Genomic DNA, 102,659 nt, shown 5'->3' with positions numbered 1-102,659 from the left:
CGCCCGGTTACATTCCGAACCCGGAAGCTAAGCCTCACAGCGCCGATGGTACTGCAGGGGGGACCCTGTGGGAGAGTAGGACGCCGCCGAACAATTCTTCGAGAGAAGCCCCCGCCGGGTGAACCGGGCGGGGGCTTTTCTGTTGTAAGGTCAACGTGCATTGTCATCACACGGTACAGGAGGCCCCCGGGTGGAGGTCCAGGAGACGCGGGTCCAGACCGATCGCGTCCTCACCATCCCCAACATGCTGAGCATGGGCCGGCTGGTCGGTGTTCCGCTGTTCCTCTGGCTCATTCTGTGGCCGGTGTTCGACGGGCCCAACAATGACGGCTGGGCGCTGCTGATCCTGGCGCTGAGTGGTGTCAGTGACTACCTGGACGGAAAGCTGGCCAGGCGGTGGGGCCAGATCAGTCGGGTGGGGCAGCTGCTGGATCCGCTGGCCGACCGGCTGTATGTCCTGTCCACGCTGGTCGGATTGACCTGGCGTGAGATTCTGCCGTGGTGGCTGACGGCGATTCTGCTGGCCCGGGAGCTGTTTATCGCCGCGTTGCTGCCCATTCTGAACAAGCACGGTTACGGGCCGCTGCAGGTGAGTTTCCTGGGGAAGGCCGCGACCTTCAACCTGATGTACGCGTTTCCGCTTCTGCTGCTCGGCAGTGTGGGCAGCTGGATCGCGCGGCCGGCCGAGGTGGTGAGCTGGGCCTTCATCTGGTGGGGGACCGTGCTCTACTGGTGGGCCGCCATCCTCTACGCGGTTCAGGTGCGGCAGATCGTCAAGGGGAGTGCGAGCCCGGCGTCCGCAGTCTGAGACGCGATCTGAGAGAAGCCCCACGCTCCATCGGTGCGTCGGACGATACCTTCCGGGTAGAGAACCCTCTGGAACGGTTTGATGGACCTGCTGGTCCACCACCGCAGAAGGAGGACGCACCCGTAATGAAAGCCGTTGTAATGGCAGGGGGCGAGGGTACTCGACTCCGCCCGATGACCTCCAGCATGCCGAAGCCACTGCTTCCGGTCGCCAATAGGCCGATCATGGAGCACGTGCTTCGGCTGCTGAAGCGGCACGGCCTCTCCGATACCGTCGTCACCGTCCAGTTCTTGGCGTCACTGGTCAAGAACTACTTCGGTGACGGCGAAGAGCTGGGCATGCATCTGACCTATGCCCACGAGGAGACGCCTCTGGGCACTGCGGGGAGTGTCAAGAACGCCGAGGACGCGCTCAAGGACGACTCCTTTCTGGTGATCTCCGGTGACGCGCTGACAGACTTCAATCTCTCCGAATTGATCGACTTTCACCGGAGCAAGAACGCCCTGGTCACCGTGTGTCTGACGAGGGTGCCGAATCCCCTGGAGTTCGGGATCACGATCACCGACGAGGAGGGGAGGGTCGAGCGCTTCCTGGAGAAACCGACCTGGGGGCAGGTCTTCTCGGACACGGTGAACACCGGTATCTACGTGATGGAACCCGAGGTCTTCGACTACGTCGCGGCGGGTGAGTCCGTCGACTGGTCGAGTGACGTCTTCCCCCAGCTGTTGAAAGAGGGCAAGCGGGTCTACGGGTACGTCGCCGAGGGCTACTGGGAGGACGTGGGCACCCACGAGAGCTACGGCAAGGCCCAGGCGGACGTCCTGGAGGGCAAGGTCGACGTCGAGCTGGACGGGTTCGAGATCTCGCCCGGAGTCTGGGTCGCGGAGGGGGCCGAGGTGGACCCCGAGGCGGTGCTCCGCGGGCCGCTGTACATCGGTGACTACGCCAAGGTCGAGGCCGGCGTCGAGATCCGCGAGCACACCGTGCTGGGCAGCAACGTGGTCGTCAAGCGCGGCGCGTTCCTGCACAAGGCGGTGGTGCACGACAACGTGTACGTCGGGCCGCAGAGCAATCTGCGGGGCTGCGTGGTCGGCAAGAACACCGACGTGATGCGGGCCGCGCGGATCGAGGACGGCGCGGTGATCGGGGACGAGTGCCTGGTCGGCGAGGAGTCGATCATCGGGGCGAACGTCCGGGTGTATCCATTCAAGACCATCGAGGCCGGCGCCGTCGTCAACACCTCGGTGATCTGGGAGTCGCGCGGCCAGGAGCACCTCTTCGGCCTGCGCGGCGTGTCCGGGGTCCTGAACGTGGAGATCACCCCGGAGCTCGCCGTCCGGCTGGCCGGCGCCTACGCGACGACGCTGAAGAAGGGGGCCACCGTCACCATCGCGCGTGACCACTCGCGTGGTGCGCGTGCGCTCAAACGGGCGATGATCTCGGGTCTGCAGACCTCCGCCATTGACGTCCGCGACCTGGAGAACGTGCCGATGCCGGTGGCCCGGCAGCACACGGCGCGGGGGAGTGCCGGCGGGATCTTCCTGCGGACCACCCCGGGCGTGCCCGACTCGCTGGACATCCTGTTCTTCGACGAGCGCGGCGCGGACCTCTCGCAGGCCGGGCAGCGCAAGCTCGACCGCGTCTACGCGCGCCAGGAGTACCGGCGGGCCTTCCCCGGCGAGATCGGCGACCTGACCTTCCCGTCCAGCGTCTTCGACTCCTACGCGGGCAACCTGCTGAGGACCGTCGACACCACCGGGGTCCGGGAGGCCGGGCTGAAGGTGGTCGTGGACACCGCGCACGGCAGCGCCGGCCTTGTTCTGCCGAGCATCCTCGGCCGGCTCGGGGTGGAGGCGCTCACCGTCTCCAGCGGGCTCGACGAGGCGCGGCCGACCGAGGACGCGGAGACCCGGCGGGCCGGGCTGGCCAGACTCGGCGAGCTGGTGGCGTCCTCCCGGGCGGCCTTCGGGGTCCGGTTCGACCCGGTCGGCGAGCGCGTGGCGTTCGTGGACGAGCTCGGCCGGGTGATCGACGACGACCGGGCGCTGCTGGTCCTGCTGGACCTGGTGGCGGCCGAGCGGCGCAGCGGGCAGGTGGCTCTGCCGGTGACCACGACGCGGATCGCCGAGCAGGTCGCCGCGTACCACGGCACCCAGGTCATCTGGACCACGACGACGCCGGACGACCTCGCGAAGGCGGCCTCCGCCGAGGGCACGGTGTTCGGCGGGGACGGCCGCGGCGGCTTCGTGGTGCCCGAGTTCAGCGGGGTGCTGGACGGGGCCGCGGCCTTCGTCCGGCTGGTCGGTCTGGTGGCGCGGACCCAGCTCACGCTGAGCCAGATCGACGCGCGGATCCCACAGGCGCACATCCGCCGCCGGGACATCGCGACGCCGTGGGCGGCCAAGGGCATGGTCATGCGCTCGGTGGTGGAGGCGGCCGGCAGCCGTCGGCTGGACACCACCGACGGGGTCCGGGTGGTCGAGGCGGACGGACGGTGGACGCTGGTGCTCCCCGACCCGGCGGAGGCGGTCACCCATCTGTGGGCGGAGGGCCCGGACGACGAGGCCACCGAGGCGCTGCTGGACGAGTGGGCGGCGGTGGTCGAAGGCGCGGGGCGGTGACGACCGGGGCCTGACAGCGGAACGTCCCTGATCAGAGGGGCGCACGGCATGGTCCGTGCGCCCCTCTGTCTGTTTTCACCTCATTAGGGGTGGTCCGTCGCTTCCGCCATGTGTGCAGCGTGTGTGCAGCTCAGGGGCCGTGTACGGGCCCCCTCCCCGGTCATGGGACGATGGTCTCCATGCCAGCGACGCCGACACCGAGTGCCCCGAACGGGCGGTACAACCGCCCGGACGCCTCGATGTCCCTGCTGACCAATGTGATGGACCACAGCCTCGACGAGGGTTACGCCGAGGCGGCCGAGGCACGCGGTGGCGCCCGCGACAGCCGGATACCCGGCACGCTCCGGGGCCTGCTCACGCTGGGTGCCGGGCTGGCACTGGTCGGAGCGGTGGTGACGGTGGGCGCGGTGAACGCGCACAAGGCCGAGCCGACGCTGGCCAAGGAGCGGGACGCGTTGATCCAGCGGATCAACGACAGCAACACCTCCGCCGACCGCCTGCAGAAGCAGGTGCAGGAACTGCGGCGCAAGGTCGACAGCACGCAGCAGCAGGCGCTCGCCTCGGGGGACGGCGACGCCGGAGGGCTCACCGGGACGGTGGGCCTGGGGGAGGTCACCGGACCCGGCGTGAAGCTCGTCCTGGAGGACGCCGCGGGGACGGGGCTGGGGGGCAACGTCGACCCGCGGGCGGGGCAGGGCTTCTCCAACAGCGGCCGACTGCGGGACCGCGACCTGCAGCTCGTGGTGAACGGCCTGTGGGGCGTGGGGGCCGAAGCCGTGGCGATCAACGGCCAGCGGCTGACCGCGCTCTCCGCGATCCGGGCCGCCGGCGAGGCGGTGCTGGTGGACAACCGGCCGCTGGTGCCGCCGTACACCGTCCAGGCGATCGGGGACGGCCCGAAGCTCCTCACCGCCTTCGAGAACGACATGGCCGGCCAGTACCTGCGGCTGCTCCAGGAGAAGTACGGCATCAAGTCGACGCTCTCCACGCAGAAGAGCCTGACCCTGCCAGCGGCGGTGGGCGTCACCCTGCGGACCGCGCAGCCGGCCACGCCCGAGCCCTCGCCGACGGCGACCGCCTCGGCCTCGACCACGCCGAGTGGATCGCCCTCGGCGGGCCCCGGAACCTCGGAGAGCCCGAGCGCGTCCGTCCCACCATCGGCCACACCGAGCGCTTCACCATCCGCGACCAGCGGTGGTGCGACCCCCAAGCGGCGTCCGTCGACCGGATCCGCCAAGACCTCGACAGGAGCAGCCAGACCGTGATTGCCGTACTGGGTCTTGTGATCGGGGTGGTCGTCGGCCTCTTCGTCCAACCCGAGGTGCCGGACGCCGTCGTGCCCTACCTGCCGATCGCGGTGGTCGCGGCCCTGGACGCGGTCTTCGGCGGTGTCCGGGCGATGCTCGACGGCATCTTCAACGACAAGGTGTTCATCGTCTCGTTCCTGTCGAACGTGGTGGTCGCGGCACTGATCGTGTTCCTCGGTGACCAGCTGGGCGTGGGCTCCCAGCTGTCCACGGGTGTGGTCGTCGTCCTCGGCATCCGCATCTTCTCCAACGCGGCAGCGATCCGGCGCCATGTCTTCCGTGCCTGAGTCGGGCCGCGAGGACGCGGTGGTGGAGGAGCAGGAGCGGACCGTCGGGAAGCCGATCGGTGAGGCCGCCGGGAAGGCTGCCGAGGAGACAGCCGAGGAGGCGGTCGAGGAGGCCGCCGGGGCGCCCGAGCCGGAACGGGCCCCGGAGGTCGACGAAGCCGCCGCGCAGGCCGGAGCGGGCGACCCGGTGGCCAGGGCGGAGGCGGGCCGGGAGACGACGGAGGGGAAGCCGGACGCCGAGGCTGAGCTGGAGGCCGACTCGACGCCGGAGCCGACGCTCCAGCTGGTGAAGGCCGTCCGGCGCGAGCCCGAGCCCGCGCGCACGCCGACCGTGGACGCGGAGCCGGTTCCGGAGCCCGCCGCGGAGGTCGAGCCCGAGCCCGAGCCTTCGGTGGAGGAGGCCGTGGAGCCGCCGGCTGCCGTGGACCGGGGCGCCGGACGACGCCGGCTGAAGGCCGCGCTGTGGCCGCCGCGGCTGTCGCGCGGTCAGCTCGTCGTGGCGCTGCTGCTGTTCTCGCTCGGCCTCGGGCTGGCGATCCAGGTGCGGTCGACCAACGACCACCACAGTCAGCTGCGCGGGGCCCGCCAGGAGGACCTGGTCCGGATCCTCGATGAACTGGACAGCCGTCAGCAACGTCTTCAACAAGAGAAGGCGGAGCTGGAGCAGTCCCTGGCGAAGCTGGAGAACAGCTCCAACCAGGCCAAGGAGGCCCAGGAGCAGACCAGGAAGAAGGTGACGGAACTCGGTGTCCTCGCGGGTACCGTCAAAGCCACTGGTCCGGGCATCGTACTCACGGTCGATGATCCCCAAGGGCAGGTGAAGGCAGATATGCTGCTGGACACCCTGCAGGAACTTCGAGCGGCGGGGGCGGAGGCGATTCAGATCAACGATGTGCGCGTGGTGGTCAACACCTACTTCACCGACCTGTCGGGCGGCGGGGTGCAGATCGACGGGAAGAAGGTCTCGCAGCCCTATCGGTTCACCGTCGTGGGGAACCCGCAGGACCTGACGCCCGCGCTGAACATCCCGGGTGGTGTCGTCCGCACGCTGGAGAGCCACCAGGCGCGGGCGACGATCAGCCAGCAGCAGAAGGTGGTCGTCGACGCCCTCGTGGACCTGAAGACGCCGCAGTACGCCAAGCCGGCCACGAAGTGACGGGGCGCCCGACGAACGGCCCGTCACGGGCCGGCGGAACCCGCTGCGGGCCGCCGCCGTCACGTGGGCGAGACTGGTTCGCACCAGTACGCTCCGGAGCAACAACCGCAGCACCAACTGTCGGAGTACCACTCCAGCGGGCCCGAGCCGCAACCGGGCTCGCGGCCTGTCCGAGGTTCTCACCCTGCCCCGCGGGCGGGTCTGTCACACGCAAGGGGATTCGCCCGTGAGTTTCTTCTCGAAGTTGTTCGGTCGTAACAAGGACCGTGACGCGGCCGTCGTCGAGGCGCCGACCGCGCGGCACCGCCGGCCGGAGGACGAGCCCGCCGTGCCCGGCATGCGACCGGCCCCCGAGGCCGCGCCGTACGCCGGCCAGCAGATGTTCCGGGACGGTGGCGCCCAGTACGCGGGGAATCCGGCGGGCTACGGCGCGTCGGTTGACCCCTCCGGCGACCCGCGCATAGGTTTCCCGTCAGCACCCTCAACCTCTGGTGGAGGGTTTGCCCCGGACCCGTACGCCGGGCACAACCCGTCGGGTGTGCCGCGCCAGGAGGCTGTGAACATGGCTGGCCCCTCTCCGTGCCCCAGGTGCGGCAACCAGAACCCGGCCGCGGCCCGGTTCTGTTCCAACTGCGGTACGGCGCTGCGCGGCGGTCTGCTCCCGGAGGGGGCGGCGGAGACCACGTCGACCATCTCCATCTCCGGCCTGGAGTCGTACGACCCCACCACCACGACCGGCACCGGTGCCACCCCGGCCCTGTCGGCCGAGGTGCTGTCGGCGATCGACGCGCTCCCGCCGGGCTCGGCCCTGCTGATCGTGCAGCGCGGCCCCAACTCGGGCAGCCGCTTCCTGCTCGACTCCGACGTCACCACGGCGGGGCGCCACCCGCAGGGTGACATCTTCCTGGACGACGTCACGGTCTCGCGGCGCCACGTGGAGTTCCGCCGCACCCCGGCCGGCTTCAGCGTCGCCGACGTGGGCAGCCTCAACGGCACCTACGTGAACCGGGAGCGGATCGACGAGGTCGCGCTGAACAACGGCGACGAGGTCCAGATCGGGAAGTACCGGCTGGTGTTCTTCGCCGGCCACAACCGGGGGTACTGAAACCAACGTCGGCGGGAGCCCGAGTGAATACGAATACCCCTTCCTCTTCTCTCGGGGCGGCCACCCCAGCGTCGTCCGGTCCGCAGGCGGACCGCGGCTGGCGCGGGGTGGTCGCGGGCCCCAGGCAGCCGGGCCGCACGGAGCGGCCCGCCGGGCGGCGGCGCGGCGGCGACGAACTGATGAGCATCGGCGCGGTCCTGGCCTTCCTGCGTGACGACTTCCCCGAGGTGACCATCTCCAAGATCCGCTTCCTGGAGTCGGAGGGGCTGGTCGAGCCGCAGCGCACGCCCTCGGGGTACCGCAAGTTCAGCCCGGCCGACGTCGACCGGCTGGCCTATGTGCTGCGGATGCAGCGGGACCACTACCTCCCGCTGCGGGTGATCCGCGAGCACCTGGACGCCATCGAGCGCGGTGAGAACCCGCCCGCGCTGCCCTCCGCCGCGGACGCCCGGCCCGGGCCGATGGAGGAGGCGGACCGCGAGCTGGTGGCCGCCGGGGACGTCCCGTCCGGAGTCCGGCTGGGGCGCGCTGAGCTGCTGGCGGCCGCCGAGGCCGGGGAGCGGGAGCTCGCCGAGTGGGAGTCGTACGGGCTGGTCGCGCCGGGCCCGGACGGCGGGTACGACGGGGAGGCGCTGCAGGTGGCCCGGCTGGTCGCCGAGCTCGGCCGGTACGGCCTGGAGCCGCGGCACCTGAGGGCCATGAAGGCGGCGGCGGACCGCGAGATCGCGCTGGTGGAGCAGGTCGTGGCGCCGCTGCGCCGGCACCGGAACCCGCAGACCAGGGCGCATGCCGAAGCCACCGCGCGGGAGCTCGCGACGCTGTCCGTACGGCTGCACGCCGCCATGGTCCAGGCCGGTCTGCGAACCCGCGGGTAGCCGCAGGGGCGGCCGTCGGACGGTGGGTGCACCGCGCTGACCAGCGGCGTCGGCTCTGCGCTTTCATATCCGGGACCGGAGCCATAGGGTTGCCTGTGTGAATGAGCTCGACGTCGTGGGTGTCCGAGTGGAGATGCCTTCCAACCAGCCGATCGTGCTGCTGCGGGAGGTCGGGGGAGATCGCTACCTGCCGATCTGGATCGGCCCCGGCGAGGCGACCGCGATCGCCTTCGCCCAGCAGGGCATGACTCCGGTGCGCCCGCTGACGCACGACCTCTTCAAGGACGTCCTGGAGGCGCTCGGCCAGCAGCTCACCGAGGTGCGGATCACCGATCTCCGGGAGGGCGTGTTCTACGCCGAGCTGGTGTTCGCCGGCGGGGTCGAGGTGAGCGCCCGGCCGTCCGACGCGATAGCGCTGGCGCTGCGGACCGGCACGCCGATCTACGGGAGCGAGGAGGTGCTCGCCGAGGCGGGCATCGCGATCCCGGACGAGCAGGAGGACGAGGTCGAGAAGTTCCGGGAGTTCCTGGACCAGGTCTCGCCCGAGGACTTCGGGGGCGGCGGCCCGCAGTAGCGCGGACGGAGGCGGTCGAGGTCCCCTCCGGAGGAGTCGTCGACGGGCCTGGTGACCCTGCGGATCGCCGTTTTGCCAAAAACCGTCCGTCTACCCACACTAGGGGCACGAAAAACCACTCTCCTGAGTGACGTGGCTTGTCCGGCCCGGCGTGGCGATCGTTGACGGGTCATAGGGGACTGCCTACCGTCAGGAGTGGCTGTCCGGGTGGCCGATGCCCGCAGTCGGGTTGCCCGCAGCACAAGTGGACGGAGGCAGGCATGAGCAGCACCGGCGATGACGCGGTTGTGGGAGGCCTGTGCGCCGTGCACCTGCCGCGCACCGCTCGCACCGTCGCCGACCTGCCCCGGATGAGCCGGTTCCCGGCCGTGCAGCCGGGTCAGCCGGCCATCGAGCGGCTGGCCCCGACCTCCGAACTGATCGGCTTCCGCGGCCCGACGGCCTGCGCCGCCGCGGGCATCACCTACCGCCAGCTGGACTACTGGGCCCGCACCGGGCTGCTGGAGCCCAGCGTCCGGACGGCGTACCCGGCGACCAGCCAGCGGCTCTACAGCTTCCGCGACGTGCTGCTGCTCAAGATCGTGAAGCGGCTGCTCGACGCGGGCGTCTCGCTGCAGAACATCCGGGTGGCCGTCGCCCATCTGCAGGCCGCCGAGCAGGCGGACCTGGCCGGGATGACGCTGATGTGCGACGGCGCGACGGTGTACGAGTGCACGACGCCGCAGCAGGTGGTGGATCTGCTGAAGGGCGGTCAGGGCGTGTTCGGCATCGCGGTGGGAGCGGTCTGGCAGGAGCTGGAGCTCACCCTCGGCCGACTGCACGCGGAGCGCACGGACACCGGCGAGACCCTGGTCGGGCAGGACCCGGCCGACGAGCTCGCCCAGCGGCGCAACCGGGCGGTCTGAGCAAGCGTTCGACGAGGCCGCGGGCCCGGACGGGGAACCGTCCGGGCCCGCGGCCTCGTCGTGTTGCCTGGCGAACGATCGAGGGAGGGCCACATGGGGGTCGGCACGGGGACGGCGGGGCTGCTGCGGCGCAGAGCCGCAGGGATGCGGGCGCGGCTGCGGCAGCGCCGGACGCAGCGCAGGGTGTTCCAGGTCGGGACGCTGCTCTGCTCGCTGGCGCTGGCGCCGAGCGCCTGGCTGTGGCTCTCGGCGGGGGACCGGGTGGGCACCGTGGAGAGCGCGCCCTCGGCGCCGGTCGCGGTGGTCTTCGGGGCCGGCCTGGACCAGGGCAAGCCCTCGCCGTACCTGGAGCACCGGCTGGTCGCCGCGCTGGACCTGTACCGGGAGGGCAAGGTGCGGGCGATCCTGGTGACGGGGGACAACGGGCGGGTCGAGTACGACGAGCCCGACGCGATGTACACCTACCTGACCGAGCACGGGGTGCCGGCGGATCGGGTCGTCCGGGACTACGCGGGCTTCGACACCTGGGACTCCTGCACCCGGGCGCACCGGATCTTCGGGGTGGACCGGGCGGTGCTGGTCAGCCAGGACTTCCACGTCCGGCGGGCGCTGGCGCTGTGCGAGGCGGCGGGGATCCGGTCGTATGCCGTCGGGGTGCCCGAGCTGCACGACGAGACCTGGCTGTACGGCGGACTGCGGGAGATCGCCGGGGCGGGCAAGGCCGCGGTCAACGCCTGGCTACGGCCGGACCCGGTGTTCCTCGGGCCCACGGAGGACGGCATCCCGAAGGCGCTGGCGGAGGCGGCGAAGTAGGAGGGCCGGAGCCGGTCGCCCGCACCCGCCGCGCTCGCCCATCGCCCGTCGCCCGTCGCCCGTCGCCCGTCGCCCGGCCGGGTTCGTACGCACTGTCGGACCCGTGCGCGATGATCGGCGGGTGCGATCACTGCCGAGCATCATCCACCTCGACATGGACGCCTTCTTCGCGGCGGTGGAGCAGGCGGCCAAGCCGAGCCTGCGCGGCAAGCCGGTGATCGTCGGCGGGCTCGGCGGGCGCGGGGTGGTCTCCACGGCCTCGTACGAGGCGCGGAAGTTCGGGGTGCATTCGGCGATGCCGATGGCGCAGGCCCGGCGGCTCTGCCCCAACGCGGCCTTCCTGTCCGGCCGTTTCGAGGCCTACCGGCAGGTCAGCGAGATCGTGATGGGCCTGCTGCGGGAGCTGTCGCCGCTGGTGCAGCCGCTCAGCCTGGACGAGGCCTTCGTGGACCTGGAGGCCGGCCCGTACGGCCCGGTGCTGGCCGAGACGGACCACGAGACCGGTGAGCGGCTGGTGCTAGCGCTGGCGGAGGACCTGCGGGCGGACATCCGGCGGCTGACCGGGCTGACCGGCTCGGTGGGGGCGGCCGGGTCCAAGCTGATGGCCAAGATCGCCTCCGAGCAGGCCAAGCCGGACGGCCTGGTGCTGATCGAACCCGGGCAGGAACGGACCGTGCTCGGACCGATGCCGGTCCGGGCGCTGCCGGGGATCGGGCCGGCCACCGAACAGGTGCTGCGGCGGGCCGGGCTGACCACCGTGGCCGATCTCGCCGAGGCGGGCGAGGCGGAGCTGGTGGCGCTGCTCGGGCGGGCGCACGGCGCCGGGATCCACCACATGGCGATAGGGCTGGACGAACGGCCGGTGGTGGCCGACCAGGACGCCAAGTCCGTCTCGGTGGAGGACACCTACGAGGTCGACCTGGCCGACCGGGACCGGGTACTGCGCGAGGTGGAGGCGCTGGCCGCGCGGTGCGTGCGGCGGCTGCGCGGGGCCGGGCGCTCGGGACGGACGGTGGTCCTCAAGGTCCGCCGCTTCGACTTCTCGACGCTGACCCGCTCGGAGACGCTCGGCGGCCCCACGGACGACGAGGCGGTGATCACCGCGACCGCGCGCCGGCTGGCCGAGCAGGTGGACATCACCGGCGGGGTCCGGCTGCTCGGCGTGGGCGTCGCCCAACTCGCCGACTACACCCAGGAGGACCTGTTCGCGCAGGCCCTGCGGGAGGAGGCGGCGGAGCACGCGGAGGCGGCGGCCGAGGCCGCGGAGGCGGAGGAGGAGCCGGAGGCCGTGGTGCGGCGCTGGATGCCCGGACAGGACGTCCGGCACGAGGAGTTCGGGCCGGGGTGGGTGCAGGGCAGCGGCGTCGGAAGGGTCACCGTGCGGTTCGAGACGCCCTGGAGCGAGCCGGGGCGGGTGCGGACCTTCGCGGTGGACGACCCGGCGCTCGAACCGGCCCGGCCGCTGCCGCTGCGCCGCCGCGAGGACGAAGACGAGGACGAGGACGAGGGCGACGGCGGGGACGCGGGAGGGGAGGGGGAATCCGGTGGTGGGCCGGAGGGTGGTGGGGAGGACCGTTCCGAGGACGGGGGCTGAGACACGAAGACGGCCCCACCCGGTGGGGGAGTACCGGGTGGGGCCGTATCACCGTGCCGGTCCCCGCACGTTCGTGATGCCCTCGCGACGTACGGGAGACCGGGGCCCCGCGCCCTGTCCCTGAGCGCGGGGGCCGGACGCCTCGTCAGGCGTCGGTCTTCACCAGCTTGTCGCTGGAGTTCTGCCGGGCCGCGCCGTCGACGACGGCCGACGGGGCGGCGGGCTTGACGGTGCGGATCAGGAACGGGACGGCACCGGCGATGATGCAGACCACGGCCGCCGTCCAGAACGCGTGCTTGTACGCGTCCAGGGTGGGCAGCGAGAGCGGGATCTGCGGCGGCAGCTTCATGGTGTCGCCGGTCAGGATGGCGGCCATGACGGCGGTGCCGATCGCGCCACCGACGGTGCGCAGCACCGAGTTCATGCCGTTGGCGATACCGCTCTGCTCAACCGGGACCGCGCCGTTGATGTAGGCCGGCATCGCGGCGAACGCGAGGCCCACACCGAGGCCGAAGATCGCCGAGGCGGTGTAGAGGTCGCCCTCGTGGCTGTGCCGCACGGCGAGGTAGGCCATCGCGACGGCGCCGAGGACACCACCGAGGACCAGCGGCAGACGGGGGCCGCGGCGGGCGATCAGCAGGGCGCCGACCGGGGCGGCGACCATCGAACCGATCGCGGACGGCAGCAGCATCACGCCGGCGTGCAGGACGGTGGCGGTGAAGCCGTAGTGGGTCAGCTTCTCCGGGGTCTGGGCGAAGTTGCTGATGACCATGAAGGAGCCGTACATGCCGAAGCCGATGAGCAGGCCCGCCGTGTTGGTGAAGGCCACGGCCGGGCGGGACATCATCTTCATGTCCACCAGGGGGTGCGCGACCTTGGTCTCGATGATGCCCCAGACCAGGGCGACCACGGCGGCTACGGCGAACAGGCCGAGGGTCTTGGTGGAGGTCCAGCCCCAGTGGTTGCCCTGGCTGACCGCGACCAGCAGCGCGGAGAGCCAGCCGGCCAGGGTGATCGCGCCGAGCGGGTCGGCGCCGCCGTCCTTGTCGGTGACCGGGTCGGACGGGACGCGGAAGGCGACCAGGGCCACCGCGATCAGGCCGAAGACCAGGCCCATCCAGAAGATCGACTTGTAGTTCCAGTGCTCCAGCAGGACACCGGTGGCGACCAGGCCGAGGCCGGAGCCGACGCCCATCGAGGCGCTGATGGCGGCGACGCCGCCGGTCACCTTCTGCTTCGGCAGCTCGTCGCGGACGATGCTGATCGCCAGCGGCATGACGCCACCGCCGGCGCCCTGCAGGACGCGGGCGACGATCAGCCAGGTGAAGGAGTGGGTGCTGACCGCGAGCGCCGAACCGGCGACCAGGCCGGCCAGCGAGATCAGCAGCATCGGCTTACGGCCCCGGAGGTCGCCGAAGCGGCCCAGGAGGGGAGTCAGCACAGCGGCGGAGAGCAGGTTGGCGGTCATCAGCCAGGTGATGCTGGAGGCCGAGACGCTCAGTTCCTTGGCCAGCGAGGGCAGGATCGGGACGACCGCGGTCTGCACCACGCTGAACGACAGCATCGCCAGGATGAGGGCCGGCAGGACCCGGGCGCTGCTCTGCTTCTCGGCCGCGGTGGTGGGCTGGGGTGCCTCACTCACGGTTGCTTCCTCCCGTACATAGTGAATGAACTGAAGTAACCATGCAGGGAGATACTTCAGAGTGTCAAATATCGAGTGGTTAAGCTTTGGCAAAGGGGGAGGGGGCGGCGCGGTGTGGGGCGCCTGCGGCGGGCTTGGGGGGCGGGTGGAGGCGCTTTGGCGAAGGGGGAGGGGGCGGCGCGGTGTGGGGCGCCTGCGGCGGGCTCCGGGGTGGGGCGGGGTGGAGGCGCTTGGTCGGTGGGGCGGGGGCGCCTGCGGCGGGCTTGGGGGGGCGGGTGGAGGCGCTTTGGCGAAGGGGGAGGGGGCGGCGCGGTGTGGGGCGCCTGCGGCGGGCTCCGGGGCGGGGTGGGGTGGAGGCGCTTTGGCTGAGGGGCCGGTGGGGCGGGGCGCCTGCGGCGGGCTTGGGGGCGCGGGGTGGAGGCGCTTTGGCGTAAGAGGGCTGGTCGGTTGCCTGCGGGGGCCTCGGGTGGGGCGCTTGGGCCGAGGGGCCGGGGCATGGGGAAGGGCCCCGGCTCTGGGAGTCGGGGCCCTGGCGGAGCGGGTGAGGGTCAGGCGAGGGGGCGCAGGGAGTTCGGCTGGGAGGCTTCCGGGGTGGGGGAGGTGGGGGCGGTGTCGTCGTGGATCTCCACGTGCTCGCGGCGGAGTTCCTCCCGGATCACCTCCTCGTCCGTGTAGCGCTCGACGACCAGCCGGACGCGCTCGATGGGCGCGAGGTACTTGCGGACCGCCGGACGCTCCTCACGGAGGGTGACCTCTTCGACGGCCTCGGCGATCTCCTTCTCGGTGAGGGAGGCGCGCGCGGCGTCGCTGACCGGTACCCGCTCGACCCGGACGCGCTCGCGGACCACCGGGACGCGGCGCTCGACCTGCTCGGTCGTCACGTACTTGCGCAGCTTCGCGGTGCCCACGTTGTGCCACTCCGTGGTCACCTCCAGCCGCTCCTCGCTGCAGGTGATCTCGATCGGGCTGCTGGGCGCGGACGAGTCGGCGGCGGAGTGCATCGGAGTGGACGGCGCCATCGGTGCCGGATGCAGCTTCGCCTCCATGCTGGGCGCGGGGGAGGTCTCGGCGGGGGTTGGGGTGGTCAAAGTCCGCATGTTGGCCTCCATGGCGGTTCGGGTGGTGGTCGAGGTGGTGCTGCCGGACTCCGAGGAGTGGAGGGCATGCGGCGGGGCGGCCACCGCGACGGCGGCCGGGGCGGTTCCGAAGTCGAGGTCGGGCTGGGCGGCCCGCTCGTGGGTCTCGTCGGCCGAGGGGCCGTCCGCCGGGGTGTCGAGGCCGTAGTAGCGGTAGAGCTGGAGCTCCTGGGCGGGGGACAGGTGCTGGCCCACGCCGAAGTCCGGGGACTCCTTGACCAGCGATTTGTCGTACGGAACCCGGAGCTCGTCGCCGGAGAACTCGCTCGTGGTGAGCGGGACGAAGGCGTCCCGGCCGAAGATGCCGGTCCGGACGGCGGCCCACTCGGGCTGGCCGGTGGCATCGTCGAGGTACACCTCGTCGACCGTGCCGATCTTGTCTCCGTTGCGGTCGACCGCCTTGTGGCCGATGAGGTCGCGGGGGTCGATGTCGGTCTGCACTCTTTCCTCCAGTGCGCTGAGCCTGCGGAACTCCCGCAGGGTCGGCGGCCGGAGCACCCGTCCTGTCCGCCAGTTCCCCACCAAATGCCATGAATCGGACGTGCGCGACCGGGGTGCGCCGGACGGGCTGCGCGCTGGGCTGTCCGGGGGACGCGCGTAGACCCGGGGTGACCGGAAGCACCCGTGATCGGAAGGCCGCCCGCTGGTACCCTGGGCGGCGACCGCAGAGCCCGCTCGGGAGAGTCTCCGACCGCGAAAACCGCTGGTCGGGGCGCCGAAGGAGCAACTCCTCCCCGGAATCTCTCAGGCATCCGTACCGTGTGGGGTAGGTCACTCTGGAAAGCAGGGCAGGAGTCTCGGCACGGAAGCCGGCGATCACCACCCTCACCGACGGTGCAAGCCGACGGAGCGCCCACAGCGCGCCGTGCGGGCGAAGCTCTCAGGTCCCGATGACAGAGGGGGAGGCCTGTCGGGTCCGCCCGCCGTGGCTGAGTCGCTGTCCGCAGCGGAAGGCCGGTCGGCGTGCGTACCCCCGCCGGTCCGTGACCAGGAGGCCTCGACCACCATGAACGCCCAGCCGAACGCGGGACGCCCCACCGGCGCCTCGACCCTCACCGAGCTTGAGCTGGCCAGTCCCTTCGAGAACCGCCACATCGGCCCCGACGCCGCCGCGCAGGAGAAGATGCTGGCGTCCGTCGGCTACGGCTCGCTGGACGAACTCGCCGCGACCGCCGTGCCCGAGGCGATCCGCTCCATCACCGGCCTGGACCTGCCGGCCGGCCGGACCGAGGCCCAGGTCCTCGCCGAGCTGCGCGAGCTGGCCGGCCGCAACCAGGTGCTCCAGCCGATGATCGGCCTGGGCTACTACGGCACCTTCACGCCGCCGGTGATCCTGCGCAACGTCATGGAGAACCCGGCCTGGTACACCGCGTACACCCCGTATCAGCCGGAGATCTCGCAGGGCCGCCTGGAGGCGCTGCTCAACTTCCAGACCCTGGTCTCCGACCTGACCGGCCTGCCGACCTCCGGCTCCTCGCTGCTCGACGAGGGCACCGCGGCCGCCGAGGCGATGGCGCTGGCCCGCCGCGTCACCAAGGTCAAGGGCGGCGTCTTCCTGGTCGACGCCGAGACCCTCCCGCAGACCATCGCGGTGATCAACACCCGTGCGGTGCCGACCGGTGTCGAGGTCGTCGTCGCCGACCTGTCCGAGGGCATTCCGGCCGAGGTCGCCGAGCGCGGCGTCTTCGGCGTGCTGCTGCAGTACCCGGGCGCCACCGGTGTGGTCCGCGACCTCGCCCCGGTCATCGAGCAGGCGCACGGCCTCGGCGCGATCGTCGCCGTCGCCGCCGACCTGCTGGCGCTGACCCTGCTCAAGTCCCCCGGCTCGCTGGGCGCCGACATCGCCTGCGGCACCTCGCAGCGCTTCGGCGTGCCGATGGGCTTCGGCGGCCCGCACGCCGGCTACCTCGCGGTGCGCGCCGAGTACGCCCGCTCGCTCCCCGGCCGTCTGGTCGGCGTCTCCGTCGACACCGAGGGCAACCGGGCCTACCGCCTGGCCCTGCAGACCCGTGAGCAGCACATCCGCCGCGAGAAGGCCACCAGCAACATCTGCACCGCCCAGGTGCTGCTGGCCGTGATGGCCTCGATGTACGCCGTGTACCACGGTCCGGACGGCCTGGCCGACATCGCTCGCCGCACCCACCACTACGCCGCCGCCCTCGCCGAGGGCCTGCGGGCCGGCGGCGTCGAGCTGCTGCACGACGAGTTCTTCGACACCGTCACCGCCCTGGTGCCGGGCCGCGCCGCCGAGATCGCCGCCGCCGCCCGCGCCCACGGCATCAACGTCCACCAGGACGGCGCGGACCGGATCTCCGTCTCCACCGACGAGACCACCACCCGCGAGCACCTGGCCGGCGTCTGGGCCGCGTTCGGCGTCGAGGCGGCCGAGGTCGCCGAGACCGCCGATGCGCTGCCCGCGGCGCTGCTGCGCGAGGACGAGTACCTGACCCACCCGGTCTTCCACAGCCACCGCTCCGAGACCGCCATGCTGCGCTACCTGCGCCGCCTGTCGGACCGGGACTACGCGCTGGACCGCGGCATGATCCCGCTGGGCTCCTGCACCATGAAGCTCAACGCGACCACCGAGATGGAGGCCGTGACCTGGCCGGAGTTCGGCCAGCTGCACCCCTTCGCGCCGATCGACCAGGCCCAGGGCTACCTGACGCTGATCCGCCAGCTGGAGCAGCAGCTCGTCGAGGTGACCGGCTACGACGCCGTGTCGATCCAGCCGAACGCGGGCTCGCAGGGCGAGCTGGCCGGCCTCCTGGCCGTCCGCGCCTACCACCACGCCAACGGCGACACCCAGCGCGACGTCTGCCTGATCCCGTCCTCGGCGCACGGCACCAACGCCGCCTCCGCGGTGATGGCCGGCATGCGCGTCGTCGTGGTGAAGACGCTGGTCGACGGCGACGTGGACGTCGAGGACCTGAAGGCCAAGATCGAGCAGCACCGCGACAGCCTGTCGGTGCTGATGGTCACCTACCCGTCGACCCACGGCGTGTACGAGACCCAGATCACCGAGATCTGCGCCCTGGTGCACGAGGCCGGCGGCCAGGTGTACGTGGACGGCGCCAACCTGAACGCCCTGGTCGGCCTCGCCAAGCCGGGCAAGTTCGGCGCGGACGTCTCGCACCTGAACCTGCACAAGACCTTCTGCATCCCGCACGGCGGCGGCGGCCCGGGCGTCGGCCCGGTCGCGGTGCGCGCCCACCTGGCGCCGTACCTGCCGAACCACCCGCTGCAGGCGGAGGCCGGCCCGGCCACCGGCGTCGGCCCGATCTCGGCCGCGCCGTGGGGTTCGGCGGCGATCCTGCCGATCTCCTGGGCGTACGTCCGGCTGATGGGCGGCGAGGGCCTCAAGCACGCGACCCAGGTCGCGGTGCTGAACGCCAACTACATCGCCAAGCGCCTGGCGCCGCACTTCCCGGTGCTCTACACCGGTCCGGGCGGGCTGGTCGCGCACGAGTGCATCATCGACCTGCGTCCGCTGACCAAGGAGACGGGCGTGACGGTGGACGACATCGCCAAGCGCCTGATCGACTACGGCTTCCACGCGCCGACGATGTCCTTCCCGGTGGCCGGCACGCTGATGATCGAGCCGACCGAGTCCGAGGACCTGCACGAGATCGACCGGTTCTGCGACACGATGATCGCGATCCGGGCCGAGATCGACAAGGTCGGCTCGGGCGAGTGGGCGGCCGAGGACAACCCGCTGCGCAACGCCCCGCACACCGCCGCCGCGCTGGCCGGCGACTGGGCGCACGGCTACTCGCGGCAGGAGGCCGTCTTCCCGGCGGGCGTGAACCCGGCGGACAAGTACTGGCCGCCGGTGAGCCGGATCGACGGCGCGTACGGCGACCGCAACCTGGTCTGCTCGTGCCCGCCGCTGGACGAGTACGGCGTCTGACGGACCCGCTCGTCGGGTAGTCGGGTCGTCGGTCGTCAGGTAGTTCGGGCGAGGGGCTGGGCCCCGGCGGAACGTTCCGCCGGGGCCCAGCCCCTCGTTCGTCTCGTGCTCGCCGCGGCGGCTGCCCCCGCCGGACGGCGGACCGTGCGATCGGGCCGCACGGTCCGCCGTCCGGCCCGACCGTGCGGTCAGGCCGCGTGGGCGACGGGGCGGCGCGGGGCGATGACCCGGCCGTCGGGCAGCAGCTCTCCGGTGTCCTCGAACAGGACGACGCCGTTGCAGAGCAGGCTCCAGCCCTGCTCCGGGTGGCAGGCCACCGAGACGGCCGCCTCGCGGTCCTCGGACTCGGCCGACGGGCACTCAGGACGGTGCTGGCACATACGCGTACCCTCGCTTCGCTCTGCGATCCTCCCCGTGGTGCGGTCGCCGGAGGTCGTGCCCTCCGGGGCCGCCGCGGTAGTCGGATCCTGTCCGCACGCCGACCAGGTGTTGACCGGCGCTCAAGTGGGTAGGACAGGTGGTCCTTCCACGCTGGTTCCCAGTGTCGGCATCTGCGGACGTGCTCGCAGGGATTTCGTGACATGCGCCACAACTCCCGGGAAGAGATCACCCGTTCAGGTGGGGCCGGGGGGAAATCGCGCACCGGTGGGTCAGGCGGAGGATGGCCCGATCGGGCCATGGCGGGTGCTTCGTCCAGGTGGTCGCCGTTCGGGTGACGTGCGCCGGTGCCGAGCGTGCGGGCACGACGGAGGGCCGCCGGGCGGGTGGTCCGGCGGCCCGTGCGGCGGGCGGTTCAGGAGGTGCCGAGCAGCAGGGGCCGGGCCAGCGGGGCGCGGGCGAGCAGCGGGAGCAGCTCGGCGGCCGGGTAGGCGCGGTGGGCGGTGACGCCGAGCGGGGCCGGGGCGAGCGGGATCAGCAGGTCGGCGGCCGGGCCGGTGTCGGGGCTGTGCAGCCAGAGGGCCGTCGCGTACTGGCCGGGGAAGGTCAGCAGGCGGGGCTGCTGGCGGATCCGGGAGGCCTGGGCGAGCTGCCAGGCCTCCCGCAGCGCCCGGACCGTCGAGCCCAGGTAGGGGCCGGCGGTGAAGTGGGAGAAGGTGTGCCCCTCGGCGCTTTGCACCACTTCGGCCGCGGCGGCGACGTCGGCGCCGTCCTTGATCAGGAAGCGCCAGCCGGTACGGCGGGCGGCGGGGAGTTCGGGCCGCGGGCCGTCCAGGACGTGCACCGCGAGCGGATGGGCGGGGACCAGTGGGCCGGCCGGATGACGCAGCGCTGCGGCGGCGGGCTGACGCAGCGCGGTCTCCGAGTCGAGCGCGCCCAGGACGGCGCGCAGGGCGCTCGGTGGGGGCTGGGGGGTCTGCAAAGTCATGGCGGGGACCGCCTCTCCAAGCGAGATCGGCGTGCGAGTGCGGCATACCGGCATGGCTGGCGCGTCTTCGCTGACGGGGCCCGGCCGTGTCCGGTTGTGCAGGATCGCGGTGCCGGCGTGGCCGTCGCCGTCGACGAGGGGTTCGGGGCGGGAACGGACCGGCCGGAGCGCTGTGCGAATTCCATCGAACAGATGCGCAGGGTGATCTGTTTATCACAGGCGGTGGCGCCGAGCAAGTCTGCACATGGCCTGAATTGCCGTCAGATGCCTTGCAATGCAAGCCAGTACAAGCATTCGGGTATCGATCTTCGAGGTGGGCATGATGCTTGCACGGTCGGTCGGCCGGTGGCTCAACGGGGTGTCTCAGGAGGAGGGGACCGTGGGCGAGAAGGTCGTCGCGACTCGGGCGGATCTGGCGGACCGGCAGCTGTACCGGCGCAAGCTCCAGGCCTGTCAGGAGGCGCTCGGGCGGATGCTGCGGGAGGAGCGCTTCGACCGGCCGCGGGCGGTGATGGGCCTGGAGATCGAGCTCAACCTCGCCGACGAGCAGGGCCTGCCGGCCATGAACAACGCCCGGGTGCTGAGCGAGATCGGCTCCAGCGACTTCCAGACCGAGCTGGGCAAGTTCAACATCGAGGTCAACATCACGCCGCACCGGCTGTGCGGGCACGTCTTCGAGGAACTGCGCGAGGAGATCGACACCGGGCTGCGCTACGCCGACCGGCGGGCCGCCGAGGCCGGGGCGCGGATCGTCATGGTGGGCATCCTGCCGACCCTGGAACACGCCCACACCGGGCTGGACGCGATGAGCCACAACCAGCGGTACAGCCTGCTCAGCGACCAGATCCTGGCCGCGCGCGGGGAGGAGATCGCGCTCGACATCGAAGGCGTCGAGCACCTCCAGCTGGAGTCCATCACCATGGTCGCCGAGGCCGCCGCGACCTCGCTGCAGCTGCACCTCCAAGTGACCCCGGAGCGCTTCTCCTCGGTGTGGAACGCCGCCCAGGCGCTCTGCGGGCCGCAGCTCGCGCTGGGCGCGAACTCCCCGTTCCTGTTCGGACGGGAGCTGTGGCGGGAGACCCGGCCGGTGCTGTTCCAGCAGGCCTGCGACACCCGTTCGGCTGAGCTCAAGGCGCAGGGCGTGCGCCCCATCACCTGGTTCGGCGAGCGCTGGGTGGACTCGGTCTACGACCTGTTCGAGGAGAACCTGCGGTACTTCCCCGCGCTGCTGCCGATCTGCGACGACGAGGACCCGCTGAAGGTGCTCGCCTCCGGCGGCGCGCCCAAGCTCGCCGAGATGCGGCTGCACAACGGCACCATCTACCGCTGGAACCGGCCGATCTACGACGTCGCGGGCGGGGTGGCGCACCTGCGGGTGGAGAACCGGGCGCTGCCGGCCGGGCCGACGGTCGCCGACACCCTGGCCAACGCCGCCTTCTACTACGGGCTGGTGCGGGTGCTCGCCGAGCAGCCCCGGCCGGTCTGGACCCGGCTGCCGTTCGAGCGGGCGGACGAGAACTTCCGGCAGGGCGCCCGGTACGGCATCGACGCGGTGTTCCAGTGGCCGCGCCCCGGCCGCGCCGGGCGCGGCGGGCTGCAGACGATCTCCGCGGTCGACCTGGTGCTGGGCGAACTGCTGCCCTTGGCCTACCAGGGCCTCGACGCATGGGGCGTGGAGCCCGCCGACCGGGACCGCTACCTGGGCATCATCGAGCAGCGCTGCCTGCGCCGCACCAACGGCGCGTCCTGGCAGAGCGCGACCTTCCACCGGCTGCGCGAGCAGTACCGGATGGACCGTCCGGCCGCGCTCGCGGCGATGACCCGGCGCTACGCCGAGCACATGCGCGGCGGGGAGCCGGTGCACACCTGGCCGGTCGGGTAGGACCGGGACGGGGCGCCGCGGACCTGGCCGGCGGGCCGAACGGGACGCTGTGTCAGGATGATCGCTCCGGCGGTCGGCCGACGGCCGGAGCGACCGTCCGTCCGCTGGAGCCCCCGTGACCACCGTCCCGACCGCGCCGGAGACCGAGCAGCCCACCCGGCGGCTGCTCGGGGCGGAGCTGCTGATCGTCCTCGGCCTCTCGCTCGGGGCCAGCGGGATCAGCGCGCTGATCAGCTTCGCGGGCTCGCTCACCGAGCCGATCAAGCTCGGCCAGCAGGTCGCCACGCTGAACGGTTCGCGCGCGCCGGGGCGGCCCTGGCTGGACCTGGTGTGGCAGCTGTACTACATCGGGCGCGGCCTGATGCCCGTGGTGCTGGTCGGCTACCTGCTGGTGCGCGAGGGCGTCACGCTGCGGGTGCTGGGCTTCGACCTCGGGCAGAAGCTGCGCGACCTCGGCCGGGGGGCCGCCGTCGCGGCCGCGATCGGCGGATCGGGGCTGGCGCTGTACCTGGCCTCGCAGGCGGCCGGGTACAACCTGACGGTGGCGCCCTCGGGCTTGCCGGACGTCTGGTGGCGGGTGCCGGTGCTGGTGCTGTCGGCCTGGCAGAACGCCGTCCTCGAAGAGGTCGTCGTTCTCGGCTACCTGCTGCGGCGGGTGGGGCAGTGGGGGTGGTCCTGGCCGGCCGCGGTGGTGGCCAGTTCGGTGCTGCGCGGTTCCTACCACCTCTACCAGGGCGTCGGCGGGCTGGTCGGCAACATGGTGATGGGGGCGGTGTTCTGCCTGCTGTACCGGCGTTGGGGGCGGGTGATGCCGCTGGTGGTGGCGCACGCGCTGATCGACACGGTCGCCTTCGTCGGGTACGCGCTGCTCGCCGGGCACGTCAGCTGGCTGCCGACCCCCTGAGCGCCCTGCCTATGAGGGCGTGGGCGCGTGGCGGGCGGGCCAGCAGCCGGTCCACGTGCCACCGCTCCAGGCCCTGGCCGGGGTCGATCCGCAGCAGCAGGCGGTCGCGTCGACACAGCGACGCGCGCAGTAGCCGGCCGGGGATGACGTCGTCCACCCAGGCGAACGGACGGCCCCCGGCGTAGCGCAGCAGCGGGGCCCACTTCTGGGCGGAGAACAGCTCCATCAGCGGGACGCGCGGATCGCCGGGCTGCGGGACGTAGCCGCTGAGGCGGACCACCGGGAGCGGGTCCAGGCCGAGCGCCGGGGCGACGTGGGTGTTGGCGTGCTCCTCCCAGGTGGTGGCCCAGACGAGTTCGTACGTGCCCGCGAGCTCGCGCAGCCATGCGCCGTGCCGGGCGGAGAGCAGGACGGCGTAACCGAACAGGGTGTGGGTGTCGAACCCGGCGTCCGGATGCGGGCAGACCGGGTTCAGGACGCCGTCGACGTCCAGGAACAGCAGGGGCTTCGGCACCGGTGGCCTCCCAGATCGCTCGCGCTTGCCACCTGTTCGGACGCCTCACCCGCACCTCCGGTTGCCCACCGGTGGGCGCACGCGGGGCGCACGAGGTGCTCACGACGCGGACACGGGCACGGCGGCGGGCTCCGGTGCGTCGGTCGTGCCACGGCGGCCCAGCCGGCGCACCTGGGGGTCCAGCAGGACCGCCGCGCTGAGCACCAGACAGACGACGGCGCAGGTCCACAGCGCCCCGTCGAGGCCGAGCGCCACGGCGGCCGGGCCGGCCACCGCGGTACCGACCGGGGCCAGCGCGTTGGAGCCCAGCTCGTCGTACGCGGAGACCCGGGAGAACACGTCCTCCGGGATCTCCTGCCGCAGCGCGACCATCCAGTTGACGCCGAAGACGGTGACGCCCACGCCGGAGAGGAACATCGCGGCGATCAGCAGCGGCAGCGGTACGGCGGCGGCGAGGGCGAGAGCGGGCACCCCGAACAGGAAGACGCCCCAGTTGCCGGCCAGCAGGATCCGCCGGGGCCGCCAGCGCGCCATCAGCAGGCCGGCGGCCACCAGGCCCACGCCGTACGCGGACATCGCCACGCCCCAGGCGCCCGCGCCGCCGAGCCGCTCCTCGGCGACGGCCGGCCCGTACACCGACTCCACCGCGCCGACGCAGGCGACCAGGACGGAGAACTGCGCCACGACCGCCCAGAGCCAGCGGCGGGAGGCGAACTCCCGCCAGCCCTCGCGCAGGTCCCGCAGCATGCCGCCGCCGGAGGGGACGGGGGCGCGCTCGGGCTCCAGGAGGAAGCGCAGCGCGGCGGCGATCAGGAAGCAGAGGGCGTCCAGGGCGAGCACCCAGCCGGGCCCGAAGGCGGCGGTGAGCGCCCCGCCGAGGGCGGCGCCGCCGATCTGGGAGGCGTTCTGGCCCATCCGGAAGACCGAGAAGGCGCGGGCGGCGTGCTCCTGCGGGACGGCTTGCATGATCATGCCGCCGGAGGCGGGCGAGTAGAGCGCGTAGCCGGCGCCGCCGGCGGCGGAGAGCAGCAGCAGGTGCCAGAGCTGCGCCGCCCCGGTGACGACCAGCGTGGCCAGGACGGCCTGGGAGGCGCCGCTGAACAGGTTGGCGGCGACCATGATCCGGTGCCGCGGCAGGCGGTCGGCGAGCGCGCCGCCGAGCACCAGGAGCAGCACCGTGGGCAGCAGACGGGCGGCGGTGACGTAGCCGACCTCGGTGGTGGTGCCGCCGCTGCCCAGGACGGCGAAAGCGGTGGCGATCGGGGCTCCGGCGTTGCCCAGGCCGCTGATGACGGTGGCGGCGGCCTGGATGCGGAAGTTGCGGCTCGCCCAGGCGAGGCGACGGGGGCGCGGGGGTGGGGTCGGCACCCGGTGACTATGACCGGAGGTCGCACGGGTGTCCATCGGGTTTTCGCGCCCGTCGGCGCGGCCCGTCAGCCGAGGTGGCCCCAGAGGAAGCTGAGGGTGCGGCGCCAGGCGATCCGGGCCTGCAGCGGGTCATGCGTGCCGAGCAGGTTCTCGTCGTTCATGAAGGCGTGGCCGGCCGGGTAGAAGTGGAACTCGGGGCGGACGTCGGTGGCCTCGCCGATCCGGATCGCGGCCTCGTCCACCGCGGCCATCGGGATCGAGCCGTCCAACTCGCCGAAGTGGCCGAGGACGTGGGCGGTCAGGCCGCGGTAGTCGAAGTCCGGGTCCGGCGGGAGGCCGTAGAACGGCACCACGGCGGCCACCCGGTCGCCGGCCCGGGCGGCCAGCAGCAGGGCGAAGCCGCCGCCCATGCAGAAGCCGACCACCCCGACGGCGTCGCCGACCACGCCGTCCAGCGAGAGCAGGTGGTCGACGGCCCCGGCGAGGTCCTCGACGGCCCGCCCGACGGGGAGTTCGCGCTTGAGGCGCGCCGCCTCGGCGCGGTCGTGGGTGGTGGCGCCGCCGAACAGGTCCGGGGCGAGGACGGTGAAGCCCTCGGCGGCGAAGCGGTCGGCCATGGTGGCGATGTGCGAGGTGAGGCCCCACCACTCCTGCACCACCACCAGGCCGGGCCCGGTCCCCTGCGGCGGACGGGCCAGGTACCCGTGCGCGGTACGGCCGTTGCTCGGGAAGGTGACGTTCTGCCGGGAGCCGCCCTGGTCAGGCATGGCTTCCTCTCGGTGGGTCGGGCCGCGTGCGGCGGGGGTACGGTGACGCGGGCGGGATCAGCCCATCTCCTCGAGGGCCCGGCCTTTGGTCTCCTTGATGCAGAAGACCACGAACGGGACGGAGAGCAAGGCGAACGCCGCGTAGATGACGTACGTCGCCGAGAGGTTCCAGTCGGCGAGGTCCGGGAAGCTGACGGTGATCGCCCAGTTGGCGATCCACTGGGCGGAGGCGGCGACGGACAGGGCGAGCGCGCGGATCCGGTTGGGGAACATCTCGCCGAGCAGCACCCAGACGACGACGCCCCAGGAGAAGGCGAAGCAGAGCACGAACACGTGCGCGGCGACCAGGGCGACGGTGGCGTGGGAGGTGTCCAGGGTGGCGGTGTCGCCGGTGCCGTGCCGGTAGGAGAACGCCCAGGCGGCGGTGGACAGCGCGGCCGCCATGCCGATCGAACCGGCCAGGGCGAGCGGCTTGCGGCCGATCCGGTCCACCAGGACCATCGCGATCACCGTGCCGATCACGTTGATGATCGAGGTGGAGAGGCTGATCAGCAGCGAATTGGACTCGTTGATGCCGACCGACTGCCAGAGCAGGGACGAGTAGTAGAAGATCACGTTGATGCCGACGAACTGCTGGAACACCGAGGCGCCGATGCCGACCCAGACGATCGGCAGCAGACCGAAGCGGCCGCCGAGCAGGTCCTTCGGCCGGGGCTTGTGGGCGGACTCCAACACCGCGCGGATCTCCGCCACCCGGGCGTCCAGGTCCACGCCCTCGCCCTCGACCTCGACCAGCACCTTGCGGGCCTGGGCCTCGCGGTGGTCGGCGATCAGGAAACGCGGCGACTCCGGGATGGCGAGCGCCATCAGCCCGTACACCAGGGCCGGGATCGCCTCCACGCCGAGCATCCACTGCCAGGCCTGGATGCCGCCGAGGTGGTTGGTGGACTCGCCGCCGGCGGCCTGGTTGAGCGCCCAGTTGGCGAGCTGGGAGACGGTGATGCCGAGCACGATCGCCATCTGCTGGAAGGAGGCGAGCCGGCCGCGGTAGGCGGTCGGCGCGACCTCGGCGATGTAGGTGGGCGCGATCACGGAGGCGATGCCGATCGCGATGCCTCCGATCACGCGCCAGGCGGCGAGGGTCTCGATGTTCGGCGGGAACATCGAGCCGATGCCGCTGGCCGCGAACAGCGCGGCCGCCAGCAGCATCGTGCGCACCCGGCCGAGGTGGTCGGCGAGCCGGCCGGCGATCACCGCGCCGGCCGCCGAGCCCAGCAGGGCGATGGCCACCACGAACGCGGTCGTGCCGTGGCCCACCGCGAAGTGCTTCTGGATGCCCGTCACCGCGCCGTTGATCACCGCGCTGTCGTAGCCGAACAGGAAGCCGCCCATGGCGGCGGCCGCCGAGATGAACACCACGTGGCCCAGGTGGGCCTCGCCGGACGTCCGTTGGCTGTTGACGGTGGACACGCGCGCTCCCGGGGGTGGACGGGCCCGCCCTGGCGCCGAGTGGGCAGGGCTCGCCTCACATTCGAGCAGGGGCGGGGCCGACCTGCGCGTGGTCAGGGCCGATCGGGTGACGCGGGGTCAGTCTCCGGCGCGCTGTGCCGGGGCCGCGGTGCCGGGCGGCGCGTGCGGTCGGTCCGTCACGGGGCGTCGGTCGGGCGGCGCGTGCGGTCGGTCCGTCACGGGGCGTCGGTCGGCCCGGCGCTGCGCCGCCGGTGACGGCGGAGCAACTGGGTCCGGGCGGCGGCGTACTGGTCGCGGCCGCGCCCGCGGCCGTCCGCGCGCCCGGCGAGGCGCTCGGCGATCGCGTACTGCTGCTCGGCGGGCTTCTTGTCGTCGTACTTGAACTTGGCCCGTACCTCGTCGACGGTGAGCCGGAGCGCGCGCAGGCCGGGCAGCTGCCGGGCCAACCCGCCCTCGCCGGGCACCACGCGGACCTCCGGCGTCTCGGGCTGGAAGTGCGCCAGCTGGCGGTTGAGGATCTCCGCCTTGCCGGCGGCGGACTCCACCACCTCGGCGGTGCAGTGGAAGTGGACCGAGGCGTAGTAGCTGGTGGGCGTGCCCGGTGCGCCGCGCCAGTGCCCGGGGGCGAAGGCGTAGCCGTCGGTCACCGCGAGGGTGACCTTCGGGTCGGCCCGTACGGCGGCCAGCAGCGGGTTGGGCGCGGCGAGGTGGAGCAGGATCTCGCCGTGCTCCGCGTCCAGCAGGAAGTGCGTCGGGACGAGCACCGGGCCCTCGCCAGGGGCGCCGTTGGCGGCGAGCAGGCCGAAGTCGCGGCCCTCGGCCAGCCAGGCGCGCCACTCGTCCTCGTCCCCGCGGTCCCAGGACCTGATCAGCATCGGGGATTCCTCGTCAGCGGGGGTAGCCGCGCAGGTGCGCGGGGAGGGGGACGGCGGTGCCGGGGTGCGGCACGGGGGCGCCGTGCACGGTGGTGACCGGTATGAGGCCGGACCAGTGCGGCAGGTCGGCGTCCTCGGGGTCGTCGGCGGCGTCGTCGTCGCGGGTCTTGGCCGAGACCTCGTCCAGCTCCAGCCGCAGGACGGCGGTGGCGGCGAGCTCCTTGGGGTTGGCCGGGCGCACCTCGGCGGAACGGCCGGGGACCGCGTGGTCGACCAGGGCGGCCAGCGCGATGTCCAGCTCCTCGGGGTCGGTGACCTGGTGCGCCGTGCCGTGGGCGACGACCGAGCGGAAGTTGACGGAGTGGTTGAACGCGGACTTGGTCAGCACCAGCGCGTCGACCTGGGTGACAGTGACGCACACCGGCATGCCCTGCTCGCCCGAGGCGCCGCGCATCGGGCGGCTGCCGGTGGAGCCGTGGACGTAGAGCCGGCTGCCGACCCGGGCGTAGATCGTCGGCAGGACCACCGGGGCGCCGTCGACGACGAAGCCGAGGTGGCAGATGTACGCGCTGTCGAGGATGGCGTGGATCGCGTCGCGCTCCCAGGTGGCCCGGTCCTTGTAGCGGGTGGGGGTGGTCCTGGGGGTGCGGGAGTAGGTCGGCGACCCTTCCGTGGTGTCTGACATGACATCCTCTATGTACTAGTGCATAATTTGCTTTGTGCTAGGAGACTATCCGCTGAAAGGGCGACGCGCCAGCGAAATCGCGGCCCACATCGAACAGGGCGTGAGCAGCGGACGGCTCGCCCCCGGAACCGCGCTGCCCCCGCTGCGCGACCTCGCCGCCGAACTGGGCGTCAACCCCAACACCGTCGCCGCCGCCTACCGGCTGCTGCGCGACCGGGGCGTGATCGAGACGGCCGGCCGCAAGGGCAGCCGGATCCTCCCCCGGCCCGCGCTCACCCCCCGCGACCAGATCCGTATCCCAGTGCCCCCGCACGCCCGGGACCTCTCCACCGGCAACCCCGACCCGGCGCTGCTGCCCGACCTCGGCCCGGCCCTCGCGGCCGCCGCCGAGGCCGCCCGGGCCGAGCCGGTGCTGTACGGGCACGCGGCCGTCGACCCGGAACTGCTCGCCCTCGCCCGCGCCTCCTTCGAGGCCGACGGCCTGCCCGGCGGCCCGGTCGTCGTCGCCTCCGGCTCGCTCGACGCCATCGAACGCATCCTCGGCGCCCGGCTGCGCCCCGGCGACGCGGTGGCCGTCGAGGACCCGGGCTGGGGCAGCCTGTTCGACCTGCTGCCCGCGCTGGGCCTGAGGCACCTGCCCGTCCGACTGGACGACGAGGGCCCGCTGCCGGACGCGCTCGCGGCGGCGCTGGCCGAGGGCGCCAAGGCCGTGGTGGTCACCAGCCGGGCGCAGAACCCGACCGGTGCCGCCGTCGGCGCGCGCCGGGCCGAGGAGCTGAGGGCCGTCCTGGCCGAGCGCCCCGGCGTGCTGCTGATCGAGGACGACCACGGGCACGGCATGGTCGACCAGCCGTACCACCCCCTGGTCGGCGCCGGGTCGCGGCACTGGGCGGTGGTGCGCTCGGCCGCCAAGGCGTACGGGCCGGACCTCCGGGTCTCGGTGGCGGTCGGCGACGCGGAGACCGTCGGGCGGGTGGCCGGGCGGCAGCGGCTCGGCGCCGGCTGGGTCAGCCACCTGCTGCAGCGCACCGTCGCCGAACTGTGGCGCAGCGACGCGGCGCCGGCCGCGCGGGTGGCCGCCGCCTACCGGACCCGGCGGGACGCGCTGCTCTCCGAACTGGCGGCGCGCGGGATCGAGGCGCACGGGGGGAGCGGGCTGAACGTCTGGGTGCCGGTGCCGGACGAGACCTCGGCGCTGGCGGCACTGGTGCAGCGCGGCTGGGTCGCGGCGCCCGGTGCGCGATTCCGGATCCAGTCGCCGCCCGGGCTGCGGTTCACGGTGGCCCGGATGGACGCCTCGCAGGCCAGGGAGTTGGCGGAGGACCTGGCGGCGGTGCTCGGGGCGGGGGAGGGCGGCTCCCGGCTGGTGTGAGGTCCCTGGGGGCTCTGGGCTCGGGGATGGCGGCGACGGTGCGGACCGGGGGCGGGCCGGCAGTGCGGACCCGGGTTGGCTGGACAAGTGTGGCGGCCGTGAACCAGGGGGCGGCATCCCGGCGACGCCTCCCGGGCTGGTCTGAACCCGGCGGTAACGAATCCGGAAACCTGCTGCAGATACCTAGCGGTAACAAGCGGGGGCATGTCATCTTCATCGCGCCACCGGCCGGCGGCCCACCCTCACCTACGCGTCTTCCCGTCCCCATCCCGCGGGGAGACCGAGCCGCAGGAGTTCCGCCGTGCCCGAAAGCAGTTCGAGCATCACCCGCAGCGCGCCTCGACTCGGACGACGGCTGCTCACCGCAGCCTCCGCCCTCCCGCTCGCCCTCGCCGTCGCCACGCCGGCCTCCGCGGCCCCGGCCGCGACGACCGCCGTTCCCTCCGGCCCCACCGCCAGCGTCACGCTCGGCGACAGCTACATCTCCGGCGAGGCCGGTCGTTGGAAGGGCAACTCCGCCGGCACCAGCGGCAGTCGCAACGGCAGCGACCGCGCCTGGACCGGCAGTTCGTACGACCCCTCGCGGGTCTACGGCGCCACCGCCGCCAGCGGCTGCGACCGCTCCGACGTCGCCGAGGTGGTCAGCGCCTCGACCGGGGCCCAGAACGAGATCAACCTGGCCTGTTCCGGCGCCGTCACCGACAACATCTTCCGCGCCTCCAACGGTGGCCAGTCCTTCAAGGGCGAGGCCCCGCAGGCCGACCAACTCGCCACCGTGGCACGGCAGAACAACGTCAAGCTGATCACCCTGTCGATCGGCGGCAACGACCTCGGCTTCTCCGACATCATCTCCACCTGCGTCCAGGACTACCTGATCTGGTACTCCTACTGCCACGACTCCGCGCAGGCCCGGATCGACGACAAGATGCCCGCCGCGATGGCGGGGGTCGGCAAGGCGATCGACGAGATCCGCGCGGTGATGTCGGGTGCCGGCTACGGGCAGTCGGACTACCGCCTGGTGCTGCAGTCCTACCCCTCGCCGATCCCGCGCGCGGCCGAGATGCGGTACCCGGAGAGCGGCTGGACCCGCTCCAACACCGGGGGCTGCCCGTTCTGGGACGGGGACGCCGACTGGGCCCGCGACACGATGGTGCCGCAGATCTCCCAGGCGCTGGCGGGCGTCGCCGCTGCCAAGGGCGCGCAGTTCCTCGACCTGTCGGACATGCTGCAGGGCCGCGAGGTCTGCTCGACGGCCACCAAGCAGCCCACCGCGACCACCGGCCCGTCCGCGACCACCAGCGAGTGGGCGCGCTTCCTGGACGGCGGGCTCAACTCCACCCAGGGCGCGTTGCAGGAGTCGATGCACCCCAACTACTACGGCCAGCAGGCGGTCGGGCGCTGCCTGACGCTCCTCTGGGGCCGGCCGAGCGGCGACTTCGCGTGCCACAACACGGCCGGGCAGGACGCGAGCGGGATGTACCTGACCGCGCGGTGACCGCTCCGGTGGACGAGTACCGGACGGTTTCCGTGAGTTCGTTCTGACCTGTTCCGGCTTCGTACCGAGTTCGTACGGGGAGGCCGTTTCGAGTCCGCACGGGTCCGTTCCGGGTCGGTACGTGAGCAAGCGCTTCGGCGCCCCCGCGGCCTAACCGCGGGGGCGCCGAAGCGGTGTGCGGGGATCAGCCCTTGGCCAGCAGGGATTGAGCGTGCGCCCGGACCTGATCCTTCGTCAGGTAGGCGTCGGTGTACTCGAAGTCCTGCAGCCGGGCGGGCTGACGGGCGAGGAAGCCGGTGCGGACGAAGTCGTCCCCGGCGGTCGCGTTGAGCAGCCAGTTGGCGCCCACCCGGAACTTGGCCGCATTGGTGCGCATCGCCATCAGGTGGTAGCCGCGGGCGACCAGCTGGGCGGGCACCCCGCGCAGCTCCACGCCGACCGGCTTGGAGACCGCGTCCTTGCCGCCGAGGTCCACCACCAGGCCCAAGTCCTTGTGGTAGTAGGGCTCCAGGGGCTGGTTGCGGAGCGAGGCCATCACGTTGTTCGCCACCGCACGGCCCTGCCGGGCGGAGTGCTGGGCGGTCGGCGGGCAGACCGCGCCGTCACCCTTGGCGAGGTCCGGCACGGCGGCGGCGTCACCGAGCGCGAACACGCCCTCGAACTGCGGCACCCGCATCTCCGCCGTCACCGCCAGCCGGCCGCGGACCGTCTCGGCGTCCAGGGTGCCGATCAGCGGGCTCGCCGCCACCCCGGCCGTCCAGATCAGCGTGCGGCAGGGGAGCACCCGGCCGTCGGTGAACTTGACCGATTCGGCGCCGACTTCGGCCACCGAGACGCCCAACGACACCTCGATGCCGCGGCCCCGCAGCACCTCCAGGGCGGCCTCGCCGAGGGGGTCGCCGAGCTCCGGCATCAGCTTCGGGGCGATGTCGATCAGGTGCCACTTGATCTGCCGGGCGTCCAGCCGCGGGTAGCGGTGGGCGGCGGCCGTGGTCAGGCGCTGCAGGCAGGCGGCCGTCTCGGTGCCCGCGTAGCCGCCGCCGACCACCACGAACTGCAGCCGGGACTCGCGCTCCCGCTGGTCCAGGGTGGCCGAGGCGAGGTCGAGTTGGGCGATCACGTGGTCCCGCACGTAGGCCGCCTCGGCGAGCGTCTTCATGCCGCGCGCGTAGTCGGTGAGGCCGGGGATGTCGAAGGTGCGGGTGACGCTGCCGGGGGCCAGCACCAGGTAGTCGTACCGCTGCGCGACCACCTCGTCGGTGATCTTGCGAACGACGCACACCTTGGACGCCGGGTCCACGCCGATGGCACCCCCGGGGACGATGTGGGTGCGGCGCAGCGAGCGGCGCAGGGAGACGGCGACGGACTGGGGGGTGAGGACGCCGGCGGCGACGTGGGGGAGGAGGGGGAGGTAGAGCTGGTAGCTGAACGGCGTGACCAGCGAGATCTCGGCCTCCGAGGGTGACAGCTTGCGTTCGAGGCGGCGGGCGCACTCCAGGCCGGCGAAGCCACCGCCCACGATCAGGATCCGAGGTCGTTCCATCGCTCATCCCTTTGCCGTGAAGGTCCCCATTACTGTCCGCCACACTCGCACGGAGCAGCGGGGGCTGCCACTGGGGCGGGGCGGATGAGGGAGGAGGGGCGTGAGGGTGGGGTGGGGTGGATGTGAGGGGAGAGGAGGAGAGGGGTGGGTGGGAGCAGCGAGGGCTGCCGCCGGGGTGGGGTGAGGAAGGACGAGGAAGGGGAGCGGCACCGATAGGGTGGGGGCGTGCTACCCGAGGTGACGGCGATCCGGTACGTGACGCCACTGCGAGAAGGCGGCTCGATGCCGGGCCTGGTCGAGGCCGACGATCGGCGGCTGTACGCGCTGAAATGGGTCGGTGCGGCGCAGGGGCGCAAGGCGCTGGTCGCGGAGGTGCTGGCCGGGGAGCTGGGCCGACGGCTCGGGCTGCCGGTGCCGGAGCTGGTGACCGTCGACCTGGACCCGGTGCTCGCGCGCAGTGAGCCGGACCACCAGATCCAGGACCAGATGCGGGCGAGCGGCGGGACCAACCTCGGGATGGCCTTCGTCAGCGGCGCGCTCAACTTCGACCCGCTCTGCTTCGAGGTGGATCCCGAACTCGCGGGCCAGGTGCTCTGGTTCGACGCGCTGATCGGCAATGTCGACCGGTCCTGGCGCAACCCCAACCTGCTGGTGGCGACGGGCGGGCTGCGCCTGATCGACCACGGCGCGAGCCTGATCTTCCACCACAACTGGCCGGGCGCCGCCGCCTGGGTGCGCCGCCCGTACGACGCCTCCGACCACGCGCTGCTGCGTGCCCAGCCGGACCTGGCCGCCGCCGACAAGGCGCTCGCGCCGCTCGCGGAGGCGGCGATCGAGGCGGCCGTGGAGCAGATCCCCGAGGTCTGGCTGACGGACGAGTTCGGCTTCGACTCGCCGGACGAGGTGCGCGCCGCGTACCGTGCCCAGCTGACCGAGCGACTGGCCGGTCCGCGTGACTGGCTGCCGGAGGTGCCCGTATGAGCGAGTCGTCGAGGTCCGCGCTGCCGGCCGTCGTCGAGTTGCACGACTACGAGTACGCCGTGATCCGTGCGGTGCCGAGGGTCGAGCGCGGGGAGTGCGTCAACGTCGGGGTGCTGCTGTACTGCCGGCAGAGTTCGCACCTGGCGGCGCGGACCCACCTGGACCAGGCGCGGCTGCTGGCGCTGGACCCGGTGGTGGACGTGCAGGGGGTGCGGCGGGCGCTGCACGGGATCGAGGCGGTCTGCCTGGGCGGTCCGCAGGCCGGGCCGGCGGCGGGGGACAGCCCCGGGCAGCGGTTCCGCTGGCTGACCGCGCCGCGGAGTGCGATCGTCCAGCCGGGGCCGGTGCACACCGGGCTGACCGCGGACCCGGACGCGGAGCTGCGGCGGCTGTTCGACCAGCTGGTGCTGTGAGTCGGGCGCGGGACGTCGGGCGCGGGACGTCGGGCGCGGGACGTCGGGCGCGGGACGTCGGGCGCGGGACGTCGGGAGGGGGAAGCGGCCGGGACGGCGGTGTGAGGTGGCTCGCGGACGGTTGCCCCGGTCAAAGCTTGAGTTGCTGAAGCACCTGGTCGTACCCTGAGCCCATGGGTTCGACAGCGACGACGACCGTACCGACCAACGCCGAGCTGATGGAGGCGTTGGCCGCCGTCGGCGCCGCGTACTTCCAGGACTTCGCGGCGGCCGCCGCCCGCCACGGGCTCTCCTCCTCGCAGGCCAAGGCGCTGGGCGCGGTGCAGGAGCCGGTGCCGATGCGCGCGCTGGCCGGGCGGCTGGGCTGCGACGCGTCGAACGTCACCGGGATCGTGGACCGGCTGGAGTCGCTGGGCCTGGCCAACCGGGAGGCGGCGGCCGGCGACCGCCGGGTGAAGATCGTGGTGATCACGGCCGAGGGCCGGGAGATCCTGAGCCGCATCCGCAGCGAGATGGGCCGCACCCACCAGGCCTTCGAGGCGATGACCGACGAGCAGCGGATCGCCCTGCACTCGATCTGCACGCAGGTCCTTCCGGTGCTGGCCGGCCGTACGGGCGGCGCGCAGTAGCGCCAACACTCTACGGGCGTAGCGCGTTGGCGGCTGCAGAGGGCGTGACCTCGGCTGTTAGTCTTGCGAAGCGTGAGCGCGAAGCCCCAGATCCCCAATGTCCTGGCCTCCCGGTACGCCTCGGCGACCCTGGCCCAGCTGTGGTCCCCCGAGCACAAGGTGGTCCTCGAGCGCCACCTGTGGCTCGCCGTCCTGAAGGCCCAGCAGGACCTCGGTGTCGAGGTTCCGGCGGACGCCGTCGCCGACTACGAGCGGGTGATCGACCAGGTCGACCTCGGCTCGATCGCCGCCCGTGAGCGGGTCACCCGCCACGACGTGAAGGCCCGGATCGAGGAGTTCAGCGAGCTCGCCGGCCACGAGCAGATCCACAAGGGCATGACCTCCCGGGATCTGACCGAGAACGTCGAGCAGCTGCAGATCCGCCAGTCGCTGGAGCACGTGCGCGACCGTACGGTGGCCGTGCTCGTCCGCCTGGCCAAGCTGGCCGCCCAGCACTCCGAGCTGGTGATGGCCGGCCGCTCGCACAACGTGGCCGCGCAGGCCACCACCCTGGGCAAGCGCTTCGCGTCGATCGCCGACGAGCTGCTGGTCGCCTTCCGCCGCCTGGAGGAGCTGATCGCCCGCTACCCGCTGCGCGGGATCAAGGGCCCGGTCGGCACCGCCCAGGACATGCTGGACCTGCTCGGCGGCGACACCGAGAAGCTGGCCGAGCTGGAGCGCCGGGTCGCCGGGCACCTCGGCTTCGACCACGTGCTGACCAGCGTCGGCCAGGTCTACCCGCGCTCGCTGGACTTCGAGGTGCTCACCGCCCTCGTCCAGCTGGCCGCCGCGCCGTCCAGCCTGGCCAAGACCATCCGCCTGATGGCCGGCCACGAGCTGGTCACCGAGGGCTTCAAGGAGGGCCAGGTCGGCTCCTCGGCGATGCCGCACAAGATGAACACCCGCTCCTGCGAGCGCGTCAACGGCCTGGCCGTCATCCTGCGGGGCTACGCCTCGATGACCGGCGAGCTGGCCGGCGACCAGTGGAACGAGGGCGACGTCTCCTGCTCCGTGGTGCGCCGGGTCGCGCTGCCGGACGCCTTCTTCGCCTTCGACGGCCTGCTGGAGACCTTCCTGACCGTCCTCGACGAGTTCGGCGCCTTCCCCGCCGTGATCGAGGCCGAGCTGGACCGCTACCTGCCGTTCCTGGCCACCACCAAGGTGCTGATGGGCGCGGTGCGCGCGGGCGTCGGCCGGGAGACCGGGCACGAGGTCATCAAGGAGCACGCCGTCGCCTCCGCGCTGGCGATGCGCGCGGGCGCCCGGGAGAACGAGCTGCTGGACCGCCTGGCCGCCGACGAGCGGATCCCGCTGGATCGGGCCGCCCTGGACGCGCTGCTGGCCGACCGGCTCTCCTTCACCGGTGCGGCCGGCGCCCAGGTCGCCGAGGTGGTCCGCCAGGTGGAGGCCGTCGCGGCCGCCTACCCGGAGGCCGCCAAGTACGCGCCGGGCGACATCCTCTGAGAGGTCGATCTGCCCTGCGGCGTCCGTGAGGTGACGTCGCGTCAGTTCTCGGGCGGGGGCCCCGCCGCCGGACCGGTGGCGGGGCCCCCGCGCGTCTGGACGTGGCCCGGATCGTACGGCGGCGTGGTGGTGCCGCAGGGCCAGTCGCAGTTCGGCTCGGCGACCGGCTGCTCCTCGGGCGCCAGCACGTTGCCCCGGACGGTGGCGAACGCGATCAGCCCGCCGCCCGCCAGTAGCCCGGCGCAGATCAGCATCGCGGTGTGGAAGGCGGAGTCGACGGCGGACGGCACCCGGTAGGCGTCGCCGCTCAGTCCGGCCAGTGCCGGGAGCGCCGCCACCGCGAGCAGGCCGGCCGCGCGGGCGGCGGCGTTGTTGACCCCGCTGGCGATGCCCGCGTGCCGGACCTCGACCGCGGCCAGCACGGTGGCCGTCAGCGGCGCGACCAGCAGGGTCATCCCGCAGCCCATCACCGTGACGGCGGGCAGCACGTCCGCCCAGTAGGAGGAGCCGGGGCCGGTGCGGAGCATCAGCAGCACCCCGGCCGCGCACAGCATCGGGCCGACGGTGAGCGGGAGGCGCGGACCGATCCGCTTGCCGAGGCGCCCGGCGCGCGCCGACAGCAACAGCATCAGGATGGTGATCGGCACCAGCGCGAACCCGGAGACCAGCGGCGAGAAGCCGCAGACGATCTGCAGCTGCACCACCAGCAGGAAGAACACGCCGCTGAACGCCGCGTACACGCAGAGGGTGACCAGGTTCACGGCGGTGAACAGCCGGGAGGAGAACAGGCCGAGCGGCAGCATCGGTTCGGGCGCGCGGCGCTCGACGGCGACGAAGAGGACCGCGAGCGCCACGCCGATCACCCCGCTGACCCAGACCGCGGGGGACACCCCCTCGCCGGCCGCGGTCAGCGCATAGGTGACCGCGCCCAGGGCGAGCGCGGCGAGCACCGCGCCGAGCACGTCGAAGCGGCCGGTGGCGCTCTCGTCCCGGCTCTCCGGCACGGACCGGGTGGTGACCGCGATCACGGCGGCGGCGAGCGGCAGGTTCAGCAGGAAGATCCAGCGCCAGCCGGGGCCGTCCACCAGCCAGCCGCCGAGGAAGGGGCCGACCGCGGCCGACACCCCGCCGAGGCCGGACCACAGCCCGACCGCGGCCGAGCGGTCGTCAGGGTGGAATACCGCCTGGAGCATGGCGAGCGAGCCGGGGGTGAGCAGCGCCCCGCCGATGCCCTGGACGGCGCGGGCGGCGATCAGCACGTGGATGTTCGGTGCGGCGGCGCAGGCGGCCGAGGCGACGGCGAACCAGATCACCCCGATCAGGAAGACCCGCCGCCGCCCGTAGCGGTCGCCGAGCGCCCCGCCGAGCAGGATCAGGCCCGCCAGGGTCAGCAGATAGGCGTTCAGCGTCCACTGCAGGGAGGCGAGCGAGGCTCCCAGGTCGGCGCCGATCCGGGGCAGGGCGACGTTCACCACGGTGCCGTCGAGCATCGCCATGCTGGAGCCGAGCACGGTTGCCAGTACTACCCAGCGACCCTGCGCGGTGCCCAGGCGCAAGGAGCCGGCTTCGGAGGTGGCCACGGCCCGATCCTGCGGCCTGCGGGGCGCACGTGACAAGGGTCACCGGAGTGCGTGTTGGTGCCGAGCGGTACGTGAGCGGACGGTCGCGCAGCGCCGTCGACGTCGGCGCAGGGTCGTGGATCAGTGGCGCGCGGTGAATGGATTGTGTACACACCGTGCAGTGGATCATTCGGAGGGTCACCGCCCCGGGAGGGGTGGTTGCCGGTTCAAGAGATCGACATTGCTTCACCCGAACGGATGGGTTTTAGTTCAGCGACCGCCCGGCCAGTCCGGACGGATCCACCGGGTGGAACGCCGAGTCCTGCCGCTGCCCGGTGGTTCGAACTGAACTCTGTACGGCAGGAGCGGGGGACCCACAGGTAAGTCGCCGGACCGGAGTTCGCGCCTCAGGGCGCGGGCGTCCAGGACCGGCTAGGGGTGAAGCCGCGCATGCGGCCGGGCAACTCCAGCCCGAACCCGACAGCTCACCTCGCAGGCGTCGGAGAGGAAACTTCCATGCCTGCTCAGGCTCGTCGTATCGCTCTGCCCCGCGCCGCCCGCATCGGCATCGCCACCGCCGTCACCGGCGTCTCCTTCGCCCTTCCGCTCGTCACCGCGATGAGCAGCGCCCAGGCCCACACCGCCCCGGTCGCCCCGGTCGCCGCCTCCTCCGCTGCCGTTGCGGCGGACTCCGCGGCCGAGGCCAAGCCGGCCGCCGCGGCCAAGGTCGCCGAAAGCTACCGCGTCGTCAGCGGCGACACCCTGTCCAAGATCGCCGACGCCAAGAACGTCGAGGGCGGCTGGCACGCGCTGTACGAGCAGAACCGCTCGGTCGTCGGCGCCAACCCGAACCTGATCTTCCCGGGCCAGCAGCTCGCGCTCACCGGCCACGCCGCCGCTCCGGCCGCTCCCGCCAAGCCGGCCGCCCCGGCCGCTCCCGCGAAGCCGCAGGCGCAGGTCCAGGTCAAGACCGAGGCCGCCAAGCCGTCCGCCCCCGTGCAGACCCAGGTTCAGACCGCCGCTCCGGCCCCGGCCGTGACCGCCGCTCCGGTCGCCTCGACCTCCGGCTACGTCGCGCCGCTGGCCCACCCGGTGCTGGGTGAGGCCTATGGCGTGGCCGGCTCGATGTGGGCCTCCGGCCACCACACCGGCCAGGACTTCGTCGCCTCCACCGGCACCCCGCTGCGTGCCGTCGCCAACGGTGTCGTGGTCAAGGCCGGCAACGGCGGCGCCTACGGCAACGAGGTCGAGATCAAGCTTGCCGACGGCCACTACGCCCAGTACGCGCACCTCTCCGTGATCGGCGTGTCGATCGGTCAGACCGTCACCGTCGGCCAGCAGATCGGCCTCTCCGGCGCCACCGGCAACGTGACCGGTCCGCACCTGCACTTCGAGATCCGCACCGGTCCGGAGTACGGCTCGGACATCGACCCGGTCGCCTACCTGCGCGCGCACGGCGTCGCGCTCTGACCCTGCCGGGGTACCAGAACCACCGCTGCTGCGGAGCGAATCGATCCTCCGGGATGGTCATGTCGGGTGACCGCTCGACCGGGTGATCGCCGCACAGTGGACATGGGCGCGGGACACGCCCAGGCCGGCCCGGCTCGTGGGACCAACCTCCCTCGCGAGCCGGGCCGGCCACTGTCGTTTCCGGGCCGGGGCCGGGGCCGGGCCTTAGGGACCTTCGGGCGGGGCGTCGACTCCGGGTGATCGGCGGCTGGTTGTCGCGGGGTCTGGTTGTCGCGCGGTCCAGTTGTCGGGTTGTCCGGTTGTCGGGTTGTCGGGGTGTCGGTTCGTTGCGCGGGGCGGTCGCGGCCTCCGACGCGCTCGTGGGACAGCGGTCCTGGTGGTGCGGAGGCTCTGCTCCTGCGCGGCGGACGGGGACTTCCACGTGCGGGGGCGGCACCAAGAGACGGCGCACTGGCTCGGGGTGCTGGTCGCGCCGCTGGTGGCGGGGTGGCGATGGGCGGGCCGGTGGTGGCGGCCGGGGTGCCGGCGCTCGCGGTGGGGCGGTGGCGGCCCCGGCTGTACCCGCGGAGGGGCGGATCGTGGCGGAGGGCGCGGTGGAACGGTGAGTCCGCCGGGGCCGTCCGGGACCGCGGGCCGTGCGGGACCGCGGGCGGTGCGGGCGGTTCAGTGGTGGTGGGCCGGGAGGCCGTACCGGGCGGCGGACAGCAGCTCGTGCATCCGGCGGCCGAAGTCCTCGGGGTCGCGGGCCGGCTCGGGGAAGACCAGACGGACGTCGCGGTGGCCGTCCGGGTGGTCCAGGCGCAGCACCAGGCCGTGGCGGTCCAGGGCGAGCGGGCGGACGGCCGGGTTGCGGGTGAGCAGGGCCGGGTCGAGCAGCCGGGTGAGGGCGTGGAGCGCGTCGGGGTGCTCGTCGGCGACGTGGGTGAGCATCGCGGCCTCGTGGCGGGCCATCGGGTCGGGGGCGGCGAGGGCGAGGTCGGCGGCGGTGACCGCGCCGGTGCCGTACGGGGTGGCGAGGACGGCGTGGGCGACGTCCACGTGCAGGTGGACGCTGAGGCCGTCGTCGGCGAGGTGGGCCAGGTGCAGTCGGCCGGCCAGGGTGAGGCGGGCGCGGACGCGGTCGCGGACGGCGACGGGGGCGACGTCGGTGACGTCGAGGACGACGGCGAGGCCCTCGGTGGCGCGGGCGAGGGCCGCGGTGAGCGGCGCGTCCAGCGGGGCACGCAGCCGCAGGCGGGAGTGGTGGACGGAGACCGGGGTGTCCAGGTCGTGCTGCTCGCCCAGGGCGCGGACGGTGAGCGAGGAGGTCGTGCCGAGCAGGCTGAGGATCCGTTCGGCGGTGGTGGGCTCGGGGACCTCGGTGTCGCCGGTGGGCAGGCTCATGGACGGACCTCCAGGGAAGTTAGGTGAGCCTAACCTAATGGTGGTGGTGGGGCGTGGCAAGCGGGCGTGCGGCGGCCGGGAACACCGCGGGCGCCGGGGTGTGGGGGTACGGGGTGCGCGGGGAGTCCGGGTGTGCCGAGGGCCCGGACGCGGCCCATCGAGGGGGCGTCCGAGCCCTGGGGGGTGGGGCGGCGTCAGGCGATGACGGCCTGGGCGTCGATCTCGACCAGCATCGGCTCCTGCGGGAGCTCGACGAAGACGGTGGTGCGGCAGGGCTTCACGCCGCCGGGCTTGATGTTCTCCTCGATGAACTCCGCGTAGACCTCGTTCATCAGCGGGAAGTCGGCGCGCTTGGTGAGGTAGACGCGGAACATCACCACGTCCTCGATGGTCGCGCCGCCGGCCTCGACGACGGCCTTGACGTTCTCCAGGGTGCGCCGGGTCTGCGCCCTCACGTCGCCGCGGTGGAGGTACTCGCCGGTCGCCGGGTCCTGCGGGCCCTGGCCGGAGACCTGCAGGATCGGGCCCTTGCGGACGCCCTGGGAGAACACCCAGGCGGGGGCGGGGGCGCCGTCGGTGCGGATCTCGGTCTTGTCGGCGGTCGGGGCGTGCTCGGCGGACATGGCTCTCCTTGGTGGGCGACGGATCGTCAGCTGGATTCGGGGCGGCCGCAGTCGGCCGAGACGGCGCGAGCGGTGGCGAGCAACTGGGGGAGGAGGTCCAGCACCTGGTCGTACGGGAGGACGACGTCCGGGACGGAGATGGACGCGGCGGCGACGACCCGTCCGCTGGCGTCCCGGATCGGCGCGGCCACGCAGTTGATGAAGGCCTCGTGCTCGGCGTGGTCCTGCGCCCAGCCCTGGGCGGCGACCTTCTCCAGCTCGGCGAGCAGGGCCTCGGGGGTGGTGAGCGTGCGCTCGGTGTGCCGGACGAAGTCGATCCCGGCCACCACCCGGCGGCGCTCGGGCAGCGGCAGGTCGGCCAGCAGCACCTTGGAGACGGCGGCGCTGTGCAGCGCGGCGCGCAGGCCGATCCGGGAGTACATCCGGACCGGGTGGCGGGAGTCGAACTTGTCGATGTAGACCACCTCGCCGCCCTCGTACGCGGCCAGGTGCACGGTCTGGCCGGTCGCGGCGTTCAGCTCGGCCAGGTGCGGGCCGGCGATCCGGCGGACGCCGCGCTGCTCCAGGGCCAGGCCGGAGAGCGCGAAGAGACCGGCGCCGAGGTGGTAGCGGTAGGCCGCGTCGCGGTAGACGAATCGTTCCTCTTCGAGGCTCTGGAGCAGCCGGAGCACCGTCGTCTTGTGGACGCCGAGCACCTCGGCGAGCTGGTCGAGGGAACGTTCGCCCTCGCCGAGCTCGGCGAGGATGCGCAGGGCGCGGGTGACGGTCTGGCTCATCGTGCTCCGCTCCGGGGGCCGGGGTTCGTGCTCATGGTGTTCGGGCGGCCGGGCCGGGCCGGGGCGGCGGACGCCGCGCGGCCGGTGGGCAGGGTCGGGCCGGTGATGCCGTCGGCGGTGACCCGGGTGGCGGCCCAGTCGGCGGGGGAGGCGTCGAGCAGCGCCGACACCACGGCGGCGGGCGGCAGTTCGGCCTGGTCGCCGTGGGCGGTCAGCGCGCAGGCGGCGCTCAGGTGGCCGAGCCGCAGCCGACGGCGCTGGTCCAGGCCGCGGACGGTGCCGGCCAGGTAGCCGGCGGCGAAGGCGTCCCCCGCGCCCGTGGCCTCGACCACCTCCACGGCGAGGGCCGGTTCGGTGACCGCCGTGCCGTCCCGCTCCAGAGCCGTGACGTGCCGGTCCGCGTCCTTGACCACGAGGGTCGCGGGGGACGGGAAGCGGCGGCGCAGGGCGGTCGGGTCACCGGTGCCGAAGGCGGCCTGCGCCTCGTCGGCGCCGAGCAGCAGCAGGTCGGCGGCGTCCAGCAGGGGCGGCAGTACGGCCGGATCGCGGTCCCGCCACAGCGCGGGGCGCCAGTTGAGGTCGAAGCTGACGAGCCGGCCCGGACGGCGGTCGGCGAGCAGGACGCGCAGCAGGGCGAGGCAGTCGTCGGAGAGCGCGGCGGTGATGCCGGACAGGTGCAGCAGGCGGGCTCCGGCCAGCAGGGCGGCGGCGGCCGGGTCGGTGAGCAGGGCGGGGGAGAGCGCGGCGGCCGCCGAGCCGCGCCGGTGGTAGTGCAGGCGACTGCGGCCGGGGCCGAGGTCGTGGTCGTGGCCGGTGGTGCCGCCGACCTCCTTGAGGTAGAGGCCGGTCGGGCGGTGCGGATCGACCCTGACGGCCGAGACGTCCACGCCGCGCGCCGCGACCTCGGCGAGCAGGCGGCGGCCGAAGCCGTCGTCACCGACCCGGCTGATCCAGGCGGTCGGCACGCCGAGCGCGGCCAGCGTGCCGGCCACGTTGGACTCGGCGCCGCCGACGGAGAGCCGGAAGTGCTCCACCGACTCCAGCGGGCCGGGGCGGTCCGGGAGCAGCACGGCCATCGACTCGCCCACGCACACGGCCGCCGGGCGCGGGCCCGGGCGGGGCGGGCCCTGGGTGTCCTGTCGCGGCATGGGCGGGGCTCCTCGTCTGCGGCCGGGCCGTCGCGTGCGGGGCCGGTCGGTCGAGCGTGCGTCGGTTCCGGGCGGTCCGGGCCGGGGTCCGGCCTGGGCGTCCGGGGCGGAGATGTGTGGAGTCGGGTCCGGGTCGGGCGGGTCAGGGTCGGGCGGGGTCGGGTCCGGGGCGGGTTCGGCCGGGTCCGCTCGGTGTGAGCCGGTTCCGTTGACCGTGATCCGGCGCCGATGCTAGAACCGTGCTGCCAGCATGTGCAACCCTCGTTGCGCATGTTGCAACATGGCGGATGGAGGAAGACGGTGGAGCAGACCTTCGCGAGCGGCGGCACCGGGCCGGGCATCGCCCGCGGCGCGGTGGCGGCCCTGGCCGACGAGCCGCTGGACTGGCGGTTCAAGGCCGCGCCGCCGGAGTCGTGGGGCCGCACCGTACGGGAGTGGCTGGCCGACGGGCCGACGCTCTCCTCGCTCGGCACCCCGCTGCTCACCCTGGACGGTGCCGCGGTCGAGCACAACGTCCGCACCATGGCCGACTGGTGCGCCAAGGCGGGCGTCGCGCTCGCCCCGCACGGCAAGACCACCATGGCGCCCGCCCTCTGGCAGGCCCAGCTCGACGCCGGAAGCCACGGCATCACCCTCGCCAACCTGCCCCAGGTGCGGGTCGCCCGGGCCTTCGGGGTGCAGCGGATCCTGCTCGCCAACACCCTGCTCGACCCGGCCGGACTCGCCTGGCTCGCCGACGAGCTCGCCGCCGACCCGTCCTTCGCCTTCCTCTCCTGGGTCGACTCCGCCGAGAGCGTGCGGCTGATGGACGAGGCGCTGCGCGCCGCCGGGGCCGCGCGGCCGGTCGAGGTGCTGGTCGAACTCGGCGGCCCGGGCGGACGGACCGGCGCCCGCGGAGTGGACGCCGCCGTCGAGGTCGCGGCCGCCGTGCTGCGCGCCCCCACCCTGCGGCTCGCGGGCGTCGGCGGGTACGAGGGCGCGCTCGCGCACGACGCCACGGCCGGCGGACTGGCCACCGTCCGCGAGTACCTCGCGGCGCTGGCCCGGCTGCACGGCCGGCTCGCGAGCGCCTACCCGGACGGAGCGCCGCCGGTGGTCACGGCCGGAGGCAGTGCCTACTTCGACCTGGTGGTCGAGGAGTTGGCGGACCTTCCGGACGCCCTGGTGGTGCTGCGCTCGGGCGCCTACATCGCCCACGACGACGGCTTCTACCGGGGCATCTCGCCGCTCGCCCGGGCCGGCGGCGAGGCGCCGTTCCGCGGTGCGCTGCACGGCTGGGCCCGGGTGATCTCCCGGCCCGAGCCGCAGCTCGCGCTGTTGGACGCCGGGAAGCGCGACCTGCCCTTCGACGAGGGGCTGCCCGAGCCGCAACGGGTGCGCGGAGGAGCCGAGTTGACCGGTACAGCGGCCCGGATCACCGCGCTCAACGACCAGCACGCCTTCCTGCGGGACGCGGGCGACCTGGCGCCGATCGGCGCGGTGCTGCGGTTGGGGGTGTCGCACCCGTGCACGGCCTTCGACAGGTGGACGGCGATCCCGGTGCTGGATTCGGCGGACGCGGCCGAACCGAAGGTCACCGGGCTGGTCAGGACCTTCTTCTGATGGCCGGGGCGAGAGCGGCCGGGGCGGCTCCGGGTGCCGCGGGTGCGGGCGGGGCGGCTCCGGGTGCCGCGGGTGCGGCCGGGGCGGGTGCGGGCGGGGCGGGTGCGGGCGGGGCGGATGTCGGCGGTCCAGGCGAGGCGGGCGGTCAGGGCAGGGCGGGCGGTCCGGGCGGAGGTGCGGCCGGGGCGGGTGCGACGGTCTTCCGCGGCGCCACCGTCGTGGACGGCACCGGCGCCGAGCGCTACCGGGCGGACGTACGGATCGCCGACGGCCTGATCACCGAGATCGGCGACCGACTCACCGCGCCCGAGGTGGTGGACGCCGACGGGCTGGTCCTGGCCCCCGGCTTCATCGACATGCACGCCCACTCCGACCTCGCCCTGCTGCTCGACCCCGACCACCCGGCCAAGGTCACCCAGGGCGTCACCTGCGAGGTCCTCGGCCAGGACGGCCTGTCCTACGCCCCGGTGGACGACAGCACCCTGCCCGCGCTGCGCCGCCAACTCGCCGGCTGGAACGGCGATCCGGCCGATCTCGACTGGGACTGGCGCGACACCGCCGGTTACCTGGACCGGATCGACCGCACCGGCGTCGCCGTCAACGCCTGCTACCTCGTGCCGCACGGCACGCTCCGTACGCTCGTCCTCGGGTGGGCCGACCGCCCGCCCACCGCGGCCGAACTCGACCGGATGCGGCAGGTGTTGGCGCGGAACCTGCTGGACGGCGCGGTCGGCATGTCCAGCGGCCTCAGCTACACCCCCGGGACGTACGCGGACACCGCCGAACTGGTCGCGCTGTGCACCGTGGTCGCGGCCTACGGGGGCTTCCACGCGCCGCACCAACGCTCGTACGGAGAAGGGGCGTTGGAGGGATACGCGGAGATGGTGGAGATCTCCCGGCGGAGCGGCTGCGGGCTGCACCTGACCCACGCCACGATGAACTTCGGCGTCAACCGGGGCCGGGCCGGCGAACTGCTGGACCTGCTCGACCGGGCGCTCGCCGACGGCGTGGACCTCACCCTGGACAGCTACCCCTACCTGCCCGGCTCCACCACCCTGGCCGCCCTGCTGCCGAGTTGGGCCGCCGAGGGCGGACCGTCGGCGACGCTGGCCAGGCTCACCGATCCGGCGCAGTGCGCCCGGATCCGGTACGAGATGGAGGAGAAGGGCAGCGACGGCTGCCACGGCGTGGTCACCGACTGGGCGACGGTCCAGATCTCCGGCGTGCGGTCGGCCGGACTGGCGCCCACCGTCGGCCGGACCGTCGCCGAACTCGCCGTCGAACAGCGGCGGACCGGCACGGAGGTCTTCCTGGACCTGCTGCGCCGGGACGAGTTGGGCACGACGATCCTCCAGCACGTCGGGCACGAGGAGAACGTCCGGGCGATCATGCGCCACCGGGCGCACACCGTCGGCAGCGACGGGCTGCTGGTCGGTGCCCGGCCGCACCCGCGCGCCTGGGGCACCTTCCCGCGCTACCTCGGCCACTACAGCCGGGAGTCGGGCGTCCTGACGCTGGAGGAGACCGTCGCCCGGATGACCGGTCGGCCCGCCGCCCGGTTGGGCCTGCACCGCCGCGGCCGGATCGCCCCGGGCCACCACGCCGACCTGGTGCTGTTCGACCCCGAGCGGATCCGGGACACCGCCACCTTCGAGGAGCCTCGGCGGCCCGCCGAGGGCATCGAGGCCGTGTACGTCAACGGCGTCGCCGTCCTCCGGGAGGGCCGCACCACCGGCGCCCGGCCCGGACGGGCGCTGCGCCGCACCGACCGGGGAACCCGGGCCGTCGACCGGGGGATCCGCCCCGCCGACCTGGGAACCCGGGCCGTCGACCGAGGAGTCCGCGCCGGATGAACCCCCTCTCCGCCCTCAGGCGCGACCGGGTGATCGCGGTGGTCCGCGCGCCGCGGATCCCGGACGCCCCCGCGCTGTGCGCCGCGCTCGCCGCCGGCGGCATCGACTGGACCGAATTCACCTACACCACACCCGATGTGACGGGACATCTGAAGATGGCGGCACGGGCCGGGTACCGGGTCGGCGTCGGCACCGTGCTGACCGCGGACCAGGCCGAGCGCGGGGTCGCGGTCGGGGCGTCCTTCCTGGTCACGCCCGGCTGCCGGCCCGAGGTCGCGCGGGCCGCGCAGGCCGCCGGGGTGCCGGTGGTGCTCGGGGCGCTCACCCCGACCGAGGTGGCCCACGCCGTCGACCTCGGTGCCGCCGCCGTCAAGATCTTCCCCTCCCGGGCGTTCGGCCCCGGCTACTTCAAGGACCTGCGCGGCCCGTACCCGGACGTCCCGCTGGTGGCCTCGGGCGGGGTGAACGCCGGCAACGCCGCCGAGTTCCTGGCGCAGGGCGCGCTCGCGGTCTGCGCCGGCACGGACGTGGTGCCGCCGGAGGCGGTCGCGGCGGGTGACTGGGCGGAGATCACCCGGCGGGCCAGGGCGTTCACGGCGGCCTGCGGGGGCGCCTGAGGCCAGGACACGCGTCCGCCCGGCCGGACCGAGCGCCCGGCCGGGCGGACGCGGCGGGGGCGAGGCGGGGGCTGTCGGGACGGCCGGGATTGGACGAGAATCGGTGGCACCCGGCTCGGCCCCGGCCGAGTCCGGCCCGGCTCAGCCCCGCCCGGTGCACCCGGGCCCCGGACCCGGCAGGAGGACCCGCCCATGACCTCGACCCGCCCCGGCCCCGACTGGCTCGCCGACGCCGTCCTCTACCAGATCTACCCGCAGACCTTCGCCGACTCCGACGGCGACGGCATCGGCGACTTCGCCGGCATCACCGAGCACCTCGACCACCTCGCCTGGCTCGGCGTCGACACGGTGTGGCTCAACCCCTGCTTCGCCTCGCCGTTCCGCGACGCCGGCTACGACATCACCGACTACCTCGCCCCCGCCCCGCGCTACGGCAGCACCGAGGACCTGGTCGCGCTGGTCGAGGCCGCCCGCGGCAAGGGCATCCGGATCCTGCTGGACCTGGTCGCCGGGCACACCTCGGACCGCCACCCGTGGTTCCTGGCCGCCGCCGAGGACCCGGCCGACCACCGCTACATCTGGTCCGACCGGCAGGTGGACGGCTTCGTCGCCTCGCCCGGCAGCCGCCCCGGCTGGTACCGGCCGAACTTCTTCGACTGTCAGCCGGCCCTCAACTTCGGCTACGCGCGCAGCCGTTCGGACGAACCCTGGCGCCAGCCGGTGGACGCCGAGGGCCCGCGCGCCAACCGGGCGGCACTGCGCGGGATCATGGCGCACTGGCTCGGGCTCGGCGTCTCCGGCTTCCGGGTGGACATGGCGTACTCGCTGGTCAAGGACGATCCGGGCACGGTGGAGACGGCCAAGCTCTGGACCGAGCTGCGCGACTGGCTGGACCGCACCCACCCCCAGGCCGCCCTGCTCGCCGAGTGGGGGGACCCGGCCACCGCCGTCGCGGCCGGCTTCCACGCGGACTTCTTCCTGCACTTCGGCGGCGCGGACCAGGGCCTCCCGCTGCGCTCCCTCTGGAACAACAACGGCGGTACGGTCGAGGAGTTCTGGCACCAGGAGGCGTGCTACTTCGAGGCCGAGGGCCGGGGCACCCCGCAGTACTTCCTGGACGCCTGGCGCTCGGCCGCCGAACTCACCGAGGGCAGCGGGCACATCGTGCTGCCGACCGCGAACCACGACTTCTCCCGGCTGGCCGCGGGATCGCGCACCGCCGAGCAACTCGCCCCCGCCTTCGCCTTCCTGCTCACCTGGCCCACCCTCCCGGCCGTCTACTACGGCGACGAGATCGGCATGCGCTACCTGCCCGGTCTGCCCGACACCGAGGGCAGCGCGCTCGGCCCGCGCTTCAACCGGGCCGGTTCGCGCACGCCGATGCAATGGACTCCCGGCGCCACGGCCGGGTTCTCCAGCGCGCCGCCCGAGCGGCTGTACCTGCCGGTGGACCCGGACCCCCACCGCCCGGACGTGCTCTCCCAGCGGGCGGACCCGACCTCGCTCCTGCACACCGTGCGCCGGCTGATCGCGCTGCGCCGGGCCCACCCGGGGCTGGGCTCCGGGGGCGGGGTGGAGGTCCGGAACGCCGGGTACCCGCTGGTCTACACCCGGGCCGGTCGGTACCTGGTGGCGGTCAACCCGCGCCGGGAGCCGGGCGCCGTGAGCCTGTCCGCCCTGCCGCAACGGGGGCGACCGTCCGAGGTGCGGCCGCTGGAGGTGCGGGGCGTGCGGGTGGCGGACGGGGAGCTGCGGGCGGACGGGTTCTCGTACGGCGTGTTCGAGCTGGTCTGAGCGCGGACGGGGAGGCCGGCCGGTTCGGGCCGGCTTCCCCGTACCGCAGAACGGTTGTAAGCTACATCCGTAAACGGTTGCATTTACCATCCACATTGGTTGTATTTGCCATCTTTACGAAGCGGATGAGACACCACCGGAGGACGGTACGAACGCCATGAGCACACCCCAGAACCCCGCCGCGGCGCCCACGCCGGGGCACCCGCTCAAGCACCTCGCCGTCCACCTGATCACGCCGCTGCTGATGTGCCTCGGCATGGCGCTCGCCTACCAGGGCGCCTTCCACCAGCCGGAACCGCACCACCTCAAGGTCGCCGTGGTCGGCACCACGCCGCAGGCGCACGGGCTGGCGGAGGCGATCCGGCAGAAGGCCGGGGACGCGCTCGACGTCCGCACCCTCGACGACCGCGCCGCCGCCGAGCGGCAACTGCGCGACCGCGACCTGGTCGGCGCCTTCGTGCCGGACGCCCGGAGCCCCGAGCTGATCGTCGCCAAGGGGAACTCGGACACCTCGGTGGTCGCCGCCACAGCGGTGTTCACGAACGTCACCGACCAGCGGGGTGTCCCGCTGCACGTCACCGACCTGACCACGCCGGCCGAGGGCGACCCGACCGGCCAAGGCCTGTTCTTCCTCCTGGTCGCGCTGAGCATCGGCTCGTACGCGAGCGTCGCGGTCATCGGCGCCGCCGGAGCCGCGCTGGGCATGGGGCTCCGGGTGGCGGTCGGGGTGGCGGTCTCGCTGGCGGTCAGCGTGATCGGGATCGTCACCGCCGGGCCGGTGTTCCACGTCGTCGACCACGACCTCGCCGCGGTCTGGGCGCTCGGCTGGCTCTACTCGGCGGGCATCCTGCTGATCGGCGTCGGCCTGCACAGCTTCCTGAAGAAGTGGACCACGCTGACGATGATGGTCCTGTTCGTGATGCTCAACTTCACCTCCTCCGGCGGCATCTACCGCCCCGAGCTGCAGAACGGCTTCTTCGGCGCCCTGCACGGCTTCTGGACCGGCGCCGGCTTCCTGGAGGGAGCGCGCAGCCTGCTCTACTTCGACGGCGGCGCGGGCCTCGGCGGGCACGTCGTGACCCTGCTGGTCTGGCTGCTGCTCGGCGGCGTGGCCGTGCTGGCCGGGGCGGCCTACGAGCGCCGCGGGCGGCGCGCGGTGGAGACGCCGGCCGAGGCGGAGGAGGAGATGGAGGAGGCGGTCGCGGTCTGACCGCGCCCCCACGGGAAGACTCCGCCCGGTGCCGCGGGCATCGGCACCGGGCGGGGACGGCGGCCCGCGTTCCGGCCCTGGACAAGCCGGACGCGGGCCGGAACGCGGGCCGCCCCGGCCGGCGCGCGTGGTGCGGGTAGGCCGGTCAGCCGGCGCGCTTGGCGTGGGCGGCTCAGCGGATGCGCTCGGCGCGCGCGGGCGGCTGGGTGAAGCAGCAGTCCCCGCAGAGCCCGGCGCCCGGCCCGACCCGGTAGTAGAGGCAGCAGCTGTTCCGTCGGAACGCGGTGCCGCGAGGGCCGGTGCGCAGTGTGCCGGACCCCGCCAGCGGCGGACGGTCCAGCAGCTCCGCGACCAACGCCCGTGCGGGGCCCGGTGCGTGGGCGTCCAGCACCCGGAGCGTGCCGGCCAACGCGGAGGCGGCGTTGCCCAGCAGCAGGCGCGGTGAGAGCGGGGCGGCGGCCCGGACGGCGGCCGCCAGCGGCTCCAACCGGCCCACCAGGACGGCTGTGTGGAGCCGGTCGGCGAGCGAGGCGGAGGAGGGGTGGACCGGCTCCGGAGGCGTCCAGAGATCGATCGGGCCCTGGTCCGGGATCCGTACCCAGGCGTGTTCCAGGGTCGGGACCGTCCCCAGCAGGACGGCCGAGCCGAGGCCCACCGACCAGAAGCGGGCGGCCAACCCGAGGTGCAGGATCGAGGCGGCGACCCGGGGTTCGGCGGTGCCGAGGCGCCGGGCCACCACCCGCAGGCGGGCGGCCAGCGGGGCGTCCGGGCCGGTGGCGTACAGCTCGGGCAACGGGCGGAAGCCCTCGGGCGGACCGCCGGGGGAGGTGTCCAGCGCGAAGTACGGCCCGACGGCGGCGAGTCGGCCGTAGTCGGGCAGCCTCGGCCCGCCGGCCGGGGCCCCGGGTGCGGAGCGGCGAGGACCCGGCGCGGAGGTCAACGGCCCTCCCCTGTGAAGTCGTTGGACCCCGCGCCCTGCTGCGGGTGGCCCTCGTGCCGCCGGCCGTGGAGCGGTCGGGCGGTCGGGCGGTCAGATGCCATCGGGGCCTCCGGGGTCCAGGTGGTCGGGTGGCGGCGGGGCGCCGGCGCACACCCCCGTGGCGCGCCGTCGCCGTGGCGCCGCCACCCCCGTACGGACCCCTGGAGGCCCCGGAGCGCCCTGGTCGGGCGGGTGTCAGCCGCGCACGGTGAAGTCGCCACCGGTCGTGCGGATGAACGGTACCGCGCCCTGGCAGTCCGACACCGGCTGGCCGAGCGCCCCCCAGACCCAGCCGAGCCGGTCCCTGCGCGGGCCGTTGTCCTCCACGGAGATCGAGACCTTCTGGCCGGCCATCTCCAGGCCCGGGAACCAGGGCGCCTCGCCCTTGGTGATCACACCGGTGGCGATCGCCTCCCGCCCGCCGACGCCGAGGCAGGTGATGTCCCCCTCGAAGTCGGCGACCAGCCGCCCGTCGTGGTGCACGTGGCGGACGTGGAAGCGGCCCCGGGTGCCGCCCGGGTCGGTGTCGGTGGCGGCGCGGGCGTCGACCGAGATCCGGACCGGGTCGCCGGCGAAGTCACCGAAGGCGGAGGTGAGGACGGTGTCCGCGGTGCCGCGCACGCTCACCGCCCCGAAGTCCTTTGCGGCGGCGGATCGTTCGACGCCCGAGGACGGCCTGACAGCGGCCTGCCTGGCGGCGGCCGGCTGGGCGGCGGCGGGTTCGGCGGCGGAGGCCGGTACGGCGGTGGCGACCGCGGCGGCCGGCAGCAGGAGCGAGGCCGCGACGGCGGCGAGGCGACGGTTCAAGGCGGTTCGTTCTCCTTCGGGGTGGTCGTTCCGACGGCTACGAGTCTGCTCCGGACCGCGCCCGGCGGGCCTCCCGCTGGGGAGCGGAGTCGGACGCGACCCGCTCCCCCGCAGGAAGGAGCCCGGCCTCCCCCGGCAGAGCTGCCCGAGGAGTCGGATCCCTCCGTCGCCGGTGCCCGAGCAGCCCGACCGCCCCGACGGGGCTGCCCGTAGGCTCGGCCGGGTGCGCACCGATTCCCCGCCCCGCCCGGCCGTGCCGCGTTCCGCCCGGCTCCGGCCGTCGTCGGCCGTCCTGGCCGTGCTGCTGCTGTCGGCGCCCGTGGCGCTCGCCCACCCCGGCGACCGCGGTGCGGCGGCGCTGCCCGCCCTGACGGCCGTGCTCGCCGCCGTGGTGGCGGTGCTGCCGTGGCCCACCGGGCGGATCACGCTCGGCGCTGCCGCCGGGGCCGCGGCCGGGGCCTCGCTGCTGCTCGACCTGCTCTACCCCGGGCCGTACCGGCTGCCCGCGTTCTGGCTGCCCTTCGAGTGGACGGCACTGCTCGTGGTGCTGTTCCGGGCCGTTCGCCGGCTGCCCGACCGGTGGGCGGGGCCGGTCGGGGGGCTGGTGGGGCTCGCGACCGTCCTGCTGCCACTGCGGTTCGCGCTCCGGACGCCCCAGGGCGGTGCGGCCGGGCCGGTGATCGGCGTGCTGCTCTCCCTGCTGTCGGCGCTCACGGTCGCGGGGGTGGCCCTCTACCTGCGCGTCCTGGACGCCCGCCGGGAGCGGGCCGTCGCCCGGGCCCGGCGCGAGCAGCGGCTTGAGGTCGCCCGGGGGCTGCACGACTTCGTCGCCCACGAGATCACCGGCATCGTGCTGGAGGCCCAGGCCGGCCAACTCCCGGGCCAGGAGCCGGAGGAGACCGCCGCGCTGCTGCGCCGTCTGGAGGAGGCCGGGCTGCGGGCACTGGACTCGATGGACGAGATGGTCGGGGCGTTGCGGGAGCCGCAGCCCGGGGAGCCCGGGGAGGCCGGGGAGGCCGGGGAGGCCGGGGAGGCCGGGGAGGCCGGGGAGGCCGGGGAGGCCGGGGAACGGGGCGAGCGGGGTGGTGCGCAGCCAGCCGGGGCGACCACGCGCCGACTGGGCCTGGCCGACCTCCCCGACCTCGTCGCCCGCTTCGACGCGCCGGGCGGCGGACTACGCGCCACCGTCGAGCTGGCCCCCGCCGCCGCCGACCTGCTCCCCGGCGAGACCCAGGCGACCGCCTATGCCGTCGTCCTGGAGGCGCTCACCAACATCCGCCGCCACGCCCCCCGGGCCACCGAGATCGCCGTCCGGGCGGCCCCCGCACGCGACGGCGCCGTCCTGGTGAGCGTCACCGACAACGGCGGCCCGGCCCGCGGGCCGCTGCTGCGCCGCCGCCCGGGCTCCGGCGGGACCGGACTGGCCGGCCTCACCGCCCGGGTCGCCGCCCACGGCGGCTCGCTGACCGCGGGCCCGGTCGACCCGGCGGGCTGGCAGGTCACCTGCACCCTGCCGGGGCGGTGACGGGCCCGGCCGGCCGGGGTGCGGCCGGGGCCTGCGGCGCCGCTCGACGGGCCGACCGGCGCCGCCGGGGCGGGCGCGCGAATCCGCCGCGGAACATCGGCCCGGGACCAGGGGATGAGGGACCAGGGGATCAGCGGCCCCGGCCGCCGCCGCGGGCTCCGCGCGGGCGGGTGAGGGTGAAGCGGTCGACCGGGACGAGGTCGCCGTACGGTCCGCTGACGGAGTAGTAGGTGACGTCGATGGTGGTCTGCCCGCCGCGCTCGCCCGGGTTGACGTCGAAGGACGCGAAGCCGTACGGGTTGTCGGCGTCGCGGAAGGCGGACCAGGGAGCGTCCTCGGTCACGTACACCGGCGGGCGCTTGCCGGTGGCCGGGTCGACGGCGCCGACGCCGGTGATGACGCGGGCCTTCGGGGGGTTGAAGAAGAGCTGGTTGGACGGGACGGAGGTGCCGCCGCCGCCGATCACCATGTGGACGGTGCCCTTGGTGGTGTCGATGGTCCGCGTGCCGGTGGCGACCGGGATCGGGGTGCGGGTGTCGGTCGGCTGCTGGCCGCGGATCGGGTGGGAGCGCTCGTAGTGGTGCTCGTGGCCGCAGACCACCAGGTCCACGCCGTACCTGTCGAACAGCGGCACCCAGGCCTCGCGGATGCCGAGGTCGGCGCCGTTGAACTTGTCGGCGGTGGAGATCACCACCTGGTGCATGCAGACCACGATCCAGTCGATCCCCGGGTCGGCGTCGGCGGCCGCCAACTCCCGCTCCAGCCAGCGCTGCTGTGCGCCGCCGGAGTAGCCGTGGACGTAGGAGTTGCCGCCGTCCTGGAGGGCCACGTCGTCGTTGTTGAGGCTGATGACGCGCACCGAGCCGGCCGTGAACGCGTACCAGAGGCCGTGCAGTTCGTCATCCGAGCCGGACGCCGGGAGCTCGAAGTAGGCCTGGTACGCGCCGTAGCCGATCGGGCCGTTGCCCTTCTCGTTCTCGTGGTTGCCGGCCGCGGGCATCCACGGGCGGTGGCGGGCGGAGCGGGTGTTGTTCTCGAACCAGTCGGACCAGGTGCGGACCGGGTCGGTGGAGAGGTTCGCGTAGCAGAGGTCGCCGTTGAGCAGGTGGAACAGCGGGGCGATCCGCTCGACCCCGGCGGTGGTGTCGCCGGCGGCGGGGCTGCCGAGGTTGTCGTTGACGTAGCCGTTGGCGGTCTTCTTGCCGAGGGTGGGCGTGCCCTGGTCGCCGAAGCTGGTGAAGGTGAACGCCGAGCGGCCGCGCGGGGCGGTGCGGACGGTGCCCAGCTCGGGGGTGGCGCCGTCGTGGAGGGCGGCGTAGACGTAGTCCGTGTCCGGGTGCAGGCCGGTGAGCCGGGCGTGGTGCGCCTGGACCTCCGTGCCGGAGGCGGCGTCCCGGTAGGTGCGGGTCGCGGCCTGCACGGTGCGGCCGAAGCCGCCGTTCGAAGTCCCGTACATCACCCGGGGGTTGGCGACGGACCGGGTGGTGTGCCAGGACACCACCACCTCGCGGGAGGCGTCCGAACCGAACTGGAGGTGCAGACCGGCGACCCGCGGCGCGCCGGAACGACCGGGCCGCTGCCACAGCAGCGGGGAGGCGGCGGGATCGGCCGCCGCCGGGGCGGCCGCGAGGCCGGAGAGGGACACGGCGCCGCCGAGCCCGAGACCGGAGGCGCCGGCCAGGAGTCCGCGCCGGCTGACGGGGAGTCGTCCACTGGATGCGTTCATGGCGGTCAGCTCACCGCACGGAGGTGAACCGCGGCGGGGCCGACGCGTGAACTTTGCGGCGTGGGCGGCGGGCTGGGGCGACGGGCACGGGCCACGGACCGGGGCCACGGGCACGGGCGACGGGCCGGGGCTCCCGCGAGGGCGTGGCAGACTGCCGGGGTGACGAGTGCGAGCGCGGGTGCGGCGGGTGCGAACGGTCAACCCCCGCGGGTGATCCGCACCCTGGTCGCGGACGACCAGGAGGCCGTGCGGCGCGGTGTGCGGCGGATCCTGGAGGCCCAGGCGGACATCGAGGTGGTCGGGGAGGCCGAGGACGGTCTGGCCGCGCTCCACCTGGCGGCCCGACTGCGGCCGGACGTCGCGCTGGTGGACATCCGGATGCCGGGGATGGACGGACTGGAGCTGACCCGGCGGCTGGCCGGTCCCGGGGTGGCCGAGCCGGTGCGGGTGGTGGTGCTGACCACCTTCGACCTGGACGAGTACGTCTACCCGGCGCTGCAGCACGGGGCTTCGGGCTTCCTGCTGAAGCGTTCCGGCCCGTCCCTCCTGGCCGAGGCGGTACGGGCGGCGGCGGACGGGGAGAGCCTGATCAGCCCGTCGGTCACGGTCCGGCTGCTGCGGCACGTGACGGCGCCGCGTCGGCCTGGGCGTCGGGGGCCCGCGGCCGCGGTGCCGTTGACCGAGCGGGAGGTGGAGATCGCCGGGCACGTCGCGGCCGGTCGCACCAACGCGGACATCGCGGCGGAGCTGTTCATCTCGCCGGGGACGGTGAAGACCCACGTCGCCAGCATCCAGCGCAAGCTCGGGGTGGCGAACCGGGTCGGGATCGCCGTGCACGCCTGGGAGATGGGGTACCCCGTCCCCGGGTGACGGGCTGCGCCGGACCGGAGGGGCGCCCCGGGCCGGGGTGGCCCGCGTGGCCGGGGGAGGGAGCCGACATGGACAGCGCGTCCACGGAACCGAGGGGATGCTCCGTGGACGCGCGGAACCTGCGAGGTGGGGGCGGCCTCCGGACGTGATGTCCTCCGGCCGGTAGTTCGATCGTCGACCGAGGTAGAAAACCAGCGGCAGACCCTGATCCGTCTCGATCTGTCGCCACTGCCTCCTGCGGTCGAACTTCCTTCAGCTACCTCGCAGGTCCACCTCCCATGATGCGCCTCCTCGGGCCGGTGCGCCAGGGGTGAACGGGACGAATCCGGGCAATTCTTCCCGTCGATCACCGGGGCGCGGGGGCGGCGCCGAAGCGGCCGGTGCGGCCACACCGGGCAGTGCGGTCAGCGCGGTCGGTGCGGCCACGCCGGCCAGCGCGGGCAGTGCGGTCAGCGCGGGGCGTTAGGTCACTGCGGCCACCCGTCCACGAAGCTCAGCGTGCGGTGGTACGGCCCCTGGGGGCCGGTGCTGCGGTAGTCCTCCGTGCTGCTGCCGGTGCGGACGGTCCGGTCGCCGTCGTGGCGGCGGGCGGTGGGGCGCAGGGTGTGGTCGACGGTGGAGCGCTCGGTGACGTGGCCGCCGGTCGCCGCCGTGCTCTCGCGGTGGTAGCCGAGGTCCATGGTGGTGGTCTGGTCGGTGTTGCCGGCCGGGTCGTGGCTCACCCGGTAGCTCACGTCCAGCGGTTCGCCCTCGTGGACGGTGGTGGTGCGGTGCGGTCCGCCGCCCCAGGTGGAGGTGGTGCGGGTGAGGTCGGTGCCGTTGTGCAGGGTCACGTCGTTGCCGCTGTCGCGCAGCTGCTGTCCGGAGCGGAAGGAGAGGTCGTCGCGGACCTCGGTGGTGATCCGGCCGTGCGAGGTCTGCACCCAGCCCCGGGCGAGGTCGTGGCGGACGGCGGTGACCGTCCAGTCGCCGCTGCCGCCGCCGTGGTCGGCGAGCGCGGTGCCGACGGAGGCCTCCGGGGCGACCCGGTGGTCGGTGAGCTGCCCGGTGGTCCGGGCGGCGCCGTGGTCGACCTCGGCGAACAGGTTGACCTGGCCGGTCCACAGGTCGTTGCTCTGCGCCTCGGCGGCGTTCACCGTCACGCCGACGGTGTGCGGGCGGCCGTCGAGCAGCAGGCCGACGTACGGCGTGAGGTCGAGCCGGTAGGCGGGCAGGTCGAAGGCGAAGATCCCGGGGACGGGCCGCCAGAGCAGCGGGTCCCAGCCGCCGGTGTAGATCACCGGGTAGGGCCAGACCGCGCCGGCCACCCGGCCGTCCACGGTGAGCCGCAGTTCGCGGAACGGGCCCTTGCCGCAGAGGCCGAGGCCGGGATTGGCGGCGACGAAGGCGTCCGGCGCGGAGGCGTACGCGAACTCCTCGCAGGCGCCGCCGCCCCGCGCGTACACCTCGGCGGTGAGGCGTTCCAGGTTCTGCGGGAAGGTGAGTTCGCGCCCGGCGGCGGGCGCGGCCTGGGTGAGTCCGAACGGCCCGGTGGTGAGCAGCCGGTCGGCGCCCCGGGCGGCGGGCCACCGGTCGTCCGCGGTGTAGAAGGTGAGGCTCGCGCTGATCGTGAAGACACCGGTGTAGGTGGCGTCGGTGACGTTGGCGAGGTCGAAGGAGAACTCCTGCGGCCCGCCCGTGAACAGCGGGGCGTAGCGGGTGACGTCGCGCTCGACGTTCCACTCGATGCCGTCCTTGGACGGCTCGGGGGTGGAGGAGAGCAGTACTTGGACGCCGCCGATCCGGACGCTGAAGATCCGGTCGAACTGCCGCCCGGCGACCTGTCCGTGGAGGTCCAGGACGACTGCGGACCAGGGGCCGGCGCAGTCGGCGGGCGGGGTCAGGGTGGCGGTGTACGGGGTGTCGGGCGGGTTGCCGTACCCGTTGCGGAACTCGCGCCGGTGCATCGCCTCGACGGTGCAGGAGCGGGTGTCCGGGCGGGTCAGCGGCCGGGTGGCGGTGACCGGGTCGTGGTAGTCGGTGCCGAAGTCGGCGCGGGCGGGACCGGCGGCGGTGAGGGTGCCGGCCAGGGTGAGGACGGCGGCACCGAGTAAGCCGGCGGCGCGGCGGAGCAGCGGGCGCAGGGCCAAGGCGGATCCCCGGGGTCGGGCGGCCCGGGGCGCTGCCGCGGGCCGGAGGGATGATCCGGCATCCTTCCGGCGGTGGCATGCCAGCGTCAAGGGTGGTGGCGGGCGAGGGGGCGGGCCCGCGCGTCGGGCGCTGCGGTGGTCTGCCGCTCGCGGGCCACGGTTCTCCGAGCGCTGCGGGCCACGGTTCCTCGCGTGCCACGGGCCACGGTTCTCCGAGCGCTGCGGGCCACGGTTCCTCGCGTGCCGCGGCCTACGCTCCTTCGAGCGCCGCCGCCTCCTGGCGGATGAGGTCGCGCAGGACGGCCAGCCGGGGGCGGCGGTCGTCCAGCCGCCACTGCATCTCCAGCGGCAGGGTGGCCCGCCCCTCCAGCCGTACGGTGGCCACCTCCTCGGTGAGGTGGCCGGTCATCGACCCGGGCACCAGTGAGAAGGCGCGGTTGCGGGCGAGGAGGTAGAGCCGGGAGCCGACGATCCGCGGCGGGCTGACCAGTACCGGCGGGTCCACGCCGTGGTCGCCGCAGAGGCCGAGCACGTGGTCGAAGTAGCGGGGGTGCTGCTCGCGCGGCCACAACAGCAGCGGGAGGTCCCGCAGTTCGGCCAGGTGAAGGCTGGTCCGGCCGGCGAGCGGGTGGTCCCGGCCGAGCGCGACCAGCACCGGCTCGTCGGCGATCCGCTCCAGGCGGTAGCCGCCCACCTCGTCCAGGAAGCGGCCGAGGCCGATGTCGGCCAGTTCGGCCGCGAGCGTCGTGGAGACCTGGCCGGTGTCCACGGCGAGTTCGGTGGTGTCGAGTGCGGGCAGCTCCTGCTCGGCCCGGCTGACCACGGCGGGCAGCAGCCGGTTGACCACGCTCGGCGAGGCGACGATCCGGGCCGTGCCCAGCCGGGACTCCTCGTGCAGCCGGACCCGGGTCAGCAGCGCCGTGGCCTGCCCGAGCAGGCGCGCGCTCTCGGTGGCCATCACCTCGCCGGCCTCGGTGAGCGCGACCGAGCGGCGGCTGCGGTCGAACAGCTCGACGCCGACGGTCCGCTCCAGCCGGGCGACCTCCTGGCTGACCGTCGGCTGCGAGATGTGCAGCCGTTCGGCGGCCCGGCCGAAGTGCAGCGTCTCGGCGACGGTCAGGAAGACCTCCAGCTGACGCAAGGTGAAACCCATGCCCGTCAGGGTAGGCGAAGGGTGGACGAACCCATAGGTGACGGCCTATCGGAAGCCCCAGGACTCATTCTGGATTCCGATGCGAGCCCTCCCTACGCTGATCAGCGCGTTGCCCCAGCGCAGTGGCATCTCACAGAGAGTTCGCACCATGACCGGACTTCCCCCCAGCACCTCCGCCGCCGCCTCCGCACCCTCCGCCTCCGCCGCCTCCGCCTCCGCCGCCTCCGCCTCCGCCGGCTCCGCCGCGTCCGGGATCCGTGTCGCCGAAGAGGTCGTGGCGGCCCTCGCCGCCGGCCGGCCCGTGGTCGCGCTGGAGTCGACCATCTTCACCCACGGCCTGCCGCGCCCCCGCAACCTGGCCGTCGCGCTGGAGGCCGAGGCGCGGCTGCGGGAGGCGGGCGTCGTCCCGGCCACCATCGGCGTGCACGCCGGGGTGCCGACGGTCGGTCTGAGCACCGAGCAGATCACCGAACTCTCCGCCGCCGACGGCCTGGACAAGGTCAGCCTGCGCGACCTGCCGGTGGTCGCCGCGCTCGGCCGGCACGGCGGCACCACCGTCGCCGCCACCGCCTTCCTGGCGCACCGCGCGGGCATCCGGGTGTTCTCCACCGGCGGTCTCGGCGGCGTCCACTTCGGCGCCTCGGAGAGTTTCGACGAGTCGGCCGACATGACCACCCTGGCCGCCACGCCGGTCACGGTGATCAGCGCCGGCGTGAAGTCGATCCTCGACATCCGGGCCACCCTGGAGCGCTTCGAGACCTACAACATCCCGGTCATCGGCTACCGCACCCGCAAGTACCCCGGCTTCTACGTCACCGACTCCGGCCACGAGATCAACTTCAGCGTCGACTCGCCCGAGGAGGCCGCGAAGGTCATCGACGCCCGGGACCGGCTCGACCTGCCGCAGGCCGTCCTGATCGCCAACCCGGTCGACCCGGCCAAGCAGCTGCCGCCGGAGGAGCTGGACGGCATCCTGACCCGCGCCTGGGCCGAGGCGGAGCGCCGGGGCATCACCGGCAACGCGTCCACGCCGTTCCTGCTGGACCACATCCAGCGCGACACCGGCGGGCGCAGTCTGGAGGTCAACGTCGAGGTCTACCGGGGCAACGTCCGCCTCGGCGGGGAGATCGCCAGCGCTCTGGCCGCTGCCGCCGCTGCCGCTGCCGCTGCCGCCGGCGCCTCGGGTGCCTCCGCCGCCGCCGGCACGTCCGGGGCCGCCGGCGCCGCTGCCGAGACCGGGGCCTGAGCCGTGCTGGGGGTGCTCGGCGACCTCGTCGAGGACGTCGTGGTCTGGGTCGACGGGCCGCTGCGGCACGGCACCGACTCCGACGCCCGGGTCTTCCGGCAGCGCGGCGGCAGCGCGGCCAACGTCGCCTGCTTCGCCGCCGGGCAGTACCCGGCCCGCTTCCTCGGCTGCGTCGGGGCGGACGCGACCGGGGACGCCCTGGTCGCCGAACTGACCGGCCACGGCGTGGACGTACGGGTCGCCCGGCGCGGACGGACCGGCAGCATCGTGGTGCTGATCGACCAGGACGGCGAGCGGACCATGCTGCCCGACCGGGGCGCCGCGACCCTGCTGGAGCGCGTGCCGGACGCGTGGCTGGCCGGGCTGACCCACCTGCACGTACCGGCCTACTCCTTCGACGGCGAGCCGGTCGGCGCCACCGCCGCGGACGCCCTCGCCCGGATCCGGCGGGCGGGCGGCACCACCTCGGTGGATGCCTCCTCCACCGGCATGCTGGAGCGGTTCGGACGGGAGCGCTTCCTCGCCCTGCTGGCCGGATCGGCGCCCACCTTCCTGTTCGCCAACCGCTCCGAGTCCGCCTTCCTCGGGCTGCTGGTGGACGGCCTGCCCGGACCGGAGCGCGGCCGGCTGGCGGCCACCACGGTGGTCACCAAGGCCGGCGCGGAGGCGACCACCGTCGACGTGCCCGGCGAGGCGCCGTTCACGGTGCCGGTGCCACCGGTCGCCGAGGTGCGCGACCTCACCGGTGCCGGTGACGCCTTCGCGGCGGGGTTCCTGGCCGCCTTCCTGCGCGGAGGGGGCTCGGACACCGGGGACCTCCGGCTGGCGGCCGGGCTCGGACACCGCAGCGCGGCCCGGGTGTTGGCCTCGCCGGGGGCCTCCTGCGGCGAGGGGTGACCTGCGGGAGGCCTTCGACGGCGTCCGGTAGCTTTCGACGGCCTTCGACGGCCTTCGACGGCCTTCGGCGGCGTCCGACGGCCTTCGGCGGCGTCCGACGGCCTCCGACTGCTTCCGGCGGCCTCCGGTGACGCGCCGACGGGCGGCCCGGCGGCGCGGGTGCGGCCGGTCGGCGCCGGAGGGGCGCTACCGCAGCGCGTCCTTGCGGAGGAAGCGCTTCAGCCGTTGCCACGTCCAGGTGTTGACCACGTCCTCGGCGGTGAGCCAGCCGCGCTGCGCCGTGCCGATGCCGAAGCGCGGGTAGGCGAGGTGCGGGGTGGCGTGCGCGTCGCTGTCGATGCTGAACCGGACGCCGTGCCGCTTGGCCCGCAGGACGTCCTCGTCGCGCAGGTCGAGCCGCTGCGGGGAGCTGTTGATCTCGATCGCGGTGCCGGTGCGCGCAGCGGCCTGGAACACCGCGTCCAGGTCCACGTCGATCGGGCCGCGGCTGCCGATCCGCCGGGTGGTGAGATGGCCGATGACGTGCACGTACGGGTTCTCGCAGGCGCGGACCAGCCGACGGGTCTGGGCGGCGCGGTCGAGGCTGAAGTGCGAGTGCACGGAGGCCACGCAGACGTCGAAGCCGGCCAGGAACTCGGGCGGCCAGTCCACGCCGCCGTCCGGGTCGATGTTCAGTTCGGTGCCGTGGAGCAGCCGCACCTTCTTGTGCCGGCCGGCGAGTTGCCGCAGCCGCTCGCGCTGGGCGAGGATCTTCTCGTCGGTCATCCGCTGCATCACCAGGTTCGGTGCGTGGTCGGTGACGGCGAAGTAGGAGTAGCCGCGGGCGGCCGCGGTGTCGATCATCTCCTCCAGGGTGGCCAGCCCGTCGGTCAGGTCGGTGTGCGTGTGCAGGTCGCCGCGCAGGTCCGATTCCTGGACGAGGTCCGGGAGTTCACCGTTCAGCGCGGCCTCGATCTCGCCCCGGTCCTCGCGCAGCGGCGGTGGGATCCACGGCAGGCCGAGCGCCGCGTACACCTCGTCCTCGGTCCGCGACACCACCTTGGCACCGCCGTCCACCTCGAACAGGCCGTACTCGGAGAGCTTCAGCCCGGCCCGCACGGCCCTCGTGCGCAGCTTGATGTTGTGCGCCTTCGAGCCGGTGAAGTAGACCAGCGCGGCCCCCCAGTCCTCCTCCGGGACGACCCGCAGGTCCACCTGGACGCCCCGGGTGGTGCGCACCGAGGTCTTGGTCGGCCCGCTCCCGATCACCTCGGCCACGTACGGGAGTTCGGTGAGCGCGGCCATCAGCGGGGCGGAGTCCTCGGCCGTCGCGAGCACGTCGATGTCGCCCACCGTCTCACGCATCCGGCGCAGCGAGCCGGCGTACGCGCAGCGGGTGCAGCCGGGGACGGCGGAGAGCGCGGCGACCAGCTGCTCGGCCAGCTCGGTGGCGGTGTCCAGCAGGCTCCGGCCGCCGGACTGCCGCATCAGCTCGATGCCGTGCAGGATCTTCTCCCCGCTGCGCTCCCCGAAGCCGGCCAGATCGGCCAGCTTGTCGGCCCGGACGGCCGCGGCCAGCTCGTCCACCGAGGAGATGCCGAGGTCGCGGAAGAGGGCGAGGGCGCGCTTCGGGCCGACGCTGGGGACGGCCATCATCTCCCGGACGCCGGACGGGATCTCGGCGCGCAGGGCCTCCAGGGCGGTGATGCCGCCGGTGGAGAGGTACTCGGCGATCTTCTCGGCGGTGGACTTGCCGACGCCGGGGATCTGCTGGAGACCCATGACGTCCAGGCCGGCGAGGTCCTCGGGGTGACCGCCGACCGCGCGGGCCGCCTTCTCGTAGGCGCGCGCCCGGAAGGCGTCCCCGCCGGTGATGTTGATCAGGTCGGCGTACTCCTGGAGCAGCTCCCTGACCTGGTCGTTGAGCCGGGGCATGGGGCAAGTCTAGGTTCGGCGGGGCGGGTTCGCCGGGTGGGTGCGGGCGGCGTGCGGCGCCGGGGCGTGCGTGCGGGCGCGGCGGTCGTTCGCCGCCGGTCGGCCCGCTGCCGCGGTCAGTCCTGGGCGATGTTCAGGAGCAGGACGACGGTCAGGCCGCCGCCGGGCGTGGCCTCGACCGCGAGCCGGCCGCCGGCCGCCAGCACCAGGCTGTGCAGGGCCGGCCCCACCGGGCCGTCGGGACGCACGCCCGCGAGCAGCCGGTCGCGGGCCTCGGGGAGCTCACAGTCGCCCCGGTCGGAGATCCGGACCTCGACCCGGCCTCGGCCCCGCCCGTGCGTCCGACCGGGGCGGCCCGGCCGGGCGTAGGCCGTCCGTCCTGGGGCCCGCCACGCGGACGGGCCGTTCGTCACCTCGGTGCGGAGCAGGACCCGGGCGCCCGGCGGATTGCGCCGGATCGCGTGGTCGACCAGCCCGGCGAGGGCCGCCTCCAGCCGACGCGCGTCCCCGGCCACCACCGGCAGCCCGGGAGCCGTCCGGACCGTGACGGCGCCGGCCCGGCCGCCGCCGCGCAGCACCCGGCGGACCACGTCGGCCACCTGGACGTGCCGGGCCATCGGCTCGCAGCCGGCCTCCCGTCCGGTCCACCGCAGCCGCTCCAGCTCGGTACTGGTGAGCGCCCTGGGCGCGGCCATGACGCCGGACGGGAACGGGCCCGGGCCCTCCTCGACCCGGCCGGTGACCGGTCCGCCCGCGCGTCCGGACCGGCTGCCGCGGCCCGTGCCGCCGAAGACGGCCAGCGCCCGGGCCCCCGACGCCAGGTAGCCCCAGAGCCTCCCGCGTGTCATCGCCCTGCCCCTCGTGCCTCACCGGCGGCCGTCATCCGTTCCGCGGCCGACCGGGGCGGGCCGCTTCGCGGGCCCTTCTGCCAGCCTGCGCCTCGTCCGCCCGGGTGACAATCCCGCTCCCGGTCGCGAACCCCGGCCCCGGCCCCCGCCGAGCGGCGGACGGGCACCCGCCGACCGGCGGGGCGTCGCGGGCCGGGGCAGGAGCCCCAGAGATCACCAAGACCTTTTCGCAAAAAACCCTTTGCAAAGGAGTCTTTGCGGTTCTAGGCTCCTGCCATGACCGAAGACAGCGGCTGGAAGCACAGCGACGACCCGCACGTCGCCATCACCGCCAAGGGCATGCGCGCGATGGCGCACCCGGTGCGGATGCAGCTGGTCGGGCTGCTGCGCAAGCACGGCCCGTCCACGGCGACGAAGCTCGCCGCGCAGCTGGGGCTCAACTCCGGGGCCACCAGCTACCACCTGCGCCAGCTGGCCGCCGCGGGCTTCGTCGAGGAGGACCGCGAGCGCGGCAACGCCCGGGAGCGGTGGTGGCGTTCGGCCCAGCGGCTCACGGTCTGGACGGGGGACGAGATGGCGGACGAGGAGCCCGACGCGGCCGTCGGCTTCCTGCGGGCGGTCCTCGCCGCGCACACCCTGACCGGCCAGCGCGCGCTGGACGCCTTCGAGACCATGCCCCGGGAGTGGCGCCGGGTGACGGACTTCAGCGACCTGATCCTGCAGCTCACGCCCGCGGAGGCGGAGCGGCTGGCCGGCGAACTGTGGCAGGTCGTCGGCCGCTACCGCCGGATCGACGCCGAAGGGCCGGTCCCGGAGGGCTCCGAGCAGGTCTCGGTGATCCTCCACGTCCTGCCGGATCCGAGCACCACCACCGAGGGGGAGACCAGATGAGCACCGCCGTCCTCGTACCACCGCCCGTGCGCAGCCTCCGGCCGCTGGCCGGGGTGCTGACCGCCACGGCCGTCTCCGTGACCGGGACGCGGGTCTCGGCCATCGCGCTGCCCTGGTTCGTCCTGGCCACCACCGGCAGCGCCACCATGACGGGCCTGGTCGCCTTCGCCGAGATGGCGCCCTACGTCCTGGTCAAGGCCCTGACCGGGCCGGTGGTCGACCGCCTCGGGCCGCGCGTGGTGTCCTGGACGACGGACGCGGTCAGCGCCGCCGCGGCCGGGCTGGTGCCGCTGCTGCACGCCCAGGGGCTGCTGCCGTTCTGGGTGCTGCTGGTCATGGTCGCGGTGATCGGGGCGATGCGCGGGCCGGGGGACCTCGCCAAGTCCGTGATGGTTCCGGAGGCGGCCGACCGCGCCCGGGTGCCGATGGAGCGCGCCACCGGGCTGTCGGGCGTCACCGAGCGGTTGGCCTCCACACTCGGCCCGGCGATCGGCGGCGGGCTGGTCGCGCTGCTGGGACCACTCGCCGGCCTGGCCGTCAACGCGGTCTCCTTCGCGCTGGGCTCGCTGATCATCGCCCTCGCGCTGCCGCGCGGGATGGGGCGGCCGGCGGTCCCGGGGGCCCGCCCGGCGGGCCGGGCGCCGGTCGAGGGGGAAGCCGAGGGGGCACCGGACGCCGGGTACTGGCGGATGTTCCGCGAGGGCTTCGCCTTCCTGAGGGCCGAACCGCTGCTGCTCGCCGTGATCGTGATGGTCGGCATCACGAATCTGCTCGATGCGGGCTTCACGACCGTCCTCGTCCCGGTCTGGGCGCGCGAATCCGGCAACGGCCCGGCCGCGATCGGCCTGACCGCCGGGATCATGGGCGCCACGGCGGTCGTGGGCAGCCTGATCGCGGCGGCCGTGGCCTCCCGCCTGCCACGCCGGACGGTCTTCTTCGTCGGCTTCCTGCTGTGCGGCGCGCCCCGCTTCCTGGTGCTCGCCCTCGGCGCGCCGATGTGGGCCGTGCTCACCGTCTTCGCGATCGGCGGGTTCGGGTCCGGCTTCCTCAACCCGATCCTCGGGGCGGTGCTCTTCGAGCGGGTGCCGCGCCATCTGCTCGGCCGGGTCCACGCTCTCGGCGACTCCCTCGCCTGGGCCGGCATCCCGCTCGGCGGCCTCCTCGCGGGCGCGGCGGTGGCCGGGGCCGGCCTGATACCCAGCCTGATCGCGGCCGGTGCGCTCTACTTCGCCACCACGACCCTGGCCGGCCTCCGGCCCGAGTGGCGCGAGATGGACCGCCTCCGCGGTCACACGGCCGGCGCGGGCAACGGCGGTGACACGGGCAACGGCGGTGACACGGGCAACGGCGGTGACACGGGCAACGGCGGTGACGCGGGCAGCGCCGCCGAGACGGGCGCCACCGGGGAGGCACACGGCACCGGGGAGACGAGCGGCACCGCCGTCGGGCGGGCGGCGGCGGATGCCGGGCCGGAGCGGGCACCGGTGCACTCGTAGGGATGTTCCCCGAGCCGTTCAGCGCATCGGTCGGGCGGCCTCTTCCTTTGCCTCGTCGGCGGGGGCACCGCCCGCCCACTGCAGGAGCAGCAGACTGGCCAGCGCGGCCACGGCACACCACGTGGAGACGAAGGCGAGGTGCCAGAGCAGGGCGCAGCCGAGGGCGCCGACGGCCGTGACGAACCCGAGGCGGCGCAGCAGGCGGTCGCCACTCGCGAGGAGGGAGCCGACGGTGGCGAGGAGGTAGCCGCCGAGGAGTAACGCCGGATGCGCAATGCCCACGGCGTAGCCGAGGGTGTGGCCGTGCGGGGTGGCCGTCACCGGACGGGAGGCGATGGCTGCGGCGAGCGGGACGGCGACGGCGGCGCCGAGGAGGGTGAGCCCGGCGAGAGCGCGCCGACGCGGCCCGGTGGTCGCGCACCACACCGCCGCCGGGACCAGCACGGGCAACAGGGGGAGCGCGATCACCGCCCAGGCGGTGCGGGCCGCCCCGGCGAGGCCGGCCGACAGGTCACCGTCCGTGCCGAGCCAGACCAGGGCCTCGATCAGCTGGTGCACGCCCAGCACCAGGGGGAGCGCGGCGAGCGGTAAGCGCTCCGGCGGGCCGGCTCGGTGGGCGCGGACTAGGCACGCCACGCCGATCGCCACGACCGCCCCGCCGACCACGGCGTCCGCCTGCGCGCTCCAGCACATCGCGGTCCCTAGCCGGGCTTCCCGGGGCCGTCGTGGGGCCTGGCACCACCGGCCTCGCCCTCGGCTCGGTCGCCGGACCTGCTGTCGGAGCTGCCGCCGGCCTGGTCACCGGACGGTTCGCCGCTCTCGCTCCCGCTGCCGCTCCCGCTGCCCTCCCCGTCGTCGCCCACCTGGGCCGCGCCCTCCGGGTCCGCCCCGATGCTCTCCAGGGCGTCGCGGACGGTGCCCGGCATCGCGGGGTGGCGGCCGATCACGATCACCCCGGTCACGATGGCCGCGAACCCGGCCGACTGCCAGGCCAGCGCGCCCGGGGTGACCCGCAGCCGGTCGCCGAGGAAGCCGACCGCACAGGCGATCCCGGCCAACGGCTGAGCCGCGGTCAGCGCCGGCAGCGACATGCGCAGCGGTGCGGCCTCGAAGGCGCTCTGCACCAGCAGCAGGCCGACCACGCCCGCCACCACCACCGCGTACGGCTGCCAGCTGCGCAGCACGGCCGACAGCCCCTCGTGGTCGAGGCGTTGGGTGGTGGTTCGGGTGAGCGCGTCCTGGAGGCCGTAGAGCAGTCCGGCGGCCAGCGCCAGCAGGGTGGCTTCCTCGAACAGCGGCAGCCGCCGGGCCATCGACACCAGTAGCAGGACCAGCCCGACCACCGTGCCGACCACCAGCCAGTGCCGCAGCTCGCCGGCGGGCGCCCCGCCGCCCGTCGGCCGGCCGGCCACGATGAACGCGGTCACCCCGAGGCCGAGCAGCAGCACCCCCGCCCAGCCGGAGCGGCCCAGGGTCTGACGGGTCAGCACCCGGGCGAGGGCCATGGCGAACAGCAGATTGGTGGCCAGCAGCGGCTCGACCAGGGACACTTCGCCCTGGTTGAGCGCGAGTGCCGAGAGGATCAGCCCGCTGACCATGAACCCGGTGCCGAGCAGCCACTGGGGCATCCGCATCAGGTCCAGCAGCAGCCGCCAGTGCAGGAGGTCGGCACGCGGAGCCCGCTGCGCCGCGTGCTGCTGGAGGACGAAGCCGAGTCCCAGACAGCAGGCCGCGCTCAGGGCGAGGAGGAAGACCACCACGGAGGGACCACCAGGTTGTCGCTGCCCGCGCCGCGCCGAAGGGCCGGGGTGGGGCCGGCTGTCGCGGCCGCTTTCGTCAGCGTACCGCCGGGTCGGCGGCCGGGCCGATCGGACGCGGGGCGCGGGCGCGGCACGGGGGCTTGGCGGCGGCTCCGGTACGGGGACTTCCGCCAGTCCCGGGGGAGCGGCCGCGGGCACCGACGCTGCCGTGCCCCGGTGCCGACGGCCGCGCTTGCCGCTACCGGCGGGACAGGCGCAGGCTGGTGGGAGCGGCCGCCACGGGTCACCGTCCGTGCCGGCCCGGACAGGCGGCGACGGGGCGCGCGCCAGGAGGTGTGGCATGCACAACCAGTGGGACGTGGAGCTGACATTCGACGAGGACGGCGTGCACACGGCGTGCGACGCCAGGCTGACCGGCGCGCGGGCGCCGGGCCTGAGCGCGCACGGCGAGGCCGTCAAGAGCGCCGACGACCGCCCGCTCGCCAGGATCGGCGAGGAGGTCGCGGCCTCGCGCGCCCTGGAGGAGCTGTCCCGCAAACTGCGGGCCCAGGCCACCGGGGAGATCGACGACGAAGGGCACCGCCCGGGGTACCTGATCTACTGATCGCCGCACCCGAGGCGTCGGGGGTCGTCCGGGGACGGTCCGAGGATCGCCCACCAGGCGGGGCAGGGCGTACGGCAGAGCGTTCCGCTGCGGGCCCTGGCAGGTAGGCCGACGCCCACCTCGCCCGGCGCCGCCGGGAACAGCTCCGCCTTGCGGTCACCGGGGAGGCCCCGCGACCGCGCGGCGCGGGGAAGTCCAGTCCGGCCCCGAGTAGGTGTGGGGCCGCCATCGGCACGCTCCGACGGGGGATCAGCCCTGCGTGGTGCTGCCGGAAGGGGGCGCCCGGTCGCTCCGTGCCGCTCGTCGCGTGGGCATGCCGGTTCGGCATGCCCACCATGCCGGTGCATGCCCCACCATGCCGGGTATCCGCGGTACCGGACCACCGCCCGTGGCCGACCGGCGACGCCCTCCGGGCCCCTCACCTGACGCAGGGTGACGGCGCCCCGGGAAGCTGCGTTCCGGCCGCCGCCCCCGGGCAGCAGCCAGGTGGTGTGGCCGGACGGCGGGGGGATGGGGCAGCAGCGGCTTTTCGAGCAGCTGAGCGTCCGGCTCCGGCTGCGGACCTGCTTCAGGTGGACCTTGGACGCCCACACCGACCGCCTGCGTGACCTGGCCCGGATGGCCGCCGACCGCTACCTGGTGGTCGTCGAACGCCCGGCGCTCCTGCTGGGGGAGTGCCCCGCCGACGGGTCGAGCTTCCTCGCGGTTGTCGACGCCGTCGGCCGCCAGTGGGCGCAGCGCGGCGCCTGGACCGGCCGGGCGCGTCCTTCGAGACGCTGCCGCTGTGGGGCGCGGTGGGCGGCGCCCGGCGTCGTGCCGGGACGGGGCGCTCAGGCACGGGTGGGGGCGAGGAAGTCGAGGAGACGCCGGTTGACCTCGGGGGCGGCGGCCATGGGCAGGTTGTGGTGGGTGGTGTCCGGCAGGACGGCGACCTCGGCCGACGGGAGGGCGCGCCGGGCGGTGGCGGCGACCCGGGCGGGGTCGTGGGTGCGGCTGCGGGCGGCGAAGAGGGTGAGGACCGGGGCGGTGAGGGTACGGAGGCGGGCGGGGGTGGGTCGGGGGCCGGTGATCACGCGGGAGGCGGGGAAGTCGGCGTAGCCGAGGGCGTAGAGCTCGCGCCAGTCGGGGTCGAGGTGGGGGCCGCCGCCGGTCTCCCAGTCGAGGAAGGAGCGGGCGCGGGTCGGGGTCCGGCCGGGGAGGAAGAGGGGGAGCGCGCGCAGCAGGTAGCCGGGCCGGAAGCCGGCGAAGCACTGGGTGGGGTCCAGCAGGGCGAGCCGGCCGACCCGGCCCGGGGCGTGCAGGGCGTACTCCAGGGCGATCCAGCCGCCGTACGAGTGGCCGCAGAAGTCGGCCCGGGTGACGCCGAGTTCGTCGAGGACGGCGTCCAGCCACCCGAGCAGTCCGGGGACGCCGTCGAGGGCGGCGCCGTCGTGGACGCTGCGCCCCGGGTCGCCGATGAGGTCGACGGCGAGGACGCGGTGGCCGGCCCTGGCCCAGGCGGCGGCGTTGGCGAACCACATGGTGGAGGTGGCGCCGCCGCCGTGCAGGAGGACGAGCGGGCGTCCGTCGTGCGGGCCGCAGGCGTTGATCCGGGTGGTGCCGTGCACGGTGCGGACGCTCAGGGCGTCGACCGGGACGGGCCAGCGGGCCAGCAGGGCGTCGTAGGCGGCGAGGAAGGGGGCGGTGCGGGCGGACGTGACGGCGGACATGACGGGCCTCCGCGAGTGTGGTGTGATGGCGTGCAGGACCACTCGCTCGGCGAGTGTCCTGCCTGGCGAGTATCTCGCCTCTCAGGTATATCGCTCAACAGGTATCTCGTCGAGCGAGATAATGGCGAACGCGGGCGTGCCCGGGAAAGGACGACGAGGTGTCCGAGGTCGAGGAGCCGATGCGGCTGGTCCACCTGCTGCGCGGCCTGACCGTCGAACTGGACCTGTTCGGGGCCGAGTTCGCGTCCCGCCACGGTCTGCATCCGACCGATCTGCGGGCGCTGATCCACCTGCTGGACGCCGCCCGCGCCGGGGAGGTGGTCACCCCGGGGCGGCTGGGCGGGGCCCTCCACCTGAACTCCGCCGGCACCACCGGCCTGGTGGACCGGCTGGAGCGGCTCGGGCTGATCCGCCGCGAACGCGACCCGCAGGACAGGCGCAAGGTGCGGCTGCTGGTGGAGGACCGCGCGATGGAGCTGGGGCAGGGGTTCTTCGGCGGGCTGATCGGCGATCTGCTCGCGGCGATGGGGCGGTTCGACCCCGCCGAACTGGCCACCGCCCGGCGCTTCCTGGAGGCCATGGCCGGAGTGGTGGCCGCGGCCCGGCAGGACCCGCGGGTCTGACCGCTCGCGCCCGTACGGGAGCCCGGCTACGCCGGGCCGAGGGTCCAGCTGATCACCGACAACGTCGCCATCGACACCAGCGTCGACCAGAGCACCGCGTCGCGGGCGAGTTGGGTGCCCTGACCGTACTCGCGGGCGTAGGTGTACACGTTCTGCGCCGTGGGCAGCGCCGAGAACAGGACCACGGTGAGGAGCTGGTGCGCGGACAGGTGGAGCAGCGGGCCGGCCACCGCGAGGGCGACCAGCGGCTGGACCACGGTCTTGACGGCGACGGTGAGCGCGACCTCGGTGTGGAGCGAACGGCCCTCCGCCGGTGGGCGGTTGTGCAGCGAGAGGCCGAGGGTGATCAGGGCGGTCGGGACGCCGGCGCCGCCGAGCAGCTCGCAGGAACGGTTCAGCTCGGCGGGCAGGTGCAGCCCGGTCGCGGAGACGACGGCGCCGAGGGCGGTGGCGAGCAGGATCGGGTTGCGCGCCGGAAGGGTGAGCAGCGCCCGGCGGCCGGCCGCGCCGCCGTCCAGCACCGCCAGCACGGCCGGGGTGACCAAGAGGATCTGGAACAGCACCACGGGGGCGACGAAGGAGGCGTCGCCGACGACCTGCATGGTCACCGGGATGCCGAGGTTGGCGGAGTTGACGTACCCCGAGGCCATGGCACCGATGGCGAGTTCGCCGGGCTTGCGGCGGAAGAGCAGGTGCCCGGCGAGCAGCCCGAGGCCGGTCGCGACGGCGGTGCCGGCGGCGAAGGCGAGCATCGACGGGTTGGCGAAGCGCCCCAGCGGGGTGCGGGCGATCATCAGGAAGAGCGCCGCCGGCATCGCCACGTGGAACACGAACCGGTTGAGCACCGCTTCGGCGTGCGGTCCGAGGAGTCCGGTGCGGCCGACGACGTACCCGACGCCGGTGAGCGCCCAGATCGGAGCGAAGCCGGACAGCAGCGGATGCAGGGATGGCATGGTTCCTCGGATCGCTCGGACGGGTCTGCCGGGTGCGGCGGGGGTCGCCCGCCGGGGGCGGGCCGACTCCCGGGCCGGTGGACCCCTCGAAGCCGTGAACCCCCGGGGCAGTAAACCAGTGGCCGTCGACGCGCCGATCACGGGCCTACGATGAGCCGGAGGGGGAGCCGGTGGCGAGCGACCGTGAGCAGAGGGTGAGCCGATGGACCAGCAGTACCTGACCCTGTCCGAGGTGGAAGCCATCGCCCGCGGTGCCCACCGGGGGCAGGTGGACAAGAACGGCCACCCGTACGGCGAGCACATCGCGGCGGTCGCCCACGGGACGGCCGCCCGCGGCGGCAGTGAGGCGCAGATCGCGGCGGGCTGGCTGCACGACGCCGTCGAGGACGACCGGTTGAGCCGGGCGTGGCTGGCGGCGGCCGCGCTGCCGGAGGAGACCAAGGCGATCGTGGAGGCGCTCACCCGGCGTCCGGAGGAGCCGCTGGAGGAGTACGCCGCGCGGATCCTGGCCACGCCTGGGGCGCTGCTGGTCAAGCGGGCCGACCTGGCCCACAACTCCGACCCGGCCCGGCTGGCCTCGCTGGACCGGGCCACCGCCGAGCGGCTGGCGGCGAAGTACGCGCGGATGCGCGAGCTGCTGGGGCTGACCGGCGAGCTGTGAGCGAGCCGGGGAGGACCCGGGGAGAGCCCGGGGGCACCCCCCCGGGGGCAACCGGCGGGCACGCCGGGGCGGTTCCGTCCGGGGTGTGCCGAAGAGTGCCGGGGCGCAGGAACCGCGAAAGGGCCCGGGCCACGCGGATCGCGCGGGTCCGGGCCCTCTCGGGCACCCCGGTGGTCCCTGTCCGACCCCCGGGGTGAGGGGAGTGGTCAGGGGGCGGGAGGGAAGGCGTGAGCCGACCGGGCCGGCTTAGTACCAGTGGTGGGTCTGCCAGAAGGCCCAGGCGGCGTTCGGGCTGCCGTAGCGGGAGTTCATGTAGTCCAGCGCCCACTTGATCTGGGTCTTCGGGTTGGTCTTCCAGTCGGCGCCGGCCGAGGCCATCTTGGAGCCCGGCAGCGCCTGGCCCAGGCCGTACGCGCCCGAGCTGGCGTTGGTCGCGGTCACGTTCCAGCCGGACTCGTGGGAGATGATCTGGCTGAACGAGGCCAGCTGGTTCGCCGGGACGATCTGGGCGGCGATCGCCTGCGGGGAGGCGGTGGCGGCGTTGGCGGTGGCGGGCAGCACACCGGCGCCCAGGGCGGTCAGACCAGCGGCGCCGGCGAGAATCGCGGCCGAAGTACGCATACGGAGCTTGAAAGCGGGCATGAAGAACAGGACCTCAATCGGGTTGGGCCGGGTCACGCCCCGCCCAGGACCACGGACGGCCGGACAGGGGCCGTCACGGTCACGGGGCGTGACTCGGCAGTAAGCCGTTCACCGGCGGGACAGGAGCCGGTGCGGCTGGCGACGAGAGCAATTGTTGCCAGACCGGATCGGGGGTCGCCAAGACCCCCTCGTTACGACCGGCGGTCGTACGGCGGTGGCGGCCGTGGATTCGAAGGGGAGTACGCGCGGGGGCCCGTGCACCTGCTTTGAGCTGGGCGAACGCCGGGGAGGGCGGGCCGGTGCCGGCGCGCCGGGGTGGTCTACTACTGTCCGTCGTGGCCGTCGATTCCGTGTGAGCGCACTCACCGTTTGAACCGGAGCGGCCGTCACCCGCCGGCTCGGCGGCAGCACTTTGGGTACAGACGATCAGCGCCGCGCTGAGACCGGCGCCACACCCCTGGGCGGGTGTGCGCGAGGGCCGGCGCGGATGTGCGGGTGGCCGGACCGGGGGCGCGACACGCCCCAATGGAACGTGGCACGCCCTACCGGAGGTCGCCGAGTCGCCGGTGGCGAACCGCCCGGGCGGCGAGCAGCTCCGCGTGGGGCGCCGCGGTGAGGACGCCGAGCGCCGTACCGACGGCCCGTCCGAGCCGGCCGCAGAAGGCCTCGGGCTCCTCGGCGGCGTCCGGCAGCTCGTGAACCACCTCGTCCACCAGCCCGACCGCCGCCAGGTCCCGTGCCCCGATGCCCTGCGCCCGGGCCAGCTCGGCGGCGTGCTCGCCGTCCCGGTGGACGATCGCCGAGGCGCCCTCCGGCGGCAGCGGCGCCAGCCAGGCGTGACGGGCGGCGAGCACCCGGTCGGCCGGGAGGAGCGCGAGCGCTCCGCCGCCCGAGCCCTGGCCGAGCAGCACCGCCAGGACGGGGGTGCGCAGGGCGAGCAGGGTGGTCAGGCAGTGCGCGATCTCCACCGCGATGCCCTCCTGCTCGGCCCGGGCGGACAGCTCGGCCCCGGCGGTGTCCACCACGGTGAGCAGCGGCAGCCCGAGTTCCTCGGCCAGGCGGGCGGTGCGCCGGACGGCCCGCAGATCGGGGGCGGTGAAGGGGCGCTCGTGCTCCGCGGTCTGCCGCTGCTGGCCGACCACGAGGACGGGCCGGCCGCCGAGGACGGCCAGTGCGCGCACCAGGGCGCCGCTCCGGCCGCCGGGGGCGTCCAGCAGGACCAGCTCCTCGGCGGTGTGCCGGAGGAACTCCCGGGTGCCGGGGCGGTCGGGGCGGCGGGTGCGGCGGACGGAGTCCCAGGCGTCTTGGTGTCCGGTGTCGGCGGCGCGGGTGTCGGCGGCGCGGGTGTCGTCGGCGGTGTCGGCGGTGTCGGTGGTGTCGGCGGTGTCGGTGGGGTCCGCCTGCTCCGGGGCGGAAGGAGAGGAAGCAGAGGAAGGAGGGGTCCCCGGGTGCGCCGCGGGGGCGCCCGTGGCAGGAGGCGGCGGTGTCGCGCCGAGGACGGCGAACGTGCGGCGGAGCAGCTCGCGCAGTTCCTCCGGTGGGACGACGGCGTCCACCAGCCCGTGTGCGGCCAGCGTCTCGGCCCGCTGGACGTCCGGCGGCAGCTCCACGCCGCGCAGCTCCTCGTACACGCGCGGGCCGAGGAAGCCCAGCCGGGCCCCCGGTTCGGCGAGGACCAGTTGGCCGAGCGTGCCCCACGAGGCGAAGACCCCGCCCATGGTGGGGTTGCGCAGGTAGGTGAGGTAGGCGAGGCCGGCCGCGCGGTGGGCCTGGACGGCGGCGGTGATGCGCAGCATGCACAGGAAGGCCGCGGAGCCCTCCTGCATGCGGGTGCCGCCGGAGACCGGCAGCGCGAGCAGCGGCAGGCGCTCGGCGGTGGCGCGCTCGACGGCCCGGGTGATCCGCTCGGCGGTGGCGACGCCGATCGAGCCGCCGAGGAAGCCGAACTCGGAGACGACCAGGGCGACCGGACGTCCGTCGATCCGGCCGAGACCGGTGAGGACGGCTTCGTCCAGCCCGGTGCGCTCACGCGCGCGGTCGAGTGAGGCACGGTACGCGGGGTCGGCGGGCGCGGCGGGCGGCGGCTCGTCCCAGCCCTGGAAGCTGCCCTGGTCGACCAGCAAGCCGATCAGCTGGCGCGCGGTCAGCGCCGTGGACGCGGTCCGCGGGCTCGGTGGCGTCGGTGTGCTCGCGGTCGTCCGCGGGCCCGGAGCCGTCCGCTCGGAGTTCGGTTCCGCTGCCATGTCCACCCCGTCAGAGCTCGTTCCGACCCGCCATGATCCGTCACTCTATGCGGACCTCCGGTGGCTCGGGGAGGGCGTCCGGGCGTTCGTCGAGCGGAGCCGGAGGGCCTGGGCGGTGGTTCGACGGCGGTCGATCCTCGTGTCGTCCGGGCGGTTCGTGGACGGCCCCGGGGAGGGGCGCAGGGGATCGGGAGGGGAGGTGGGATACGGGCCAAGTCGCGCTAGATAAAGGGGAGTTACCCGCTGGTTAATATTTGGAGCCAGGGGTTCCGGAGTTGACGGTGTCTCGCCACACTGGGTCCATGACTCGCACTCTACGCGCGTGGAAGTCCCGCGCTGCCGCCGTCGCCGCCGTCGCCGTGATGACCCTCGCCCCGCTCACCGTCGCCACCGAGGCGCACGCCGCCGTGAGCGGTACGGTCTGCCTCTCCAACCTGCCCTCGCAGGCCTCCGACACCCTCGACCTGATCGCCTCCGACGGGCCGTTCCCCTACTCCCAGGACGGCGTGGTCTTCCAGAACCGCGAGGGCGTCCTGCCCAGCGAGTCGTACGGGTACTACCACGAGTACACGGTCATCACCCCGGGCTCCCGGACCCGTGGCACCCGCCGGATCATCACCGGCCAGGGCGACCAGGAGGACTACTACACCGGCGACCACTACGCCACGTTCTACCTGATCGACCAGTCCTGCTGACCCATCCCGCCGATCCCCTCGGCTGACCCTGCCGGCACCGCGACGGCCCCGGCGCACTTCCCCGCCGGGGCCGTCGTCGCGCGCCGGCCCCGTCCGGAGCCGGGACGCCGGTCGGCGCCGCCCGCGTCGCCGGGACCCCGGCGCACCCCTTCGCCAGGGAGTGCCGCACCCCGGCCCCCGGCCCCGATGGCCCCGTTCCTCCCGGACTCGGCGACGCCGCGGGGACGTTGAGCGACGCGGCCGGGATGGGCCGCAGGGCACCCGCGGGTGGGGCGGCGGTGCGGCCCCGGGCGGCCGGGTGCTTGCTAGGGTCGGACGCATGGCACCGAGCAGCGCGAACCCCCCGGGGCGGCTCCGGCGAGACGCGCAGCGCAACCGCGACCTGCTGCTCGCCGCCGCCCGCGACATGTACTCCCGGCACGGCCTCGACGTGCCGCTGGACCAGATCGCCAAGGAGGCCGGCGTCGGCAACGCCACCCTCTACCGGCACTTCCCGAGCCGCGAGGCGCTGATCGGCGAGGTGTTCGCGGACGTCGGAGCCGGCCTCGCCGCGGCGGGAGAGGAGGCGCTGGCCGCCGAGGACGCCTGGGCCGGACTCGAACGGTACTTCGGCCGGATCTTCGAACTCGTCGCCGCCGACCGGGGCATCAACGACCTCGTCACCCAGGCCATCCCGGCCATCCCCGGCATGATCGAGATCAGCCGGCAGCACGCCACCACCGTGGGCGCCCTGATCGCCCGCGCCCAGGACCAGGGCACCATGCGCCGCGACGTCGTCACCATGGACCTGCTGTTCCTGCTCGGCCCGCTCTGCCGGGCCCTCCCGGCGGCCACCGAGCTGCGCCCCGACCTCTGGCGCCGCTACCTCGCCCTCCTCCTGGACGGCTTCCGCGCCCAGGCCACCCACCCGCTGCCGGTCCCGCCGATCGGTGAGGAACACCTCGACCGGATGTTCGCGGACCTCTGGGAGGCGCAGGTGCCCGAGGCCCCGGAGCTCCCGGAGTCCCCAGAGTCCCCGGAGTCCCCGGAGTCCCCGGAGTCCCCGGGGACCTGAGGGCGAAGGGCTCCCCGGCATCAGGGACGCGTACGGAACGCCGGGCGCCGCGTCAGAGCCCCGTCAACGGGCGGCGGGAACGCGCCGCCCGGGCGCTTTGCTGGGTGCGACGGAGCGCGCCGGTCGCGGCGGCACAGCGGGAGAGGCGTGGGCGGACATGACGGACGGCGGCGCGGAGAAGGGCCTCACGGAGAACGGCCTCGCGGAGAACAGCCTCGCAGGGAACGGCCCCGTGGAGAAGGTCCTCGTGGAGAACGGCCTGGTGGCGAAGGCCGGCGGGGGGCACGGCCCGGACGAGAGCCGGATCGTGGTCGGCGTGAACGGCTCGCTCGGCAGCCTCGCCGCCCTGCACCACGCCGTCGCCGAAGCCCGGCGCAGGGACGTCGAGGTGCTCGCGGTGCTCTGCTGGACCCCGCCGGGCGAGGAACTCGGCTACCGCCGCACCCCCTGCCCGCCGCTGCTCACCGCCGGCCGCGACGCCGCCGTGGCCCGGCTGCGGCAGGCCCTCGACGAGGCCTTCGCCGGTCGGCACACGGGCGTCCGACTGCGCTGCCAGGCCGTCCGCGGCGAAGCCGGCCCCAGCCTGGTCCGGTGCGCCGACCGCCCCGGCGACCTGCTCGTCCTCGGCGCCGGGCGCGGACGCGGCCCGCTCGGCCGACTGGTGCACCCCTCGGTGACCGGCTACTGCGTCCGGCACGCGGCCTGCCCGGTGGTGGCGGTCCCGCGCCCGCCGCTGCAGCGGGAGTTGGAGGCGCTGGAGCGCGGGCGTGGTGGACTGCGGGTGCTGGTCGCGGGGAACTGACCGGCGGCCCACGGACCTTCAGGCCGGGCCGGCCGCCTCGGCGAGGACGGCGGCGGTGCGGCGGCCCGCCCGGAGCGTGTCGGCGTCCGTGGCGGGGAGGCAGCGCCGGGCTCCGGGGCTGTAGGCGGTCATCACCACGCCCGCGTGGTCGGTGGGGAGTTCGAGCAGCGTGGCGGTCGGCACGGCCGCGCTCAGCGTGCGGCTGTGCTCGACGTCCACGATCTCGTCCTCGGTGCCGTGCACCAGCCAGAGCGGGACGGGGGAGGGGCCCGTGGACAGGTGGTCGAGCGGGGCTTCGCCGGTGGTGGCGGCCGGATCGGCGTACTGCGAGGCGATCCCGACGGCGGCGGTGGGCCGGAGTTCGGCGGGGGTGCTCGGATGGGTGGCGACGGCGACCGCCTCCCGCCCGCCCAGCGACCAGCCGGCCAGCACGAAGCGGCTCGGGTCCCCTCCGAACTCGGCGGCGAGGCGCCGAACTCGGGCCAGCGAGGCGCGCAACTCGGCAGCGCCCGCGTCCGGTTGCGCGACGCTCCAGTCCGGCACCAGCACCAGCAGCCCGAGCCCGGCGGCCTCCCGCGCCAACGGCCGTAGGACGTCCCGCTCGTTCGGCCCGCTGCCGTGCCACAGCAGGACGACGGGAGCCGGCCCCGCGCAGCCCCCGCCGACGGGACGGGACGGCCGGTGGACGTCCAACAGCCGTCCGTCGGCGTACGGAACGACCTCGTCCGGCGCGTTCGTCATGCGGGGTTTCCCTCCGATTCGGTGACTGATCATCGAGCTGGTACTGTACTTCTCGTCGCGAGGGAGACGATCTCTCGCCAGGCGTCAGTGGTGCTACCAGAGCACGCCCCACTTTCAGTGGGGAGAGTCCGTGCGAACCGGGCCTGGCGCTCCGATGTCGGACGGGGTCCGGCGCCTTTCACAGGTGCCGGGCCCCGTTCGCTTTCTCCTGCGGCGAGCGGCTCAGGAGGGCTGGCGGTCGGAGCCCAGTTCGCGGGAGATGCGCAGCCCGACCTGCGCCACGACCGGCCCCAGGGCGCGGACCCGGGCGGCCGTCATCCGTGAGGTGAGGCCGGAGACGGAGAGCGCCGCCGTCACCTCGCCGGTGTGGTCGAAGATCGGCGCGGCGACACAGCGCACCTCCGGTTCGTTCTCCCGGTCGTCGATGGAGTAGCCGCGGGCACGGATCCGGGCGAGGTCGGCGCGCAGTCGGGGCTCGTCCGCGATGGTCCAGGCGGTCACCGGGCGCAGGCCGGCCGCGACCACCTCGGTGACGGCCTCCTCGGGCAGCCAGGCGAGGATCGCCTTTCCGGTGGCGGTGCAGTAGGCGGGGGCCCGGCTGCCCACCCGGGAGGCCATCCGCACGTTGGTCTCGTCCTCGACCTTGTCCAGGTAGACGATCCCGGGCGCCTGCCAGACGGTCAGGTGGACGGTCTCGCCGGCCTCGCGCTGGAGCCGGCGCAAGTGCTCGGCGGCGACGCTGCGAAGGTCGAGGGTGGTCAGGTAGGCCTGGCCGAGGCGCAGCGAGCCGTGGCCGAGTCGGAACCAGCCGGTCTCGCGGTCGCGGTCGAGCAGGTGCTCGTCCAGCAGGGGCCCGGCGAGTCGCAGCACGGTGCTCTTGTTGAGGCCGAGGGCCTCGGCGAGGTGGGCGAGCGGGACGCCGCGTCCGTCGCCGTGGTCGCGGACGTAGCCGAGGACGGCGAGCGCGCGGCGCAGCGAGGAGGACTGGTTGCGTTCGGTCGCGGGCTTCTTGGAGCCCGTCTCCGGGGGGCCCGGGTGCTCGGGTGCCGTCTGCGTCATGGGTCCCGAACGTACCCGCTCGCGACCGGTTCACCGCATCCTCGACACAACGTTGTGCAGTGCAAAACATTCGCCGACCCCCTCTTGTTGGTGCCGTTCGCCCACGCCTAACGTCCCTGCCATCGAGCAGGCGACGACGCCCCACCCGAGCGCTGCGCCCTGCCCCGCCCCCACCACTTCACCCACCATCGGCCCCGGTCAGGGCCTGCTTCGACGTGCCCGTCCCCAGCGGCGCACGCCGGGGCGGCAGCTGTCGGGAGGGGAGGTCTCCACCATGCGACCCATCGGACGGACCGCAGTGGCCGCGGTGCTCGCGGCCGGCTGCCTGGCCGCCACCGCCTGCGCCCCGGGCACCGCCTCCCCGGCGGGCGACCGGGCCGGGGACGACCGGACCGGCACGCTGAAGGTGTGGCTGTACAACGAGGCGGGCAACGCCGCCAAGGAGGCCGTGATCGCCCAGGCCGTCGGTGAGTTCCGGTCCTCCCACCAGGGCGTCACCGTGGACGTCAGCTACATCGACACCGACGCCTCGGCCCGCGCCGCCAAGATGAAGGGCGCGTTCAACGACCCCGAAAGCGCACCCGACCTGGTCGAGTTCGGCAACACCGACCTGCCCGGCTACGTCGCGGCCGGCGGACTCGCCGAGATCGGCACCGAGTTGGAGAGGTGGCCGGACAAGGGGGACCTCGACCCGGCGATCGCCCGGACCACCGTGCTGGACGGCAGGACGTACGGGCTGCCGTGGTGGGTCGGCGTGCGCGCGCTGTACTACCGCACCGACCTGTTCACCGAGGCCGGGCTCACCCCGCCGACCTCGTACGCCCAACTCGTCGACGCCGGGCGGAAGATCCACGCCGCGCACCCCGACACCTTCGGGATCGCGCTCGGCGGCAAGTACACCTTCGGCGCGCTGCCGTTCGTCTGGGACGCGGGCGGCGACATCGCCGTCAAGGACGGCGCGACGTTCAAGGCGGCCATCGACTCGCCCGCCTCGCAGGCCGGGATCAAGCGCTACACCGACCTGTTCGGCGCCGACGGCTGCCCCGCGCAGCAGTGCGCGGACCTGACCGGCGGGAAGACCGTCGACCTGTTCGCCGCGGGGAAGTCGGCGATGGCGGTCCTGCTCAACTCCAACCGCGGCAAGGTGGACGCGGGCGCGGTCAAGGGGGCCTACGGGGTCGTGCCCCTGCCCGGGGAGAAGCCGGGCTCGATCGCGCCCGCCTTCGCCGGCGGCAACAACCTGGGCGTCATGAAGGCGGCCAAGCACCGCACCCTCGCCGTCGAGTTCGCCGAGCTGCTGGCGAGCCCGGCGTACCAGGAGCGGATGTACGACGCGATGGGCAACCTGCCGACGCTCACCTCCGTCAGCGGCAGGGTCGCGGCGAAGGACGCGTTCCTGAAGCCGTTCACCGACACCATCGCGGCCGGCACCAGGTTCGTGCCGCTGGACCGGGCGTGGGCGCAGATCGACGCCCAGTCGGTGATCCCGACCATGCTGCAGCAGGTCGTCACGGGCAAGGCGGACGTGGCCAAGGCCTCCGGCGACGCCGCGGCGCGGATCGACTCGGCGTTCGCCGCGCGCTGACGGTCACGCTTTGTCGGCTTCTGCGCTTCTCGGCGTCTGCGCTGTCTCGGCGGCTGCGCGCCGACGGTCACGCACGGGCGGCCGCGCACCGACCGCTGCGCGCCGGCGGTCGGCGTTCACCGGCGGTCGCCGTTCCGGTTCGTCACAGAGAGGTCCCGCACGTGTCCGCATCCACCACGGCCGCGCCCCCAGGCGGTCGGCGCCACCGGCCTCCGCTGCTGCTGCTCCTGCCGGCCGCGGTCATCCTGATCCCGCTGGTCGGGTACCCGATCTACCAGTTGGGGCTGCTGTCCGTGCTGGACTTCGGGCAGGCCCAGGCGTCCGGCGGCGCGCCGACATCCTTCGTCGGGTTCGGCAACTACGGCAGGATCCTGGACGACGGCCAGTTCTGGACGGTGCTGCTGCAGACGATCGGTTTCGCCGCGTTCTGCGTGGTCGCCACCCTGGCCGTCGGCGCCACCCTCGCGGTGCTGCTCACCAAGGTCGGCCGGTGGCCGCGGCTGCTGCTGACCACGGCGGCGATGGCGGCCTGGGCGGCGCCGGCGATGACGGGTTCGACGGTGTGGAGCTTCCTGTTCGACACCAATCTCGGCCTGGTCAACCACACCCTGGAGCGGCTGGGGCTCTCCGGCTTCCACGAGTTCAACTGGTTCTACGACGCGTGGACGGCGTTCCTGATCGTCGGCGCCGTCGTGGTCTGGCACTCCTTCCCGTTCGTGATGGTCACCCTCTACGCGGGCATCCGTGCCATCCCGGAGGAGGTGATGGAGGCGGCCGCGCTGGACGGTGCCGGCACCTGGACCACCTTCCGCAGGATCACCGCGCCGATCCTGCGGCCGATCCTGACCATCGTGGTGATCCAGTCGGTGATCTGGGACTTCAAGGTCTTCACCCAGGTCTACGTGATGACCGAGGGCGGCGGCATCGCCGGCCAGAACCTGGTGCTCAACGTGTACGCGTACCAGAAGGCGTTCGCCTCCTCGGAGTACGGGCTCGGCGCGGCGATCGGCGTGATCATGCTGCTGGTCCTGGTGATCCCGACGGTCCTGTACATCCGCAGCCTGCGACGGACGGGGAACGCGCTGTGAACGGCCTTCGGAACTCCCTTCGGAACTCCCTCCGGACCCCTACCCCTGCCCGGACGTCCACGCGGACGGCCCGCCGGCCCTTCCCCCGGGCCTCGGCGCGGAGCGCCCGCGGCCGGTGGCGGCTCGCGGCCGATGCCGGGGCGATCGCGGCGGCCGTGGTCACCGCCTTCCCGATCTTCTGGATGGTGCTCTCGGCCTTCAAGCCCAAGGGCGAGGTCCGGTCGCTGGACCCGAGGCCGTGGACGGCGCACCCCACGCTGGAGAGCTTCCGGCAGGTGCTCGGCGTGGACGGCTTCGGCCGGTACTTCGTGAACAGCCTGGTGGTCGCGCTGTCGGTGGTGGTGCTCTCGGCGGTCGTGGTGTTCCTGGCGGCGGTGGCCGTGACCAGGTTCGACTTCCGCTTCCGCACCACCGTCCTGGTGATGTTCCTGATCGCCCAGATGATCCCGGTCGAGGCGCTGACCATCCCGCTGTTCTTCCTGTTCCGTGACGCCGGGCGGTTCGTCCCGGGCATCGGGTTGAACACCCTGGCGTCCCTGGTGCTGGTCCAGCTGGCGTTCTCGCTGCCGTTCGGGATCTGGATGATGCGCGGCTTCGTCGCCGCCGTCCCGGTCTCGATCGAGGAGGCCGCCCAGATCGACGGCGCGAGCCGGACGCGCATCCTGTGGCGGATCCTGCTGCCGCTGGTGGCCCCTGGACTGGCCGCGACCAGCGTGTTCTCCTTCATCGCGGCGTGGAACGACTTCGTCTTCGCCAAGACCTTCATCATCAGCGCCACCGGGAACCAGACGCTGCCCTCGGCGCTGCTGGTGTTCTTCAAGCCGGACGAGAACGACTGGGGCGGCATCATGGCGGCGTCCACGTTGATGACCGTCCCGGTGCTGATCTTCTTCATCGCCGTTCAGCGCAAGCTGGTGTCCGGCCTGGCGGGGGCGGTGAAGGAGTGAGCGAGAGCACTGCGCTGCGCTGTACTGCGCTGCACTGCGGTGCGGTGCGCGGATCGGGGCCGGTCCGGCTCGGTCAGTCGGCCCCGTGGACGAACGCGCACGCCTCGCGCGCGAGCCGCGGCCACGGCAGTGAGGAGGACGGGTCCACAGCGAACCACTCGCGCATGGGGCGGCCCCTGCCGGCGTCGAAGTGGGCGCCCGCACCGGCCGCGACCAGCTCGTCCACCCTGGTCCGCGGCAGCTCGAGGACCAGGCGGCCGTCGGAGAGCACCGCGAAGACGCGGCCGTCCACCGTGAGTGCGGCGGAGCCGAAGCGGCGGCCGGGGGTCGGCTCGGTGACACCCGGGAGGGCGCCCGACTCCGCCGTCAGGTCGGCGAATCGGTGCTCCGGATCCGGCCGGGTGCGGGTCATCTCAGGCCGCCTCCGCGGACGCGTCGGACGGGAGCTGCGGGGGCGGGAGGTCCCGGGGCGGGAGGCCGCGGGACGGATGCTCCCGGGACGGGAGCGCGCGGGTGGGGACGGCGACCAGCACGAACTCCGCTCCGGCGTCGTCCCGGACGAGCGCCGCGCGGCCGTACGGCGTCGGTTCCGGCCCGGTGAGGACGGCGCCGCCGAGGGTGCGCACAGCCGCTCGGCCGCGCGGTCGGTGTCGGCGGTGCCGAAGTGCGCCAGCCAGCGCGCGCGGCCGGTGCCGGGCGGGCCCGCGTGCGAGGGGTCCGGGGCTGACGGGCGCCTGCCGGACGGTGCGGCGGTGGACGGTCCCGGGCCGGACGGTCCGATGCTGCAGGCGGGGACGCCGCCGGCCCGGGCCAGGGTGTGGCCCGCCCGCGGCCGGTCGTAGGTGTAACCGAAGACCCGCCGGTAGAAGGCGCGGGCGGTGCCCGGGTCCGGGGAGAGGTGCTCGTTCCAGGCCAGGGCGCCGGGTTCGTTCACCAGCCCGGCGCCGTCGATCGTGCCGGGCTGCCAGAGGCCGAAGGGAGCGCCGAGCGGGTCGACGGCGAGCGCGGCCCGGCCCTGGTCGGGCACCTCGTACGGCTCGCGGACGATCCGGCCGTCGGCGGCGCGGACCAGCGTGCCGGTGCGGTGCGGGTCGGCGCACGCGAGGTGGGTGGTCCAGGCGGTCGGCCGGGTGCTGTCCGTCCGCTGCTCGACCGCCGCGACCTGGGCGCCGTACCGGGTGGCGACCGCCTCGGCCGGGCCGGTCGGGACGAACTCCCAGTCGAACAGCGTGCCGTAGAAGCGCTGGGCGCGTGGGACGTCGGGGGTCGTGAGCACGACCCAGCACGGGACGCCCTCGTGGTACCTGCCCGGCTTCGGCATGCCGCAGCCCTCCTGGTGCCGCCGGCCCCACCCGCCAGCCTCCGCGCCGGGCGGGTGCGCGGCAACCGGGGGGCGGGTCCGGCGTGGGGTCGGGGAGGGATCGGTCGGCAGGGGGTCAGCCCACGCCCTGGGGCCGGAACTGGATGCTGATCCGCGGCCCCACCGGGCGGGCGGTCTTGGGGACCGCGTGCTCCCAGGTGCGCTGGCAGGAACCGCCCATCACCACCAGGTCCCCGTGGCCCAGCGGCCGCCGGACGACCGTCCCGCCGCCGGACCGCGGCCGCAGGGCCAGGGTGCGGGGCTCGCCGACGGAGAGGATCGCCACCATGGTGTCCTCGCGGGCGCTGCGCCCGATCCGGTCGCCGTGCCAGGCCACGCTGTCCCGGCCGTCCCGGTAGTAGCAGAGGCCGAGGGTACGGAAGGGCTCGCCGAGTTCCTCCGCGTAGTGCCGGCTCAGGGCCGTGCGGGCCTGCCCGAGCAGGGGGTGCGGCGGTTCGGCGTCCGCCCCGTAGAAGGCCAGCAGGCGGGGGACGTCCACCGTCCGCTCGTACATCTCGCGGCGCTCGGCCCGCCAGGGGACCTCGGCGGCCAGCAGTTCGAACAGTTCGTCCGCGCCGTGCAGCCAGCCGGGCAGGACGTCCAGCCAGGCCCCGTCACCGAGCACCTGCCGCCGCAGGCCGTCGAGCGGGCCGAGTCGGATCCCGTCGTGGTCCGCGTCGTCGAACAGCGAGGGCTGGAGGTGGAGAGTGCCGTTCATGGGGCCAGCGTACGCCTTCGTTCGAACATCTGCTCGAACGCATGGCTCGGCCGGAACCCGGTGGCGGGGTGCGGCCCGTCGCTGCTACCTTTCCCATGGCCGTGCGAGAGAACGAGGAGGTGGTACCCGTGAACGCAGTTTCGACATGGGTGCTCCCCTCCGGGGTCACGGTCGGGCGGTAGGTCGTCCGGGAGCGCCGATCACGAGCACTCCCGAAGGGCATGACCATGCACATCACTTCCGAGCGGCGCCTCGACGACGGCGCCGCCGACCGTGGCGTCCTCGAACGCGAATTCACCCTCGACGGGATCCCCGGCATCCTGTGGACGCCCGCGCCCGCGTCCGCGTCCGCGCCCGTGTCCGCACCGGTACCGCTGATCCTGCTCGGCCACCCTCCGCTCGGACTGCGCAGGATGTACCCGCGGCTGGCGGACCGGGCCCGGCGGGCCGTGGCGGACGGCTTCGCCGCGGCCACCATCGAGCTCCCCGGCAGCGGCGACCGGCCGCGCTGGCCCGCCGTCGAGGAGGCCCGTGCCGACCTGCGCCGGGCTCTGGAAGCCGGCGAGCCGGTCGGCGACGAGATCGTCGACGCCCTCGTCCTCCCGCTCGTCGACCGTGCCGTCCCGGAATGGCGCACCGCCCTGGACGCCCTCCTGTCGCTGCCCGGCATCGGCGGCCCGGTCGGGTACTCGGGAGGACTGATCTCCATCGGCGTCCGCCTGGCGGCGGTGGAGCCGCGCATCGTGGCCGCCGGACTCTTCGCCGGGAGCTTCGTGCCCCGCGCCATCGTCGAGGAGGCCCGACGGGTCACCATTCCGCTGCACGTCCTGCTGCAGTGGGACGACGAGGGGAACGACCGGCAGGCGGCGCTGGAGCTGTTCGACGCCTTCGGCTCGGCGGAGAAGTCCCTGCACGCCCACATGGGCGGCCACACCGGCGTCCCGCGGTCCGCGGGGGAGGACGCGGCCCGGTTCTTCGCCCGGCACCTGAAGGTGACGCGGGACGGTCGGGCCGACGGCACGCCGTAGCCACAGGTGAGCGGGGGCCGGTCCGGCGGCGCGCCCGCCCGGGCGGGCCTACGCCCGGGCGGGCGGCCCCCTAGCCTGCCGGTATGGCGATCAACGGCTTCGGGGTGACCGAGTTCCAGCTGGTGCTGCTTCGTCGGATGGCGGACTACCAGCCCGGGCTGGTCGAGGACGCGGTGCGGCGGCTCGGGGCCACGCGGGCGTCGATGCGGGAGGCGAACAAGCGGTGGCAGGCGATGGTCCGGGCACCCCGGTTCCCGCGCGGCGCCGCCCGGTTCACCGCGGTGCTCGGCCCGGCCGGGGCGAGCGTGCCGCGGCGGATCGGGGACCTCGCCTGCACCGCGCGGCAGTGGGAGCTGCCGCTCTGGCCCGAGCTGCGGTTCGAGGTCCTGCTGGGGCCGGCGGAGATCGGCTCGCCGGTGCTGAACGAGTGGCTGGTGCGGGCGTCAGGAGTGCCGCTGCCCGCGCTGCGCTCGCGCGCCGACCTGGTGCCGTGGGGCTGTGTGGTGGGGGACGTCGGCGCTGCGTTCCCTTCCGCGGTGCCGCGCGAGGGGAGCGCGCCGACCCGGTTCCAGCTGGACTTCGGGGCGCCGGACGACTCCGGGCGGGTGCGCCCGTGGACGGCGGACTTCACCTGGGGGCTGCTCCAGGAGGTCCGACCGGGGGACGGGCCCGGGGATCGCTGAGTGATGCAAGGCGATATTCAGTGAATGCCTTTGATTTGCAGGCCAGCATCGACTCATGGCAGCATAATCGCAGACACTGTAGAGGCTTGACATCGGAAAGCGAAGGATCATGTCGGACGGCGCTCGCGTCATCGTCGGAGTCAGCGGCTCGCTGCACAGCCTGACCGCCCTGCACAGGGCGGCGGAGGAGGCGCGGGCCCGACAGGCCGTCCTGGTCCCGGTGCTCGCCTGGACGCCGGTCGGCGGCGAGCGCAGCTACCGGGCGCGACCCTGCCCGCCGCTGCTCCGCGCCTGGCAGGACCTCGCCGACGCGCGGATGGAGCGCGCGCTGGAGCAGGCCTTCGGCGGCGTCCCGATCGGGGTTCCGGTGCGGCCGCTGGTCGTGCGGGGCGAGGCCGGGGCGGTGCTGACCGAGCTGGCCGACCGCCCGGGCGACCTGCTGGTGGTCAGCACCGGCGAACAGGGCGGCCTGCGGGCCCGACTGCGCGCTCTGACGCGCCGCTCGGTGACCCGGCACTGCCTCGACCACGCGCGCTGCGGCGTGCTGGTCGTCCCGCCGTCCACGCTGCACGAGGACCTGCGCGCACTGCACCGCGGCATCGACCTGCGAGAGCTGGTCGCGGCCTGACGTACCGTCATGAACGGTCTGCTGCTTGCGGTCTCACACTTCCGGCCCGTACGCGTCCGGTTCGTCGGGCCCGCTCGGACGGGCGCTGCTCGGACGGGCGCTGCTCGGACGGGCGCGGTTCAGTCGGGCGCGGTTCAGGCCGGGTGGGTCGTCCGGCCGGCGAGCACCGTGCGATCGGGCAGCAGGCCGCGCAGGGCGTCCACCGGGCAGTGCAGCGGATCGACCGGCCACACCGTGAGGTCCGCGAACGCCCCCGGCCGCAGGCTGCCGCGGAAGGCGCTCTCGCCGGTCAGCCGGGCGGCGTTCACGGTGTGCAGCGCGACCGCCTCGGAGCGGTCGATCGCGTGCTCGGGGCCGACCACCCCGGCCGTGGTGCCCCGGGTCGTCATGCCCCACACCGAGACCATCGCGCCGTAGGGGCCGACCGGGAAGTCCGAGCCGCCGGTGAGCAGCGCTCCCTCGTCCAGCCACGCGCGCAGCGGGAAGAGCGCGGCCGTGCGCTCCTCGCCCCAGGCCCGCTGCTGGGTGAGCGCGCCGTCGTGCAGCAGCGGGTGCTGGACGGTCACCGGGATGCCCAGCGCGATCGCCCGGGCCCGCTGGTCGGCGCGGGCCAGGCCGCCGTGCTCGACCACCAGCGTGCCGGGCGGCAGGCCTGGGTGGCGCTTGAGCACCCGTTCGAAGACGTCCAGCAGGACCCGTAGGCCGCGGTCGCCCCAGGCGTGCACACCGACCCGCCAGCCGCGCGCGACCGCCCGGTCCACCGCCGCGAGCAGCTCGTCCGGCTCCCAGAGCAGTCGCCCGTGGTAGCAGGGCTGCCCCTGGTAGGGCTCCTCCAGCGCGCCCGCCTCGAAGCCCCCGTCGATGCCGAACTTGACGCCCCACAGGCTCAGTTGCGCGTCGTCGCGGCCCTCGGCGCGCCACCGGTCCATCCGGTCCAGCAGGGTGTCCACCTGCTCGGGCGTCCGGGCGGCGAAGCCGGAGACCAGCGCCCGGACCCGGACGGCGAGGGCGCCCTCGGCCCGGGCGGCGTCCAGCACGTCGAGGTCCTCGACCGGCACCAGGCAGTCCCGGACGGTGCCGATCCCGGTGGCGGCGTAGTCGGCGGAGGCGTCACGCAGCCCGTCGATCCGCTCGGCGAGGGTGGGGCGCGGCAGCACCCGCTCGACCGGCTCGATCGCCCGGTTGACCAGCCGGCCGGTGAGCCGTCCGCGCTCGTCGCGCTCGATCACCCCGCCGGGCGGCGCCTCGGTGGCCTCGGTGATCCCGGCCAGCCGCAGCGCGGCCGAGTTGAGCACCATGTTGTACGCGCCGCGGCGCACCAGCACCGGGTGGTCGGCGGTGGCCGCGTCCAGTTCCTCGGTGGTCGGCATCCGCTGCTCGGCCAGCAGCGACTCCTGCCAGTTGACCGTGGTGCGGATCCACTCCCCGGCGGGGGTGCGCTCGGCGCGCTCGCGGATCAGCGCGAGGAACCCGGCGAGGTCGCGGGCCCGGTGGACCGGCACCCCGTGGACGCTCTGCGCGGCCAGGATCAGGTGGGTGTGGGTGTCGTCGAAGGCGGGCAGCACGGTCGAGCCCGGGGCGTCCAGGACCTCGGTGGCCGGCCCGACCAGGGCGTCCAGCCCGTCGGGGGCGGGGGAGAGGGCGGTGACCAGGCCGTCGGTGACGGCGATCGACCGCTGCGGCGGTTCCCCGGGCACCAGGGTGTGCACGGCGGCGGCCCGGATCAGCAGGTCGGCGGGGGGCTGGGGGGTCATGACGGCTCCTGGGGGCGGGACAGACCGGTGACCTTCTCGACGTACCGGAGGCTGGGCTCGGCGAGCAGTTCGTGCAACTCGGTGAAGACCGCGCGGGCCGGGACGGCGTTCCAGTCGGCGGGCAGCAGGGGGGCGGGCAGCCCCGGGTCCAGGTAGGGCAGGCGGCGCCACTGGGTGAGCATCGGGACGTAGGCGCGGAAGGCCTCGGCCGGGTCGACCCGGGGCGCCGGCGCTTCGGCCGGGCCGACCCGAGGTGGCCGGTGCCCGCCGTGCCCCCGCAGTTCCTCGGCCACCGGGCGCCAGGCGTCGGTGAAGGCCGCGTACTGCGCCTCGATCGCCGGGAGGTCCCACCAACTCGCCACCGCCGTCCGCAGATCGGCGAAACCGGCGTACTGGGCGGAGAGGAAGAGGTGGACGTAGGCGCTCGACCCGAGGCGCTCCAGCAGGCGACGGGCGTCCGGCAGCAGCCGGGCGGGGGCCAGCCAGACGCCGGGGGCGGCGTTGCCGAAGCCGAGCCAGCTCAGCCGGGAGCGCAGCTGGTGCCGGTGGGCGCGCTCGGACTCGGGCACCGAGAAGACCGCCACCACCCAGCCGTCGGAGAGTTCCGCGGGTTCCAGGCTGTGGAAGATCCGGCGGTCGCCCTCCTCGAACACCGGCTCCATCGCGGGGGCGAGCCGGTAGCCGGTGCCCGCACGGCGCTCCTGGAGCAGGGTGCCGGCCTTCTTCAGCCGGGACATCGCCGAGCGGACCGCGGGGCCGTCGACGTCCAGTTCGGCCATCAGCGCGATCAGGTCGGCGATGGATATCCAGCCGCCGAGGCGGCGGACGAACTCGCCGTAGACGGTGTGGATCAGGGAACTCGGCCGGGGCGTGCGGTCCGACATGCGTGGGCGCTCCTCCCCGGCGGTTGGTGGTGCCCGGCCTCCGCCGGTCTCCCGGTCACCGGGTGGCGACCCGGCGACCGGTGGTGATCATAGCGGTGCTCCGGGAGGTTCAGACCTGTGCGTAGGCACCCGAGAGCAGGTGCCCGGCGCCGGGCGCGAAGGCGGGCAGGTCCAGCGCGCGCAGCAGTTGGTGGGCGGTGCAGATCGCGGCCGAGACCACCGGTTTGCCCAGCTGCTGTTCGGCCTCCTCGACCGCGGACAGCGAGGGCATCTGCACGCAGGCGGAGAGCACCACGGCGTCGGCGTCGGCGTGCGCGAGGCCGCGGGCGATCGCGGGCAGCCGGGCCGGGTCGTGGGCGGCGACGTCGAGGTTGTCGGCGATCTCCAGGGCGGCGTGGTCGAGCACCTCGACACCCTCCTCGGCCAGGTACTCGACCACCGTGCGGGCCAGCGGCCGCGGGTACGGGGTGACCATCGCGACCTTCGTGGCGCCGAGCGCCCGCAGGCCGGCGACCAGGGCGCCGGCGCTGGTGACCACGGGCGCGGGGGCGCCGTTCTCGACGGTGCGCCGGTGCAGTCGCTGCTCGGCCTCGCGGTGGTAGCCGGGGCCGGTGGCCATCACGGCGACCAGGCAGGCGTAGCCGATCACGTCCATCCGGGCGTCCGAGAGTTCGGCGGCACAGCGGTCGGACTCGCCGTCCATGGCGCGCAGTTGCTCGGGGGTGACCCTGGTCATCCGCATCCGGCTGGAGTGGAAGGTGAACCGTTCGGGGGCGACCGCCTCGCGGGCCCGCAGCAGCGCGGGCACTTCGGTCTCCATGGTGACGTTGGAACTCGGGACGATCTGGCCGATCCGGTAGGTCGGCATCTGCGGGCGCTCCCTTCGGCGGGCATTGCGTCGGCTGTCGCGTCGGGCGTGGCGTCGGGTGTCGCGTGGGCCCTCGCGGCCGGTGTCTCGGCGGGGTGTCCGGGCGAATGCCGCCCCCGGCGTCGGCGGGTCGGCGCTATCGGTGGGTCGGCGCTATCGGTGGGTCGGACGCGCCGGTGGGTCGGGCGCGCCGGCGGGTCGGACGCGGCGGCGGGTCAGCGGGCGTCGATCACGGGGTTGGCGAGCGTGCCGATCCGCTCGATGGTGGCCTCGACGAGGTCACCGGGCTGCAGGAACTGCGGCGGCACCATCCCGGCGCCGACACCCGACGGGGAGCCGGTGGCGATCACGTCGCCCGGTTCCAGGGTGACGCCGGAGGAGATGTCGGCGATCAGCCGGGCGACGCCGAAGAGCATGTGGCGGGTGTTGGAGTCCTGCCGCAGCTCGCCGTTGACCCTCAGCGAGAGGTCGAGCCGCTGGGGGTCGGGGATCTCGTCGGCGGTGACCACGACCGGGCCGAACGGCGCGTAGCTGTCCTGGCCCTTGGAGAAGAACCACTGGCCGGAGCGGCGTTGGTCGCGGGCGCTGATGTCGTTGACGATGCTGTAGCCGAACACGTGCCGCAGGGCGTCCCGTTCGGCGACCTGGAAGGCGGGTTCGCCGATCACCACGGCGAGTTCGCACTCCCAGTCGAGCTGCTTGGTGAGGTCGGCGTTGTGCCGGATCGGCTGGCCGGGCCCGGTGACGGCGGTGGACGGCTTGCTGAACAGCACCGGGCGGTCCGGCAGTTCACGCTCGGTGTCCAGGGTGCGGTGCGACTCGGCCACGTGCTCCACGTAGTTGAGGCCGACGCCGACGATCTTCCCGGGGCGCAGCGGCGCGCACAGGGCGACCTCGGCGAACGGCCGGACGGCGGGACCGTCGGCGGGCGCGTCGGCGACCAGGCGGCGTGCGGTGGCGAGGGCCGGCTCCCCGGCTCGGATCAACCCGAGGAGGCTGTCCGGCAGGTGCGCCCCGGCGGTGCCGGCGAGGGCGGTGAGGTCGGCGACCCGGTCCCCGGCGAGCAGGGCGCCGAGTCGCGGGGTGTCGTCGCCGTCCGCGCGGTAGGTCAGCAGGTGCATGGTGGCGGGTCTCCTGGTCAGGCGGTGGTGGTGGGCTGGTGCCCGTCGTGGTCCGGGTAGGCCTCCTCGCGGTAGAGGCCGAGCGAGTGCGTCACCGGGAAGTCGTTGAAGGAGAACAGGCAGGCGTCCTCGCCCTGGTCGAGGTTCGCGTGCTCGTGCCAGGCCCAGGACGGGACGACGAAGACGTCCCCCTGCTGCCACTCGAAGCGCCGGCCGGCGATCACCGAGACGCCGCGCCCCTTGGCCGCCGTGTAGACCACCGAGCCGGTGTGCCGGTGGGCGCGGGTGGCCTGGCCCGGGCGCAGCAACTGGAGGTGGGCGGCCATGGTCGGCATCACCGAGCCGCCGGTGACCGGGTTGGTGTACTCCATGATGACGCCGTCGTACGGCGATCCCTCGGCGGCGCGGGCGAGTTGGCACAGCGCGTGGTAGCTGGGCTCCCAGGGCCAGCCGAGCAGCGGCGAGTACGGCCGGGTCCACTTCTCGACGCCGTACGGCAGCAGGTTGCCGCCGTGGCTGAGCAGCGAGGAGTTCACCACCGGGCCGGGGCGCTGGTAGAGCTCCGGGTGGACCTCGTAGAAGTTCGCGTCGAGGGTGTTGACCAGCGGGATGTCCAGGCCGTCCTGCCAGATCACCGGGGCGTCGTCGGACTCGTTGCCGTGCTCGTGCCAGGTGTTGTTCGGGGTGATCGCGAAGTCGCGCGGGCCGACCTTGAGCTTCTGCCCGTCGACGATCGTCCAGGCGCCGGTGCCCTCGTGGACGAAGCGCAGTGCCGAGGCCTGGTGCCGGTGCGCGGTCATCGCCTCGCCGGGTCCCATGATCTGCAGGCCGGTGTACAACAGGCCGACGGCGGCGCTCAGGTCCCGCCGTCCGGGGTTCACCAGCATCACCACCCGGCGGCCGGCGTCGTCGGCCTTCACCAGGGGCAGCGCCTTGCGTACCAGCGGACGCAGGTCCGCGTAGCGCCAGAGCATCGGCACGGACGTGGGCTGCGGGTACCAGGGCTCGATCTCGTTCGCCACCGTCCACAGCGCGCCGGCCTCGTGCTTGGCCAACTCCTCGTAGTAGGCGAGCAGCTCGGGACTGTCGGTGACGCGGGCCCGGCCGATCCGGTCGTCGTCGTGGTGCTCGTCCTGCCTGGTCATGACTCCTCCTCGGGGAACACCAGGGGCCGCAGCGGGCGGTCGTTCACGTGCAGCCGGAAGACGTCGAACCGGTTGTAGTGGCCGACGATGTCGTGCATCTGCTTGGGCTGGATGCAGCGGCCGAGGTCGATCTCGGCGTAGACGATGCCCTCCTCGTCCACCAGCGGCTCGGTGACGGCGCGGCCGTCCGGGCCGAAGATCCCGGACAGCGCGCTGCGCGGGCGGGAGAGCTGCTTGCGCAGCTGCTGGTCCTCGCCGGCGATCAGGTCGACGATCTCGGGCGAGACGGTGGAGCAGGAGACCACGGTGAACAGCTTGCCCTCGAAGCAGTGCGCGGCGGCGCGCAGCGCGATCGCCTCCGCCATGTCGTAGTCCTCGGGGGCGACCGGCAGTGCGATGTAGGCGGCGGCGTGGACGAGTTCGCCCTGGGCGAGCAGGGTGAAGCGGGCCAGGGTGTTGGTGTTCTCGCCGCAGGCGAGCGCGCCGAGCGGGCCGACCGAGGTGGGGTGCACCTTGAGGGTGCTGCCGTCGCCCTGGGTCCAGGTCAGCTTCTCGGCCCAGGTCGGCACCAACTTGCGGTGGACGCTGAGCAGTTCGCCGTCCGAGTCGATGATCAGCAGGGTGTTGTGGAGCACCCCGAGGCTGTGCCGGCCGCGCTCGTTGACGCCGATCACCAGCACCACGCCGGCCTGCCGGGCGGCGGCGCGCAGGGTGTCGACGTACGGACCGGGGACGTCCACCGAGGCGCGGTACAGCCGCTCGTACCAGGGCGAGCCCTGCACCGGGGTCATCGTCCAGTTCCAGTACGGGTACCCGGCGACGAAGACCTCGGGGAAGACGACCAGTTCGGCGCCGTGGCCGGCCGCCTCCTGGATCAGGGCGACGGCCTTGTCGACCGTGGCGGCCGGGTCGAGGTAGACGGGGGCGGCCTGGACGGCGGCGGCGGTGAAGCGGGGCAGGTGGGGCACGGGGTCCTCCTCACTCCTCGGGCGGGGTCGGGTCGGACGGGGCCGGGGTGGGCGGTGCGGAGGTGGGCGGGGTCGGGTCGGACGGGGCCGGGGTGGGGCTCGGCTCGTCCACTGCCGGGGTGGGCGGGCCCGGCTCGTTCAGCGTCCGGGAGGGCCGCCAGCGGCGGTGGACGGGGGCGGGCGGCTCGCGCAGCAGGTGGAGGCGCGGGGCGACCCGCTCGGCGCCCGGGCCGGGCGGCTTGCGGCTGCCCGCCCGCCAGGGCTCGGGCCAGCGGACGCCCGGCCCGGCGTAGTCCTGCTCGGCGGCGGCGTGCAGCGTCCAGGACGGGTCGTACAGGTGGGCGCGGCCGACCGCGACCAGGTCGGCCCGCCCGGCCAGCAGGACGGAGTCGGCGTCGTCGGGCCCGGAGATCGCGCCGACCGCGATGGTCGGCAGCCCGGTGGCCGCGCGGACCAGCTCGGCGAAGGGCGTCTGGTAGCCGCGCCCGTACGGCGGTCGCTGGTGCGCCACGACCTCGCCGGTGGAGACGTCCACCGCGTCCGCCCCGGCCTCGCCCAGCGCGCGGCAGATCGCCACCGCCTCGGCCTCGGTGGTGCCGCCGGGTGCCCAGTCGCTCGCCGAGATCCGCACCAGCAGCGGCTGCCCGGCCGGCCAGGCGGCGCGGACCGCCGTCAGCACCTCCAGCGGCAGCCGCAGCCGGTGGGCGAGCGGGCCGCCGTAGTGGTCGGTGCGGTGGTTGGTGAGCGGGGAGAGGAAGGAGGACATCAGGTGCCCGTGGCCGAACTGCAGCTCCAGCACGTCGAACCCGGCCCGCGCCGCGCGCTCGGCGGCGGCCGCGAAGTCGGCGATGACGGCGGCCAGCTGGATCTCGTTCGCCTCGTGCGGCACGGGGCTGTCGGCGTCCCACGGGATCGGTGAGGCGGCCAGCAGTGGCCAGCCCTCGGTGAGGGGCCGCCCGATGCCGTCCGGCCCGGGGACGGCGGTGGCGCCCCGGCGTCCGGCGTGCGTCAGCTGGATGCCGAGCGGGGTGTCGCTCACCGCCCTTACGGCCCGGACGAGTTCGCGCCAGGCGCCCTCCTGGCGGTCGGTCCACAGGCCCGGGCAGCGGTCGGTGGCCCGGCCCTCGGAGCTGACGGCGGTCATCCCGGCGAGCACCAGCCCGGCGCCGCCGAGCGCGTGTCCGGTCAGCTGGGCCCGGTCGAAGGCGCTGGGCAGCGCGTCCGGGGAGGTGAAGGTCGCCAGCGGCGGCACCACGACGCGGTTGCGCAGCTCCAGCGTGCCCAGCTTCAGCGGCCGGAACATCGGCGGCACGCCGGGGGAGCCGCCGAAGGCCGTGTCCACGGCGTCCACGAAGGCGGCGTCGCGGGCCCGGAGGTTCCGGTAGGTGACCCGGCGGCTGCGGGTGAGCAGGTTGAAGGCGAACTGGTCGATGCCCTGCCCGGTCCGCCGCCCGACGGTCTCGAACCACTCCAGGCTCGCCTGCGCGGCCCGCTGGGTGGACTCCACGACCGGGCGCCGCTCGGCCTCGTAGGCGGCCAAGGCCTCGGCCAGGGTGGGCTGCTCGTTCAGTGCGGCGGCCAGCGCGAGGGCGTCCTCCAGGGCCAGCTTGGTGCCGGAGCCGATCGAGAAGTGCGCGGAGTGCGCGGCGTCACCGAGCAGCACCACGTTGCGGTGGCGCCACCTGGCGTTCCGCACCGTGGTGAAGCGGATCCAGCGCGAGGCGTTGGGGATCAGCCGGTGCCCGTCCAGGTGCTCGGCGAGCAGCTCCTCGCAGCGCCGCACGCTCCCGGTGTCGCTCTCGCCGCGCGCGAACTCCCGGGCGGCGAGGGCCTCGAAGCCCGCCCGGCGCCAGGCGTCCTCGGCGACCTCGACGATGAAGGTGGAGCGGGTGGCGCTGTACGGGTAGGCGTGCACCTGCAGTACGCCGAAGTCGTACTGCTCGACGATGAAGGTGAAGGCTTCGAAGACCTTGTCGGTGGCGAGCCAGATGTAGCGGCAGTGCCGCTCGTCCAGCTCGGGGCGGAAGGCGTCCGACAGGGCCTGCCGGGTGCCGGAGCGGATGCCGTCGGCGGCCACCACCAGGTCGTACTCGGCGGAGAGTCGATCGACGGGCGGGGCGGGCGTGCGGTAGCGCACGTCCACCGCCAGTTCGGCGCAGCGCCGTTGGAGGATGGCGCGCAGGCGGTTGCGGTCCAGGGCCGCGAAGCCGTGGCCGCCGCTGGTGCGGACCTGGCCGGCGTAGCGGATGTCGATGTCGCTCCAGCGGGCGAATTCGGCGCCGATCGCGGCGAAGACGCTCGGATCGGCCTGGGCGATGCCGTCCAGCGTCTCGTCGGAGAAGACCACGCCGAAACCGAACTCGTCCTCCCGGCCGTCCCGTTCGAAGACGGTGATCTCCCGGTGGGGCGCCAACTGCCGGGCGAGGGCGGCGAAGTAGAGGCCGCCGGGACCGGCGCCGATCACGGCGATCCGGTCTGCCCGGGCCGTCCGGTGGGCTGCGGCCGTCCGTGGCGGCCCGGACGGGGGGCGGGCTCCGGACGGCTGGTGCGCTCCGGCCGTCCGGAGGGCCCGTTCGTCGCCCGGTGTGCTGCTCATGCGACCACCTCCGGCTGCTGCGGCCCGGCCTCGGACAGTGCCCGCCGGACCGGGGCGGGCCAGGGCTCGGCGCCCTTGGTGAGCGGGGCGGCGTGCACCACCGACATCCGCCCACTCGCGGCCAGGCCCTGCGGGCCGTGCACCTCGAAGGCGTAGTGCAGCGAGGAACCGCCGACCCGGACCACCCGCAGCTCGGTGCGGACCACGTCCCCGAACCAGAGCCGCTCGCGGTAGTCCGCCTCGAAGTGCACCCGGGGGATCCGCCCGAACAGTTCCGCCAACCCGAGCCGGCGCAGCAGCTCCGCTTCCGCCGCCTCCGCCCAGCGCTGGACGGCGGAGAAGTGGTAGTGCCCGGCCGCGTCGGTGTCCGACCACTCGACCCGGCGCTCGATCGCCACACTGGCCGGCGTCGGTGCGGGCACCGTATCGACCGGGGTCGGCGAGGGCGCCGGGTGGAACGGGGTCGGTGCGGGCGTCGTGGCCGCCGTGTCGGCCGGGGTGGGCGTCGCCACCGTGTCGGCCGAGGGCCGTCCGGGCGTCGTGGCCGCCGTGTCGGCCGGGACGGGCGATGCCCGTCGCCGCAGCTCGGCGCGGTGCAGCTTGCCGGTCGCGGTGCGCGGCAGCTCGGTGACGAACTCGACCAGCCGCGGGTACTTGTACGGCGCGATGGTGCGCTTGACGTGCTCCTGGAGCCCGCGCACCGTCTCCGGTCCGGCCGGGACGCCCGGGCGCAGTACCACGTACGCCTTGACCACGGCGCCGCGCCGTTCGTCCGGCGCGCCGACCACCGCGCAGTCGGCCACCCCGGGGTGGGCTGCCAGGGCGTGCTCCACCTCGGGCCCGGCGATGTTGTAGCCGGCCGAGACGATCATGTCGTCGTTGCGCGCCTGGTACCAGAAGTAGCCGTCCCGGTCGCGCACGAAGGTGTCGCCGGTGAGGTTCCAGCCGTTCCGGACGTAGCTCGTCTGGCGGGCGTCGTCCAGGTAGCGGCAGCCGGTCGGGCCCTTGACGGCGAGCAGCCCGGGTTCGCCGTCCGGCACCGGTCGGCCGTGCTCGTCCAGGACCGCGGCGCGGTAGCCGGGCACCGGCCGGCCGGTGGAGCCGGGGCGGATGTCCTCGTCGGCGGCCGAGATGAACACGTGCAGCAGCTCGGTGGCGCCGAGGCCGTCGATCAGCCGCTGCCCGGTGGCCGCGTGGAAGGCCCGCCAGACGGCGGCGGGCAGCGGCTCGCCCGCCGAGACGCAGCGACGCACCCCGGCCAGCCGGTCCGCGAGCCCGGCGGCCAGGATCGCCCGGTAGGCGGTCGGCGCGGTGAACAGCACGCTCACCCCGCGCGCCCGGACCTGTTCGGCCAGCTGCTCGGGGGTGGCCTGCTCCAGCAGCAGACCGGCCGCGCCGGCCCGCAGCGGGAAGACGAGCAGGCCGCCGAGGCCGAAGGTGAAGCCGAGCGGCGGGGTGCCGGCGAAGAGGTCGTCGGGGGTCGGCTGCAGCAGGTGGCGGGAGAAGGTGTCGGCGTTGGCGAGGACGTCGCGGTGGAAGTGCAGGGTGGCCTTGGGGCGGCCGGTGGTGCCGGAGGTGAAGGCGATCAGCGCGACGTCGTCGGCGGCGGTCGGGACGGCGGTGAAGCCGGCCGGCTTGGCGGCGCAGCGGACGGTGAGGTCGTCGGGGCCGTCGCCGCCGTAGGCCAGGATCCGCAGGCCGGGGGTCCGTGCCTGCTGCAGGTCGTCCAGGTAGCGGTGGTCGCAGAGGGCGAGGACGGGCTTCGCGATGCCGTGCAGCTCGCTGAGTTCGGTGGCGCGCAGCAGTGGCATGGTGGTGACGACCACGCCTCCTGCTTTCAGCACTCCGAGCCAACAGGCCGCCAGCCAGGGGGTGTTGGGGCCGCGCAGCAGCACCCGGTTACCGGTGACGAGGCCGAGGTCCTCGGTCAGCAGGCGGGCGATCCGGTCGGCGTGGTCGCGCAGTTCGCCGTAGGACCACTGCTCGGTGGGGGTGAGCAGGCAGCGGCGGTCCGGTCCGAGGCGGTCGATGGTGTCGTCGAGCAGGGCGGTGGCGCAGTTCAGGCGGTCGGGGTAGGCCAACTCCGGTAGATCGAAGAGGAGTTCCGGCCACTGGTCGAAGGGTGGGAGGTGGTCTCGACAGAACGTGTCCACGTGCGCCGAGGGGGAGAGCTCCATGGGCGGGCACCTCGTCGTGCGAGCGGGAGTGAGGCCAGTATGGCGGCTCGGTGACGCCAGTCAAGAGAGCGATACATGCATTCGGGCGAAGGTTCGGCTCCCGGGGTGGGGTGCGGGTGGCTGGAGCGGCGAGGGCCCGGCCCACGGGCGGCGCGGGTGGCGCGGGGCTCGCGTGCGGGCGGCGCAGGTGGCGCGGGATCTGTGCGGGGCTCGGACGTGCGGAGCGGTGGGTCTGGCCGTACTCCTCCGGCGGCCAGGGCGTTCACGGGCGCCGGCTGGTGCAGAGAGGCATCGAACGCAGGCCGGGGAGCCGGGAGGGTGGGAAGGGTGGAGGCGGGAATGTCAGGCCTGGCGAGACGGCCGGTCTCCTGGGGCTGAGAGCTGGGCGCGGGGGTTCCTCCGGGCCTGCGCGGCGGCGGCCGTCACCCTGCCGGTCCCGGTGGGGGCCGGCGCGGTCGCGCTGGGGTTCCGGTGGGGGTCTGCGAACCCGTGGTTGCCTACCTCAACAAGGCCCGAGCCTGTGATGGACGCCCGGGTTCGAAACAGGCGAGCCCGGCGATCACCGATCCGGCACGCCTGGGGTGGTGGCACGGCCGCTGCGTTCAACTGACACCGGATTGTTGCCGCGATCTGGCCCTCACCAGCAAAAACGCACTCAGGCTCTGCATACGATCACTCCCGTGAATGAAACGCACGGCATAGTTCAGTGGATGATCCACCTGCTCTGGGGAGACACGGTCACGCAACTCGGGGTCGTTGCACTCACCGTCGTCGGCATCGGTTCCCTCGCTCGAATCGAGCGGTCACGACGGGCGGCGGGACGTTGATCGCCTGAGGTCTTCTCAGGCCTCACGTCCGGCTTGGAACACCCGGGCCCAGCGATCACTCGTCCGGGTGTTCCCGGGACAGCGGAACGGCCTTCGCGTGATCCTGAACTCGACCAACAGGAAGAGGACTTGACGCGAAGGCCGGAGTGATGGGTGCGGTGGACCAGGGCGCGCAGCGCGATCCGTTCGCGGAACTGCGACGCTTCCGGGGGCTCTTCTACGACTGCCGGAGCGGGCGGCGCGACACGTTGTTCGAGCTGACCGGCAGAAGCCTGCGGAACCGAACAAGCTCACCCCCCCCGCCTGCGTCCGGCGCGGGTTCCGAAACCTCCACACGAAGACCCCCTCACCAGCGCGAGCACCGAAACCCACCCGCCCCGGGCCGGGCCGGCCGCCCGGCCGCACGAACAACCAGCCCGCCACCCGCTACGAGGTCGGAAGAGTCCTGGCCACCGGCGAGGCGCACACGCGCCCCGTCCACCACCAGGTCGGCACCGAACCCCGACGAACCGCTGCACACAGATACATCACAAGCTGAGTGCCGTGTTGTTGGCGTGTTGGCGTGTTGGCGTGTTGGCCCGTGGGTGCGCGGTCGTCGGTGCGTGCGTCGTCAGCCCGTCGGGCCGGACGCGGTGGCGCCGGGGGAGCGGCCGTCCTCGGCCTGCCGGGCGCGCTCGGCGAACAGCCCGGCGAACACCGTGAGCGCCGGTGCGCCGGCGGCGGCTCCGAGCCCGTCGCTGTGCACGAGGAGCACCACGCCGCCGACCCGGACCAGCGCCACCGTCGACGAGGCGCCGCGGGTGCGGACGGCGCGCTGGTCGCCGACCGGGGGGAGGGCCACCGCCCCTGAGCCCTCGTCGGCGGTGCGGTCGAGCGTGGTGTCGAAGGCCTGGCGGGCCGACTCGGGGGAGTCGAAGACGACCGCCGTGAAGCGTACGGTCTGGAACCCGGAAGCGCTGAACGTCGTCGTGGCGTAACTGAGTTGCCGGTCACAACCGTCCGGCAGCAGGCACGGCACCGAGCCGCCCGTGCCCGTCCCCGACTCCGGGCCGCTCTGCACCTGCCAGCCGGCCGGCATCGCCCGGGCGTCGGGCAGGACGCCCCGGACCAGCGCGGGGTCGCGCAGCGGCTGCGCGTGCGCCAGGCCGGGCCCGCCCGGCTGCAGCAGCGGGCGCGAGCCCAGGTGGATGCCGATCGAGACCAGCGCGGCGATCAGGACCAGCAGCAGGGCCACCACGATGCCGAGGGTGCCCCGCCGGGCCGCCAGGGCCTGGGCCCGGGCGGTCACCGGGTCGAGCCGCAGCTGCACGGTGTCGGGGTTCTTCGCGGGCTTGCCGGTCCGCAGTTGGACGGTCGTCGGGCCCTTCGAGGGCGGCGGGGCGGCCGGACCGGTCCGCAGCTGGACGGTGCCGGGATCGGTCCGGAGCTGGACGGTCGACGGGTCGGCGGGTCGTCCGAACCCGGTGGTGGCCAGGTACTGCGCGAACGCCTCGTCGGAGGCCAGCAGATGGGCGACCGCGGCGGTCAGCTGCGCCACCGCCCGCGGGTCCTGGGGTGCGGCCTCGGCGTTCTCCAGCGCCCGCGCCCCCTCCGGCACCATCCGCAGCCGCGCCCGCACCACCTCCGACACCGCCCGGTGCGGCCCGCCGGTCAGCAGCGCCTCCACGACGTCGGGAACCATCCCGCGGCCGTCCCCCATGGCAACTCCCCTTGCCGGACCAGT

General features: G+C 74.0%; 85 protein-coding genes, 1 rRNA gene, 3 pseudogenes and 3 riboswitches. Of the genes and pseudogenes, 46 read left to right on the top strand and 43 right to left on the bottom strand.

Going from position 1 to position 102,659, the window contains the following annotated elements:
* The 12 genes from rrf to ACZ6Y7_RS23515 all read left to right on the top strand — a co-directional run.
* Positions 1-92, top strand: a 5S ribosomal RNA gene (rrf, locus tag ACZ6Y7_RS23570); the annotation flags it as partial.
* A 98-nt stretch (positions 93-190) separates the two neighbouring features.
* Entirely contained in the window at positions 191-808 is a 618-nt protein-coding gene (gene pgsA, locus ACZ6Y7_RS23565) for a CDP-diacylglycerol--glycerol-3-phosphate 3-phosphatidyltransferase (protein ID WP_465759886.1), read from the top strand.
* Positions 809-933: 125 nt separating this feature from the next.
* The gene (locus tag ACZ6Y7_RS23560) at positions 934-3,429 is read left to right on the top strand and encodes a sugar phosphate nucleotidyltransferase (RefSeq protein ID WP_465759885.1); all 2,496 of its coding nucleotides are present in this window, start codon (positions 934-936) and stop codon (positions 3,427-3,429) included.
* Positions 3,430-3,608: 179 nt separating this feature from the next.
* Positions 3,609-4,694, top strand: a complete 1,086-nt coding sequence (locus ACZ6Y7_RS23555) for a DUF881 domain-containing protein (protein WP_465759884.1) — start codon at positions 3,609-3,611, stop codon at positions 4,692-4,694.
* Positions 4,691-5,023 (top strand): small basic family protein, encoded by a 333-nt coding sequence (locus tag ACZ6Y7_RS23550; protein ID WP_030062488.1) that lies wholly within the window; start codon positions 4,691-4,693, stop codon positions 5,021-5,023. Before ACZ6Y7_RS23555 ends, ACZ6Y7_RS23550 begins: the two co-directional genes overlap by 4 nt.
* 286 nt (positions 5,024-5,309) lie before the next feature.
* On the top strand, positions 5,310-6,179 hold the full coding sequence (locus ACZ6Y7_RS23545; protein ID WP_465759900.1) for a DUF881 domain-containing protein: 870 nt from the start codon (positions 5,310-5,312) through the stop codon (positions 6,177-6,179).
* A 562-nt stretch (positions 6,180-6,741) separates the two neighbouring features.
* Positions 6,742-7,284: an FHA domain-containing protein gene (locus ACZ6Y7_RS23540; RefSeq protein WP_465759883.1), complete on the top strand. Its 543-nt coding sequence runs from the start codon at positions 6,742-6,744 to the stop codon at positions 7,282-7,284.
* 179 nt (positions 7,285-7,463) lie between these two features.
* The gene (ftsR, locus tag ACZ6Y7_RS23535; RefSeq protein ID WP_465759882.1) at positions 7,464-8,159 is read left to right on the top strand and encodes a transcriptional regulator FtsR; all 696 of its coding nucleotides are present in this window, start codon (positions 7,464-7,466) and stop codon (positions 8,157-8,159) included.
* A gap of 97 nt (positions 8,160-8,256) precedes the next feature.
* Positions 8,257-8,733: a bifunctional nuclease family protein gene (locus tag ACZ6Y7_RS23530; protein WP_030062493.1), complete on the top strand. Its 477-nt coding sequence runs from the start codon at positions 8,257-8,259 to the stop codon at positions 8,731-8,733.
* Positions 8,734-8,993: 260 nt separating this feature from the next.
* A complete protein-coding gene (locus tag ACZ6Y7_RS23525) occupies positions 8,994-9,638 on the top strand; it encodes a MerR family transcriptional regulator (RefSeq protein ID WP_465759881.1) in 645 nt (214 codons plus the stop codon).
* Between the two features lie 93 nt (positions 9,639-9,731).
* Positions 9,732-10,451 (top strand): SanA/YdcF family protein, encoded by a 720-nt coding sequence (locus ACZ6Y7_RS23520; protein WP_465759880.1) that lies wholly within the window; start codon positions 9,732-9,734, stop codon positions 10,449-10,451.
* Positions 10,452-10,572: 121 nt separating this feature from the next.
* Positions 10,573-12,045 (top strand): DNA polymerase IV, encoded by a 1,473-nt coding sequence (locus ACZ6Y7_RS23515; RefSeq protein ID WP_465759879.1) that lies wholly within the window; start codon positions 10,573-10,575, stop codon positions 12,043-12,045.
* 145 nt (positions 12,046-12,190) lie between these two features.
* Here the strand turns inward: ACZ6Y7_RS23515 and ACZ6Y7_RS23510 are convergent, their stop codons facing one another.
* Both ACZ6Y7_RS23510 and ACZ6Y7_RS23505 read right to left on the bottom strand, forming a co-directional pair.
* Entirely contained in the window at positions 12,191-13,687 is a 1,497-nt protein-coding gene (locus tag ACZ6Y7_RS23510; protein WP_465759878.1) for an MFS transporter, read from the bottom strand.
* A gap of 548 nt (positions 13,688-14,235) precedes the next feature.
* Positions 14,236-15,264, bottom strand: a complete 1,029-nt coding sequence (locus ACZ6Y7_RS23505) for a PRC and DUF2382 domain-containing protein (protein WP_465759877.1) — start codon at positions 15,262-15,264, stop codon at positions 14,236-14,238.
* Positions 15,265-15,489: 225 nt separating this feature from the next.
* Positions 15,490-15,593: riboswitch (glycine riboswitch) on the top strand.
* A 1-nt stretch (position 15,594) separates the two neighbouring features.
* Positions 15,595-15,727, top strand: a riboswitch (glycine riboswitch).
* Between the two features lie 102 nt (positions 15,728-15,829).
* On the opposite strand from ACZ6Y7_RS23505, the gene gcvP reads away from it, so the two are divergent.
* Positions 15,830-18,730 (top strand): aminomethyl-transferring glycine dehydrogenase, encoded by a 2,901-nt coding sequence (gene gcvP, locus ACZ6Y7_RS23500; protein WP_465759876.1) that lies wholly within the window; start codon positions 15,830-15,832, stop codon positions 18,728-18,730.
* Positions 18,731-18,918: 188 nt separating this feature from the next.
* On the opposite strand, the gene ACZ6Y7_RS23495 is transcribed toward gcvP, so the two are convergent.
* Both ACZ6Y7_RS23495 and ACZ6Y7_RS23490 read right to left on the bottom strand, forming a co-directional pair.
* Positions 18,919-19,110 (bottom strand): DUF5999 family protein, encoded by a 192-nt coding sequence (locus tag ACZ6Y7_RS23495; protein WP_030256473.1) that lies wholly within the window; start codon positions 19,108-19,110, stop codon positions 18,919-18,921.
* Positions 19,111-19,523: 413 nt separating this feature from the next.
* Positions 19,524-20,096, bottom strand: a complete 573-nt coding sequence (locus tag ACZ6Y7_RS23490; RefSeq protein ID WP_465759875.1) for a hypothetical protein — start codon at positions 20,094-20,096, stop codon at positions 19,524-19,526.
* 379 nt (positions 20,097-20,475) lie between these two features.
* Between ACZ6Y7_RS23490 and ACZ6Y7_RS23485 the strand changes: the two genes are divergently transcribed.
* Positions 20,476-21,978 (top strand): glutamate-cysteine ligase family protein, encoded by a 1,503-nt coding sequence (locus ACZ6Y7_RS23485; RefSeq protein WP_465759874.1) that lies wholly within the window; start codon positions 20,476-20,478, stop codon positions 21,976-21,978.
* A gap of 115 nt (positions 21,979-22,093) precedes the next feature.
* Positions 22,094-22,882: a CPBP family intramembrane glutamic endopeptidase gene (locus ACZ6Y7_RS23480; protein WP_465759873.1), complete on the top strand. Its 789-nt coding sequence runs from the start codon at positions 22,094-22,096 to the stop codon at positions 22,880-22,882.
* On the opposite strand, the gene ACZ6Y7_RS23475 is transcribed toward ACZ6Y7_RS23480, so the two are convergent.
* From ACZ6Y7_RS23475 to ACZ6Y7_RS23450, 6 genes are all read right to left on the bottom strand, one after another.
* Positions 22,860-23,396 (bottom strand): HAD domain-containing protein, encoded by a 537-nt coding sequence (locus tag ACZ6Y7_RS23475; RefSeq protein ID WP_465759872.1) that lies wholly within the window; start codon positions 23,394-23,396, stop codon positions 22,860-22,862. The genes ACZ6Y7_RS23480 and ACZ6Y7_RS23475 overlap by 23 nt on opposite strands.
* 99 nt (positions 23,397-23,495) lie before the next feature.
* On the bottom strand, positions 23,496-24,764 hold the full coding sequence (locus ACZ6Y7_RS23470; protein WP_465759871.1) for an MFS transporter: 1,269 nt from the start codon (positions 24,762-24,764) through the stop codon (positions 23,496-23,498).
* A gap of 65 nt (positions 24,765-24,829) precedes the next feature.
* On the bottom strand, positions 24,830-25,531 hold the full coding sequence (locus ACZ6Y7_RS23465) for a dienelactone hydrolase family protein (protein WP_465759870.1): 702 nt from the start codon (positions 25,529-25,531) through the stop codon (positions 24,830-24,832).
* Between the two features lie 57 nt (positions 25,532-25,588).
* On the bottom strand, positions 25,589-27,001 hold the full coding sequence (locus ACZ6Y7_RS23460; protein WP_465759869.1) for a sugar porter family MFS transporter: 1,413 nt from the start codon (positions 26,999-27,001) through the stop codon (positions 25,589-25,591).
* A 215-nt stretch (positions 27,002-27,216) separates the two neighbouring features.
* Entirely contained in the window at positions 27,217-27,876 is a 660-nt protein-coding gene (locus tag ACZ6Y7_RS23455) for an FMN-binding negative transcriptional regulator (RefSeq protein WP_465759868.1), read from the bottom strand.
* A 13-nt stretch (positions 27,877-27,889) separates the two neighbouring features.
* On the bottom strand, positions 27,890-28,561 hold the full coding sequence (locus tag ACZ6Y7_RS23450; RefSeq protein ID WP_465759867.1) for a pyridoxamine 5'-phosphate oxidase family protein: 672 nt from the start codon (positions 28,559-28,561) through the stop codon (positions 27,890-27,892).
* Positions 28,562-28,595: 34 nt separating this feature from the next.
* On the opposite strand from ACZ6Y7_RS23450, the gene ACZ6Y7_RS23445 reads away from it, so the two are divergent.
* Positions 28,596-29,933 carry an aminotransferase class I/II-fold pyridoxal phosphate-dependent enzyme gene (locus ACZ6Y7_RS23445; protein WP_465759866.1) on the top strand — a complete coding sequence of 446 codons (1,338 nt, stop codon included), beginning with the start codon at positions 28,596-28,598 and terminating at the stop codon, positions 29,931-29,933.
* A 301-nt stretch (positions 29,934-30,234) separates the two neighbouring features.
* Positions 30,235-31,428 carry a GDSL-type esterase/lipase family protein gene (locus tag ACZ6Y7_RS23440; protein WP_465759865.1) on the top strand — a complete coding sequence of 398 codons (1,194 nt, stop codon included), beginning with the start codon at positions 30,235-30,237 and terminating at the stop codon, positions 31,426-31,428.
* A gap of 184 nt (positions 31,429-31,612) precedes the next feature.
* Here ACZ6Y7_RS23440 and ACZ6Y7_RS23435 read toward each other — a convergent pair whose 3' ends face one another.
* On the bottom strand, positions 31,613-32,971 hold the full coding sequence (locus ACZ6Y7_RS23435) for an NAD(P)/FAD-dependent oxidoreductase (protein WP_465759864.1): 1,359 nt from the start codon (positions 32,969-32,971) through the stop codon (positions 31,613-31,615).
* Positions 32,972-33,196: 225 nt separating this feature from the next.
* Here ACZ6Y7_RS23435 and ACZ6Y7_RS23430 point away from each other — a divergent pair, with 225 nt between their 5' ends.
* The 4 genes from ACZ6Y7_RS23430 to purB all read left to right on the top strand — a co-directional run bounded on the left by ACZ6Y7_RS23430 (position 33,197) and on the right by purB (position 36,497).
* A complete protein-coding gene (locus ACZ6Y7_RS23430; protein ID WP_465759863.1) occupies positions 33,197-33,952 on the top strand; it encodes a HipA family kinase in 756 nt (251 codons plus the stop codon).
* Entirely contained in the window at positions 33,949-34,365 is a 417-nt protein-coding gene (locus ACZ6Y7_RS23425; protein ID WP_465759862.1) for a DUF3037 domain-containing protein, read from the top strand. The genes ACZ6Y7_RS23430 and ACZ6Y7_RS23425 overlap by 4 nt, the downstream gene beginning before the upstream one ends.
* A gap of 173 nt (positions 34,366-34,538) precedes the next feature.
* Complete coding sequence (locus tag ACZ6Y7_RS23420; RefSeq protein ID WP_465759861.1) at positions 34,539-34,994, top strand: MarR family winged helix-turn-helix transcriptional regulator; 456 nt, start codon at positions 34,539-34,541, stop codon at positions 34,992-34,994.
* A 72-nt stretch (positions 34,995-35,066) separates the two neighbouring features.
* Positions 35,067-36,497, top strand: coding sequence for an adenylosuccinate lyase (purB, locus tag ACZ6Y7_RS23415; RefSeq protein ID WP_465759860.1), 1,431 nt, complete (start codon positions 35,067-35,069; stop codon positions 36,495-36,497).
* Between the two features lie 41 nt (positions 36,498-36,538).
* On the opposite strand, the gene ACZ6Y7_RS23410 is transcribed toward purB, so the two are convergent.
* The gene (locus tag ACZ6Y7_RS23410; RefSeq protein ID WP_465759899.1) at positions 36,539-37,993 is read right to left on the bottom strand and encodes an MFS transporter; all 1,455 of its coding nucleotides are present in this window, start codon (positions 37,991-37,993) and stop codon (positions 36,539-36,541) included.
* A gap of 396 nt (positions 37,994-38,389) precedes the next feature.
* A riboswitch (cyclic di-AMP (ydaO/yuaA leader) is annotated at positions 38,390-38,570 on the top strand.
* Between the two features lie 2 nt (positions 38,571-38,572).
* Between ACZ6Y7_RS23410 and ACZ6Y7_RS23405 the strand changes: the two genes are divergently transcribed.
* The gene (locus ACZ6Y7_RS23405) at positions 38,573-39,526 is read left to right on the top strand and encodes a M23 family metallopeptidase (RefSeq protein ID WP_465759859.1); all 954 of its coding nucleotides are present in this window, start codon (positions 38,573-38,575) and stop codon (positions 39,524-39,526) included.
* Positions 39,527-40,189: 663 nt separating this feature from the next.
* Here the strand turns inward: ACZ6Y7_RS23405 and ACZ6Y7_RS23400 are convergent.
* From ACZ6Y7_RS23400 to ACZ6Y7_RS23385, 4 genes are all read right to left on the bottom strand, one after another.
* Positions 40,190-40,909: a DUF2470 domain-containing protein gene (locus ACZ6Y7_RS23400; protein ID WP_465759858.1), complete on the bottom strand. Its 720-nt coding sequence runs from the start codon at positions 40,907-40,909 to the stop codon at positions 40,190-40,192.
* Between the two features lie 194 nt (positions 40,910-41,103).
* A complete protein-coding gene (locus ACZ6Y7_RS23395; protein ID WP_465759857.1) occupies positions 41,104-41,532 on the bottom strand; it encodes a RidA family protein in 429 nt (142 codons plus the stop codon).
* 26 nt (positions 41,533-41,558) lie between these two features.
* Positions 41,559-42,308 (bottom strand): IclR family transcriptional regulator, encoded by a 750-nt coding sequence (locus ACZ6Y7_RS23390; protein WP_465759856.1) that lies wholly within the window; start codon positions 42,306-42,308, stop codon positions 41,559-41,561.
* Positions 42,305-43,456: a sugar kinase gene (locus ACZ6Y7_RS23385; RefSeq protein ID WP_465759855.1), complete on the bottom strand. Its 1,152-nt coding sequence runs from the start codon at positions 43,454-43,456 to the stop codon at positions 42,305-42,307. The genes ACZ6Y7_RS23390 and ACZ6Y7_RS23385 overlap by 4 nt, the downstream gene beginning before the upstream one ends.
* A gap of 300 nt (positions 43,457-43,756) precedes the next feature.
* Between ACZ6Y7_RS23385 and ACZ6Y7_RS23380 the strand changes: the two genes are divergently transcribed.
* From ACZ6Y7_RS23380 to ACZ6Y7_RS23360, 5 genes are all read left to right on the top strand, one after another.
* Positions 43,757-45,058, top strand: coding sequence for a type III PLP-dependent enzyme domain-containing protein (locus tag ACZ6Y7_RS23380; RefSeq protein WP_465759854.1), 1,302 nt, complete (start codon positions 43,757-43,759; stop codon positions 45,056-45,058).
* Entirely contained in the window at positions 45,058-46,911 is a 1,854-nt protein-coding gene (locus ACZ6Y7_RS23375; RefSeq protein ID WP_465759853.1) for an N-acyl-D-amino-acid deacylase family protein, read from the top strand. Before ACZ6Y7_RS23380 ends, ACZ6Y7_RS23375 begins: the two co-directional genes overlap by 1 nt.
* Positions 46,908-47,528, top strand: a complete 621-nt coding sequence (locus ACZ6Y7_RS23370; protein WP_465759852.1) for a bifunctional 4-hydroxy-2-oxoglutarate aldolase/2-dehydro-3-deoxy-phosphogluconate aldolase — start codon at positions 46,908-46,910, stop codon at positions 47,526-47,528. Before ACZ6Y7_RS23375 ends, ACZ6Y7_RS23370 begins: the two co-directional genes overlap by 4 nt.
* Positions 47,529-47,720: 192 nt before the next feature.
* Positions 47,721-49,322 carry an alpha-amylase family glycosyl hydrolase gene (locus tag ACZ6Y7_RS23365; protein ID WP_465759851.1) on the top strand — a complete coding sequence of 534 codons (1,602 nt, stop codon included), beginning with the start codon at positions 47,721-47,723 and terminating at the stop codon, positions 49,320-49,322.
* A 157-nt stretch (positions 49,323-49,479) separates the two neighbouring features.
* Positions 49,480-50,532: an ABC-2 transporter permease gene (locus ACZ6Y7_RS23360; RefSeq protein WP_465759850.1), complete on the top strand. Its 1,053-nt coding sequence runs from the start codon at positions 49,480-49,482 to the stop codon at positions 50,530-50,532.
* 172 nt (positions 50,533-50,704) lie between these two features.
* Here the strand turns inward: ACZ6Y7_RS23360 and ACZ6Y7_RS23355 are convergent, their stop codons facing one another.
* Both ACZ6Y7_RS23355 and ACZ6Y7_RS23350 read right to left on the bottom strand, forming a co-directional pair.
* Positions 50,705-51,412 (bottom strand): (2Fe-2S)-binding protein, encoded by a 708-nt coding sequence (locus tag ACZ6Y7_RS23355; protein ID WP_465759898.1) that lies wholly within the window; start codon positions 51,410-51,412, stop codon positions 50,705-50,707.
* A gap of 294 nt (positions 51,413-51,706) precedes the next feature.
* On the bottom strand, positions 51,707-52,318 hold the full coding sequence (locus ACZ6Y7_RS23350; protein WP_465759849.1) for a hypothetical protein: 612 nt from the start codon (positions 52,316-52,318) through the stop codon (positions 51,707-51,709).
* Positions 52,319-52,541: 223 nt separating this feature from the next.
* On the opposite strand from ACZ6Y7_RS23350, the gene ACZ6Y7_RS23345 reads away from it, so the two are divergent.
* Positions 52,542-53,843 (top strand): sensor histidine kinase, encoded by a 1,302-nt coding sequence (locus ACZ6Y7_RS23345; protein WP_465759848.1) that lies wholly within the window; start codon positions 52,542-52,544, stop codon positions 53,841-53,843.
* A 130-nt stretch (positions 53,844-53,973) separates the two neighbouring features.
* Here the strand turns inward: ACZ6Y7_RS23345 and ACZ6Y7_RS23340 are convergent, their stop codons facing one another.
* Complete coding sequence (locus tag ACZ6Y7_RS23340; protein WP_465759847.1) at positions 53,974-55,569, bottom strand: purple acid phosphatase family protein; 1,596 nt, start codon at positions 55,567-55,569, stop codon at positions 53,974-53,976.
* A 210-nt stretch (positions 55,570-55,779) separates the two neighbouring features.
* On the opposite strand from ACZ6Y7_RS23340, the gene ACZ6Y7_RS23335 reads away from it, so the two are divergent.
* Positions 55,780-56,439, top strand: coding sequence for a response regulator (locus tag ACZ6Y7_RS23335; protein ID WP_465759897.1), 660 nt, complete (start codon positions 55,780-55,782; stop codon positions 56,437-56,439).
* 467 nt (positions 56,440-56,906) lie between these two features.
* Here the strand turns inward: ACZ6Y7_RS23335 and ACZ6Y7_RS23330 are convergent, their stop codons facing one another.
* A complete protein-coding gene (locus ACZ6Y7_RS23330; RefSeq protein WP_465759846.1) occupies positions 56,907-58,568 on the bottom strand; it encodes a peptide-N4-asparagine amidase in 1,662 nt (553 codons plus the stop codon).
* 250 nt (positions 58,569-58,818) lie between these two features.
* Positions 58,819-59,721 (bottom strand): LysR family transcriptional regulator, encoded by a 903-nt coding sequence (locus tag ACZ6Y7_RS23325; RefSeq protein WP_465759845.1) that lies wholly within the window; start codon positions 59,719-59,721, stop codon positions 58,819-58,821.
* Positions 59,722-59,869: 148 nt separating this feature from the next.
* Between ACZ6Y7_RS23325 and ACZ6Y7_RS23320 the strand changes: the two genes are divergently transcribed.
* Together ACZ6Y7_RS23320 and ACZ6Y7_RS23315 are read left to right on the top strand one after the other, a co-directional pair.
* On the top strand, positions 59,870-60,967 hold the full coding sequence (locus tag ACZ6Y7_RS23320) for a pseudouridine-5'-phosphate glycosidase (RefSeq protein WP_465759844.1): 1,098 nt from the start codon (positions 59,870-59,872) through the stop codon (positions 60,965-60,967).
* Positions 60,968-60,970: 3 nt separating this feature from the next.
* Complete coding sequence (locus tag ACZ6Y7_RS23315; protein ID WP_465759843.1) at positions 60,971-61,864, top strand: carbohydrate kinase family protein; 894 nt, start codon at positions 60,971-60,973, stop codon at positions 61,862-61,864.
* A 186-nt stretch (positions 61,865-62,050) separates the two neighbouring features.
* Here ACZ6Y7_RS23315 and polX read toward each other — a convergent pair whose 3' ends face one another.
* Together polX and ACZ6Y7_RS23305 are read right to left on the bottom strand one after the other, a co-directional pair.
* Positions 62,051-63,778: a DNA polymerase/3'-5' exonuclease PolX gene (gene polX / locus ACZ6Y7_RS23310; protein WP_465759842.1), complete on the bottom strand. Its 1,728-nt coding sequence runs from the start codon at positions 63,776-63,778 to the stop codon at positions 62,051-62,053.
* 116 nt (positions 63,779-63,894) lie between these two features.
* Positions 63,895-64,626 carry a histidine kinase gene (locus ACZ6Y7_RS23305; protein WP_465759841.1) on the bottom strand — a complete coding sequence of 244 codons (732 nt, stop codon included), beginning with the start codon at positions 64,624-64,626 and terminating at the stop codon, positions 63,895-63,897.
* Between the two features lie 276 nt (positions 64,627-64,902).
* Here ACZ6Y7_RS23305 and ACZ6Y7_RS23300 point away from each other — a divergent pair, with 276 nt between their 5' ends.
* Together ACZ6Y7_RS23300 and ACZ6Y7_RS23295 are read left to right on the top strand one after the other, a co-directional pair.
* A complete protein-coding gene (locus ACZ6Y7_RS23300) occupies positions 64,903-65,517 on the top strand; it encodes a helix-turn-helix domain-containing protein (protein WP_465759840.1) in 615 nt (204 codons plus the stop codon).
* Complete coding sequence (locus ACZ6Y7_RS23295) at positions 65,514-67,013, top strand: MFS transporter (protein WP_465759839.1); 1,500 nt, start codon at positions 65,514-65,516, stop codon at positions 67,011-67,013. Before ACZ6Y7_RS23300 ends, ACZ6Y7_RS23295 begins: the two co-directional genes overlap by 4 nt.
* Before the next feature lie 18 nt (positions 67,014-67,031).
* On the opposite strand, the gene ACZ6Y7_RS23290 is transcribed toward ACZ6Y7_RS23295, so the two are convergent.
* Both ACZ6Y7_RS23290 and ACZ6Y7_RS23285 read right to left on the bottom strand, forming a co-directional pair.
* Positions 67,032-67,706 (bottom strand): DUF6629 family protein, encoded by a 675-nt coding sequence (locus tag ACZ6Y7_RS23290; protein WP_465759838.1) that lies wholly within the window; start codon positions 67,704-67,706, stop codon positions 67,032-67,034.
* A gap of 227 nt (positions 67,707-67,933) precedes the next feature.
* Positions 67,934-68,773 (bottom strand): annotated as a pseudogene (locus tag ACZ6Y7_RS23285) (DMT family transporter); the annotation flags it as partial.
* A 340-nt stretch (positions 68,774-69,113) separates the two neighbouring features.
* Here ACZ6Y7_RS23285 and ACZ6Y7_RS23280 point away from each other — a divergent pair.
* Positions 69,114-69,377, top strand: a complete 264-nt coding sequence (locus ACZ6Y7_RS23280) for a dsRBD fold-containing protein (RefSeq protein ID WP_350524766.1) — start codon at positions 69,114-69,116, stop codon at positions 69,375-69,377.
* Between the two features lie 510 nt (positions 69,378-69,887).
* Positions 69,888-70,109, top strand: a pseudogene (locus tag ACZ6Y7_RS23275) (barstar family protein); the annotation flags it as partial.
* 98 nt (positions 70,110-70,207) lie between these two features.
* Here the strand turns inward: ACZ6Y7_RS23275 and ACZ6Y7_RS23270 are convergent.
* A complete protein-coding gene (locus ACZ6Y7_RS23270) occupies positions 70,208-71,086 on the bottom strand; it encodes an alpha/beta fold hydrolase (RefSeq protein ID WP_465759837.1) in 879 nt (292 codons plus the stop codon).
* Positions 71,087-71,265: 179 nt separating this feature from the next.
* On the opposite strand from ACZ6Y7_RS23270, the gene ACZ6Y7_RS23265 reads away from it, so the two are divergent.
* Positions 71,266-71,709, top strand: coding sequence for a MarR family winged helix-turn-helix transcriptional regulator (locus ACZ6Y7_RS23265; protein ID WP_465759896.1), 444 nt, complete (start codon positions 71,266-71,268; stop codon positions 71,707-71,709).
* A gap of 26 nt (positions 71,710-71,735) precedes the next feature.
* Here the strand turns inward: ACZ6Y7_RS23265 and ACZ6Y7_RS23260 are convergent, their stop codons facing one another.
* Positions 71,736-72,662: an AEC family transporter gene (locus ACZ6Y7_RS23260; RefSeq protein ID WP_465759836.1), complete on the bottom strand. Its 927-nt coding sequence runs from the start codon at positions 72,660-72,662 to the stop codon at positions 71,736-71,738.
* Between the two features lie 202 nt (positions 72,663-72,864).
* Between ACZ6Y7_RS23260 and ACZ6Y7_RS23255 the strand changes: the two genes are divergently transcribed.
* Positions 72,865-73,323, top strand: coding sequence for an HD domain-containing protein (locus ACZ6Y7_RS23255; RefSeq protein WP_465759835.1), 459 nt, complete (start codon positions 72,865-72,867; stop codon positions 73,321-73,323).
* 246 nt (positions 73,324-73,569) lie between these two features.
* Here the strand turns inward: ACZ6Y7_RS23255 and ACZ6Y7_RS23250 are convergent, their stop codons facing one another.
* Together ACZ6Y7_RS23250 and ACZ6Y7_RS23245 are read right to left on the bottom strand one after the other, a co-directional pair.
* Positions 73,570-73,944 (bottom strand): aggregation-promoting factor C-terminal-like domain-containing protein, encoded by a 375-nt coding sequence (locus ACZ6Y7_RS23250; RefSeq protein WP_465759834.1) that lies wholly within the window; start codon positions 73,942-73,944, stop codon positions 73,570-73,572.
* Positions 73,945-74,507: 563 nt separating this feature from the next.
* A complete protein-coding gene (locus ACZ6Y7_RS23245) occupies positions 74,508-76,208 on the bottom strand; it encodes a carboxyl transferase domain-containing protein (RefSeq protein ID WP_465759833.1) in 1,701 nt (566 codons plus the stop codon).
* A gap of 302 nt (positions 76,209-76,510) precedes the next feature.
* Here ACZ6Y7_RS23245 and ACZ6Y7_RS23240 point away from each other — a divergent pair, with 302 nt between their 5' ends.
* The 3 genes from ACZ6Y7_RS23240 to ACZ6Y7_RS23230 all read left to right on the top strand — a co-directional run bounded on the left by ACZ6Y7_RS23240 (position 76,511) and on the right by ACZ6Y7_RS23230 (position 78,759).
* On the top strand, positions 76,511-76,903 hold the full coding sequence (locus ACZ6Y7_RS23240; RefSeq protein ID WP_465759832.1) for a ribonuclease: 393 nt from the start codon (positions 76,511-76,513) through the stop codon (positions 76,901-76,903).
* Positions 76,904-77,222: 319 nt separating this feature from the next.
* Entirely contained in the window at positions 77,223-77,957 is a 735-nt protein-coding gene (locus tag ACZ6Y7_RS23235; protein WP_465759831.1) for a TetR/AcrR family transcriptional regulator, read from the top strand.
* 157 nt (positions 77,958-78,114) lie between these two features.
* Positions 78,115-78,759 (top strand): universal stress protein, encoded by a 645-nt coding sequence (locus ACZ6Y7_RS23230; RefSeq protein ID WP_465759830.1) that lies wholly within the window; start codon positions 78,115-78,117, stop codon positions 78,757-78,759.
* An 18-nt stretch (positions 78,760-78,777) separates the two neighbouring features.
* On the opposite strand, the gene ACZ6Y7_RS23225 is transcribed toward ACZ6Y7_RS23230, so the two are convergent.
* Both ACZ6Y7_RS23225 and ACZ6Y7_RS23220 read right to left on the bottom strand, forming a co-directional pair.
* A complete protein-coding gene (locus ACZ6Y7_RS23225) occupies positions 78,778-79,500 on the bottom strand; it encodes an alpha/beta hydrolase (RefSeq protein ID WP_465759829.1) in 723 nt (240 codons plus the stop codon).
* Positions 79,501-79,722: 222 nt separating this feature from the next.
* Positions 79,723-80,559, bottom strand: coding sequence for an IclR family transcriptional regulator (locus ACZ6Y7_RS23220; protein ID WP_465759828.1), 837 nt, complete (start codon positions 80,557-80,559; stop codon positions 79,723-79,725).
* A gap of 274 nt (positions 80,560-80,833) precedes the next feature.
* Here ACZ6Y7_RS23220 and ACZ6Y7_RS23215 point away from each other — a divergent pair, with 274 nt between their 5' ends.
* The 3 genes from ACZ6Y7_RS23215 (at position 80,834) to ACZ6Y7_RS23205 (ending at position 84,179) form a co-directional block, all read left to right on the top strand.
* Positions 80,834-82,144, top strand: coding sequence for an extracellular solute-binding protein (locus ACZ6Y7_RS23215; protein WP_465759827.1), 1,311 nt, complete (start codon positions 80,834-80,836; stop codon positions 82,142-82,144).
* Positions 82,145-82,239: 95 nt separating this feature from the next.
* Entirely contained in the window at positions 82,240-83,232 is a 993-nt protein-coding gene (locus ACZ6Y7_RS23210) for a carbohydrate ABC transporter permease (protein WP_465759895.1), read from the top strand.
* Between the two features lie 155 nt (positions 83,233-83,387).
* Positions 83,388-84,179 carry a carbohydrate ABC transporter permease gene (locus tag ACZ6Y7_RS23205; RefSeq protein WP_465759826.1) on the top strand — a complete coding sequence of 264 codons (792 nt, stop codon included), beginning with the start codon at positions 83,388-83,390 and terminating at the stop codon, positions 84,177-84,179.
* Between the two features lie 73 nt (positions 84,180-84,252).
* Here ACZ6Y7_RS23205 and ACZ6Y7_RS23200 read toward each other — a convergent pair whose 3' ends face one another.
* Both ACZ6Y7_RS23200 and ACZ6Y7_RS23195 read right to left on the bottom strand, forming a co-directional pair.
* Positions 84,253-85,500, bottom strand: coding sequence for a hypothetical protein (locus tag ACZ6Y7_RS23200; RefSeq protein ID WP_465759825.1), 1,248 nt, complete (start codon positions 85,498-85,500; stop codon positions 84,253-84,255).
* A gap of 115 nt (positions 85,501-85,615) precedes the next feature.
* Positions 85,616-86,257, bottom strand: a complete 642-nt coding sequence (locus tag ACZ6Y7_RS23195) for an alpha-ketoglutarate-dependent dioxygenase AlkB (protein ID WP_465759824.1) — start codon at positions 86,255-86,257, stop codon at positions 85,616-85,618.
* A gap of 227 nt (positions 86,258-86,484) precedes the next feature.
* Here ACZ6Y7_RS23195 and ACZ6Y7_RS23190 point away from each other — a divergent pair, with 227 nt between their 5' ends.
* From ACZ6Y7_RS23190 to ACZ6Y7_RS23180, 3 genes are all read left to right on the top strand, one after another.
* The gene (locus ACZ6Y7_RS23190; protein ID WP_465759823.1) at positions 86,485-87,285 is read left to right on the top strand and encodes a dienelactone hydrolase family protein; all 801 of its coding nucleotides are present in this window, start codon (positions 86,485-86,487) and stop codon (positions 87,283-87,285) included.
* Positions 87,286-87,368: 83 nt separating this feature from the next.
* Entirely contained in the window at positions 87,369-87,968 is a 600-nt protein-coding gene (locus ACZ6Y7_RS23185) for a hypothetical protein (RefSeq protein ID WP_465759822.1), read from the top strand.
* Between the two features lie 109 nt (positions 87,969-88,077).
* A complete protein-coding gene (locus ACZ6Y7_RS23180; protein ID WP_465759821.1) occupies positions 88,078-88,596 on the top strand; it encodes a universal stress protein in 519 nt (172 codons plus the stop codon).
* Positions 88,597-88,730: 134 nt separating this feature from the next.
* On the opposite strand, the gene ACZ6Y7_RS23175 is transcribed toward ACZ6Y7_RS23180, so the two are convergent.
* From ACZ6Y7_RS23175 to ACZ6Y7_RS23130, 10 genes and pseudogenes are all read right to left on the bottom strand, one after another.
* Positions 88,731-90,350: an amidohydrolase gene (locus tag ACZ6Y7_RS23175; protein ID WP_465759820.1), complete on the bottom strand. Its 1,620-nt coding sequence runs from the start codon at positions 90,348-90,350 to the stop codon at positions 88,731-88,733.
* Positions 90,347-91,234: a PaaX family transcriptional regulator gene (locus tag ACZ6Y7_RS23170; protein WP_465759819.1), complete on the bottom strand. Its 888-nt coding sequence runs from the start codon at positions 91,232-91,234 to the stop codon at positions 90,347-90,349. Before ACZ6Y7_RS23170 ends, ACZ6Y7_RS23175 begins: the two co-directional genes overlap by 4 nt.
* Before the next feature lie 109 nt (positions 91,235-91,343).
* Entirely contained in the window at positions 91,344-92,102 is a 759-nt protein-coding gene (locus ACZ6Y7_RS23165; protein ID WP_465759818.1) for a maleate cis-trans isomerase family protein, read from the bottom strand.
* A gap of 215 nt (positions 92,103-92,317) precedes the next feature.
* Positions 92,318-93,223, bottom strand: coding sequence for a fumarylacetoacetate hydrolase family protein (locus tag ACZ6Y7_RS23160; RefSeq protein WP_465759817.1), 906 nt, complete (start codon positions 93,221-93,223; stop codon positions 92,318-92,320).
* Positions 93,224-93,240: 17 nt separating this feature from the next.
* Positions 93,241-94,368, bottom strand: a complete 1,128-nt coding sequence (locus ACZ6Y7_RS23155) for a cupin domain-containing protein (protein WP_465759816.1) — start codon at positions 94,366-94,368, stop codon at positions 93,241-93,243.
* Positions 94,365-95,336, bottom strand: coding sequence for a carbon-nitrogen hydrolase family protein (locus tag ACZ6Y7_RS23150; protein ID WP_465759815.1), 972 nt, complete (start codon positions 95,334-95,336; stop codon positions 94,365-94,367). Before ACZ6Y7_RS23150 ends, ACZ6Y7_RS23155 begins: the two co-directional genes overlap by 4 nt.
* A gap of 10 nt (positions 95,337-95,346) precedes the next feature.
* Entirely contained in the window at positions 95,347-97,932 is a 2,586-nt protein-coding gene (locus ACZ6Y7_RS23145) for an oxidoreductase (protein ID WP_465759814.1), read from the bottom strand.
* On the bottom strand, positions 97,929-98,516 hold the full coding sequence (locus ACZ6Y7_RS23140) for an acyl-CoA thioesterase (RefSeq protein WP_465759894.1): 588 nt from the start codon (positions 98,514-98,516) through the stop codon (positions 97,929-97,931). Before ACZ6Y7_RS23140 ends, ACZ6Y7_RS23145 begins: the two co-directional genes overlap by 4 nt.
* Positions 98,496-100,109 (bottom strand): annotated as a pseudogene (locus tag ACZ6Y7_RS23135) (AMP-binding protein); the annotation flags it as partial. The pseudogene ACZ6Y7_RS23135 and the gene ACZ6Y7_RS23140, both read right to left, overlap by 21 nt.
* A 1,437-nt stretch (positions 100,110-101,546) precedes the next feature.
* The gene (locus ACZ6Y7_RS23130; RefSeq protein WP_465759813.1) at positions 101,547-102,617 is read right to left on the bottom strand and encodes a hypothetical protein; all 1,071 of its coding nucleotides are present in this window, start codon (positions 102,615-102,617) and stop codon (positions 101,547-101,549) included.
* Positions 102,618-102,659: the final 42 nt, after the last annotated feature.

The sequence above is a fragment of the Kitasatospora sp. NPDC053308 genome, from assembly GCF_055585785.1.
The sequence above is the reverse complement of the archived record's forward strand: the minus strand, read 5'-3'. Positions and strand labels throughout refer to the sequence as shown.

What these genes read in the sequence shown, in the direction of transcription:
- ACZ6Y7_RS23560 (WP_465759885.1), top strand. Translation starts at nt 934, where the DNA reads ATGAAAGCCGTTGTAATGGCAGGGGGCGAGGGTACTCGACTCCGCCCG.
- ACZ6Y7_RS23555 (WP_465759884.1), top strand. Translation starts at nt 3,609, where the DNA reads ATGCCAGCGACGCCGACACCGAGTGCCCCGAACGGGCGGTACAACCGC.
- ACZ6Y7_RS23540 (WP_465759883.1), top strand. Translation starts at nt 6,742, where the DNA reads ATGGCTGGCCCCTCTCCGTGCCCCAGGTGCGGCAACCAGAACCCGGCC.
- ftsR (WP_465759882.1), top strand. Translation starts at nt 7,464, where the DNA reads ATGAGCATCGGCGCGGTCCTGGCCTTCCTGCGTGACGACTTCCCCGAG.
- ACZ6Y7_RS23525 (WP_465759881.1), top strand. Translation starts at nt 8,994, where the DNA reads ATGAGCAGCACCGGCGATGACGCGGTTGTGGGAGGCCTGTGCGCCGTG.
- ACZ6Y7_RS23520 (WP_465759880.1), top strand. Translation starts at nt 9,732, where the DNA reads ATGGGGGTCGGCACGGGGACGGCGGGGCTGCTGCGGCGCAGAGCCGCA.
- gcvP (WP_465759876.1), top strand. Translation starts at nt 15,830, where the DNA reads ATGAACGCCCAGCCGAACGCGGGACGCCCCACCGGCGCCTCGACCCTC.
- ACZ6Y7_RS23495 (WP_030256473.1), bottom strand. Translation starts at nt 19,110, where the DNA reads ATGTGCCAGCACCGTCCTGAGTGCCCGTCGGCCGAGTCCGAGGACCGC.
- ACZ6Y7_RS23490 (WP_465759875.1), bottom strand. Translation starts at nt 20,096, where the DNA reads ATGACTTTGCAGACCCCCCAGCCCCCACCGAGCGCCCTGCGCGCCGTC.
- ACZ6Y7_RS23465 (WP_465759870.1), bottom strand. Translation starts at nt 25,531, where the DNA reads ATGCCTGACCAGGGCGGCTCCCGGCAGAACGTCACCTTCCCGAGCAAC.
- ACZ6Y7_RS23455 (WP_465759868.1), bottom strand. Translation starts at nt 27,876, where the DNA reads ATGCTGATCAGGTCCTGGGACCGCGGGGACGAGGACGAGTGGCGCGCC.
- ACZ6Y7_RS23450 (WP_465759867.1), bottom strand. Translation starts at nt 28,561, where the DNA reads ATGTCAGACACCACGGAAGGGTCGCCGACCTACTCCCGCACCCCCAGG.
- ACZ6Y7_RS23435 (WP_465759864.1), bottom strand. Translation starts at nt 32,971, where the DNA reads ATGGAACGACCTCGGATCCTGATCGTGGGCGGTGGCTTCGCCGGCCTG.
- ACZ6Y7_RS23425 (WP_465759862.1), top strand. Translation starts at nt 33,949, where the DNA reads ATGAGCGAGTCGTCGAGGTCCGCGCTGCCGGCCGTCGTCGAGTTGCAC.
- ACZ6Y7_RS23420 (WP_465759861.1), top strand. Translation starts at nt 34,539, where the DNA reads ATGGGTTCGACAGCGACGACGACCGTACCGACCAACGCCGAGCTGATG.
- ACZ6Y7_RS23410 (WP_465759899.1), bottom strand. Translation starts at nt 37,993, where the DNA reads ATGGCGATGCTCGACGGCACCGTGGTGAACGTCGCCCTGCCCCGGATC.
- ACZ6Y7_RS23405 (WP_465759859.1), top strand. Translation starts at nt 38,573, where the DNA reads ATGCCTGCTCAGGCTCGTCGTATCGCTCTGCCCCGCGCCGCCCGCATC.
- ACZ6Y7_RS23400 (WP_465759858.1), bottom strand. Translation starts at nt 40,909, where the DNA reads ATGAGCCTGCCCACCGGCGACACCGAGGTCCCCGAGCCCACCACCGCC.
- ACZ6Y7_RS23395 (WP_465759857.1), bottom strand. Translation starts at nt 41,532, where the DNA reads ATGTCCGCCGAGCACGCCCCGACCGCCGACAAGACCGAGATCCGCACC.
- ACZ6Y7_RS23390 (WP_465759856.1), bottom strand. Translation starts at nt 42,308, where the DNA reads ATGAGCCAGACCGTCACCCGCGCCCTGCGCATCCTCGCCGAGCTCGGC.
- ACZ6Y7_RS23385 (WP_465759855.1), bottom strand. Translation starts at nt 43,456, where the DNA reads ATGCCGCGACAGGACACCCAGGGCCCGCCCCGCCCGGGCCCGCGCCCG.
- ACZ6Y7_RS23375 (WP_465759853.1), top strand. Translation starts at nt 45,058, where the DNA reads ATGGCCGGGGCGAGAGCGGCCGGGGCGGCTCCGGGTGCCGCGGGTGCG.
- ACZ6Y7_RS23370 (WP_465759852.1), top strand. Translation starts at nt 46,908, where the DNA reads ATGAACCCCCTCTCCGCCCTCAGGCGCGACCGGGTGATCGCGGTGGTC.
- ACZ6Y7_RS23365 (WP_465759851.1), top strand. Translation starts at nt 47,721, where the DNA reads ATGACCTCGACCCGCCCCGGCCCCGACTGGCTCGCCGACGCCGTCCTC.
- ACZ6Y7_RS23360 (WP_465759850.1), top strand. Translation starts at nt 49,480, where the DNA reads ATGAGCACACCCCAGAACCCCGCCGCGGCGCCCACGCCGGGGCACCCG.
- ACZ6Y7_RS23340 (WP_465759847.1), bottom strand. Translation starts at nt 55,569, where the DNA reads ATGAACGCATCCAGTGGACGACTCCCCGTCAGCCGGCGCGGACTCCTG.
- ACZ6Y7_RS23325 (WP_465759845.1), bottom strand. Translation starts at nt 59,721, where the DNA reads ATGGGTTTCACCTTGCGTCAGCTGGAGGTCTTCCTGACCGTCGCCGAG.
- ACZ6Y7_RS23320 (WP_465759844.1), top strand. Translation starts at nt 59,870, where the DNA reads ATGACCGGACTTCCCCCCAGCACCTCCGCCGCCGCCTCCGCACCCTCC.
- polX (WP_465759842.1), bottom strand. Translation starts at nt 63,778, where the DNA reads ATGCCCCGGCTCAACGACCAGGTCAGGGAGCTGCTCCAGGAGTACGCC.
- ACZ6Y7_RS23305 (WP_465759841.1), bottom strand. Translation starts at nt 64,626, where the DNA reads ATGACACGCGGGAGGCTCTGGGGCTACCTGGCGTCGGGGGCCCGGGCG.
- ACZ6Y7_RS23300 (WP_465759840.1), top strand. Translation starts at nt 64,903, where the DNA reads ATGACCGAAGACAGCGGCTGGAAGCACAGCGACGACCCGCACGTCGCC.
- ACZ6Y7_RS23295 (WP_465759839.1), top strand. Translation starts at nt 65,514, where the DNA reads ATGAGCACCGCCGTCCTCGTACCACCGCCCGTGCGCAGCCTCCGGCCG.
- ACZ6Y7_RS23290 (WP_465759838.1), bottom strand. Translation starts at nt 67,706, where the DNA reads ATGTGCTGGAGCGCGCAGGCGGACGCCGTGGTCGGCGGGGCGGTCGTG.
- ACZ6Y7_RS23280 (WP_350524766.1), top strand. Translation starts at nt 69,114, where the DNA reads ATGCACAACCAGTGGGACGTGGAGCTGACATTCGACGAGGACGGCGTG.
- ACZ6Y7_RS23270 (WP_465759837.1), bottom strand. Translation starts at nt 71,086, where the DNA reads ATGTCCGCCGTCACGTCCGCCCGCACCGCCCCCTTCCTCGCCGCCTAC.
- ACZ6Y7_RS23265 (WP_465759896.1), top strand. Translation starts at nt 71,266, where the DNA reads ATGCGGCTGGTCCACCTGCTGCGCGGCCTGACCGTCGAACTGGACCTG.
- ACZ6Y7_RS23260 (WP_465759836.1), bottom strand. Translation starts at nt 72,662, where the DNA reads ATGCCATCCCTGCATCCGCTGCTGTCCGGCTTCGCTCCGATCTGGGCG.
- ACZ6Y7_RS23255 (WP_465759835.1), top strand. Translation starts at nt 72,865, where the DNA reads ATGGACCAGCAGTACCTGACCCTGTCCGAGGTGGAAGCCATCGCCCGC.
- ACZ6Y7_RS23250 (WP_465759834.1), bottom strand. Translation starts at nt 73,944, where the DNA reads ATGCGTACTTCGGCCGCGATTCTCGCCGGCGCCGCTGGTCTGACCGCC.
- ACZ6Y7_RS23245 (WP_465759833.1), bottom strand. Translation starts at nt 76,208, where the DNA reads ATGGCAGCGGAACCGAACTCCGAGCGGACGGCTCCGGGCCCGCGGACG.
- ACZ6Y7_RS23240 (WP_465759832.1), top strand. Translation starts at nt 76,511, where the DNA reads ATGACTCGCACTCTACGCGCGTGGAAGTCCCGCGCTGCCGCCGTCGCC.
- ACZ6Y7_RS23235 (WP_465759831.1), top strand. Translation starts at nt 77,223, where the DNA reads ATGGCACCGAGCAGCGCGAACCCCCCGGGGCGGCTCCGGCGAGACGCG.
- ACZ6Y7_RS23230 (WP_465759830.1), top strand. Translation starts at nt 78,115, where the DNA reads ATGACGGACGGCGGCGCGGAGAAGGGCCTCACGGAGAACGGCCTCGCG.
- ACZ6Y7_RS23225 (WP_465759829.1), bottom strand. Translation starts at nt 79,500, where the DNA reads ATGACGAACGCGCCGGACGAGGTCGTTCCGTACGCCGACGGACGGCTG.
- ACZ6Y7_RS23220 (WP_465759828.1), bottom strand. Translation starts at nt 80,559, where the DNA reads ATGACGCAGACGGCACCCGAGCACCCGGGCCCCCCGGAGACGGGCTCC.
- ACZ6Y7_RS23215 (WP_465759827.1), top strand. Translation starts at nt 80,834, where the DNA reads ATGCGACCCATCGGACGGACCGCAGTGGCCGCGGTGCTCGCGGCCGGC.
- ACZ6Y7_RS23200 (WP_465759825.1), bottom strand. Translation starts at nt 85,500, where the DNA reads ATGCCGAAGCCGGGCAGGTACCACGAGGGCGTCCCGTGCTGGGTCGTG.
- ACZ6Y7_RS23195 (WP_465759824.1), bottom strand. Translation starts at nt 86,257, where the DNA reads ATGAACGGCACTCTCCACCTCCAGCCCTCGCTGTTCGACGACGCGGAC.
- ACZ6Y7_RS23190 (WP_465759823.1), top strand. Translation starts at nt 86,485, where the DNA reads ATGCACATCACTTCCGAGCGGCGCCTCGACGACGGCGCCGCCGACCGT.
- ACZ6Y7_RS23185 (WP_465759822.1), top strand. Translation starts at nt 87,369, where the DNA reads ATGGCGATCAACGGCTTCGGGGTGACCGAGTTCCAGCTGGTGCTGCTT.
- ACZ6Y7_RS23180 (WP_465759821.1), top strand. Translation starts at nt 88,078, where the DNA reads ATGTCGGACGGCGCTCGCGTCATCGTCGGAGTCAGCGGCTCGCTGCAC.
- ACZ6Y7_RS23175 (WP_465759820.1), bottom strand. Translation starts at nt 90,350, where the DNA reads ATGACCCCCCAGCCCCCCGCCGACCTGCTGATCCGGGCCGCCGCCGTG.
- ACZ6Y7_RS23170 (WP_465759819.1), bottom strand. Translation starts at nt 91,234, where the DNA reads ATGTCGGACCGCACGCCCCGGCCGAGTTCCCTGATCCACACCGTCTAC.
- ACZ6Y7_RS23165 (WP_465759818.1), bottom strand. Translation starts at nt 92,102, where the DNA reads ATGCCGACCTACCGGATCGGCCAGATCGTCCCGAGTTCCAACGTCACC.
- ACZ6Y7_RS23160 (WP_465759817.1), bottom strand. Translation starts at nt 93,223, where the DNA reads ATGCACCTGCTGACCTACCGCGCGGACGGCGACGACACCCCGCGACTC.
- ACZ6Y7_RS23155 (WP_465759816.1), bottom strand. Translation starts at nt 94,368, where the DNA reads ATGACCAGGCAGGACGAGCACCACGACGACGACCGGATCGGCCGGGCC.
- ACZ6Y7_RS23145 (WP_465759814.1), bottom strand. Translation starts at nt 97,932, where the DNA reads ATGAGCAGCACACCGGGCGACGAACGGGCCCTCCGGACGGCCGGAGCG.
- ACZ6Y7_RS23130 (WP_465759813.1), bottom strand. Translation starts at nt 102,617, where the DNA reads ATGGTTCCCGACGTCGTGGAGGCGCTGCTGACCGGCGGGCCGCACCGG.